At 46.4% G+C, this 115343-nt stretch carries 100 protein-coding genes, 10 tRNA genes and 1 pseudogene (2 of these 111 running past the window's edge); 37 read left to right on the top strand and 74 right to left on the bottom strand.

The features are described from left to right. Nucleotides 1-496 carry the final stretch of a YtjB family periplasmic protein gene (locus tag SO_RS05685; protein WP_011071450.1) on the top strand. Its footprint begins 728 nt before the window's first position, so only the last 496 of its 1224 coding nucleotides appear in the window; the start codon falls outside the window, past its left edge; it ends in the stop codon at nucleotides 494-496. Nucleotides 497-663: 167 nt separating this feature from the next. Here the strand turns inward: SO_RS05685 and deoD are convergent, their stop codons facing one another. From deoD to pnp, 10 genes are all read right to left on the bottom strand, one after another. Continuing rightward, entirely contained in the window at nucleotides 664-1374 is a 711-nt protein-coding gene (deoD, locus tag SO_RS05680; protein WP_011071449.1) for a purine-nucleoside phosphorylase, read from the bottom strand. A 91-nt stretch (nucleotides 1375-1465) separates the two neighbouring features. Beyond that, nucleotides 1466-2680, bottom strand: coding sequence for a phosphopentomutase (locus SO_RS05675; RefSeq protein ID WP_011071448.1), 1215 nt, complete (start codon nucleotides 2678-2680; stop codon nucleotides 1466-1468). Nucleotides 2681-2689: 9 nt separating this feature from the next. After that, nucleotides 2690-4021 (bottom strand): thymidine phosphorylase, encoded by a 1332-nt coding sequence (gene deoA / locus SO_RS05670; protein WP_011071447.1) that lies wholly within the window; start codon nucleotides 4019-4021, stop codon nucleotides 2690-2692. A gap of 184 nt (nucleotides 4022-4205) precedes the next feature. Further along, nucleotides 4206-4976: a deoxyribose-phosphate aldolase gene (deoC, locus tag SO_RS05665; protein WP_011071446.1), complete on the bottom strand. Its 771-nt coding sequence runs from the start codon at nucleotides 4974-4976 to the stop codon at nucleotides 4206-4208. A gap of 413 nt (nucleotides 4977-5389) precedes the next feature. Continuing rightward, complete coding sequence (locus SO_RS05660; protein ID WP_011071445.1) at nucleotides 5390-6241, bottom strand: nucleoside-specific channel-forming Tsx family protein; 852 nt, start codon at nucleotides 6239-6241, stop codon at nucleotides 5390-5392. A gap of 333 nt (nucleotides 6242-6574) precedes the next feature. Then, on the bottom strand, nucleotides 6575-7873 hold the full coding sequence (locus tag SO_RS05655) for a NupC/NupG family nucleoside CNT transporter (protein WP_011071444.1): 1299 nt from the start codon (nucleotides 7871-7873) through the stop codon (nucleotides 6575-6577). Nucleotides 7874-8049: 176 nt separating this feature from the next. Further along, nucleotides 8050-8814 carry a TatD family hydrolase gene (locus SO_RS05650; protein ID WP_164925838.1) on the bottom strand — a complete coding sequence of 255 codons (765 nt, stop codon included), beginning with the start codon at nucleotides 8812-8814 and terminating at the stop codon, nucleotides 8050-8052. Nucleotides 8815-9077: 263 nt separating this feature from the next. After that, nucleotides 9078-10658, bottom strand: coding sequence for a peptide chain release factor 3 (prfC, locus tag SO_RS05645; protein ID WP_011071441.1), 1581 nt, complete (start codon nucleotides 10656-10658; stop codon nucleotides 9078-9080). Between the two features lie 99 nt (nucleotides 10659-10757). Further along, the gene (gene nlpI, locus SO_RS05640) at nucleotides 10758-11660 is read right to left on the bottom strand and encodes a lipoprotein NlpI (protein WP_011071440.1); all 903 of its coding nucleotides are present in this window, start codon (nucleotides 11658-11660) and stop codon (nucleotides 10758-10760) included. 192 nt (nucleotides 11661-11852) lie between these two features. Beyond that, nucleotides 11853-13952, bottom strand: a complete 2100-nt coding sequence (pnp, locus tag SO_RS05635) for a polyribonucleotide nucleotidyltransferase (RefSeq protein ID WP_011071439.1) — start codon at nucleotides 13950-13952, stop codon at nucleotides 11853-11855. Nucleotides 13953-14146: 194 nt separating this feature from the next. On the opposite strand from pnp, the gene SO_RS05630 reads away from it, so the two are divergent. Next, nucleotides 14147-16201 carry a putative bifunctional diguanylate cyclase/phosphodiesterase gene (locus SO_RS05630; protein ID WP_011071438.1) on the top strand — a complete coding sequence of 685 codons (2055 nt, stop codon included), beginning with the start codon at nucleotides 14147-14149 and terminating at the stop codon, nucleotides 16199-16201. Nucleotides 16202-16292: 91 nt separating this feature from the next. Here SO_RS05630 and rpsO read toward each other — a convergent pair whose 3' ends face one another. The 14 genes from rpsO to rlmE form a co-directional block, all read right to left on the bottom strand. Beyond that, nucleotides 16293-16562, bottom strand: a complete 270-nt coding sequence (gene rpsO, locus SO_RS05625; protein WP_011071437.1) for a 30S ribosomal protein S15 — start codon at nucleotides 16560-16562, stop codon at nucleotides 16293-16295. A gap of 127 nt (nucleotides 16563-16689) precedes the next feature. Continuing rightward, nucleotides 16690-17643: a tRNA pseudouridine(55) synthase TruB gene (gene truB, locus SO_RS05620; protein WP_011071436.1), complete on the bottom strand. Its 954-nt coding sequence runs from the start codon at nucleotides 17641-17643 to the stop codon at nucleotides 16690-16692. Beyond that, nucleotides 17643-18086 carry a 30S ribosome-binding factor RbfA gene (gene rbfA, locus SO_RS05615; RefSeq protein WP_011071435.1) on the bottom strand — a complete coding sequence of 148 codons (444 nt, stop codon included), beginning with the start codon at nucleotides 18084-18086 and terminating at the stop codon, nucleotides 17643-17645. The genes truB and rbfA overlap by 1 nt, the downstream gene beginning before the upstream one ends. 63 nt (nucleotides 18087-18149) lie before the next feature. After that, the gene (gene infB / locus SO_RS05610; RefSeq protein WP_011071434.1) at nucleotides 18150-20807 is read right to left on the bottom strand and encodes a translation initiation factor IF-2; all 2658 of its coding nucleotides are present in this window, start codon (nucleotides 20805-20807) and stop codon (nucleotides 18150-18152) included. A 25-nt stretch (nucleotides 20808-20832) separates the two neighbouring features. After that, nucleotides 20833-22332: a transcription termination factor NusA gene (gene nusA / locus SO_RS05605; protein ID WP_011071433.1), complete on the bottom strand. Its 1500-nt coding sequence runs from the start codon at nucleotides 22330-22332 to the stop codon at nucleotides 20833-20835. Between the two features lie 29 nt (nucleotides 22333-22361). Next, a complete protein-coding gene (rimP, locus tag SO_RS05600) occupies nucleotides 22362-22817 on the bottom strand; it encodes a ribosome maturation factor RimP (protein ID WP_011071432.1) in 456 nt (151 codons plus the stop codon). Nucleotides 22818-22985: 168 nt separating this feature from the next. Beyond that, nucleotides 22986-23062, bottom strand: a tRNA-Met gene (locus tag SO_RS05595). 83 nt (nucleotides 23063-23145) lie between these two features. Continuing rightward, nucleotides 23146-23232: transfer RNA gene (locus tag SO_RS05590), tRNA-Leu, on the bottom strand. Between the two features lie 9 nt (nucleotides 23233-23241). Then, on the bottom strand, nucleotides 23242-23577 hold the full coding sequence (gene secG, locus SO_RS05585) for a preprotein translocase subunit SecG (protein ID WP_011071431.1): 336 nt from the start codon (nucleotides 23575-23577) through the stop codon (nucleotides 23242-23244). A gap of 1 nt (nucleotide 23578) precedes the next feature. Further along, a complete protein-coding gene (gene tpiA, locus SO_RS05580) occupies nucleotides 23579-24361 on the bottom strand; it encodes a triose-phosphate isomerase (RefSeq protein ID WP_011071430.1) in 783 nt (260 codons plus the stop codon). Nucleotides 24362-24554: 193 nt separating this feature from the next. Then, nucleotides 24555-25892 carry a phosphoglucosamine mutase gene (glmM, locus tag SO_RS05575; protein ID WP_011071429.1) on the bottom strand — a complete coding sequence of 446 codons (1338 nt, stop codon included), beginning with the start codon at nucleotides 25890-25892 and terminating at the stop codon, nucleotides 24555-24557. Between the two features lie 73 nt (nucleotides 25893-25965). Then, entirely contained in the window at nucleotides 25966-26799 is an 834-nt protein-coding gene (gene folP, locus SO_RS05570; RefSeq protein WP_011071428.1) for a dihydropteroate synthase, read from the bottom strand. A gap of 159 nt (nucleotides 26800-26958) precedes the next feature. After that, nucleotides 26959-28932: an ATP-dependent zinc metalloprotease FtsH gene (gene ftsH / locus SO_RS05565; protein WP_164925641.1), complete on the bottom strand. Its 1974-nt coding sequence runs from the start codon at nucleotides 28930-28932 to the stop codon at nucleotides 26959-26961. A 29-nt stretch (nucleotides 28933-28961) separates the two neighbouring features. After that, entirely contained in the window at nucleotides 28962-29591 is a 630-nt protein-coding gene (gene rlmE / locus SO_RS05560; protein ID WP_011071426.1) for a 23S rRNA (uridine(2552)-2'-O)-methyltransferase RlmE, read from the bottom strand. A gap of 90 nt (nucleotides 29592-29681) precedes the next feature. Here rlmE and yhbY point away from each other — a divergent pair, with 90 nt between their 5' ends. Next, nucleotides 29682-29981 (top strand): ribosome assembly RNA-binding protein YhbY, encoded by a 300-nt coding sequence (gene yhbY / locus SO_RS05555; RefSeq protein WP_011071425.1) that lies wholly within the window; start codon nucleotides 29682-29684, stop codon nucleotides 29979-29981. 56 nt (nucleotides 29982-30037) lie between these two features. On the opposite strand, the gene secF is transcribed toward yhbY, so the two are convergent. The 7 genes from secF to SO_RS05520 all read right to left on the bottom strand — a co-directional run bounded on the left by secF (nucleotide 30038) and on the right by SO_RS05520 (nucleotide 36596). Continuing rightward, on the bottom strand, nucleotides 30038-30922 hold the full coding sequence (secF, locus tag SO_RS05550; protein WP_011071424.1) for a protein translocase subunit SecF: 885 nt from the start codon (nucleotides 30920-30922) through the stop codon (nucleotides 30038-30040). A gap of 2 nt (nucleotides 30923-30924) precedes the next feature. Then, nucleotides 30925-32781: a protein translocase subunit SecD gene (secD, locus tag SO_RS05545; RefSeq protein WP_011071423.1), complete on the bottom strand. Its 1857-nt coding sequence runs from the start codon at nucleotides 32779-32781 to the stop codon at nucleotides 30925-30927. A gap of 295 nt (nucleotides 32782-33076) precedes the next feature. Then, the gene (locus tag SO_RS05540) at nucleotides 33077-33613 is read right to left on the bottom strand and encodes a hypothetical protein (RefSeq protein WP_238560551.1); all 537 of its coding nucleotides are present in this window, start codon (nucleotides 33611-33613) and stop codon (nucleotides 33077-33079) included. Between the two features lie 268 nt (nucleotides 33614-33881). Further along, complete coding sequence (greA, locus tag SO_RS05535; protein WP_011071421.1) at nucleotides 33882-34358, bottom strand: transcription elongation factor GreA; 477 nt, start codon at nucleotides 34356-34358, stop codon at nucleotides 33882-33884. A 264-nt stretch (nucleotides 34359-34622) separates the two neighbouring features. Beyond that, entirely contained in the window at nucleotides 34623-35441 is an 819-nt protein-coding gene (locus SO_RS05530; RefSeq protein WP_011071420.1) for a DUF4198 domain-containing protein, read from the bottom strand. A 29-nt stretch (nucleotides 35442-35470) separates the two neighbouring features. After that, a complete protein-coding gene (locus SO_RS05525; RefSeq protein WP_164925836.1) occupies nucleotides 35471-35983 on the bottom strand; it encodes a DUF2271 domain-containing protein in 513 nt (170 codons plus the stop codon). 16 nt (nucleotides 35984-35999) lie between these two features. Beyond that, complete coding sequence (locus tag SO_RS05520) at nucleotides 36000-36596, bottom strand: PepSY-associated TM helix domain-containing protein (RefSeq protein ID WP_011071418.1); 597 nt, start codon at nucleotides 36594-36596, stop codon at nucleotides 36000-36002. 410 nt (nucleotides 36597-37006) lie between these two features. Between SO_RS05520 and SO_RS05515 the strand changes: the two genes are divergently transcribed. Next, nucleotides 37007-37642: a hypothetical protein gene (locus tag SO_RS05515; protein WP_164925835.1), complete on the top strand. Its 636-nt coding sequence runs from the start codon at nucleotides 37007-37009 to the stop codon at nucleotides 37640-37642. An 803-nt stretch (nucleotides 37643-38445) separates the two neighbouring features. Here SO_RS05515 and SO_RS05510 read toward each other — a convergent pair. The 10 genes from SO_RS05510 to SO_RS05465 all read right to left on the bottom strand — a co-directional run bounded on the left by SO_RS05510 (nucleotide 38446) and on the right by SO_RS05465 (nucleotide 42669). Then, a tRNA-Gln gene (locus SO_RS05510) sits at nucleotides 38446-38520 on the bottom strand. 36 nt (nucleotides 38521-38556) lie between these two features. Then, nucleotides 38557-38641: transfer RNA gene (locus SO_RS05505), tRNA-Leu, on the bottom strand. Nucleotides 38642-38722: 81 nt separating this feature from the next. Next, a tRNA-Met gene (locus SO_RS05500) sits at nucleotides 38723-38799 on the bottom strand. A 1-nt stretch (nucleotide 38800) separates the two neighbouring features. Further along, nucleotides 38801-38875: transfer RNA gene (locus SO_RS05495), tRNA-Gln, on the bottom strand. 21 nt (nucleotides 38876-38896) lie between these two features. Continuing rightward, nucleotides 38897-38971, bottom strand: a tRNA-Gln gene (locus SO_RS05490). A gap of 46 nt (nucleotides 38972-39017) precedes the next feature. Next, a tRNA-Leu gene (locus SO_RS05485) sits at nucleotides 39018-39102 on the bottom strand. Nucleotides 39103-39156: 54 nt separating this feature from the next. Then, nucleotides 39157-39233 (bottom strand) — tRNA-Met (locus SO_RS05480). 207 nt (nucleotides 39234-39440) lie between these two features. Then, on the bottom strand, nucleotides 39441-40532 hold the full coding sequence (ychF, locus tag SO_RS05475) for a redox-regulated ATPase YchF (protein ID WP_011071416.1): 1092 nt from the start codon (nucleotides 40530-40532) through the stop codon (nucleotides 39441-39443). A gap of 154 nt (nucleotides 40533-40686) precedes the next feature. Then, the gene (gene pth, locus SO_RS05470) at nucleotides 40687-41274 is read right to left on the bottom strand and encodes an aminoacyl-tRNA hydrolase (RefSeq protein ID WP_011071415.1); all 588 of its coding nucleotides are present in this window, start codon (nucleotides 41272-41274) and stop codon (nucleotides 40687-40689) included. 168 nt (nucleotides 41275-41442) lie between these two features. Beyond that, nucleotides 41443-42669, bottom strand: coding sequence for an FAD-dependent monooxygenase (locus SO_RS05465; protein ID WP_172966548.1), 1227 nt, complete (start codon nucleotides 42667-42669; stop codon nucleotides 41443-41445). A 339-nt stretch (nucleotides 42670-43008) separates the two neighbouring features. Here SO_RS05465 and SO_RS05460 point away from each other — a divergent pair, with 339 nt between their 5' ends. From SO_RS05460 to SO_RS05430, 7 genes are all read left to right on the top strand, one after another. Continuing rightward, nucleotides 43009-43329 carry a hypothetical protein gene (locus SO_RS05460; protein WP_011071413.1) on the top strand — a complete coding sequence of 107 codons (321 nt, stop codon included), beginning with the start codon at nucleotides 43009-43011 and terminating at the stop codon, nucleotides 43327-43329. Between the two features lie 139 nt (nucleotides 43330-43468). Then, complete coding sequence (gene miaB / locus SO_RS05455) at nucleotides 43469-44893, top strand: tRNA (N6-isopentenyl adenosine(37)-C2)-methylthiotransferase MiaB (RefSeq protein ID WP_011071412.1); 1425 nt, start codon at nucleotides 43469-43471, stop codon at nucleotides 44891-44893. A 245-nt stretch (nucleotides 44894-45138) separates the two neighbouring features. Continuing rightward, nucleotides 45139-46227, top strand: a complete 1089-nt coding sequence (locus SO_RS05450; RefSeq protein WP_011071411.1) for a PhoH family protein — start codon at nucleotides 45139-45141, stop codon at nucleotides 46225-46227. Next, nucleotides 46217-46678 carry an rRNA maturation RNase YbeY gene (gene ybeY / locus SO_RS05445; RefSeq protein WP_011071410.1) on the top strand — a complete coding sequence of 154 codons (462 nt, stop codon included), beginning with the start codon at nucleotides 46217-46219 and terminating at the stop codon, nucleotides 46676-46678. Before SO_RS05450 ends, ybeY begins: the two co-directional genes overlap by 11 nt. A gap of 39 nt (nucleotides 46679-46717) precedes the next feature. Next, nucleotides 46718-47593 carry a CNNM family magnesium/cobalt transport protein CorC gene (gene corC, locus SO_RS05440; protein WP_011071409.1) on the top strand — a complete coding sequence of 292 codons (876 nt, stop codon included), beginning with the start codon at nucleotides 46718-46720 and terminating at the stop codon, nucleotides 47591-47593. A gap of 42 nt (nucleotides 47594-47635) precedes the next feature. Next, entirely contained in the window at nucleotides 47636-49192 is a 1557-nt protein-coding gene (gene lnt, locus SO_RS05435; RefSeq protein WP_011071408.1) for an apolipoprotein N-acyltransferase, read from the top strand. A gap of 11 nt (nucleotides 49193-49203) precedes the next feature. Then, nucleotides 49204-49695 carry a type II secretion system protein gene (locus SO_RS05430; RefSeq protein ID WP_011071407.1) on the top strand — a complete coding sequence of 164 codons (492 nt, stop codon included), beginning with the start codon at nucleotides 49204-49206 and terminating at the stop codon, nucleotides 49693-49695. Nucleotides 49696-49752: 57 nt separating this feature from the next. On the opposite strand, the gene SO_RS05425 is transcribed toward SO_RS05430, so the two are convergent. Continuing rightward, on the bottom strand, nucleotides 49753-50253 hold the full coding sequence (locus SO_RS05425; RefSeq protein WP_011071406.1) for a zinc ribbon-containing protein: 501 nt from the start codon (nucleotides 50251-50253) through the stop codon (nucleotides 49753-49755). A gap of 121 nt (nucleotides 50254-50374) precedes the next feature. Here SO_RS05425 and leuS point away from each other — a divergent pair, with 121 nt between their 5' ends. The 14 genes from leuS to lipA all read left to right on the top strand — a co-directional run bounded on the left by leuS (nucleotide 50375) and on the right by lipA (nucleotide 64499). Then, nucleotides 50375-52954 carry a leucine--tRNA ligase gene (leuS, locus tag SO_RS05420; RefSeq protein ID WP_011071405.1) on the top strand — a complete coding sequence of 860 codons (2580 nt, stop codon included), beginning with the start codon at nucleotides 50375-50377 and terminating at the stop codon, nucleotides 52952-52954. A gap of 59 nt (nucleotides 52955-53013) precedes the next feature. Next, the gene (locus SO_RS05415) at nucleotides 53014-53508 is read left to right on the top strand and encodes an LPS-assembly lipoprotein LptE (protein ID WP_011071404.1); all 495 of its coding nucleotides are present in this window, start codon (nucleotides 53014-53016) and stop codon (nucleotides 53506-53508) included. A gap of 52 nt (nucleotides 53509-53560) precedes the next feature. Beyond that, a complete protein-coding gene (gene holA / locus SO_RS05410) occupies nucleotides 53561-54592 on the top strand; it encodes a DNA polymerase III subunit delta (RefSeq protein WP_011071403.1) in 1032 nt (343 codons plus the stop codon). Nucleotides 54593-54604: 12 nt separating this feature from the next. Beyond that, on the top strand, nucleotides 54605-55243 hold the full coding sequence (nadD, locus tag SO_RS05405) for a nicotinate-nucleotide adenylyltransferase (RefSeq protein WP_011071402.1): 639 nt from the start codon (nucleotides 54605-54607) through the stop codon (nucleotides 55241-55243). 107 nt (nucleotides 55244-55350) lie between these two features. Then, complete coding sequence (rsfS, locus tag SO_RS05400) at nucleotides 55351-55680, top strand: ribosome silencing factor (protein ID WP_011071401.1); 330 nt, start codon at nucleotides 55351-55353, stop codon at nucleotides 55678-55680. Then, complete coding sequence (gene rlmH / locus SO_RS05395) at nucleotides 55680-56150, top strand: 23S rRNA (pseudouridine(1915)-N(3))-methyltransferase RlmH (RefSeq protein ID WP_011071400.1); 471 nt, start codon at nucleotides 55680-55682, stop codon at nucleotides 56148-56150. The genes rsfS and rlmH overlap by 1 nt, the downstream gene beginning before the upstream one ends. Nucleotides 56151-56213: 63 nt before the next feature. Further along, the gene (mrdA, locus tag SO_RS05390; protein WP_011071399.1) at nucleotides 56214-58070 is read left to right on the top strand and encodes a penicillin-binding protein 2; all 1857 of its coding nucleotides are present in this window, start codon (nucleotides 56214-56216) and stop codon (nucleotides 58068-58070) included. Then, complete coding sequence (gene rodA / locus SO_RS05385; RefSeq protein WP_011071398.1) at nucleotides 58067-59170, top strand: rod shape-determining protein RodA; 1104 nt, start codon at nucleotides 58067-58069, stop codon at nucleotides 59168-59170. The genes mrdA and rodA overlap by 4 nt, the downstream gene beginning before the upstream one ends. 16 nt (nucleotides 59171-59186) lie before the next feature. Further along, entirely contained in the window at nucleotides 59187-60251 is a 1065-nt protein-coding gene (gene mltB / locus SO_RS05380; protein WP_011071397.1) for a lytic murein transglycosylase B, read from the top strand. Further along, nucleotides 60235-61086 carry a septal ring lytic transglycosylase RlpA family protein gene (locus SO_RS05375; protein WP_011071396.1) on the top strand — a complete coding sequence of 284 codons (852 nt, stop codon included), beginning with the start codon at nucleotides 60235-60237 and terminating at the stop codon, nucleotides 61084-61086. The genes mltB and SO_RS05375 overlap by 17 nt, the downstream gene beginning before the upstream one ends. Nucleotides 61087-61227: 141 nt before the next feature. Further along, nucleotides 61228-62403: a serine hydrolase gene (locus tag SO_RS05370; protein WP_011071395.1), complete on the top strand. Its 1176-nt coding sequence runs from the start codon at nucleotides 61228-61230 to the stop codon at nucleotides 62401-62403. Between the two features lie 121 nt (nucleotides 62404-62524). Then, nucleotides 62525-62791, top strand: a complete 267-nt coding sequence (ybeD, locus tag SO_RS05365; RefSeq protein ID WP_011071394.1) for a DUF493 family protein YbeD — start codon at nucleotides 62525-62527, stop codon at nucleotides 62789-62791. A 92-nt stretch (nucleotides 62792-62883) separates the two neighbouring features. Beyond that, nucleotides 62884-63537: a lipoyl(octanoyl) transferase LipB gene (lipB, locus tag SO_RS05360; RefSeq protein WP_011071393.1), complete on the top strand. Its 654-nt coding sequence runs from the start codon at nucleotides 62884-62886 to the stop codon at nucleotides 63535-63537. Further along, nucleotides 63534-64499, top strand: a complete 966-nt coding sequence (gene lipA, locus SO_RS05355) for a lipoyl synthase (protein WP_011071392.1) — start codon at nucleotides 63534-63536, stop codon at nucleotides 64497-64499. The genes lipB and lipA overlap by 4 nt, the downstream gene beginning before the upstream one ends. A gap of 64 nt (nucleotides 64500-64563) precedes the next feature. Here lipA and rimI read toward each other — a convergent pair whose 3' ends face one another. Beyond that, nucleotides 64564-65052, bottom strand: coding sequence for a ribosomal protein S18-alanine N-acetyltransferase (gene rimI / locus SO_RS05350; RefSeq protein WP_011071391.1), 489 nt, complete (start codon nucleotides 65050-65052; stop codon nucleotides 64564-64566). A 64-nt stretch (nucleotides 65053-65116) separates the two neighbouring features. Then, nucleotides 65117-65467: a DNA polymerase III subunit psi gene (locus tag SO_RS05345; RefSeq protein ID WP_011071390.1), complete on the bottom strand. Its 351-nt coding sequence runs from the start codon at nucleotides 65465-65467 to the stop codon at nucleotides 65117-65119. Between the two features lie 218 nt (nucleotides 65468-65685). Here SO_RS05345 and dpsA point away from each other — a divergent pair, with 218 nt between their 5' ends. Continuing rightward, nucleotides 65686-66153, top strand: a complete 468-nt coding sequence (gene dpsA, locus SO_RS05340; protein WP_011071389.1) for a DNA starvation/stationary phase protection protein DpsA — start codon at nucleotides 65686-65688, stop codon at nucleotides 66151-66153. A 73-nt stretch (nucleotides 66154-66226) separates the two neighbouring features. Here dpsA and SO_RS05335 read toward each other — a convergent pair whose 3' ends face one another. The 7 genes from SO_RS05335 to SO_RS05305 all read right to left on the bottom strand — a co-directional run bounded on the left by SO_RS05335 (nucleotide 66227) and on the right by SO_RS05305 (nucleotide 73704). Continuing rightward, a complete protein-coding gene (locus SO_RS05335; RefSeq protein WP_164925640.1) occupies nucleotides 66227-67432 on the bottom strand; it encodes an acetyltransferase domain-containing protein in 1206 nt (401 codons plus the stop codon). Next, nucleotides 67422-69569 (bottom strand): TonB-dependent siderophore receptor, encoded by a 2148-nt coding sequence (locus SO_RS05330; protein ID WP_011071387.1) that lies wholly within the window; start codon nucleotides 69567-69569, stop codon nucleotides 67422-67424. Before SO_RS05330 ends, SO_RS05335 begins: the two co-directional genes overlap by 11 nt. Nucleotides 69570-69654: 85 nt before the next feature. Next, entirely contained in the window at nucleotides 69655-69945 is a 291-nt protein-coding gene (locus SO_RS05325; protein ID WP_011071386.1) for a DUF2946 domain-containing protein, read from the bottom strand. Nucleotides 69946-70107: 162 nt separating this feature from the next. Next, a tRNA-Trp gene (locus SO_RS05320) sits at nucleotides 70108-70184 on the bottom strand. Between the two features lie 577 nt (nucleotides 70185-70761). Continuing rightward, entirely contained in the window at nucleotides 70762-71754 is a 993-nt protein-coding gene (locus SO_RS05315) for a hypothetical protein (RefSeq protein WP_011071385.1), read from the bottom strand. 41 nt (nucleotides 71755-71795) lie between these two features. Then, nucleotides 71796-72671 carry a 3'-5' exonuclease gene (locus SO_RS05310; RefSeq protein WP_011071384.1) on the bottom strand — a complete coding sequence of 292 codons (876 nt, stop codon included), beginning with the start codon at nucleotides 72669-72671 and terminating at the stop codon, nucleotides 71796-71798. A gap of 106 nt (nucleotides 72672-72777) precedes the next feature. After that, on the bottom strand, nucleotides 72778-73704 hold the full coding sequence (locus tag SO_RS05305; RefSeq protein ID WP_011071383.1) for a DUF808 domain-containing protein: 927 nt from the start codon (nucleotides 73702-73704) through the stop codon (nucleotides 72778-72780). A gap of 266 nt (nucleotides 73705-73970) precedes the next feature. Here SO_RS05305 and rpiA point away from each other — a divergent pair, with 266 nt between their 5' ends. Then, nucleotides 73971-74630, top strand: coding sequence for a ribose-5-phosphate isomerase RpiA (gene rpiA, locus SO_RS05300; protein ID WP_011071382.1), 660 nt, complete (start codon nucleotides 73971-73973; stop codon nucleotides 74628-74630). An 87-nt stretch (nucleotides 74631-74717) separates the two neighbouring features. On the opposite strand, the gene SO_RS05295 is transcribed toward rpiA, so the two are convergent. After that, complete coding sequence (locus SO_RS05295; protein ID WP_011071381.1) at nucleotides 74718-75908, bottom strand: class I SAM-dependent rRNA methyltransferase; 1191 nt, start codon at nucleotides 75906-75908, stop codon at nucleotides 74718-74720. A 323-nt stretch (nucleotides 75909-76231) separates the two neighbouring features. Beyond that, entirely contained in the window at nucleotides 76232-77365 is a 1134-nt protein-coding gene (locus SO_RS05290; RefSeq protein WP_011071380.1) for an endonuclease/exonuclease/phosphatase family protein, read from the bottom strand. A gap of 615 nt (nucleotides 77366-77980) precedes the next feature. Between SO_RS05290 and SO_RS05285 the strand changes: the two genes are divergently transcribed. The 4 genes from SO_RS05285 (at nucleotide 77981) to SO_RS05270 (ending at nucleotide 82530) form a co-directional block, all read left to right on the top strand. After that, nucleotides 77981-78661, top strand: coding sequence for a hypothetical protein (locus SO_RS05285; protein ID WP_011071379.1), 681 nt, complete (start codon nucleotides 77981-77983; stop codon nucleotides 78659-78661). A gap of 22 nt (nucleotides 78662-78683) precedes the next feature. Further along, nucleotides 78684-80057 (top strand): magnesium transporter, encoded by a 1374-nt coding sequence (mgtE, locus tag SO_RS05280; protein ID WP_011071378.1) that lies wholly within the window; start codon nucleotides 78684-78686, stop codon nucleotides 80055-80057. A gap of 320 nt (nucleotides 80058-80377) precedes the next feature. Beyond that, entirely contained in the window at nucleotides 80378-81466 is a 1089-nt protein-coding gene (locus SO_RS05275) for a methyl-accepting chemotaxis protein (protein WP_011071377.1), read from the top strand. Between the two features lie 296 nt (nucleotides 81467-81762). After that, nucleotides 81763-82530 carry a substrate-binding periplasmic protein gene (locus SO_RS05270; RefSeq protein WP_011071376.1) on the top strand — a complete coding sequence of 256 codons (768 nt, stop codon included), beginning with the start codon at nucleotides 81763-81765 and terminating at the stop codon, nucleotides 82528-82530. Between the two features lie 72 nt (nucleotides 82531-82602). Here the strand turns inward: SO_RS05270 and carB are convergent, their stop codons facing one another. The 4 genes from carB to SO_RS05250 form a co-directional block, all read right to left on the bottom strand. Further along, nucleotides 82603-85827, bottom strand: a complete 3225-nt coding sequence (gene carB / locus SO_RS05265) for a carbamoyl-phosphate synthase large subunit (protein WP_011071375.1) — start codon at nucleotides 85825-85827, stop codon at nucleotides 82603-82605. A 27-nt stretch (nucleotides 85828-85854) separates the two neighbouring features. Then, nucleotides 85855-87015 carry a glutamine-hydrolyzing carbamoyl-phosphate synthase small subunit gene (gene carA / locus SO_RS05260; RefSeq protein WP_011071374.1) on the bottom strand — a complete coding sequence of 387 codons (1161 nt, stop codon included), beginning with the start codon at nucleotides 87013-87015 and terminating at the stop codon, nucleotides 85855-85857. Between the two features lie 167 nt (nucleotides 87016-87182). Next, entirely contained in the window at nucleotides 87183-87995 is an 813-nt protein-coding gene (gene dapB / locus SO_RS05255) for a 4-hydroxy-tetrahydrodipicolinate reductase (RefSeq protein WP_011071373.1), read from the bottom strand. 72 nt (nucleotides 87996-88067) lie between these two features. Beyond that, complete coding sequence (locus tag SO_RS05250; RefSeq protein ID WP_011071372.1) at nucleotides 88068-88685, bottom strand: BamJ family beta-barrel-assembly machinery protein; 618 nt, start codon at nucleotides 88683-88685, stop codon at nucleotides 88068-88070. A 234-nt stretch (nucleotides 88686-88919) separates the two neighbouring features. On the opposite strand from SO_RS05250, the gene SO_RS05245 reads away from it, so the two are divergent. Beyond that, nucleotides 88920-89066: a hypothetical protein gene (locus SO_RS05245; protein WP_164925638.1), complete on the top strand. Its 147-nt coding sequence runs from the start codon at nucleotides 88920-88922 to the stop codon at nucleotides 89064-89066. On the opposite strand, the gene SO_RS05240 is transcribed toward SO_RS05245, so the two are convergent. The 5 genes from SO_RS05240 to SO_RS05220 form a co-directional block, all read right to left on the bottom strand. Further along, entirely contained in the window at nucleotides 89059-89868 is an 810-nt protein-coding gene (locus tag SO_RS05240; RefSeq protein WP_011071371.1) for a M48 family metallopeptidase, read from the bottom strand. The two genes, SO_RS05245 and SO_RS05240, sit on opposite strands and share 8 nt — an antisense overlap. A gap of 213 nt (nucleotides 89869-90081) precedes the next feature. After that, the gene (locus tag SO_RS05235; protein ID WP_011071370.1) at nucleotides 90082-91425 is read right to left on the bottom strand and encodes a DEAD/DEAH box helicase; all 1344 of its coding nucleotides are present in this window, start codon (nucleotides 91423-91425) and stop codon (nucleotides 90082-90084) included. A gap of 608 nt (nucleotides 91426-92033) precedes the next feature. Then, the gene (locus SO_RS05230) at nucleotides 92034-92882 is read right to left on the bottom strand and encodes a DUF3037 domain-containing protein (protein ID WP_011071369.1); all 849 of its coding nucleotides are present in this window, start codon (nucleotides 92880-92882) and stop codon (nucleotides 92034-92036) included. A 57-nt stretch (nucleotides 92883-92939) separates the two neighbouring features. Further along, nucleotides 92940-94099 (bottom strand): IS3-like element ISSod1 family transposase gene (locus SO_RS05225; RefSeq protein WP_141135407.1). Its coding sequence is split into 2 segments (ribosomal slippage): nucleotides 92940-93850 and nucleotides 93850-94099, totalling 1161 coding nucleotides; the frame shifts between segments, so codons are not numbered across the junction. A gap of 14 nt (nucleotides 94100-94113) precedes the next feature. Continuing rightward, complete coding sequence (locus tag SO_RS05220) at nucleotides 94114-94698, bottom strand: HipA family kinase (protein ID WP_319626453.1); 585 nt, start codon at nucleotides 94696-94698, stop codon at nucleotides 94114-94116. A 67-nt stretch (nucleotides 94699-94765) separates the two neighbouring features. Here SO_RS05220 and SO_RS05215 point away from each other — a divergent pair. Continuing rightward, nucleotides 94766-95925 (top strand): IS3-like element ISSod1 family transposase gene (locus SO_RS05215; RefSeq protein WP_141135407.1). Its coding sequence is split into 2 segments (ribosomal slippage): nucleotides 94766-95015 and nucleotides 95015-95925, totalling 1161 coding nucleotides; the frame shifts between segments, so codons are not numbered across the junction. On the opposite strand, the gene SO_RS23490 is transcribed toward SO_RS05215, so the two are convergent. The 3 genes from SO_RS23490 to dnaK form a co-directional block, all read right to left on the bottom strand. Then, a complete protein-coding gene (locus SO_RS23490) occupies nucleotides 95898-96074 on the bottom strand; it encodes a HipA family kinase (protein ID WP_367303098.1) in 177 nt (58 codons plus the stop codon). The genes SO_RS05215 and SO_RS23490 overlap by 28 nt on opposite strands. Before the next feature lie 781 nt (nucleotides 96075-96855). After that, a complete protein-coding gene (gene dnaJ, locus SO_RS05210; protein ID WP_011071368.1) occupies nucleotides 96856-97992 on the bottom strand; it encodes a molecular chaperone DnaJ in 1137 nt (378 codons plus the stop codon). 110 nt (nucleotides 97993-98102) lie between these two features. Then, on the bottom strand, nucleotides 98103-100022 hold the full coding sequence (gene dnaK / locus SO_RS05205) for a molecular chaperone DnaK (RefSeq protein ID WP_011071367.1): 1920 nt from the start codon (nucleotides 100020-100022) through the stop codon (nucleotides 98103-98105). A 309-nt stretch (nucleotides 100023-100331) separates the two neighbouring features. Here dnaK and SO_RS05200 point away from each other — a divergent pair, with 309 nt between their 5' ends. The 3 genes from SO_RS05200 (at nucleotide 100332) to SO_RS05190 (ending at nucleotide 102284) form a co-directional block, all read left to right on the top strand. Continuing rightward, on the top strand, nucleotides 100332-101252 hold the full coding sequence (locus SO_RS05200; RefSeq protein ID WP_011071366.1) for a DMT family transporter: 921 nt from the start codon (nucleotides 100332-100334) through the stop codon (nucleotides 101250-101252). A 142-nt stretch (nucleotides 101253-101394) separates the two neighbouring features. Then, on the top strand, nucleotides 101395-101871 hold the full coding sequence (ybaK, locus tag SO_RS05195; protein WP_011071365.1) for a Cys-tRNA(Pro) deacylase: 477 nt from the start codon (nucleotides 101395-101397) through the stop codon (nucleotides 101869-101871). 110 nt (nucleotides 101872-101981) lie between these two features. After that, nucleotides 101982-102284 (top strand): hypothetical protein, encoded by a 303-nt coding sequence (locus SO_RS05190; protein WP_011071364.1) that lies wholly within the window; start codon nucleotides 101982-101984, stop codon nucleotides 102282-102284. Nucleotides 102285-102345: 61 nt separating this feature from the next. On the opposite strand, the gene SO_RS05185 is transcribed toward SO_RS05190, so the two are convergent. The 4 genes from SO_RS05185 to SO_RS05170 all read right to left on the bottom strand — a co-directional run bounded on the left by SO_RS05185 (nucleotide 102346) and on the right by SO_RS05170 (nucleotide 108767). Next, the gene (locus tag SO_RS05185; protein ID WP_011071363.1) at nucleotides 102346-103623 is read right to left on the bottom strand and encodes a glutamate-5-semialdehyde dehydrogenase; all 1278 of its coding nucleotides are present in this window, start codon (nucleotides 103621-103623) and stop codon (nucleotides 102346-102348) included. Between the two features lie 12 nt (nucleotides 103624-103635). Continuing rightward, nucleotides 103636-104754, bottom strand: a complete 1119-nt coding sequence (gene proB, locus SO_RS05180; RefSeq protein ID WP_011071362.1) for a glutamate 5-kinase — start codon at nucleotides 104752-104754, stop codon at nucleotides 103636-103638. Between the two features lie 176 nt (nucleotides 104755-104930). Then, a complete protein-coding gene (locus tag SO_RS05175) occupies nucleotides 104931-106220 on the bottom strand; it encodes an NCS2 family permease (protein ID WP_011071361.1) in 1290 nt (429 codons plus the stop codon). A 993-nt stretch (nucleotides 106221-107213) separates the two neighbouring features. Then, nucleotides 107214-108767 carry a M17 family metallopeptidase gene (locus tag SO_RS05170; protein WP_011071359.1) on the bottom strand — a complete coding sequence of 518 codons (1554 nt, stop codon included), beginning with the start codon at nucleotides 108765-108767 and terminating at the stop codon, nucleotides 107214-107216. Between the two features lie 218 nt (nucleotides 108768-108985). Here SO_RS05170 and SO_RS05165 point away from each other — a divergent pair, with 218 nt between their 5' ends. Then, nucleotides 108986-110446: an aminoacyl-histidine dipeptidase gene (locus tag SO_RS05165; RefSeq protein WP_011071358.1), complete on the top strand. Its 1461-nt coding sequence runs from the start codon at nucleotides 108986-108988 to the stop codon at nucleotides 110444-110446. Between the two features lie 95 nt (nucleotides 110447-110541). Here SO_RS05165 and dinB read toward each other — a convergent pair whose 3' ends face one another. From dinB to nqrM, 5 genes and pseudogenes are all read right to left on the bottom strand, one after another. After that, nucleotides 110542-111615 carry a DNA polymerase IV gene (gene dinB, locus SO_RS05160; RefSeq protein ID WP_011071357.1) on the bottom strand — a complete coding sequence of 358 codons (1074 nt, stop codon included), beginning with the start codon at nucleotides 111613-111615 and terminating at the stop codon, nucleotides 110542-110544. 175 nt (nucleotides 111616-111790) lie between these two features. Continuing rightward, nucleotides 111791-113794 (bottom strand): annotated as a pseudogene (locus tag SO_RS05155) (methyl-accepting chemotaxis protein). A 309-nt stretch (nucleotides 113795-114103) separates the two neighbouring features. Further along, a complete protein-coding gene (gene bfr / locus SO_RS05150) occupies nucleotides 114104-114571 on the bottom strand; it encodes a bacterioferritin (protein WP_011071356.1) in 468 nt (155 codons plus the stop codon). A 9-nt stretch (nucleotides 114572-114580) separates the two neighbouring features. After that, nucleotides 114581-115054, bottom strand: coding sequence for a bacterioferritin (gene bfr, locus SO_RS05145; RefSeq protein ID WP_011071355.1), 474 nt, complete (start codon nucleotides 115052-115054; stop codon nucleotides 114581-114583). Nucleotides 115055-115294: 240 nt separating this feature from the next. Then, a protein-coding gene (gene nqrM, locus SO_RS05140; protein ID WP_011071354.1) for a (Na+)-NQR maturation NqrM crosses the window boundary here: on the bottom strand, nucleotides 115295-115343 show its 3' end. 176 nt of this gene lie beyond the right edge of the window; the window shows 49 of its 225 coding nt (coding positions 177-225); the start codon falls outside the window, past its right edge — the gene reads right to left on this strand; its stop codon occupies nucleotides 115295-115297.

Raw genomic sequence — 115343 nt, 5'->3', positions numbered from 1 at the left:
GCCGACAGAAAACAAAGAGGCAGAACAAAATAAAGAAACCAAAGACAATCAGCCTTTGGAGAAAGCTACAGTCAGCAAGTCGCCGGATGAAGATAGCAATCAAGCCAGTATTCAACTTAAAGTGAAGAAAGCCAAAACAATAACAGAGACAAAAGATGCACCTGAGCTTGAGCAAGAATCAGAGCAAACGCCAGAGCAAGCGTCTGATTTTAAAACTTATTTTAAAGCTGATTTGAATACTGAGTTGAAAGCTGAGATAACACCAGAGATGAGTGCAAAGGATGAGTCATCATCTAACACAATACCTCAGTCTAAAACGCAGTCCAAAACACTGGCGGACCAAGCAGCTTCGGCGACCGAGCCGCAAACCTCAGTGCCAATGCCGAATAAACCTAAGGTAAAATCGGTACGCCGAGTAAAGACCAATACGGCGAAATCCACCACAGATAAAGCCCCTGTTCAACCGAGCGATTTAGACACTGACTCAACGGGTTAATTGAAGCGTCTCTGGTCAAACTGAAGCGTCTTTGGTTCAGCGCCGCATTACAGAATTGTCCATCGTACATTCAGCAGCACAGTTAAGTTGGCTCATCTAAAAGATAACAGAGCAATAAAAAAGGGTTCGCAATGCGAACCCTTTTTGATGAGTCTTGGAGTGGCTGATTACAGCGTAATCGCAGCGTCTAAAGTCATCACGATCATATCGTTGAACGTGGTTTGACGCTCTTCTGAAGTCGTCTTTTCGCCAGTACGGATATGGTCAGATACCGTTACCACACACAGTGCGCGAGCACCGAACTCATGGGCAACACCGTATAAACCAGCGGCTTCCATTTCTACCCCTAGCACACCCATTTTTTCCATTACGTCAAACATTTGTGGATCTGGCGTGTAGAACAGATCAGCAGAGAATACGTTACCCACACGGATCTTAGTGCCTTTGACTTTGGCAGATTCAATCACAGCATTCATCAGCTCATAGTTCGCGATAGCCGCGAAATCTTGGCCTTTAAAACGTAAACGGTTTACTTGCGAATCAGTACATGCCCCCATACCGATGATCACATCGCGCACTTTAACGTCTGTGCTTATTGCGCCACAAGTGCCAACACGGATCAGGTTTTTAACGCCATAATCTTTAATTAATTCAGTTGCATAGATTGAGCATGAAGGAATACCCATGCCAGAACCCATCACAGAAATACGTTTACCCTTGTAAGTACCGGTAAAACCTAGCATGTTGCGAACATCAGTCACTTGCTCAACATTTTCTAAGAATGTTTCAGCAATATATTTTGCACGTAATGGATCGCCAGGAAACAAAACTGTCTCAGCGAATGCGCCCTCTACAGCATTAATGTGTGGTGTTGCCATCGAAATAACCCCTGTTTATTTTATTAAGACTTAAGTCTTTGTTTACTGGCGGCCCAATGCTGGCCGCCAAATCAAGATCCTGCACGTTTATCTAGATAAACGACTCACCGTATTCCATCGGCTCAAGCTTGAAATAGCTCGCGATAGATTGGCCGATATCAGCAAAACTATTACGACGACCTAACGAACCTGCTTTTAATCCTGCGCCATACGCCAATACTGGCACATATTCACGGGTATGATCTGTACCTTGCCAAGTAGGATCACAGCCATGATCAGCGGTGAGAATTAACAAATCGTCTTCATCCAACAGTGCGAGCATTTCAGGTAAGCGAGCATCGAAATACTCTAATCCTTTCGCATAACCCGCCACATCACGGCGGTGGCCATAATGGGAGTCAAAATCCACAAAGTTCGTGAATACAATAGTATTTTCACCCGCAGATTTCACTTCGGCTAAAGTCGCATCAAATAACGCTTCTAAACCGTTTGCCTTCACCTTTTTGGTAATACCACAGTAAGCATAAATGTCGGCAATCTTGCCCACACTCACCACTTCGCCACCGGCGGCTTTTAACTTATCTAACACTGTCTTCGCTGGTGGCTCAAGCGAGTAATCCTTACGGTTACCAGTACGAGCAAAGTCGCTTGGGCCTGTGCCATCGAATGGACGCGCAATCACGCGGCCAATGTTATAAGGTTCTAACTCTTCACGGGCGATTTCGCAAAGACGATATAGGTTTTCTAACCCAAATGTGCCTTCATGGCAGGCAATCTGGAATACAGAATCTGCCGAGGTGTAAAAAATTGGCTTGCCAGAGCGCATGTGCTCTTCGCCTAATTCTTCCAGAATAGTAGTACCAGAAGCATGGCAGTTACCTAAAAAGCCATCGAGTCCTGCACGGGCTAAAATCTTATCGGTCAGTTCTTTAGGGAATGAGTTTTGGTGCTCGCTAAAATAGCCCCATTCGAATAATACGGGTACTCCCGCCATTTCCCAGTGACCGCTCGGGGTATCTTTACCCGAACTTAATTCCTGAGCATGGCCATAGGCACCAATCAAGTCAACATTGTCGGCAAAGCCTGGTGCAAACGCCCCAGTACTCTCCATCGCCGCATGGGCTAACCCTAAACGGGCCAAGTTTGGCAGAGCTAATGGGCCTTTACGACCAGTATCCGCTTTACCTTCAGCACACGCCTTTGCGATATGCCCAAAAGTATCAGAACCGACATCACCAAACTTGGCGGCATCGCCAGCAGCGCCCACGCCAAAGGAATCCAACATCATTATAACTGTACGTTTCATAATTCTTCCTTAAAGATCCGTTGCTCGAATATAAGCATAGATCTCAGGTGTTTTTTCTGGAGCGATTTCATCAATATGAATCGCTTTTTTCACCGCGTCTTCGGCCTGCGCAAAGGCTTCTTCGGATTGCGCGTGGATCACTGCAATCGGTGTAGAAGCATCAATCTTATCACCTAGGGCACACACTTGAGTCAGACCAACACTGTAGTCTAGCTCATCACCAGGTTTACGGCGGCCGCCACCTAAGGTCACCACGGCTAAACCAAGCTCACGGGTATCCATGCTGTGAGCATAACCTTGAGTATCGGCAAATACCGGACGAATAATTTGCGATTGCGGTAAGTACTTACTGTAATTTTCGACAAAATCAACGGGACCGCCGAGGCCAGAAACCATCTTGCCGAAGATCTCGGCAGCGCGGCCGTTATCTAATACGCGGTTTAACTTGGCACGGGCATCCGCTTCATCGGTAGCTAGGCCACCTAGGAGTAACATCTCGGCACAAAGCCCCATAGTCACAGCGTAAAGACGAGGATTACGGTAAGCGCCGGTTAAGAAGTCGATGGCTTCTTTTACTTCAAGTGCATTACCCGCACATGAAGCTAATACTTGGTTCATGTCGGTGAGTAAAGCTGTGGTTTTAGTGCCAGCGCCATTGGCTACCGCAGCGATGCTGCGAGCAAGCTCTTCAGAGGCTTCGTAAGTCGGCATAAATGCGCCACTACCGACTTTGACGTCCATCGCCAATGCATCGAGACTACAAGCTAATTTCTTAGAGAGAATAGAGGCGGTAATGAGGGAGATGGATTCGACGGTAGCAGTGTTGTCACGGATGGAGTAGAAACGTTTATCGGCGGGGACGAGATCACCAGTTTGCCCAATAATCGCCACACCGACATCTTTTACCACTTTGCGGAACAATTCACTCGAAGGTTCAGTTTGGTAACCGGGAATTGCATCAAACTTATCGAGCGTACCGCCAGTATGACCGAGGCCACGACCCGAAATCATCGGTACATAGCCACCACAAGCAGCCGCCATGGGGCCGAGCATAAGACTAATCACATCACCGACACCACCAGTGCTGTGTTTATCGATAACAGGGCCATTAAGATTGAGTGATTGCCAATTGAGTACAGTGCCAGAATCGCGCATTGCCGTGGTCAAAGCGATTCTTTCATCCATATTCATGTCATTAAAATACACTGCCATGCCTAATGCGGCGATCTGTCCTTCCGACACTGCATTGGTGGTTATGCCCTTAACGAAGAACTGTATCTCTTCGGCACTTAAGACTAACCCATTGCGTTTCTTACGTATAATTTCTTGAGCTAGAAACATGATACTGCCTCCAAGCTAAATACTAATACAACATATTTGTTATTTAGCTTTGCAATGAAACATCAAAACTGTAGCAATATTACAATTACATGCTATCGAAGTTTTGATGTTCCCAACTAGATTTAGGTCACACTTAATTAGTTTCGATATACGATTTTAGTATTAATCGTTGATCAACTCTCGATTAATAGCCTTGAGTCCGCTTAGGCGCATCGGCTAATTCTAGCGTGTGTAGCAAGCTGTTGAGCAAGCTTGAAGCACCAAATCTAAAGGTGCGTGGAGACACCCAATCAGCCCCCAGAATACGCTCAGCCACACCTAAAAACTCAGCCGCTTGAGCGGCATCACGTACACCACCGGCAGGCTTAAAGCCGACTTTGGTGTTCTTTTCACTGATCACTGTGAGCATGATTTCAGCCGCTTCCAAGGTCGCATTCACAGGCACTTTACCTGTTGAAGTCTTAATAAAGTCGGCACCTGCTTCGATAGAAAGCTCAGAGGCGCGGCGAATAAGCACTGGATCGGCTAATACGCCAGATTCGATGATCACTTTCAGTAATACTTCACCACAGGCTTCCTTACAGGCTTTGACTAACTCATATCCGACAGTTTCGTTGCCTTCCATCAGCGCGCGGTATGGGAATACCACGTCCACTTCATCGGCACCATAGGCAACGGCTGCACGGGTTTCTAATACGGCGATAGCAATATCATCATTACCGTGTGGGAAGTTAGTAACAGTGGCGATTTGAATATCTTCAGCACCCAGTTCATCAAGAGTTTTACGTGCGATAGGAATAAATCGAGGATAAATACAGATAGCAGCGGTGTTGCCTGCAGGCGTCACAGCTTTGTGACACAAATCGATCACTTTCTGATCGGTATCGTCATCATTTAGGGTAGTTAAATCCATAAGTTCGATGGCGCGTTGTGCTGCTTTTTTTAAATCAGTCATTATAGCTCTCCAAAATAAAAACAAATAAAAGAAATCAGTCGCTTATAAGCAACGCTTAGAGGTGGCTTTATTTTGATTATTTTTATATGGCCGGGCCTTCAGGCGATGCCGAGTAATTTGTGTAGGGCAAATTACATGATTATTAGGTATTCAATCTTGCCTATGCATAATACATACGCATCCTGACACTTAAATTAACTATAAGTGATCACGACTTGAATCCTTGAAGACCGGAAGAGGAGGAGACGAATAATATCTTGTTCCTACTTTTCCGCGAAAAATCCGTTTTAGCGCGAGAAAAACACAAACCTTTATATAAACGCACTGCTCAAAATAATAAATGGGTTTAGATAAAGATTCATGACACATAAAAAATGGAGCCACCATCGCGGCTCCATTAGTCTTACAAGAAATTAGAACTTGTAAGTTGCAGTGAAGTAGTGAGCGAAACCTTTAGTTTCTAAACCAAATGTTCCTTCATCCTTCAGCAAATAAACATCGTTATAGGCTTTCAGGCCATAACCAAGCGCATAGTTATCTGAATGCCAGTGCAGACCGAAGTATGCAGCACCACCATTAGAAGTAAATGTAGTGTTTACGTACTGACCATTGGCATCATAAGCATTAACTTCATCAGCACCGAACTGATAATCAACATAGCCTTGGAAAGCAATAAAACTGCCATTATCGAAGTTAACAACTGGTTTGAACCAGTTCATAGAAAATTGGTAGCCGTTCCAATCTTTACCGTTCAGATCATAGTAAGCGTATAAATTCATGCCAGTTTTGCCTAGCCATGGAACCATAACGTCAGCACCTAGACCCCAGAATGTAGAGTTTACACCCTCACCAATTCTGTCATCCCAGTTAAATAAAGTTGAAAAATAAACTTCTTGAATAGGACCAACAGAAAGATCCATGCCAGTGATAGCATCAAGTGAGAAACGTGGAGCAAATTTCATGAATAATTTGCTTTTACCACTACCAGCAGCTTTGTCACCGTAATCACGGTTAGTTACGTTGAACACATCAACATAACCGTATAGATCAACAACACCAGCACGTCCACCAAATTCCATCTCTAGGTAATCGTGACCGTTATCAGTAGAGCCATCACGAGGCAGTTCGTTTACTGCATACATAGCGTTGAACTGCATCCAGCTGTGATCGCCTGCACGTAGGTCAGAACGATCAGCAGCAAATGCGTTACCAGAGATTGCAGCTACAGCAGTAGCAGCTAAAGCTAAAGTTTTAACGTTTTTCATCATCAACCCCATTATTTTGGTTGCTACCGTCTTGGGTAGCGTTCTTTTTGTGGCGCTCGCATTCTACCTCGATTAAAAAAAATCTCAATAATCTAGCGTAAAATCACAAACACAAAATTCTTAATTGTGAACAAAGTCGCGACCTATTGTTTACGTCTAATTAACTTAGCCGTACATCACGACAATTTGCAGCATCACAGCTAAAGTTTAGCTGTCATCTGGAGAATACAATCGGGAAATATTCACTACTGGAAAATGGTTGAATTAACTTAGGTCCAGTCCTGCATGGCCAGGACCTAGTTATCGGGGAGGAGCTCCCCTACGTTTCTATGCTTAGATAGCTAAGAACAGACCCGCAATAGTTGCACTCATTAAGTTAGCAAGAGAGCCAGCGATAACCGCACGAATCCCCATCTTAGCTAAATCATGGCGACGGTTTGGTGCCATTGCACCTAAACCACCGAGCAGAATTGCGATAGAAGACAAGTTCGCGAATCCACACAGTGCAAACGAAACAATCGCTTGCGTTCTAGATGTCATCACAGCTTGAGTCTCAGCAACACATAACGGTAAGCTTCCTTTAACCACTTCAGCAGCAACTGATGTACAAGCGGTTGCAGCCTCAGAGATGTAAGGCGCGAAGTTTAAGTAGGCTACAAATTCGTTAACAATGATCTTTTGACCAATGAAAGAACCTGCGACTAACGCTTCGTTCCAAGGCACACCGATAAGGAATGCTAAAGGCATAAACACATAGCCAAGGATCAGTTCCAGTGTTAAACCTTCAACACCAAACCAACCACCTACACCACCGATGATACCGTTGATCATCGCGATCAAACCGACGAAGGCTAACAACATTGCACCCACGTTTAAGGCTAAGTGCATACCTGATGAAGCACCCGCAGCAGCAGCATCTAATACGTTAGCTGGTTTATCAGGATCTTCTGGTAACTCATCCATATCGTTTTTAGCAACTTCAGTTTCTGGGTGCATCAGCTTAGCCATTAATAGACCACCTGGTGCCGCCATGAACGATGCAGCAACTAAGAACTCAATAGGCACGCCCATTTGCGCGTAACCAGCAAGTACAGAACCTGCAATAGAAGCTAAACCACCGACCATGACCGCAAACAGTTCTGATTGAGTCATAGTAGGAATGAATGGCCGAACTACTAACGGCGCTTCAGTTTGACCAACGAAGATGTTAGCAGTCGCAGACATAGATTCAGTACGGCTTGTGCCTAATGCTTTTTGCAGACCACCACCGATGATACGGATGATCCACTGCATGACGCCTAAGTAGTACAGAACGGCGATCAGAGAAGAGAAGAACACGATAACTGGTAACACGTTTACAGCGAAGATAAAGCCAAGTTTGAAGTTAGCTAAATCACCAAACAGGAAGCCGATACCGTTTTGTGCAAAACCGATAACGCTAGAAACAGCGTCAGACATACCTTTCAGAATGTCTTTACCGACAGGAACGTACAGTACAAAACCACCGAAGGCAGCCTGGATGGCTAATGCTCCACCCACTGTACGTAAATTAATTGCTTTTTTGTTATTCGATAGGAGGAAACCTATCGCAAGTAGGACGACCACCCCTACTAAGCTCATCAATATATTCATTAACCATCACCCTATTGTTAACACTTTTTAATTATGTTGTTAATCAACCTATTTCCGAGTCAGATTATACCCGAGAGAAAGTCGAAAATCGTCGTTTTGATCAAAATTTTGGAGTTTAATTTCAATCGCTTAGAGCAAAATGCTATTGCGACATACACCTGTTTAACCAAAAACAACTAAAGGTCAAACAGTTGCATTGCATTCAACACCAAGTGTTCTGATATTAGAACACTAGATTTTTTTTGCAAAGTTGCAATTTTGTCCATAAAAAGTACAGCATTAGCGGGCTGGTTGCGTTTATCTGTAACATTGAGCGGAGTCATGGCAGGAGAATCAGTCTCAAGTAGGAAACTGTCTAAGGGCAACTCACTAACAGTTTTGAGCAGTTTTTTCGCATTGGGATTCATAATTAAACCACCAATCCCAAGCTTAAAACCAAGCTTAGTATATTCGAGAGCGATATCACTACTGCCAGAGAAGGCATGAATAACGCCACCTCGGGGCAGTTTATGGCGCTTTAAATAGGACAAAACTTCTTGATGCGCTTTTACAGCATGGATAATAATCGGCAGATTGACGTCATGGGCCAACGCCAGTTGCGCTTCAAAAAAAAGTAGCTGTAGATTCCAATTGTCAGGATAAAGTTTATCTAAACCGCATTCACCAATTGCAACAAAACGGGGACATTCTCGTAACTGAGAAACGAGCAATGTTAATGCAGAAATCGTTTCATCCACATTTTCTGGACAAAACCAAGGATGAATACCTAAGGCAAAATAACTTTGATACTGCTTGGCAATCGCCAACTGTTTAGGCCAATGTTCGGGTGAAACCCCGGGAATAATGAGATTATCAATGCCCACTTGCCGCATACGTTGCACTACGTCGTCGCGGTCAGCGTCAAATTCAGAAAAATCCAAATGCGCATGGGTATCTAGCATCATCAATCTGTCACTCCGTTTTTGTGCCTCCGTTTGATGATTGAGCCTGTGTTTGACAATCAGTTTTAGCGCGAATTAATGGTGGTTCTTCCAATTGTGGCATACAACAGCGGCGGTTTTCGGGCGTCAGTCCCATCTTGTCACACCAACGGATATAAGCCTGCCAAGCTCGTATTATCCAATTCATTAAAAATCGCCTCCACTAATTTGAGATACAAAAAAGGCGGTGAATCACCGCCTTTAAACTTAGTCACTTAACACTGTTAGTGTTCACGCGTCTTAGCGAACTCAATATCAGGGTATCTTTCCATCGAAAGATTTAAGTTAACCATAGTCGGCGCAATGTAAGTTAAGTTATCACCACCATCTAGCGCCAAGTTTTGGCTACACTTGCGGCGGAACTCTTCTAGCTTACGCTCATCTTTACAATAAACCCAGCGCGCAGTTGAAACGCTAATACCTTCGTAAATCGCCTCAACGTTGTACTCGCTCTTTAAGCGGCCGACTACGACTTCAAACTGCAGTACACCCACCGCACCCACGATCAAATCATTGGTGTCTAATGGGCGGAAAACCTGCACCGCACCTTCTTCAGATAGCTGAACTAAGCCCTTGAGCAATTGTTTTTGCTTGAGCGGATCACGCAAACGAATCCGACGGAACATTTCAGGAGCGAAGTTAGGTACACCAGTAAAGCGGAACTTTTCACCTTGAGTGAAAGTATCGCCAATACGGATAGTGCCGTGGTTATGTAAACCAATAATATCACCAGGATAAGCCACTTCAGCACGTTCACGATCGCCCGCCATAAAAGTTAAGGCATCGCTCACGTTGACATCTTTACCGATACGCACATGATGCATCTTCATGCCTTGCTCGTAACGGCCAGAGCACACACGCATAAAGGCAACACGGTCACGGTGTTTTGGATCCATATTGGCTTGAATTTTAAACACAAAACCAGTGAATTTTTCTTCATCTGGCATGATCATGCGTAGATCACTTTCACGGGGCAACGGTTTTGGAGCCCACTCCACGATACCATCTAGGATATGGTCAACACCGAAGTTACCTAATGCAGTACCGAAGAATACTGGGGTTAACTCCCCCTTTAAGAAGGCTTGGTGATCAAACTCGTTAGATGCACCGCGAACTAACTCCATTTCATCACGTAAATCAGCTGCATAACTACCAATCGCTTTATCCAGCTCAGGATTATCGATACCTTCAATCACGCGACGCTCTTGAATCGTGTGTCCCATACCGCTTTGGTATAGCACCACTTCATCGCGCAGAATATGGTAAACACCCTTAAATTCTTTACCGCTGCCAATAGGCCAAGTGATTGGCGCACAGGCGATATTAAGCACATTCTCAACTTCATCCATCAGTTCGATGGGATCGCGAATATCACGGTCGAGTTTGTTCATAAAAGTGACGATTGGCGTATCACGCAGACGCGTTACTTCCATCAATTTGATGGTTCGGTCTTCAACCCCTTTTGCCGAATCTATGACCATCAAGCAGGAGTCGACCGCCGTCAAGGTGCGGTAAGTATCTTCTGAGAAGTCTTCGTGGCCGGGAGTGTCGAGTAGGTTAACGAGCGCGCCACCATAGGGAAACTGCATCACAGACGTTGTAATTGAAATACCACGGTCTTTTTCCATTTCCATCCAGTCAGACTTAGCGTGCTGACCCGACTTTTTGCCCTTAACGGTACCCGCTTTCTGCAGCGCGTTTCCGAATAACAGCACTTTTTCGGTAATGGTGGTTTTACCCGCGTCGGGGTGCGATATAATCGCGAAGGTGCGACGTTTATCGACCTCTACTTTATTGTCTGACATTTAACCTATGCACTCGTATCGCTAAAAAAGGCGCAAATTATAGCGCCTCAGTGCGAACTTGGCTAGGTAAAGCCCAAGATGTACCTCGGGCGATAAGGCTTATTTTGTACCTTCGAGCAAACCTTTAACTTTTGCCAGTTCAATCCGAGCATATCTATGCTCAACAAAGTCATAAATATTGGTTGCAAGGGCAAGGCGGAAATAGTTTGCAGCTTCTTGATATTGCTTGTTAGCAATGGCCATTTTAGCGAGATAGAAATAGGCCTCACAGAGACGTTCGGCATATTCTTTAGGGTGGGTAAGGCCTAACTTGGCATCGGCAAACACTTGGTCGCGGCTCTTAACACCCAAATAATAATCAACAATCACAGTTGACCACGCATCCGCTTCAAGTCCCTTACGCTGCTCCTGTAGCTGACGTTTAGCCCCAGCAGCATCATCCTTTGATTGGATCAAGTATAACCACAAGGCGCGGTAGCCATCTTTATCATCGGCGGCGTAAAACGCTTGCATATCCTTCAATGCAAGATCGTTCCTATCACCGTAATAAAGCGCGATACCACGATTTAAGTAGGCATAATCGTAGTTTGGTGCTAGCTCTAACACGCCATCGAAGGCCTCATAAGCACTATCGTATTCACCTTCTTGGGTGTAATAAATACCAAGAAAATTATAGGCATCGGCTAAATCGGGTTGCAGTTTAAGTGCTTGCATAAAATCAATACGTGCCATCAAGCGTAAACCTACGCTATCGTAAATCACACCACGGTCATAATGAAAGCGCGCACGTTGTTCATTGGTTAACTCAACTGCTGATAAAATCTCGTTAAGTTTGGCAAGGGTTACCTCGACTTTATAATCGGTCATCACCGGGGCGATAACCAACTTACCTTCAACGTCATTTTGGTTGTCTAAGGGAGATTGAGTGGTCGCACATCCAGCCAACATCAAGCTGGCACCCGCCAGCACAGCAACAACAGCGGTTCTAATTTTAAGACTCATCCATTTCTACCTTTTTTGATTTCCAACTCACGCGGAAGAATGTTCATGATAGCAATCCAACTTCAGGACTGCTATTGAGGAATAGCATTAAACACAACTTAATTAAACCAAAACAAACAAAAAGGAGATCAATTGATCTCCTTTTAGTCACGTCATATCAAAACTGACGACGATAATGTCTGCTAAAGACAATTATTCAGCAGCAGGTTCTTTCGTCTGTGCTTCTTTAATTGACAGTCTTACACGACCTTGACGATCCACTTCCATTACTTTAACGGTGACTTCTTGGTTTAGTTCAAGGTGGTCAGATACGTTAGCCACACGCTCATCGCTGATTTGCGAAATGTGCACCAAACCATCTTTACCTGGCAGAATGTTAACAAAAGCACCGAAATCAACGATACGAATCACTTTACCATTGTAGATGCGACCTACTTCAACTTCTGAAGTGATTTCTTCAATACGACGAATCGCTTCTTTGGTTGCTTCACCATTTGAAGAAGCAATCTTCACAGTACCGTCATCTTCCAGTTCAATCGTAGTGCCGGTTTCTTCGGTCAGAGCACGGATCACTGCGCCGCCTTTACCGATAACATCACGGATTTTCTCTGGGTTAATCTTGATGGTGGTAATACGTGGAGCATGATCAGAGATATCAGCACGGTGTGAACCAATGGCTTGGTCCATCACGTTCAGGATATGCACACGTGCGCCATAGGCTTGTTGCAGTGCAATTTCCATGATTTCTTTGGTGATACCTTCGATTTTGATATCCATTTGCAGTGCAGTTACACCATCACGGGTACCCGCCACTTTAAAGTCCATATCACCTAAGTGATCTTCATCACCTAAGATGTCAGAAAGAACAACGAAGTCATCGCCTTCCTTCACTAGACCCATAGCGATACCCGCTACAGAAGTCTTGATAGGTACACCCGCATCCATCAGCGCTAACGAAGTACCACATACTGACGCCATAGAGCTTGAACCGTTTGATTCAGTAATCTCAGAAACCACACGAACACTGTATGGGAACTCTTCTGCAGATGGCATAACAGCATTGATACCACGCCATGCGAGCTTTCCATGGCCGATTTCACGGCGCTTAGGTGAACCGACCATCCCCGTTTCACCAACAGAGTAAGGAGGGAAGTTGTAGTGCAGCATAAAGCGGTTTGTGCGCTCGCCCATAATGCTATCAATCTTCTGAGCATCACGTTCAGTACCTAAAGTACAAGTCACTAACGCTTGTGTTTCGCCGCGCGTGAACAATGCACTACCATGGGTACGTGGCAATACGCCCGCTAACACGCTTAATGCACGAACCATATCAGGTTCACGACCATCGATACGTGGCATACCACGTAGGATGCGTCCACGCACAACTTTCTTCTCTAAGCTACCTAATAAGTTGTCTACTTCACGTAGATCAACATCAGGATTAGCGGCCAGTAATGCTTCTTTAGCAGCAGCTTTTACCACAGCCACTTGAGCGTAACGCTCTTGTTTCACTTGAATTTGGTATGCTTCAATAAAGCCTGCTTCAGCCAGCTCTTTAATTTGAGCGACTAACGCCTCATCTTCAACAGGCGCGGTCCAATCCCAAGTAGGTTTACCGGCTTCAGCTTTGAATTCAGCAATCGCTTTGATAACCACTTGTTGTTGGTCATGACCATAAACCACAGAGCCTAACATCACTTCTTCTGGCAAGGCTTGTGCTTCAGATTCAACCATTAATACTGCGCTTTCAGTACCCGCTACCACTAAGTTAAGTTGGCTAGCTCCGATTTGTTTCACAGTTGGGTTTAATACATATTCGCCATTAATGTAGCCCACACGAGCAGCGCCTAATGGGCCGTTGAATGGAATACCTGAAATCGCTAATGCAGCAGAAGTACCGATCATAGAGATGATATCCGGCTCGATTTCTGGATCGACAGATACTACAGTGATGATAACTTGAACTTCGTTTTTGAAACCATTAGGGAAAAGAGGGCGAATTGGACGGTCAATCAAACGAGCGATTAACGTTTCCTCTTCAGAAGGACGGCCTTCACGCTTAAAGAAACCGCCAGGGATCTTACCTGCTGCGTAAGTCTTTTCTTGATAATTAACAGTCAGAGGAAAGAAGTCACGGCCAGCTTCGGCTTCTTTTTTACCTACAACAGTGACTAACACTGTCGTGTCACCCATGCTGGCTAAAACGGCTGCATCTGCTTGACGTGCAATGACACCTGTTTCCAGGGTGACTGTATGTTGACCATACTCAAAACTCTTTACTATTGGATTCACGTGACCCATTCCTTAATTAATGACCTTGAATTACGCGCGTAAGTATACTGCAATTACGAACCATAGATAAAGAGCAGATAATGATGACAAAGCGCTATCTTTTCACTAAAGTGGTTAAATCAACAAAGAGTTATGCTCTATAGTGATATGGACAATACCCTCTGGTGAAAAACAACAATAAAAGGAAGAGCTGAATGACGGGTCGCTTTAAATCCCTAACTTGGAAACAGACTAACCTCGTCGTTTTTACTGCGTTATTTTTTGCCATCGCTATTTTTATTGTTGAAATTGCCCTTGTCGTTGTATCCACTAAACAGCAACTCACTACAACTCAACAGGAATTACTCGATTCTGTCGAACAACCCGCTGCAAATGCTGTTTGGGCATTGGATGATAATCTCGCCAGGCAAACCCTAGAAGGCGCCATAAAAGTTGAACATGTAGGCTCTGCGGTAATAGAGCTTGATGACGGGTCAATGTTCGTGTCAGTAAGTAATAATCGGGCAAACAACTCGCAAACCTTCATTAGTCTCAGCAATCAACTGTTTGATGATCTGAAAGAAATTTCTCGCCCTCTCTACCGGCCATTTTACTTTGAAGGTACGCAAAAACAGCAGCTTATCGGCACATTAACCATTTTTTACGACACTCAAGAACTGACCAACACACTCTTTAGTCAGCTCAGATTTAGCTTTTTTGCCACGTTAGCCCGCGCACTTTTGCTCACCTTAGTATTAACGGTTGTGTTTCACCGCTTTTTAACTCAGCCAATAGCGAGGATCAGTGAAGCGATAGATAAAATCGAGCCCGATTCGCCCGATGAAAATCTACTCCCCATGTCCAATGCCCATAAGGATGATGAATTGGGATTAGTGACGTCAAAATTTAATCAGATCTTAATTCAGTTCAGCCAGACGCAGTCCAAACTTCGTAAAATGGCAACCCGAGACCCACTCACAGGATTGCCTAATCGCACTTTACTGCTCGAAACGATTGCCGTGACTATCCAACGCTCGCGGGTTCACAAGCGTAGCTTTGCCTTGATGTTTATCGATTTAGATCGTTTTAAGAATATCAATGACTCCCTAGGACATGCACTAGGCGATCAATTTCTCGCACGTATTGCCCGCATTCTAGAGCGCGTCGTGGGCGACAAAGGCTCTGTTTCACGCTTAGGTGGTGATGAATTCGTTATTTTAGCAGACTCTGTACATTCCCCAGACCAAGCGGCGGACTTTGTCGATAAACTCTTAGTGCAACTCAATGTGCCCATCCAATTGAATGAACACGCGATTCACCCCGCTGCATCTATTGGGATTTCTATCTATCCAGAGGATGGAAGTAGCGCTGAAGATCTTATCCGCCATGCCGACATCGCGATGTACAGCGCAAAAGCGGCGGGCTCGAATCAATGGGCTTTCTTCAAACAGCAAATGACCGAACGGGCAGCAGTCAGGCTTCGTACTGAAGCATCACTGCATGATGCATTAAAAAATAACGAGTTCTTGCTGTATTTCCAGCCTAAATTAGACCTACAAACAGGCAAAATAACCGGTTGTGAAGCCTTAATTCGTTGGCAAAAAGACGGCCGATTGATTAGCCCCATGTCTTTTATTCCGGTGGCAGAAGAGACGGGGATTATCATTCCGATTGGTCGCTGGGTGATAGAGCAAAGTTGCCGAGTGCTGCGGGAATGGCAGAAAAAATATAACTATGCCATTCCTATCGCGATTAACGTCGCGTCACAACAGTTTGCCGATGCAAGCCTGGTATCAGATATCAAACAAATGGCGCTGCGTTATCAAATTCAACCAGAGTTATTAGAAATTGAGATTACTGAAACCTCGTTAATGAATGATATTGAACTTGCTATCAACAAATTAGAGCAACTCAAATCGGCAGGATTTGGTATTGCAGTCGATGATTTTGGTACAGGTTATTCTTCCCTTTCTTACCTTCGCCATCTGCCAATCACAACCATGAAAATCGATCGCTGCTTCGTTTCCGATCTTCCTGGAGACAGCGCAATCGCATCAACAATTTTGATGTTAGGTAAACAATTAAATCTGACTATCGTGGCAGAAGGAATTGAAAACGAGCTGCAACTGGATTGGCTTAAGAGTAATGAGTGCCAGATAGGACAAGGCTTTTATTTTAGCCAGCCTTTGCCACAAGCTGACTTTGAGGCGCTCTATATGGCCAGTCAAACAGCGACTATCAGCAATTTGGATGGGCTACGCGGGACTTAGTAGATGATAAGAACGAAGGGCTTAAATCCACCCCATTTGGGGCAATAAAAAAGGAGGCTAAGCCTCCTTTTTTACGTTAGCCGACGTGTGATTAACGACGTAAGCCTAACTTTTGGATCAGCTCATTGTAACGTACAGCTTCGGTACGCTTCAGGTAAGCTAATAACTTACGACGAGCGCTAACCATACGTAACAGACCACGGCGTGAGTGGTGATCGTGGATGTGCTCTTTGAAGTGATCTTGCAAATGGTTGATTTGAGCAGTTAACAGCGCAACTTGAACTTCAGTTGAACCAGTGTCATTTGCGCCACGGCCAAATTCAGCCAGGATTTTTGCTTTCGCTTCAGTACTTAGTGACATGTGTCTCTCCAAATATAAAATGATAATCTCCAGCCGATCACTAACTCAGCCAGAGGGCGCGCTATTCTACCGATAATCTCAGGCGCGCGCAATAAAAGCAGGTGGATTAATCAAGCATTAGCTTTAACTAAGGTGCTTTAGGCTCATCGTGGATCACGATAAGTCGCTTAGGTGCTAGCAAACCATCCTCATTCATCGAACCGATGCCAACAAAACGCTGCTCAGCACCTAATGTAATCCTTACAAGTTTGTCAGCCTCTAAGCCCGCTACTCGCACAGCCTGCCCTTGCATTAAATACGCAGCGCTGGCCTCTGGCACATTCACCTCTGGAAAGTCTGCAACCGCTGTATCCATTGGCAGCAGTAGAGCATCCAACAAACTACTTGGATCAAGCTGTTGTTCTTGCGCCTTTACAACTAAGGCTTCTAGCTGCTCAAGGGAGACCATTTTTTCGTAGGGATAATGCGCCACTTGAGTGCGACGCAGCATGATGACGTGAGCACCACAGCCGAGCATTTCACCTAAATCGTCAATGATAGTGCGAATATAAGTTCCCTTAGAGCAATGAATGTCTAAGGTCAGCTCATCACCTTCTAAACTGATAAAGTTCAGCTCAAATACGGTGATAGGGCGTGCCTCACGGGGCACTTCAATGCCTTCGCGGGCATACTTATACAAAGGCTGGCCTTGATATTTGAGCGCCGAATACATCGAAGGCACTTGCAAGGTATCACCACGAAAATGCGCTAGAGCCGACATCAGCTGGTCTTGAGTAAACTCAAGTGGGCGCGTCTGCACCACTTCGCCGTCAGAGTCGCTGGTATCGGTACGTTGTCCCAGTTTTGCCGTCACCAGATAACGTTTATCTGAATCCAGCAAATGCTGCGAAAACTTAGTCGCTTCGCCTAAACAGATTGGCAGCATGCCCGTCGCCAGAGGATCGAGCGCACCAGTATGGCCTGCTTTGTTTGCATTAAAAAAGCGCTTTACCCGCTGTAATGCAAAGTTGGAGCTCATGCCAGTGGCTTTGTCCAACAATACAATACCATCGATAAAGCGGCCCTTTGAACGTCTTGCCATTACACTTTACCTTCGGTGTCATCGCTCTCTTCGATGTCATTCTCAATAACATCATCGTCAACGCTACCAAACTGCTGTTGTTTCGCTTTATCGCTGTTGATGACTTGGCTGACGAGGTTAGACATACGCATACCTTCAACCAATGAACTGTCATAAACGAAGCGAATCTCTGGCATCACGCGCAGCTTCATACGGCCAGCCACTAAGGTGCGGATGTAAGGCGCCGCAGCAATCAGCGCGTTAAGCTTTTCTTGCACCACATCTTTGTCTTCTTCAAAGAAGGTGACAAAGACTTTGGCGTAACTTAAATCGCGAGAAACATCAACGTCATTGACGGTCACAAAACCAATACGGGGATCTTTCATGTCGCGCTGTAGGACAACAGCCAGCTCCTGCTGTAACTGTTGGCCTATACGACGTGTACGACTGAATTCTTTTGCCATAATAGAGTTACCATAGCTAATGTCATTAAATTGAAAGGGCGGCTAATGCCGCCCTCTTTATCGTTACAGTGTACGTGCCACTTCGACGGTTTCGAATACTTCGATTTGGTCACCCACGCGGACATCGTTGTAGTTCTTAACACCGATACCACATTCCATGCCATTGCGAACTTCGTTAACGTCATCTTTAAAGCGACGCAGCGATTCGAGCTCACCTTCGAAGATCACCACGTTATCACGCAGAACACGAATTGGTGCGCTACGCTTGATGGTGCCTTCAGTCACCATACAACCGGCGATAGCGCCCAGTTTTGGTGATTTGAAGACGTCACGAACTTCAGCCAGACCGATAATCTGTTGTTTGAATTCAGGTGACAGCATGCCTGTCATCGCCGCTTTCACTTCATCAATCAGATTATAGATAACGCTGTAGTAACGTAGGTCAACACTTTCGTTTTCGATAGTCTTACGCGCTTGTGCATCGGCACGCACGTTAAAGCCAACCATAATCGCATTAGATGCAGCCGCTAAAGTTGCGTCAGTTTCAGTGAGCGCACCCACGCCGCGGGCGATAATGTTCACTTTCACTTCGTCGGTAGACAGACCCATTAATGAGTCAGTAATCGCTTCGAGTGAACCTTGAACGTCAGCCTTCAGAACGATGTTCAGTTCCTTCACTTCGCCTTCGGTCATGTTCGCGAACATGTTTTCCAGCTTAGACTTCTGCTGACGCGCTAATTTCACGTCACGGAACTTACCTTGACGGTAAAGGGCTACTTCACGGGCTTTACGCTCGTCACGTACGACAGTGGCTTCATCACCTGCTGATGGCACACCTGACAGACCTAAGATCTCAACTGGGATCGATGGACCCGCTTCTGTGATTGAACGGCCGTTCTCGTCCTTCATTGCACGGATTTTACCGTACTCTAAACCACATAGAACGATGTCGCCTTGGCGCAGTGTACCCTCTTGAACCAGAATCGTTGCCACAGGGCCGCGACCTTTGTCCAGTTGTGATTCGATAACAACACCCGCTGCCATACCGTCACGAACTGCTTTAAGTTCAAGTACTTCAGCTTGCAGCAGAATGCCTTCGAGCAAATCGTCAACACCCGCACCAGTCTTAGCAGATACAAAGGCGAACATGTTGTCACCGCCCCAATCTTCAGACATCACGCCGTGCTGAGATAATTCACTCTTCACGCGGTCAATATCCGCTTCAGGCTTGTCCATCTTGTTCACTGCCACGATCAATGGCACGTTACCCGCTTTAGCGTGTTGAATCGCTTCGATGGTTTGCGGCATAACACCGTCATCGGCAGCCACAACCAGAACAACGATGTCCGTCGCCTTAGCGCCACGGGCACGCATTGCGGTAAACGCGGCGTGGCCAGGGGTGTCTAAGAAGGTGATCATGCCGTTTTCTGTCTCAACATGGTATGCACCGATATGCTGAGTAATACCACCGGCCTCACCCGCAGCCACTTTCGCGCGGCGGATATAGTCAAGAAGTGAGGTTTTACCGTGGTCAACGTGACCCATAATGGTCACAACAGGTGCACGAGGCTCAAGCTTCACGCCGCCTTCTTCATCACGCTCAGACAGAACTTGTTGCTCTAATTCGTTTTCACGGATCAGTACAACTTTATGACCCATTTCTTCAGCAACTAACTGGGCGGTTTCTTGATCTAACACTTGGTTGATCGTCACCATTGAGCCCATCTTCATCATTTGCTTGATGATTTCAGTCGCTTTAACCGCCATTAAGTGAGCCAGTTCTGCAACAGTAACGGTTTCACCGATACGCACATCACGGTTAACAGCAGCAACGGGCTTATTAAAGCCATGGGCCATTGATTCTGGCGCGGTGCTACGGTTACGCATGTGTTTTTCACGGCCGTCACGGGCATCTTTACCACCACGTTTGGTTTTGGCGGTGTTTTTGTTGCGCGCACGACGGCCACGTTTTTCTTCATCCATATCCGATGAATCTTCAGCAGCACGAGCCACTTTAGAGGTAGTGATATGGTGATCGCTATAGCGTTCAGCTTCTAAACGTTGACGCTCTTCCTCGGCCCAACGCTTAGAGTTTTCTTCTGCTAATAGACGCGCTTTTTCAGCCGCTTTCGCCGCTTCTTCAGCTTGCTTACGTTTAGTTGCTGCTTCTTGTGCCGCTTTTAAACGCTCAGCTTCTATACGTGCAGCTTCCGCTTCTGGCGACGTGTCTTTAGTCACTTTGACTTCAGCAGCTGCTTTCGCTTTTGCTTTCGCTTCTGCTTCTGCCTTAGCCTTCGCCTCTGCTTCGACTTTAGCCTTCGCCTCGGCTTCAGCCTTAGCTTTCGCTTCAGTTTCTGCTTTAGCCTTCGCTTCGGCTTCAGCCTTGGCTTTAGCTTCTTCTTCCGCTTTAAGCACCGCGTCGCTCACATCACGTTTAACAAAAGTACGCGTTTTACGCACTTCGACTTTAACGTCTTTAGATTGACCACCATTACCAGCCACACTCAGGGTCGATACGGTTTTACGTTGCAACGTCATTTTGGTCGGCGCATTATCGCCACCATGCTGTTTCTTCAGATAATCAAGTAACTGCTGCTTCTCAGCTTCAGATACATTATCAGCTTGGCCTTTCTTAATTCCGGCCTGAGAGAATTGCTCAATCAGACGTTCAACACTTTTACCCACTTCCGTGGCCAATTTCTCTACGGTAGTATCTGCCATCAGTTAAATCCCCCTGTTGATCGACTTATGCTTCTTCGCCAAACCAACAGATGTTGCGGGCGGCCATGATCAGCTCACCTGCTTTTTCTTCTGTCAATTCTTCAATTTCGATCAAATCATCAATGCCTTGTTCAGCCAAATCTTCTAGAGTTACGATACCTTTGCTTGCTAAAACATAGGCTAAGTGTCTTTCAACACCTTCAAGTGCTAATAACTCTTCACTTGGCTCCACACCATCTAGTGCTTCTTCAGATGCGAGCGCTCGAGTTGAGATCGCAGCCTTTGCACGTTCACGTAATGCTTCAACGAGATCCTCATCGAAACCATCAATTGCTAATAATTCAGACACAGGCACATAAGCCACTTCTTCGAGCGAAGTAAAACCTTCATCAGCCAGTACTTGTGCAAAATCTTCATCTACATCCAGAGATTTCATAAATAAGCTCTTCACCTTAGCGCTTTCGGCTTGGTGTTTCTTATTCATGTCTTCCACTGTCATCACGTTCAGTTCCCAGCCAGTCAGCTGAGTTGCTAAACGAACGTTTTGCCCATTGCGACCAATGGCCTGAGCCAAACTTTCTGCTTCAACGGCGATATCCATTGAGTGGTTGTCTTCATCTACGATGATAGAAGCCACATCAGCTGGCGCCATGGCGTTGATCACATATTGTGCTGGATTATCATCCCACAGCACGATATCAACACGCTCACCACCGAGTTCATTCGATACGGCTTGAACACGCGCACCACGCATACCAACGCAAGCACCGATGGGGTCGATACGACGGTCGTTTGATTTCACGGCGATCTTAGCTCGCGCACCAGGGTCGCGCGCTGCGCCCATCACTTCAATCAATTCATCGGCAATTTCCGGTACTTCAACGCGGAACAGCTCAATAAGCATGTCTGGCTTAGTGCGAGTTAAAAATAACTGCGCGCCACGCGCTTCAGGACGAACTGAGTAAAGCAGTGCACGAACACGGTCACCAGGACGGAAAGATTCGCGTGAAATCAAGTCTTCACGGAACAATACGCCGTCAGCGTTATTGCCTAAGTCGACAACGACACTTTCACGGGTTGCTTTCTTAACAACACCAGTGATCAGTTCGCCTTCTTTATCTTGGAACTGCTCAACCACTTGCGCCCGCTCAGCTTCACGCACCTTCTGCACGATGACTTGCTTGGCGGTTTGAGTGGTAATACGGTCAAAAGCCACTGATTCAATTTGGTCTTCAATGTATTCGCCAGGTTGGATCTCTGGTTCTTCGAAACGTGCCGCTTCCAGTGTGATCTCACGGTATGGGTTTTCTAACGCAACACCGTTGTCATCGATCACCATCCAACGGCGGAAAGTTTCATAAGCGCCAGTTTTACGGTCGATAGCAACACGAACGTCGATATCACCTTCGTATTTTTTCTTGGTAGCGGTAGCCAGCGCAGTCTCTAGCGCTTCAAAAATTTTCTCGCGTGGAACGGCCTTTTCATTTGAAACCGCTTCAGCGACTAGCAGAATCTCTTTATTCATTTTGTCTTGCCTCGTTCACCTTGAAACCATCAAAACTTTGCGATGATGTTGCCTTTACGGATATTATCCAAGGCGACAACCAGCTCTTTACCATTCACATTCACCGACAGCATTTGGCCGTCAACCTGAGTAATGGCGCCTTTTAAATTACGACTGCCCGCGACAGGCATAGTCAGTTGAAGTTTGACATCCTCGCCGACATAGGCCGCGTATTGTTCAGCAGTGAACAGCGGTCTATCTACACCAGGCGAAGAAACCTCTAAGGTATATTCAGTAGAAATAGGGTCTTCAACATCTAGCACAGCACTGACTTGGCGACTTACGTTGGCACAATCTTCGATATTGATGCCATTCTCACCATCAATGAACACGCGCAGTATGGAATGTTTACCGGCTTGTACATATTCAATACCCCAAAGTTGAAAGCCTAATGCTTCCACAGGCACTTTGAGCATGTCTGCCAGTCTGGATTCTAATGTTGCCAAAATTGACCCCCGAAAAAACAAAAAAGGGCTTAATAGCCCTAGTAAAACGTCGTATAGGATACGACAAATTTAAAAGTCCCAGACAACAAAAAACCCCGTAATGACGAGGTTATTAGCTTCAAGAACCTGTAAACCATAATGAATTAAACAACATTCATTACTAGGAGCTGGTTGCGGGGGCCGGATTTGAACCGACGACCTTCGGGTTATGAGCCCGACGAGCTACCAAGCTGCTCCACCCCGCGTCAACTGTGTGCAAGTATATTGACTAACGTCTTTGCTTGCAATAACTAAGTCTGTTCTTATCGATACTGACTTAGCTTAATTATGGTGCCGAGAGCGGGACTTGAACCCGCACGTCCGTTAGGACACAGCCACCTCAAGGCTGCGCGTCTACCAATTTCACCACCTCGGCGACACCTTTTTAGTCAGGAATTTTTGTTTCTGACTTTTCGGTTCCTTGCTCAACAGGTTGGGTAACCTGTTCAGTGTCTGAACCTAAATTTTTCCATGCATCTTCATTTTTTGCGTGGTTTGCACTTAAATTGCCAATTAGCAAACTTAAGGTAAAAAACGCAATGGCTAGGATTGCCGTTGTGCGTGTCAGGAAGTTACCTGAACCGCTTGAACCAAATAAGGTACCTGATGCACCGGCGCCAAATGAGGCCCCCATGTCAGCTCCTTTACCCTGCTGGATTAAGATCAGGCCAATTAAACCTAATGCAACCAACAAGTAAACAACCACTAAAACTTCATACATATTATGCGCTCATCGCTATGGTACACAGACTTAAAAACTCGGTAGAGTTTAAACTGGCACCGCCAATCAGTCCACCATCAACATCAGGTTGGGCAAATAAATCTGCCGCGTTACTCGGTGTCACACTTCCACCGTAGAGAATCCTGATATTTTCCCCAATAAATGGAGACACTTCAGAGAGACGTTTGCGAATAAACGCATGAACTTCTTGCGCCTGCTCTGGTGTAGCGCTCTTACCAGTTCCTACTGCCCATAATGGCTCGTAAGCGATAATGGCGTTATCAAAAGCCATAGTGCCATTTTTTTGGATCACTATGTCCAACTCTTCAGCAATCACCTCAAAAGTACGTCTTGCTTCTCGTGCTGGACCCGACTCTCCCACACATAAAATAGGGGTTAAGCCGTGCTTTTGTGCTGCAGCGAATTTCTCCGCTACAATATTACTCGTCTCTCCGTACATACGGCGACGTTCTGAATGCCCGATAATAACATATCGACATCCGCAATCTTTAAGCATCTGACCCGAAACTTCTCCGGTATAAGCGCCAAAGTCATGCTGACTTAAATTCTGTGCGCCCATCCTAACAAGTGAACCGTCTAACGCTTCCTTGTTTGCTTCTAGCAGTTGCCTGACGCTTTCTAGATAGATAGAAGGCGGGCATAAAACCACTTCAGCTGAATCATTTTGGAGCTTTGAGGCAAATTTCTTGAACAACTCTTGGGCTAATGCCGCACTGCCGTTCATCTTCCAATTGCCAGCTACCATAGGACGTCTGAGTGCCATCACTGTCTCCTCTGAAAGCGGCGTGAATAATAGCGAACCACTTATTAAGTTACAATAGCTAAATTCGAAATTTTTCAGATATTAGGTTGGAATGCTTACTTTTTACACGCCGAACTCAGTTATTGCTCATTTATGCAGCTAACACCTTCTTTTTTAATCGGTATCAGCTGCACTTGACTAAAGATTCACTTGATTAGCTCGCCGATTTTACCGCATCTGCGATCAGATTAGCGTGCGCTAACACCGTATTGTGATCATCGCCTTCAACCATAACGCGGATTAATGGTTCTGTTCCTGATTTACGTAGTAATACTCGGCCACGAACACCAAGCTCTGATTCAACTTGGGCTTGTGCTGCCTTGACTTTATCAGAACTTAAGGGATCATGTTCGCCTTCAAAACGCACATTCACTAACACTTGCGGCAACATTTCCATAGGCGCGGTTAATTGCTCTAACGTTGCGTTTTGACGACGCATGGCTGCCAGTACCAAAATCCCCGCCACAATACCATCGCCCGTCGTACCATGGTCAAGGTTAAGAATATGACCCGAATTTTCCCCCCCAATGCGCCAATCGAGTTCTTTCAGTAACTCCATCACATAACGGTCGCCCACTTTTGAACGGGCAAAGGGAATATCTAACGCTTGCAGGGCTAAATCAAGGCCCAGGTTAGACATAAGTGTCCCCACCACCCCACCGCGTAACACGCCACGGGCTTTAGCATCACAGGCAAGGATATAAAGAATTTGATCGCCGTCGATCACTTCACCTTTGCTGTTGACCATCATGATACGGTCACCATCGCCATCGAGCGCAATCCCTAAATCAGCAGTTTCAGCCAAAACAGTTTCGCAAATCTTCGCCATGGACGTTGCACCCACTTTGTCATTGATGTTGACTCCGTTTGGTTTATCACCAATGGCAATTACTTCAGCACCTAACTCTCTAAATACCGCTGGAGCAATGTGATAGGTTGCACCATGGGCACAGTCCACCACAATTTTTAGCCCCGTTAAGGTTTGATCTGCAGGAAAGTTACCTTTGCAGTATTCAATATAACGGCCACGGGCATCTTCGATACGTGACACTTTACCGAGGAGATGCGATTCAACACAAACCAATGGTTTTTCGAGTTCTGCTTCAATTTCTAGCTCTAGATTGTCGTCAAGTTTACTGCCATCGGTTGAGAAAAATTTAATGCCATTATCATAGTAAGGATTGTGGGATGCACTGATCACCACGCCCGCTTCGGCGCGGAAAGTGCGAGTGAGATAAGCCACCGCAGGCGTTGGCATTGGTCCCATTAACATCACATTAAGCCCTGCGGCAGAAAGACCCGCCTCTAACGCTGATTCAAACATATAACCTGAAATACGGGTATCTTTACCAATAATGACTTTTTTAGTGCCACTACGGGATAAGACCCTTCCAGCAGCCCAGCCCAATTTTAATGCCAGTTCAGGCGTCATCTGGCCAGAGCCCACTTTGCCACGAATGCCATCAGTTCCAAAAAATTTACGTTCGCTCATATCGCCCCACAAACTTCAATGTGTTCCTTCGTTCGGGATCATAATATTAATGAAATACTTAACAAAAATAGCGCTAGTAATATGCCTGTGTCGCTTGTAACACTTTGAGCATATCAACTGTTTCAGGGACATCATGGACACGAATGATATGTGCCCCTTTCTGGGCCGCTATCATAGCGCCAGCAAGGCTTCCCGCAAGGCGCTCGGAGGTCGGCCTAGCAAGAAGATTTCCTATCATGCTCTTACGGGATAAACCTATCAAGATTGGCAGTTCAAACTGAGTAAAAGTCTCTAACTTTGCTAGCAATTCATAGTTATGCGCTAAAGTTTTACCAAAGCCGAAGCCTGGGTCGATTAACAACCGCTCCCGCGGGATCCCTGCCTCGAGACAGGCTTGAATACGCTCGTTTAGGAATTCAGAGACATCAGCAACTAGGTCGTGATATTCGGGTGCCGCTTGCATAGTGCGTGGCGCTCCCTGCATGTGCATCAAACATATAGGTACATTCAGCTGCGCCGCAGTCTCTAATGCACCAGGCTCCAATAACGCGCGAACATCATTAATTAAATGGGCACCGGCATTCACCGCCTGTCGCATCACTTCGGGCTTACTGGTATCGACCGAAATCCACACATCATGGTGTTTGGCAACATACTCTACCAGCGGGATCACACGAGCGAGCTCATCCTCAACGCCGACATCAGCCGCCCCTGGTCTTGTTGACTCGCCGCCGATATCAATGATGAGCGCTCCTTGAGCGACCATCTCATCGGCATGCTGGCAAGCTAATTCAAAGGAAGAGAACTTTCCACCGTCGGAAAAAGAATCGGGAGTGACATTCAGAATGCCCATCACTACGGGCGAAGCTAAGGATAAGCGTTTGGTTCCAGAAATTAATTCAAACACGCATTGACTCCATTTGGGACTGCTTGCTAGCGCGTTTCATCCGTTTTCTGCGCATTTCGCTGGTTTGACTCATTAAAGAGCGAATGACAGCGCAGTCAATTTTCTAGCAAGATAAAACAAGAAAACCCCTTAACGGGGTTCTCTTTCAATTAACAACCATTACTTAACGGGTGACTCGTCGGCATCTTTAAGCTCAGCCTCTGCAGGAGCAGATTTGACGACTTCATCAACTTTAACAGCTGGCTCACCTTTACCATTGCCTTTATCATTTGAACCGTTTTCATCGGCTTGCCAATCGGCAGGCTGACGTACTTCACGGCGATTCATTAGATCGTCAATCTGCAGTGAGTCGATGGTTTCATACTTCATTAACGCGTCTTTCATCGAATGCAAAATATCGACGTTATCTTGAAGGATTTGCTTAGCACGACTGTAGTTTTTGTCGATAAACGCCTTCACTTCAGTATCGATAAGCGTAGCGGTTTCATCGGACATCGCCTTAGCTTTACCCATGCTACGACCTAAGAAGACTTCACCTTCTTCTTCAGCGTAAAGTAATGGGCCTAATTTGTCGGAGAAGCCCCATTGGGTCACCATATTACGCGCAATCGAAGTGGCATACTTGATGTCCTGCGAAGCACCAGTAGAGACTTTTTCAGTGCCGTAGATCAGCTCTTCGGCTAAACGACCACCGTAGGCAACTGAAATTTGGCTTTCTAACTTACGACGGCTTTGGCTGATCGCATCCGCCTCGGGCAAGAAGAAAGTCACACCTAAGGCACGACCACGTGGGATAATCGTTACCTTGTGAACAGGATCGTGCTCAGGCACTAAACAGCCCACAATCGCATGACCTGCTTCGTGGTATGCGGTCATCTCTTTTTCCGCTTCAGACATCACCATAGAACGGCGCTCAGCACCCATCATGATCTTGTCTTTTGCGCGCTCAAACTCTTCCATGCCAACAACACGACGGTTACCGCGCGCAGCAAACAAGGCCGCTTCATTAACTAAGTTGGCTAAATCTGCACCTGAGAAACCTGGTGTACCACGGGCAATCACGCTTGCTTTGACATCTTCAGAAAGCGGCACTTTACGCATATGCACTTTAAGGATTTGCTCGCGACCGCGAACGTCTGGCAGGCCAACAACCACTTGACGGTCAAAACGGCCTGGACGCAGCAGAGCAGAATCAAGTACGTCAGGACGGTTTGTCGCTGCAATAACGATGATACCTTCGTTACCTTCGAAGCCATCCATCTCAACCAGCATTTGGTTAAGGGTTTGCTCACGCTCGTCGTGACCACCACCTAAACCCGCACCACGTTGGCGACCCACAGCATCGATTTCGTCGATAAAGATGATACAAGGCGCAGATTTTTTCGCCTGTTCGAACATGTCACGCACGCGAGATGCGCCGACACCGACGAACATTTCCACGAAGTCAGAACCTGAAATCGTAAAGAAAGGCACTTTTGACTCACCCGCAATCGCTTTCGCCAGTAAGGTTTTACCTGTACCTGGAGGACCTACCATGAGCACGCCCGTTGGAATACGGCCACCCAACTTTTGGAATTTGGTTGGATCGCGCAGATAATCAACAAGTTCTTTCACTTCCTCTTTCGCTTCATCACAACCAGCAACGTCAGCAAAAGTGGTTTTGATTTGATCTTCGCTCATCAACTTGGCTTTGCTCTTGCCAAAGGACATTGCGCCTTTGCCACCGCCGCCTTGCATTTGGCGCATAAAGAAAATCCACACACCAATCAGCAGCAACATTGGGAACCAAGAGATGAAGATCTGGGTTAAGAACCCTGATTCTTCGGCCTCTTGGCCTTTCATGGTGATGCCTTTACGGTCAAGATCATTAATCAAATCTTGATCATACAGTGGCATGATGGTCGTGAATTTTTCGCCCGTACGCTTGGAACCTTCGATAGTACGTTGGTCACTTTTCACTTCAACGGTAGCGACTTGTCCATCACGAACATTGTCTAGGAAAGTAGAATAATCCATCTTCTGCGATGACGAAGAAGAGGGGGAGTAACCCTGAAACACTGACATCAGCACAACGGCGATGACAACCCAGAGTATTAAATTTTTTGCCATGTCACTCAAATTACTAGACCTCATAAAGTCTTGCGATGATTAACGCTAGGGTACTACAACTTGTACCCTGTCGCCACAAGATAGACCTCACGGGAGCGTGCCCGCGACGAGTCCGGTTTACGTGTTTTTACGACTTTGAATGCCTCTTTAACCGCCTTCATATATTCGTCAAACCCCTCCCCCTGAAAGACTTTGACCGCAAAACTGCCGTTAGGTGCCAATACTTGATGACACATATCTAACGCCAACTCGACTAAATACATGGCGCGCGGCTGATCGACACCGTCTGAACCACTCATGTTGGGCGCCATATCAGACAATACAACGTCAACCTTATCTGCACCGACGCGAGTTAGCAATGCTTCAAGCACTTTCTCTTCACGAAAGTCCCCTTGCAAGAAATCCACGCCGACGATGGGATCCATCGGTAAAATATCACAGGCGATGACTTTACCTTTGTCTCCGACTAGCTTAACGGCTACCTGAGACCACCCACCAGGAGCAGCCCCTAGGTCAACAACCGTCATACCTGGGCGGATCAACTGATCCTTTTGCTGTAGTTCTTCAAGCTTAAACGCAGCGCGAGAACGCAATCCCCGTTTCTGTGCTAGTTTGACATAATGATCATCAAAGTGTTCCAGCATCCAGCGATTGGAACTGGCCGTACGTTTTTTACCTGACATTTAAAATCCGCAACAATTGAGAGTTACACAAAGGCTATATAAGGGTAGAATAGCGGTTTTTCAACAGTAACTCAGCAAAAGTTGGTAGAAATGAACTTAACAACCAAACAAAAACAGCATTTAAAAGGTCTGGCGCACAATTTAAAGCCAGTGGTGCTGCTTGGTGCCAATGGATTGACTGAAGGTGTACTCGCTGAAATTGAAAGCGCACTCGCTTATCATGAATTGATAAAAGTGAAAGTAGCCTCTGCTGACAGAGAGCTTAAAAATGCCATCGTTGATGCCATAGTACGTGAAACTCAATCTGCAAAAGTGCAACTTATTGGTCATATTCTGGTGATTTATCGTCAATCACCTGAAATGAAAATTGCCTTGCCAAGAGCGAAGTAATTTTCCAGCCTTAAACAAAACGGCCACTCAAGCGAGTGGCCGTTTTGTTTTGCCGCCTAAGGAGTATCTGTAATAGCTTGTACTTGATAGTGCTCAGGGGCTAACCCTAAAAATTCCGGTAATGAGGTTCCGACTGATATCGAAGAGAAAGTGCCAGTTAAAATGCCGATAAACATGGCTATCGAGAACCCTTCTAACGGCCCTCCGCCCATTATCCATAGTGCACCAACGGTCATTAAGGTGGTTCCTGAAGTCACCATAGTTCGGGAAAATGTCGCCACAATGGCTTGGTTGTTAATCTCTTGAATCGCAAGTTTAGGTTTTGCAATCAATAGCTCACGAATACGATCGGCAATAATGATCGAGTCATTGAGCGAGTAACCTAAAATCGCCAACACAGCGGCCAGTACCGTTAAATTAAATTCCATCTGTGTCAGCGAGAAAAAGGCAAGCACAAACATCACGTCGTGTACCAGCGCAAATAATGCACCAGAAGCGAGACGCCATTCAAAACGGTAACTCAAATAACCTAAGATCGCTAACATAGCAACTAACAGTGCAAGACCGCCCTGCTCTGCCAGTTCTTTACCCACCTGCGGACCGACAACGCTGGTATTTAACACTTGTACTTCGCCAAGTGGCGCTAAGGTTTGCGCAATATCAACATGACTTTGGGCCGTATCTGCGTAACGCAATACCCATCGCCCCGGCTCACTAGCCGAAATCACGCTGACGTCTTGCTGATAGGCAGCATTCAATAATGGCTGCAATTCACTACTGGTGATTTTTCTATCAAGTTGTACTTCGGTAACCACCCCTCCCGTAAAATCTAAGCCCCAGTTAAAACCCTTCACGCAGACAATAGTTAACGATGCAAGCATTAAAAAGATCGAGATAGCGCTCGAAATATAGCGCCATTTAGTCAGATTAATATTCTTCATACTTATACCCTCACATGACGGCGCGCATCACGCCCGTAAACTAGGTTGATTAAGGCTCTTGAGGCAAAAATACCGGTAAACATACTGGTCAATAGACCTAAACCTAAGGTCAAAGCAAAACCTTGGATCGGACCATTACCAATGGAATAGAGCACAACCGCGGTAATCATCGTGGTGAAATTGGCGTCGAAAATAGTTGAAAACGCACTGTCAAAACCGGTGTCGATGGCAAGTGCAAAACTTCGGCCTTCCTTCAACTTGTCTTTTATCCGTTCGAAAATGAGTACGTTAGTATCAACCGCCATACCAACGGTTAACACCAGGCCAGCAATACCGGGTAAGGTCAGTACTGCACCAGGAATAAGTGCTAATAGGCCAAACAGGATCACCATGTTAGAAATCAGTGCAACGTTTGCCACCCAACCAAGACGGCGATACCACAGCGCCATAAACAGCAGTGTAATCCCCATACCTAAGCCGAGCGCTGCAAAGCCGTTTTCAATGTTTTCAGCACCAAGGGTTGGGCCAATAGTACGTTCTTCAACGATAGTTACAGGCGCCGTCATTGAACCTGCACGCAACAACAGCGCTAATTGCTGGGCTTCTTGATAGGTCCCAGCGCCAGTAATGCGGAAACGATCGCCAAGTTGGGATTGAATGGTCGCAACGCTAATGATCTCTTGGGTTTGCTTGGCTTTACCTTGCTCATCACGGCTATATTCGCTGTAGGATGTTGCCATAGGTTTACCGATATTGGCGCGGGAGAATTCCGACATTTTCTGCCCACCAATACGGTCAAGGTGAATGTTAACCTCGGCCATGCCCATTTCGCCAATATTGGCACGGGCATCTACAATATGGTCGCCGCCAAGCACTGGTGAACGAGCAACGTAAACGGGATTTCCTGACTTATCCTTCAGAACCTGCGCATTCACAGAACCTGACTCTTTAACTTCAAAAAAGGCCAAGCTTGCGGTCGCACCAATCACGTTTTTAGCGGCAGCGGGATCTTGAACTCCGGGTAACTCGATACGAATGCGGTGTTCACCCTGACGCTGAACCAAGGCTTCAGTAATCCCCAGCTCTTCAATACGACTCCGCATAATTTGCAGGTTTTGCTGCACCGTTAAATTACGGAGTTTGCTCTGCTCATCTTGGCTGAGTTTGATGACTAAGCCATTATCCGCATTAGTTAATTGCCAAGTCGGGTAGCTTTGCTGGATAAACTGACGTACGGCGGCGCGGGCGCTATTGTCTGCTTGCGCAGCATCAGACAATGCAATCGCGATTTGTAACGCCACATCATCACGAGTGTTATCGATACGTACGCTGGCACCACGAATTTGCTGTTCGCGCAAAAACTGTCTTAAGGATTCGACTAAGGCATCGGCTTGGGCTTGGTAGACGGGCTGCACATCCACATCGAGTAAAAATTGCACGCCACCACGTAAATCGAGCCCTAGCTTAATTGGCTCAAAACCGAGATTTTGTAGCCAACTCGGCGCCGCACTCACCAATGCCAGCGTGAGTTCCTTTGGCTCAATGACCATAGATGACACTAAGGTTTTTACTAAGGTTTGCTCACTGTCATCATTGAGGACGATCAGAGTTTGCCCTTTATCCTCACCATGTTGCTTAACCTCAATACGCTTAACCTCTATCCCTTGGGCTTTTAACTTATCCCGCAGTTCAATGGGCGTAAGATTAAGTCCAGCTTTGGCGCCAACTTGCACTGCGGCATTTTCGCCATACCAGGTGGGTAATGCGCTAAATAACATCACAATAATAGTGACGATTAGTACAATATATTTCCAAGCTGAATAATGATTTAGCAGCTTTTTACTCTGAATGTTATCCATAAAAATCACTCACATTCTATTGCCGAGCAAGGACCATGGCGCGACATAAATGCGCCCCAAAGTGGCCTGTCAAACTGGCAATAACAGTATTACGGTGAAACCAGTTCGTTAACCATATGGCTGATTAACTCGCGGTGGAATCATGGGTTATCTAAGCAAAATGCCTAGAGTTCCAACGAGCTAAATGCGCACCCAAACAGGTTTCGAGCGAAGTAAAATGCAGCATTAACAACATGAGACACTCCTATGTGGAATGCGTTGCTGTTGTTAACTTGCATTAACGGGTGAGAGTGGATTAAGCTGCTTGTTGACTAAACCGATATTGGAGGTTTGAAACTTTCCAGCCGGAGATCCGTGCTGGCGATGATTCAGCCAAAAGCGTCCAATCTGGACGAGCATCGAGGCGAAGATTTTCCCCAAGCGCTGGTTCGGATTCTGGTGTGAATTCAAAAGCTAAGAGGTAATTAGGTTTAACTTCACGCACATCATGCTGGACAAGATTGATAAATCGCTGGGAGTTTACAGGGGCAAAATTAAAATCATCGGAGTGACTGACTAATTCAGACTCAGAGCAATCAGCTGCAGTAGCCTTATCAAGGGTGTTACAGATGGACGTCTCATTGGCTTTAGGTTGTGAGTGAGACACCTTTGAAGAATTTGCAGAAAAAGAGTTGAGTGTTGCTGCATCTTGCGAAGCAAATTCCTGTGTATCCGCCGTAAGTGCACTTATTTGCGCACTCATCACAACCGTCGTAGATGACAAATACAGTTGATGTGATGTGATGTTGCGTGACACATAACCACCCGCATGGGCGATCAACATGATCGACATGCAAAGTAACATTAATGTGCGGCGCCACTGCTGAATCAAGCTCACATCCTACTTAGGTAATAACTCAAGATGAAATTACATGGAGAAATAAAATTTCGGCACGGTACATAAAATGCCAAGTGTGAAGCTTAGGTAACTCGCGCTTAAGAAACAAATTAAACTTTGTCCATCTTTAACATGTTTAGCGCTTATATTGCCCATTACCAGGCTTATTGAAGACATAAAAAAGCCGCTCAAGGCGGCTTTTTTAACGTATTAACGCTGGGACTTAAATATATTGTACCGAAATAATTTCGTAGTCAGTCAAACCACCAGGGGTCGTGATAGACACTTCATCCCCTTCGTTTTTACCCACTAAACCGCGGGCAATCGGAGAGTTGACTGAAATCAGGTTTTCTTTGATGTTGGCTTCATCGTCGCCCACGATACGGTAAGTGACTTCAGCATCAGTATCGAGATTTAAGATAGTGACAGTCGCGCCAAAAATAATCCGACCGTTGTTCACCATCTTAGTCACATCGATGATCTGCGCGTTAGAAAGTTTGCCTTCGATATCACGGATACGCGCTTCACAAATGCCTTGCTCTTCACGGGCAGCGTGATATTCAGCGTTTTCCTTTAGATCGCCTAATTCTCTCGCTGAGGCAATCGCTTCAGTGATTTTAGGGCGACGTTCAAACTTGAGCATATCTAACTCTTTACGCAGCTGTTCTGCACCGACAACTGTCATAGGAACCTTAGTCATAACTTCTTTCGTCTCCTTTAAAACAAAAGCAACCCGTGTCGACGCTAAGGTCAACACAGTAAAATCAGGGTGGAATTGCGCTATTCTAATCGTTATGCGCGTGGGATGCATCAAGAACTGTGCATCTTGCAGCTTACTGAAGCTAGCGCCCTGATGCTAGTAGTAAAGAATGATAGTGCGACCTTAATTACGACAAGAGCTAAAAACAAAAATGCCCACAAACTTGTTTGTGGGCATTAATCACTTTAGTAATAAATTCTTAGCTTATTCCAGCCCTGCCTCGAAGGTCAAAAAGATTTCGCTTACCGTCTTATCTGCAAGTGATTTATCTGGGCTTGGGCGCTCGATAGAGGCATGCAATAGATAACGACCAGCAGCTGGCAACGTCATGGCTACTTTACCTTCTTTATCAGAGGTTAAGCTGATTTCTTCTGGTTTGTTACGGTATAGGCTACCATCCTTCATGATGGCTACGCTTACGCCTTCAACGGGTTTTCCATCGTAGACAAATTGCAGCGTTGCAGGTTCATTCTCAACAATATCAGCAGGATGCGTGATAGGTACTAACTCTAAGTATTCACCTTTAGGTGCCAGTACCTTATCGGTTGGTTTATTACGGGTCACATAGGTTTCAACCCTAGCAACTGTCAATGAGCCTTTAAGGTCATAGGCATCCTTAGGCATCACAGCCGCGGTCGCTTTTTTATCAAGACGACTACGCACTACCTCTTCCTTTCCTTTGACTTTGTAAACCGAAAAATACCGAGGCGTAACTTCCTTCTCGAACTTATAGGTGCCGTCTTGTAATAGCTGCACATCGAAAACCGATTTACGGCCGCCAGTGTAGCTCGAGCTCGGTGAACTCGGCTTGCCATCGGGTAAATACACTTTCACATCACTAGCCGTTACAGGCTTATCAACCATAAACACTTGATTACTCGCTGAAACATCAGAGGTGATCCAAACGGCCTCATTACTTTCTGCCGACACATTGTAGTGGCTAGGTAAGATCCAGCGATCATGGCTGCTGGCAAATGGGCTGATGCACAGTGCGCTAACTAAGGCAACAAAACGTAATTTCATCTTCATATCCTTTTCGTTAAATACAGGGCTTAGCGAGTCATGCCGCTTAAGCGAATATCAATGACGCCAGTTTCAGTGGTGGCGGGTAATTGGGCGGTAAAATCCCCTGCCGCTAAATCAAAAGTTTGTCTCACTAAATCACGACCACCATGCTCACGTACCACTTCGATAAACACAGTGTAAGAGGCGGGGACTAAAGGTTTGCCAGCCTCATCTTTTAAGTCCCAATCAATTTTGTAGTGGCCCGCAGGACGTGTTGCCGAGGCGATACCATCGACAAAGCTCATATCTTCGCGTCCAGCTTTACGCCACCAACGACGAATATCCTTAAGCCATTTATGACCTTCATCCCATACCCACAGACTTAAGGTTTTAACCGTTTGTCCCTTGGCATCCTCAACCCATACAGCCACATAAGGTCGGTGATATTGCCCCTCGGTAATTTCAGGCAAGGTCAAATCAACCGTCATTCTAGGCGTGGCAAATACCACAGAACTCACAAATAACGCACCGATAGCGGTGGTGCGAATAAGATGACGCATCATCAATCGGCTCTCCCTATGGAACAAAATAAACATATACAAGTGCGCAGCCAGAGCTAACGAGCACCATATAAAACAACGATTTTTTAAGTCTTTTGGTTTGTGGTAACAGTAAATATGCGCCCGTGAGCGAGAACAAAATAATCAACAGCGCACAGAGATCGAGCACCCAAGCCCACACTATTCCAGTATTACGGCCCTTGTGCAGATCATTAAGCACTGCGACAACACCATAATCTAAGGTCTCGACATAGGCTTTGCCGTCGAGCAAATCTAAGGTGACGGTGCGATAGGTGCCAGGCCCCTTACTCACCAGACTGATTTCATCCTCATTAATATCGGCTGTGGCAATATCCATATCCCACTGACTTTTAAGCCAATGTCCTGCCGCCAAGCGCCACTCGGACTCCTGCGGCGCAGTCGGAATCAAATAGCTTGGAATATCAAACTGCTCACGCAGCGGCTCTTGATCCGCCGATGAAAACCAATTGGGATGATTTAAAGTGATCCCCGTAATCGCAAAAAATAGCATTAATAAAAGCAACGCCATTGAGACGTAGACATGGATAATGCGTGCATAGGAAAGGGATGATTTACTGACTTTTAATTTCAATGACTGACTCTCAAAAAAGGCATTTCAGGAATAGCTACCTAAAATCGCCAAAACTCAGCAGAACTTAGTGCCTGTATGAAATAAAACGAATGGCTGATAGTAAATGATATTTATTATCAAAAAGTATCATGTTTACAATCTTTACACATTCAATACGATAGCGCAGAAGAAAGGTCATAGCGGTTGGTTAACAAGGGTCGCATACCATGGGCAAATGACACATCGCAACAATTGAAAAATGTTCATTAATTCAAACAGATAAAAATCAACATCCCGACTAAAAATCACACCTAAAATTTACCTGTTTTTCCCTCTCGTTTACAGAATCGCAATCAGCTACAATCCGCCGCCGGCGACTTGCTGGTACTTCCAAAGGAAATATCATCTTGAGTACAACTTTGCTCAAAAAAATGCGTTGCCTGCATATTATCTGGCTCGCATTAATGCTAAATGCCTGTGTTGCTCCGCTACTGTTAATGTCACCCCAAGGTCAATTGATGTGGGCGTTGCTAAAACCTCTCGTTGGATTAAATCCCAATGATGTCGGGCTATTCGAACAGCCACTCATTAAAGATCGTATGAAGTCGCTACTCGGTGACAACTATGAGACCACCATGTCTCTGCTTAAAACTGCCGACAAAATTCAACAGGAAGGCCCCTTATTTTATATGGTGTCGACTTATACTCCCGTGCCTGAAATGGCAGAAAAAGCCGGATTTGTATGGAATTCGGAAACCAACCAAATGGCAGTGATGTTGTTAACGGGTGGCTCACCCAAAATTATCTCTGAGCAGTTTACGGATCAGGCCGAGAAACTCGTTCCAAGTTGGCCAAAAGAACTCGCCGACTATACCGATCCGCAAAAACTGCAGCAAAAAGCGATTGAAGCAGGGACAGAACAACTGCAAGAACAAATCCCAGCAGCTGCGCCCCTAAAAGCGGTTGCAACGGGTGATGTCAAAGCCACGCAGGAAGCTGTACTTGGAAAGGCAGCAAGCGAAATCACGGTTCCCACACCAGTCAAAGAAGTCAAACCCGCCCAATAATAACTAGGGCGTGTTGACGTTTCGAGATTAGATTTTGTTCGTTCTGGCAAGCACGTGCTCGCGAAACGAGGAATGATGTGTAGTTATTCTACTCAAATGACGAGTGACAAAGAGCAAGGGCTTGCCAGGCGAACCCTTCGGGCAGCATTTGGCTGGCTTTTCTGCCGCGTTATCGTCCGTTTATGTAGAATAACTACACTGCACGGACTTTGCCTTGCATAAAAGCCAGCCAAACTGCTGCAAAAATAACCCTGAAACGTCAACACGCCCTAACCTCCCGCTAGGGCGAACGTGTTTCTTATCCGTCACGGTAAAACGTACGACCAACTTAAGCCACTGTGTTGATAAAACACTGTGGCTTTTTTATTTTGCAGAAATACTCATCTAGCCTATGCGGCTGAAAGCTCTATCCCTTCTGTTGTTATACCAATCATATTAAATATCTGTTCATTCAGCTGGAATTCAACACGCTTTAGCGAAGGCTTGAAGGCATAGTGGTGCTCTGCCTAAGCCTTAAACGCAGTATAAAGCACGTTGCCATGCAGTGAATATCAGCGCCCTTCGAGAGCCTTACAGGCTTCCAACTCCCGTGTTACATTGACTTAAAAGGGAATAACCATTTCTGCGTCAATGCGCCTTGGATTGAGATACCTGTGAGGCTCTGAACTGATTAGATATTTAATGTGATAGGTATTAAAGGTACGTTGAACCTAAACAATGAAAGATACGTAAAGAGTAACGAACAAAATAAATAGCAGAAAATAGAAAGCAAAAAGCCCGTCATAAGACGGGCTTTTTAACTATGGCTGGGGTACTAGGATTCGAACCTAGGTATGCCGGGATCAAAACCCGGTGCCTTACCGCTTGGCGATACCCCAATTAACTTGTCTTCAACCTTTACGGTTGCATTTTGATGGTACGGGAAGAGAGACTTGAACTCTCACACCTCGCGGCACCAGAACCTAAATCTGGCGTGTCTACCAATTTCACCATTCCCGCATCAAAATGTACCAGATTTGCTCATACAAACATCTCTGGATTTTTACCAGATAAACCAATTGATTTACGTGGATTTAAATATGGTAGCAATGGCGGGACTTGAACCTGCGACCCCAGCATTATGAGTGCTGTGCTCTAACCAGCTGAGCTACATTGCCATGGCTGGGGTACTAGGATTCGAACCTAGGTATGCCGGGATCAAAACCCGGTGCCTTACCGCTTGGCGATACCCCAAAACTGAGAAACTAAAAATGATGGCTGGGGTACTAGGATTCGAACCTAGGTATGCCGGGATCAAAACCCGGTGCCTTACCGCTTGGCGATACCCCAACTAAAACTTGTTTCATCCACCCGCTAACGCAGATGTTTAAAATAATGGTACGGGAAGAGAGACTTGAACTCTCACACCTTGCGGCACCAGAACCTAAATCTGGCGTGTCTACCAATTTCACCATTCCCGCACAGCTTCAAGTTGACATCCTGAAGAGATGCTAGCAAATGCTAGTATAACGAAATGGTAGCAATGGCGGGACTTGAACCTGCGACCCCAGCATTATGAGTGCTGTGCTCTAACCAGCTGAGCTACATTGCCACTTCGTTATTGCGCGCCCCTCGTAGCGAGGAACGGGGCGTATTATGCTTATTCGAGGTATCGAGGTCAACAGCTTTTTTTCGCTATTTTCCTTGAGGCAAACCGTTCGGCTATTACTTCACCAAACTGAGCAACAGATGCACTAAATTAACTTCTGTTGCCCGTATTTTGCCTTACTTTCTAAAGCTTAGCCCAATATCAATTGGCTTATACGTTAAACAAGAAGTGCATGACATCGCCGTCTTGAACGATATAAGTCTTGCCTTCAACACGTAATTTACCCGCCTCTTTAGCGCCCGCTTCACCTTTGTAAGCAATAAAGTCGTCAAATGCCACCACTTGCGCACGAATAAAGCCACGTTCGAAGTCAGTATGGATAACGCCCGCCGCCTGTGGCGCTGTTGCACCGACAGAGACAGTCCAAGCACGCACTTCTTTTACACCCGCGGTGAAATAAGTTTGCAGGCTCAATAACTGATAACCCGCACGGATCACGCGATCTAAACCTGGCTCTTCTAACCCGAGGTCTGCCATAAACTCATCGCGTTCTTCAGCGTCCATTTCAGCCAATTCTGATTCAATCGCTGCGCACACTGAAACCACAATGGCATTTTCTTTTTCAGCAATTGCACGCACTGCATCTAAGTGTGGGTTATTGTCGAAACCATCTTCGGCCACGTTAGCAATATACATGGTTGGCTTTAAGGTTAAGAAGTTTAAGTAAGCAACGGCTTCTAATTCTTCCTTAGAAAGATCCATCGAGCGCAGCATTTTGGCTTCATCGAGCACTGGACGCATTTTCTCAAGGACTTCTACCTCAAACTTAGCGTCTTTATCGCCACCCTTAGCGCGTTTTTGCTGACGAATAACGGCGCGCTCTAAACTATCTAAGTCGGCGAGAGCCAGTTCGGTGTTGATCACTTCGATATCACGAGCAGGATCCACTTTGTTTGCAACGTGAACAATGTTGTCATCGTCAAAACAACGTACCACATGGCCAATCGCATCCGTCTCACGGATGTTAGCAAGGAACTTGTTACCTAAACCTTCACCTTTAGAAGCGCCAGCAACAAGGCCTGCGATATCCACGAACTCCATGGTAGTAGGCAATACACGCTGAGGATTAACAATCGCCGCCAGCGCGTCTAAGCGTGGATCCGGCACAGGTACAACGCCAGTGTTTGGCTCGATGGTACAAAACGGGAAGTTTGCCGCTTCGATGCCAGCCTTAGTTAACGCATTAAAAAGCGTTGATTTACCTACGTTAGGAAGACCAACAATGCCGCATTTAAAACCCATATTCTTACCTTTTTCTCGATGTTTGGCTGGCAAGTCGCACTCACCAGCAAGTTTTAGTCGCCCTGCCCTTAGGCAGTACATTGATAAATCATTTCGGTATTTGCATAGTGAACTTGGTAACGTCTAACAAGTTACAAGGTCGCTGACACAAACCTTACTCCGCTTTAAAGGAGTGTAATCGAGTCATGGCTTTCACCATGTCCTCTTTAAATAAAATTTCAGTTGAGCGCACGGCTTCGTCCACGGCGGCATTGATCAGCTCTTGCTCTTTCGCCGGGGCCTTACCCAGTACGTAACCACTGACTTTATTCTTATCGCCAGGATGACCAATCCCAATCCGTAAACGGTAAAAGTTTTTATCATTGGCTAATTTGGCAATAATGTCTTTTAAGCCATTATGACCACCATGGCCACCACCTAACTTAAATTTAGCCACGCCCGGCGGCATATCCAGTTCATCGTGGGCCACCAGAATTTCTTCGGGTGTAATACGAAAGAAATTAGCTAAAGCGCCTACGGCTTTACCGCTTAAGTTCATGTAGGTAGTTGGGATCAGCAAACGCACATCTTTACCGTGCAACACAGCTCTGGCTGTCAGGCCAAAATACTTGCTATCGGCGACTAAGCTCACACCACAGATACGGGCCAATTCTTCCACATACCAAGCGCCCGCATTATGGCGAGTCTGCACATATTCGGCGCCAGGGTTGGCAAGACCTACGATTAATTTAATTTCGCTCATGACACTCACTACTGGCACTCAAGACTGCGTTAATTGGTCGATAGCAACGAGCACACGGTCGACCATTTTGAGTTAACTATGCCGATTATACTCGTTAAAAACGCGGCATTTTAGCACTCAATGCGTAAGTCAACAAATGCCGAGTGAGCAAGTGCTCACCACGAGGGGCTAATTGAGCCCCATCGCATACTTAAGTACAGTTTGTTTGAGGGGAGAATTGATATTTGCGAGCTTTAATGCGCCGTTACGCAGCAATTTTAGCGGTAAGATATCGTTACTAAAGCCTGCGTAAAACACATCCATGGTGGTCATCATCAGCTGATTATCAAGGTAACGTTTTGCCTGATATTTCCCTAATACCTCGGTTGACCACCAAGGTTTATCCTCCGTTAATGCCGCCTTGATGACCGAAAGCAAGGCTTCAACATCTTTAAATCCAAGGTTAACCCCTTGGCCCGCAAGCGGATTAATAGTGTGCGCCGCATCCCCTAAAATCACCACATTTGGCTTAACATAAACCTGAGCATGCCGGCGGGTGAGCGCAAAACTGCCCTTGGCTTCAACTATAAAGTCACTATCTAACCGAGCAGGAAAATGCTGGCGAATTTGCTCGGCCAACTGCTTATTGTTCAGTTGCATTAACTGTTTGATGCGATTGGCATCATCATACCAAACTAACGAGGCATGATTGCCGGGTAACGGTAATAAGGAACGTGGGCCGCTAGGGGTAAATTGCTGCCAAGTCACATCTTGTTGACCTTGGGTGGTTTGGATATTAATCAGCATGGCCGATTGAGCATAGTCCCAACCCGAAATCCCAATGCCCGCCCATTGGCGCACATGTGAGTTCGCGCCATCGGCACCGACCAAAAGCTTTGCTTCAAGGAGGCAACCAGATTGTAAGTGCACGCTTACCGTATCAACCCCGCGAGCAAAGTGGGCAACGCGCTCAGGGCAAAAGAGCCGAATATTTTCCCATTGTTGCATTTGCTCCCAAAGGGCGAGCTGCACTAAACGGTTTTCAACGATATGGCCTAAATGGCTAGCACCGATTTGGGAGCTGTGGAATTGAGTAATGCAACCATCAAGCTCCCAAGTCTCTAAACCCAGATAAGGCACATTACGCATCTTAAGGAGGCTGTCTAACGCGCCTAACTGCTCAAGTAAATGCTCAGAGGCAACGCTTATCGCCGACACACGTACATCTAATGCCTGCTCGGGGGAATAAGCCTCGGGCGCAAAGGACTCAATCACAGCAATGTGAAGTCCTTGTTGTGCAAGACCAATCGCCGTTGCCGCGCCCACCATACCGCCGCCGACTAAAATCACATCAAAGGATTGAGTCTCTGATGTTATCGATGCGGATTGCTGCGTTTGGCTCATTGTTCGGCTCATCTTAGTTATCACTCTTTTTTGTTCTTTCGACGTTGTCTGAGGCACTTTACTCTTACCTAAAGCTCAAGCTTAAAGCGCATCACACCATCGCCGGATTGTAGCAAAAGCGTGTCAATTTCAGTTCAAAGGTGAGCAAATGTTGCTAGATGTCCATTTGCTCACACTTACTTACAAAGACACACTTTCCCTTTAGGCAATCCCACTACACTCAAGATAACACCGCACGAATTTGAGGCTGTCTGCGGTATCAAAAGCCCATTTGCTTCTCACTTAGCCAGCCCTCGCTGTACGTATGAGTGACCAGTGAATCCATCTTGAAATAGAGATAGTGAGGATGTCATGAAAACACTTATCCAATTACATATCGCCACTAGCCTACTGATTTGCAGTGTTATGCCAGTAAATGCCGCGCCAACGATGGAAACCATTACCGTCAGTTACCGCGATCCGCTCGATTATGCCTTATATCTCCACACCACGGAAATGTTGAGCGAATTTCGACTCCAAATCCGTGAAGACATTAGCATTCAAGCCCGTAATAGCTTGTTGGAAATGGCAAATGCCGCCCAATTTAACCGAGAGTTGCTCACGCAAAACCCAGCAATAGCGATAAACCTAGCTTCTTTGTGGGTATCACAATCTGATGGGATTAGCGAGTAAAAATGTGGACAAAGCTGGTCAGCAGCCATAACTGCGGGTAAAATGTCGCGCTATTTTGACTGGGCAGTCAGTTTGTCTTTTAACAGGGCAACGGCAGCTTGGGACTCTTTTTACAGGGCGGCTTAGGGCAACACAACTGATGAGCAAAAAACTCCATATTAAAACTTGGGGCTGTCAAATGAATGAGTACGACTCATCCAAGATGGCGGATCTGTTAGGCGAATACCAAGGTTACACCTTAACTGAAGAAGCAGAAGAAGCAGACATTTTGCTGCTAAACACTTGTTCTATCCGTGAAAAGGCACAGGAAAAAGTGTTCCATCAGTTAGGCCGCTGGAAGACACTCAAAGATAAAAATCCCGACCTGATTATTGGTGTGGGTGGTTGTGTTGCATCCCAAGAAGGCAAAGCGATTAAAGACCGAGCTCAATGTGTCGACATCATTTTTGGCCCACAGACACTTCACCGCCTGCCGGAGATGATCGAACAAGTGCGTCGTGGCGAAAAAGCCGTGATCGACGTGAGTTTCCCTGAGATCGAAAAATTTGACCGTCTTCCCGAACCGCGCGCCGAAGGCCCAACGGCGTTTGTGTCAATCATGGAAGGTTGTAGCAAATACTGTTCGTTCTGCGTAGTGCCTTACACCCGTGGCGAAGAAGTCAGCCGTCCATCGGATGACATCATCCTCGAAATTGCCCAACTGGCAGAACAAGGTGTGCGCGAAGTTAACCTGCTCGGTCAAAACGTTAATGCTTACCGTGGTGCAACCCACGATGGCGGTATCTGTACCTTCGCCGAGCTATTACGCTATGTTGCCGCTATTGATGGCATTGATCGCATTCGCTTCACCACCAGTCATCCAATTGAATTTACACAGGATATCATCGACGTTTACGAAGATACTCCTGAATTAGTGAGTTTCTTGCACTTACCTGTGCAGTCAGGTTCTGACCGAATTCTCACGGCGATGAAACGCGGCCATATGGCGATTGAATACAAATCTATCATCCGCCGTCTGCGTAAAGCTCGTCCAGATATCCAAATCAGCTCTGACTTTATCATTGGCTTCCCTGGTGAAACCCAAGAAGACTTCGCTGATACCATGAAGCTGATTGAAGATGTAGCATTCGACCACAGTTTCAGCTTCATCTATAGCGCACGCCCAGGCACACCTGCGGCAGACTTACCTGACGACGTTGATATGGAAGAGAAAAAACAACGTCTGGCGATTCTGCAAGACCGCATCACTCAGCAAGCCATGCGTTACAGCCGCCATATGATGGGCACAGTGCAACGCATTTTGGTTGAAGGCCCGTCGGTAAAAAACCCGATGGAACTGCGTGGTCGCACCGAAAACAACCGTGTGGTGAACTTTGAAGGCTTACCAAAGCACATTGGAACCTTTGTGGATGTTGAAATTGTCGACGTTTACACTAACTCACTACGCGGTAAATTTATCCGCGGTGAAGATGAAATGGATCTGCGCCGTAACCTGCGCCCATCGGATATTCTGGCGAAGCATAAGCAAGATGATGATCTTGGTGTAACTCAATTTAAACCTTAGGGGTTTAAATCTTGGGTGAATGTACCTATATAAAGAGGGCGACAGTGTCGCCCTCTTATTTTATGGCCATAACAACTGCCTGCAATTGGTGATTTTCCGTTAGCAATTATGATGGATGGCTCGTACACTGAGATTAACTTCTGATAAGAGGCTGCGATAGCAAACTGACATCGCACTTGGCTTTTCACTCAGCACTTTGCTTGGTATTTGACAATTTGCTTGTTATTTGACAATAGGAGTACTGTTTGTCCAGTAAATTAACCACTATGAATCTGTATCTCGAACCCGCAGAAACCCGCCGTTTGGCTTCACTGTGCGGTCCCTTCGATGACAATATCAAACAGATTGAGCGTCGCGTTGGCGTCGAGATTGTCCGTAAGAACAACCATTTTCAAATTACCGGACTACCACGTCACTGTTTAAGTGCTAATAACTTACTTAAGCAGCTGTATATTGAAACCCAAACGGTTAAAGGCAGTACGCCCGATCTTGACCCTGAACAAGTGCATTTGGCTATTCAAGAAGCCATCGCCCTAGAGCAAGACGACAGCGGTGATGATAAAGCCTTATTTATCAAAACCCGCCGTGGCGTCATTAAACCGCGTAACCCCAACCAAAGTACCTATGTGGCCAATATCACACGCCACGATATCACCTTTGGTATTGGTCCTGCGGGCACGGGTAAAACCTATTTGGCCGTTGCCGCAGCGGTCGATGCATTAGAGCGTCAAGAAGTGCGCCGTATTCTGCTCACCCGCCCCGCAGTTGAGGCCGGGGAAAAACTCGGCTTTTTACCGGGCGATTTAAGCCAGAAAGTCGATCCCTATCTGCGCCCGCTCTATGATGCGCTGTTTGAAATGCTCGGCTTTGAAAAGGTCGAACGCTTAATCGAGAAAAACGTTATCGAAGTAGCGCCCCTAGCTTACATGCGTGGTCGCACCTTAAACGATGCCTTTATTATTCTCGACGAGAGCCAAAACACCACGGTTGAACAGATGAAGATGTTCTTAACCCGTATTGGCTTTAACTCGCGCGCGGTCATCACTGGTGACATCACCCAGACCGACTTACCAAAGCATATAAAATCCGGTCTGCGCCACGCCATTGAAGTATTAAGCCAAGTAGAAGAAATCAGCTTTAACTTTTTTGTCTCGCAGGATGTGGTACGCCATCCCGTGGTCGCTCGCATCGTTGAAGCCTATGAAGCTTTTGATCGTAAAGAGCAAGCATTAAAGGCCGAAAAAGAGCGCCGCGACTATCAGCACAACGCGTCGCAACCATCATCACAGCTACAGCCCCAAATCCAGCAGGAAGTCTTAAAGCATGAGTCTTGATTTAGCCTTAGATGTGCAATACGCCACGACGAGTGACTATCTGCCCAGCGAAGAGCAGTTAGCTCTCTGGGTAAAAACCGCCATTGGCAACAGTATGAAGCAAGCGGAACTAACGATTCGTATCGTCGATGCGCGTGAAAGCCAAATGCTTAATGGCACCTACAGGGGCAAAGATAAACCCACCAATGTGTTGTCGTTTCCCTTTGAAGCGCCGCCAGAAATTGAACTTCCACTGCTCGGAGATCTTGTCATTTGTGCCTCAGTCGTTGAAAATGAAGCGCGTGAACAAGATAAAACCCTAGAAGCCCATTGGGCACACATGGTTGTACATGGTTGCTTGCATCTGCTAGGTTATGATCACATTGAAGACGAAGAAGCCGAAGAGATGGAGTCATTAGAGACTCAACTCATTGAAAGCTTAGGTTTTACTGACCCATATAAGGAACAATAATTAACTAAGATGCCATTCATCAAAGTTAATGAGAAAACTATGAGTGACGATATCCCCCCGAGTACGAACGCCCAAAAGAAAAGCTGGTTTGACAGAGTAAGTCAGTTGTTTCAGGGCGAACCTCAAAATCGCGAAGACCTAGTCGATGTGATTGATGGCGCAGAACAGCGCGAACTGATCTCAGAAGACACCCGCGAAATGATTAAAGGTGTATTGGAAGTTTCTGATATGCGTGTTCGGGACATTATGATCCCACGAGCCCAGATTGTCGCGATTCAAATCGACAATACTGTTGAAGAACTGCTGAGAACCGTTATCGGTTCAGGTCATTCTCGCTTCCCTGTTGTTAACGAAGACAAAGACCATATCGAAGGCATTTTACTGGCTAAAGATTTGATCCCTTATGGTTTCTCAAACAGTGAAGAACCTTTCTCCCTTGATCGCGTGATCCGCCCCGCCGTCGTTGTGCCAGAGAGCAAACGCGTCGATGTGTTACTCAAAGAATTCCGCTCCCAGCGTTACCACATGGCGATTGTCGTCGATGAATACGGTGGCGTATCCGGTCTGGTGACCATTGAAGATATTCTCGAAGAAATCGTCGGTGAAATTGAAGACGAATTCGATCACGATAGCCCTGAAGACACCGAAATCCGTAAAGTCGGTAATACCGTCTATATGGTGAAGGCGCTTACGCCTATTGAAGATTTTAACGAAGAATTCAATACCCACTTCAGCGATGAAGAGTTTGATACCGTTGGCGGCTTGGTGTCACATGCCTTTGGCCATTTGCCGGAGCGTAATGAGAGCATCATGATCGAAGGTATTGAATTTAAAGTTATCAACGCCGATACCAGACGCTTAATCCAACTTAGAGTTAAACTCCCCGATCACAATATCGGTGAAGACGTAGAATAACTTTCTGCGTAAGAATAACTCTCCGTGTAAGAAGAATTATCCGTGCTAACTAACATTCGGGCTTTTGCCCAACAAAAGTCCCGACTGAGTGCGTTACGCCTCGTACTGGCATTTATTTTAGGCGCCAGTACGGCGCTTTCCTTTGCGCCATATTCACTGTGGATTATCTATCCTATCGCCATGTCGTTAGCCCTTTGGCAGAGTGAATCCTTGAATCCTAAAGCCAGCTTCTTCCATTGGTTAAGCTTTGGTTTCGGCTGTTTTGCCGTTGGTATCAGTTGGGTGCATGTCAGTATGGATACCTTTGGCGGGCTACCACTACCCGCCTCTGTCGCGTTAATGGCGCTGCTGGCACTCTATTTAGCGCTTTATCCTGCGTTAACGGGTTTAGGCTTAGCATGGTTTACCCGCACGAATAGCCACTCGTTATGGCGTAATCTATTACTCTTCCCCGCACTTTGGACCTTAACCGAATGGGCCAGAGGCTGGGTGCTGACAGGTTTCCCTTGGATTTGGGCCGGCTATTCCCAAACCGAAGGCCCACTAAAAGCCCTCGCAAGCATCATTGGCGCGTTAGGATTAAGTTTCATCATCGCAATGATCGCTGGCGCATTAGCCTTGTGTTTTAGCAAACGCTACAAAAGTCTGTTGATTTTACTGCCTATTACCGCAGTTGCTGCTTGGGTTGCCCCAAAGTTGTCACAAATCCAGCCTACAGGTGAGTCGGTAAAAGTCGCGCTTGTGCAAGGCAATATTCCGCAAAGTATGAAATGGGAACCCGAGGCTCTCTGGCCAACCCTATTGAAATACATGGATTTATCCCGTGAACACTTTGATGCTGACATAATTGTCTGGCCGGAAGCGGCGATTCCTGCACCAGAATCCATGGTGCAAGACTTTTTGGATAATGCCAATAAAGTGGCCAACCTTAATCACACCTCCATCATTACCGGGATTATTAGCCGTCAGCAGGAGGACTTTTATAATTCACTGATTGTTCTAGGTAACCATAATCAGAAACAACAAGATAACCCAGATTATGAAAGCGATGGCAGCAACCAGTTTAAGAAACACCATCTGTTGCCGATTGGCGAATTTGTGCCCTTCCAAGCACTGCTGCGGCCGATTGCACCTTTCTTTAATCTGCCCATGTCCTCCTTTGCTAGAGGCGATTACCTGCAGCCCAACCTAAGTGCCCTTGGGCATAAAGTTGCACCTGCTATTTGCTATGAAATCGCCTTCCCTGAGCAGCTACGAGACAGCGTCAATCTCGGTACAGATTTACTGTTAACTGTCTCTAATGATGCTTGGTTTGGTACCTCAAATGGTCCCTTGCAACATATGGAAATCGCCCAAATGCGCGCCATTGAGTTAGGTCGCCCTCTGGTGCGCGCCACCAATAATGGCGTCACCGCCGTCGTCGATGAGAATGGCAATATCACAGCTGCACTGCCTCAATTTGAAACGGGCGTGCTGAGTGCCACTATTCCGTTGGTCACTGGCCAAACATGGTTTGCTAAAATAGGCCAAACTCCGCTGTTAATTCTATGCGGTGCTTTGCTGCTCGTCGGTTTTATCCGCCGCCAAAAACAGCAATAGAGTTTAAGTAAATGAATAACAAACAGACTCAAGGTTTTACCTTAATCGAACTCGTGGTAGTTATCATCGTGCTGGGAATTTTAGCCGTTATCGCGGCACCTAAATTTATCGGTATGAGTAAAGAGGCTCGGGAAAAAAGTCTGCAGCAACTCCAAGCCAGTGTAAAAACAGCCAATACCTTAGCCTATTCCAAAACCCAAATGCCCAGCTTACAGAGCCAAGCTGTCGCTGGGCGAGATGATATTATTGACGTCGACCTCGATGGTGATAATGTGGCCGAAACCCGCCTCAAATGGGGTTATTTAGATAATACCGATATCGAAAAATGGATCGCCAAAGACGATAAACTTAAGATCCAGTATCAAGGGATTGATATTACGTATATTGGCTACGATTTGAATGGCAATACCCTAGTCAACGATGACCAATGTTATTTTCGCTATACCCAAGCATCGGACGCGAATACACCACCACGTTACGATATCAATGCTCAAGGTTGTTGATATGCCGATAAAAAACGACGCTTAGCGTCGTTTTTTATCTCTGGCGCAAACCCAAAGTTAAGGCGTCAATGCCTCACGGGTAAATTCTTCATGGTCACATTCGGGGCAATCAGGGATGACACCGGGAAACTCAATGCTCATTTCATGGCCGCAGTTGGTGCACACCATAATCCCTTGGCTGACGATATCACCGCTCTGATAATAGCCATGGTGTTTAAAATCTTGCGTCAACTCGTGCCACTCCACTTGGCTACGGTCAGTGATTTCACTGAGCCAATGCCAGAGCGTATTCTCCAAGGTAATCAAGGTGGGGCTGTGGCTTAAGCTATCGGCATTTTGCTCTCGTAGAAAACTGACAATATCTCGCTTTAAAAATTGTTCCACTAACGCAAGCTCATCTTCTCCCGCTTGTTCTTTAAGGCGTAAAAACTCCTTACCTTGAGTGACAGACTTAAATAAATTCTTTGCAGTCAGCGAGTTATCTTCCGCAAATTGCGCTTTCACTTCGTTAATTAAGGCTTGATACAGTCCTAGTAGCGCACTACTTCTATCATTCATAACCAATACTCCTTCATAGAACCTTTTTAATGCATCGCTTCTAGTTTATTCTATGCAGATCTTATTCGCGTCGATATGGCGTTAGATCAAATAAATAGGCGGCACTGCCGGAAATAGCGTGATGCAAGAGCAATATAATCCCTCAGAAATTGAAGCCTTAGTGCAAAAGCACTGGCACGACACCAAAACCTTTGAAGTCACTGAAGATCAGAACAAAGAAAAGTTTTATTGCCTTTCGATGTTCCCGTATCCTTCAGGACGACTCCACATGGGACATGTTCGCAACTATACCATAGGTGATGTAGTTGCACGCTTCCAGCGTCTTCAAGGCAAAAACGTGCTACAGCCTATCGGTTGGGACTCTTTCGGTTTGCCTGCAGAAAACGCCGCGATTAACAATAAAACCGCTCCCGCGCCATGGACTTATCAAAATATTGAGTACATGAAAAACCAGCTAAAACTGTTGGGTTTTGGCTATGACTGGAGCCGTGAAATCGCGACTTGTACCCCAGAATACTATCGCTGGGAACAATGGTTCTTCACTAAACTTTACGAAAAAGGTTTAGTTTACAAGAAGACAGCTTCTGTAAACTGGTGTCCTAACGATGAAACTGTACTGGCTAACGAGCAGGTACAAGACGGTTGCTGCTGGCGTTGTGATACCCCTGTGGAACAAAAAGAAATCCCACAGTGGTTTATTAAAATCACCGCCTACGCCGAAGAACTGTTAAACGATATCGACACCTTAGACGGCTGGCCTGAGCAAGTTAAGACTATGCAGCGCAACTGGATTGGTCGCAGCGAAGGCGTCGAAATGACCTTCGGTGTTGCAGGTAGCGATAAGTCATTCGATATTTATACCACCCGTCCTGATACGTTAATGGGCGTAACCTATGTAGCGATTGCCGCAGGTCATCCATTAGCTGAAATCGCCGCGCAAACCAATCCAGAGCTTGCCGCCTTTATCGATGAGTGCAAAAACAGCACAACATCAGAAGCCGAACTCGCGACCATGGAAAAACGTGGCGTCGCAACAGGCCTTTACGCCATTCACCCTATCACAGGTAAACAAGTGCCAATTTGGGCGGCGAATTTTGTGCTGATGAACTATGGCACTGGCGCTGTGATGTCAGTACCAGGCCACGACCAGCGCGATTATGAATTTGCGAAAAAGTACCATCTGCCAATCGAAGCGGTGATTAAACCCGCGGAAGGTGACTTGGATATCAGCGAAGCGGCATACACCGAAAAAGGCATTCTGTTTAACTCTGGCGAGTTCGACGGTTTAGACTTTGACGGCGCCTTTAATGTCATCGCCAACAAACTGGTTGCTGAAGGTAAAGGCAAACGCCAAGTGAACTACCGTCTACGCGACTGGGGTGTATCACGTCAACGTTACTGGGGCGCGCCAATTCCTATGGTGACCTTAGCCGACGGTACTGTTATTCCAACACCAGAAGATCAACTGCCAGTCATTCTGCCAGAAGATGTAGTGATGGACGGGATCCAAAGCCCAATCAAGGCCGATAAAGAATGGGCGAAAACCCAAGTTAACGGTCAAGACGCGCTGCGCGAAACCGATACCTTCGATACCTTTATGGAGTCTTCTTGGTATTATGCTCGTTATTGCAGCCCGCAAGCAGAGCAAATGCTAGACCCAACCAAGGCTAACTACTGGTTACCAGTGGATCAGTACATTGGTGGTATCGAACATGCCTGTATGCACTTGCTTTACTTCCGCTTCTTCCACAAGTTGCTACGCGATGCAGGTCTAGTCAACACCAATGAGCCAGCCAAACAACTGCTGACTCAGGGTATGGTGTTGGCCGATGCCTTCTACTACACCAACGATAAAGGTGCCCGTGTGTGGGTGTCTCCGCTTGATGTAGCGACCACCGAAAAAGACGACAAGGGCCGTATTACTAAAGCTATCGACAAAGACGGTAACGAGCTGGTTTACACCGGCATGTGCAAAATGTCTAAGTCGAAAAACAACGGTATCGACCCACAAGTGATGGTTGAGAAATACGGTGCAGACACAGTTCGTTTGTTTATGATGTTCGCCTCACCACCAGAATTAACCCTAGAATGGCAAGAGTCTGGCGTTGAAGGTGCGCACCGTTTTATCAAACGTCTGTGGAAACTGGCCAGTGAATATGTGGCTCAAGACAACAGCGAAGCGTTAGACGTTAGCAAGTTAACAAGCGAGCAAAAAGCGCTTCGCCGTGAAGTTCACAAAACCATTGCTAAAGTGACCGATGATATCGGCCGTCGTCAGATGTTCAACACTGCGGTTGCCGCGGTGATGGAACTGATGAACCACCTGCAAAAAGCCCCGCAAACCACAGGTCAAGACCGAGCCATCATCGGCGAAGCCTTATCTGCGGTAGTGCGTTTGCTGTACCCCATCATTCCACACGTGAGCTTTACTCTGTGGAATGAGCTTGGCAATACCAACAGCATCGAAGATAGCCAATGGCCAGTTGTTGATGAATCAGCCTTGGTGGAAGACAGTAAACTGATCGTGGTGCAAGTGAACGGTAAAGTGCGCGCTAAGATCACAGTCGCTGCCGATGCAGACCAAGCATCAGTTGAAGCACTGGGCATGGCGGACGAGCAAGTCATCAAGTACTTAGATGGCGTGACTGTCCGTAAAGTTATCTATGTACCCGGTAAACTGCTCAGCATCGTAGCCAACTAACATCGTTGATCTGATAAACAGATGCTGTCCATACGACAAACAGGAAATCGCGAAAACTTATGCTAATTAAACGCTTAGCTTTCGCAATCATGACGCTGGTCATTATGACCAGCGCAGGTTGCGGTTTTAAGCTTCAACGTAGCTACCAAATCCCTGAACAGCTCAATCAACTCAGTTTGAGCAGTTCGGATGAATATAGCGAACTCACCCGTTTGGTGCGTGAGCGGTTACGTTTGAACAACGTCAAGATTGTCGATGCCGCCAATGATGTGCCAGTGTTAAGGCTTATCACCGACTCCTTAGAGCGCTCTACCCTGTCGCTTTACCCTACGGGCAATGTGGCCGAGTATGAGCTTATCTATTTCGTCGAGTTTGCTGTGGCTCTGCCGGGCAAAGAGGCGCAGCCTTTCAAGATTGAGATTCGCCGCGATTACTTAGACGATCCTCGCACCGCACTGGCGAAAAGCCGTGAGATGGAACTGTTAGTCAAAGAAATGCGTATTCAAGCGGCCGATAGGATTTTGCAATCCATGGCCAGCACAGAGGTTAATTAATGCAGGGCCCAAATTAATGTGGCACTGCTATAACATGTGGAGAGTTGCTTAAATGCGTGTTTATCCAGATCAACTCTCCCGCCACCTCAATCCGCTTCACGCTTGTTATCTAATTTTTGGTGATGATCCTTGGTTGCTCGAAACCTCCAAGGATCAGATCCGCCAAGCAGCAAAACGCCAAGGCTTTGAAGAGCGCGTCCAATTAATTCAAGAAACCGGTTTTAATTGGGGCGACTTAACTCAGGAATGGCAGGCCATGAGCCTGTTTTCCAGCCGGCGCATTATTGAGCTTACCTTGCCGAGCGCCAAGCCTGGAGCCGACGGCTCTGCGGCGCTGCAATCTTTGCTGCAAACCCCCAGTCCAGATGTACTGCTGATCCTCGAAGGCCCAAAACTGGCCAGCGAGCAAACCAACAGTAAATGGTTCAAAACGCTGGACAGCTTAGGAATTTATTTACCCTGCACTACGCCAGAAGGCGACCAATTCAGACGTTGGCTCGACTCTCGTATCGCGCATTTTAAGCTTAATTTACAGCCCGATGCGCGCGCCATGTTGTACTCCCTCTACGAAGGGAATTTACTCGCCGCCGATCAAGCCATGCAGTTGCTACAACTGTTAAGTCCAAGCAAGCCTATCGGTGCTGACGAGTTAAGCCACTACTTTGAAGATCAGTCCCGCTTTACCGTGTTTCAACTCACCGATGCACTGCTGAATAATCGTCAAGACAGTGCCCAACATATGCTTGCCCAGCTTAACGGTGAAGGCACGGCCATGCCGATTTTACTTTGGGCTTTATTTAAAGAGCTGCAATTACTACTCAGCCTAAAGAGTGAACAGGCGCAAGGTTCGCCGCTCAATAGCCTTTTTGGTAAGCATCGAATTTGGGATAAGCGCAAACCGCTGTACCAAACTGCCTTGCAGCGCTTAAGCCTTGCACAAATCGAACATATGCTCGCCTTTGCGTCCAAGCTAGAATTGAACTTAAAGCAATTAGGCCATGAAGATTGGACAGGGCTCAGTCATCTGTGCTTATTATTCGATCCTAAAGCCCACAGTCATCTAGCCCATATCAACTTAGATTAAGGCAGCGTGTTAATGCGTATCGGAATTTTAGGTGGCACCTTTGATCCCATACATTACGGCCATATTCGCCCCGCGATGGAAGTCAAAGCGAGTCTCAAGCTGGATAAAATCCTGCTAATGCCCAATCATATTCCGCCGCACAAAAACACCACCCACTCGACCACTGAGCAGCGGCTTGAAATGGTGGCGCAGGTATGTACAAGTTTACCCGGCTTTGAGCTCTGTGACATCGAAGCTAAACGCGACAGCCCATCCTATACCGTCGTCACCCTTAAACAGTTAAGTCGGCTTTATCCCGATGACGAACTGTTTTTTATCATGGGCATGGATTCCTTTATTCAGCTGCAAAGCTGGCATAAATGGCAACAACTGTTTGAATTTGCCAATCTTGTGGTTTGTCAGCGTCCAGGCTGGCATTTAGCTGCAGAGAGCCGTATGCAGCATGAACTGAGTGCTCGTCACGCTTCGATTGACGCCTTAAGCATCTCAAGCCACCCTCAACATGGGCACATCTTTACCGTCGACATCAGCCCGCAGAATATTTCTTCAACCCAAATCCGCTCACAATTGGCAATGGGGGAAATTCCACGGGACACCCTCCTACCGGTCACTTTAAATTACATTCAAAAACAACGGCTTTATTTTTCTTAGGCGATTTTTTGTGCCAGTTTTGGCAATCTCGGCCACTAAGCCAATGTATTCCACCGCTTAAGACTGATATACTAGCGCGCTATTTAAAATGAATGAGGTACATCAGCGTGCAGAGCGCCGAATTAAAGCAGTTTGTGGTCGATAAAATCGACGATTTAAAAGCCCGTGACGTCGTGGTAATCGATGTCAGCAACCAATCTAACATCACCGACTATATGGTGATTTGCTCTGGTACATCTAAAACCCATGTTAAAGCTATCGCCGAAAACCTCGTGATCGAAGCGAAAGCCGCAGGCATTCCGCCAATCGGTATCGAAGGCCGCGACAGCAGCGAATGGGTATTGGTGGATATGGGCAACGTGATCCTGCATGTTATGCAAGATCAAACCCGTGATTTCTACCAGCTTGAAAAGCTCTGGTCAGAAAAGCAAGCCTAATGAAGTTGCAACTTATCGCAGTGGGGACACGGATGCCCGATTGGGTCACCCGCGGCTTTGAAGAGTACCAACGCCGCTTTCCTCGGGATATGGCGCTGGAACTTATCGAAATCCCTGCAGGCAAACGCGGAAAAAATGCTGACATAGTGCGCATCCTACAAAAGGAAGGCGAGCAAATGTTAGCGGCGATCCCTAAGGGCAATCACATTGTCACCTTAGATCTTCCCGGCAAAAACTGGACAACCCCAGAACTCGCGAGCGCCATGAATAAGTGGCAACTCGATGGCCGCGATGTGAGCTTGCTGGTTGGCGGCCCCGAAGGTTTAGCCCCCGCTTGTAAAGAAGCCGCCCATCAGAGTTGGTGCCTCTCGGCATTGACCCTGCCCCATCCGCTCGTGCGGATTGTGGTCGCCGAAAGCTTATACCGCGCGTGGAGCGTGAACACCAATCACCCTTATCACAGAGAATAGCGGGATCTTGATGTTAACGAGTGTCATCAACCACCCGGATGGGATCAGCTGGAGATAGCCTAAGTGTCGCCAAAAAAGCGGATAACCATGCACGACCACGCCGCAGAGGCGTCACTATTTAAGCGCCGTGCGCTGTTCACTTTTTTTTGTGTTGTCGCCCTTCTTAGCATGTTGGTGACCAATCTTTATCATCTTCAGGTTGAATCCTATAAAGATTACGCAACACGATCGAATGACAACCGTATTCGGGTCGTCCCCATCGCCCCTAGTCGTGGCTTGATTTATGATAGAAACGGCGTGCTGCTCGCCGAGAACCAACCCTTTTATTCCCTCGATTTGGTGCCTGAGAAAATTGCCAATATGTCTGAAACCTTGGACGAATTGGGTAAGTTAATTGAGATCAGCCCCGACGAGCGTGAAAACTTTACCGAAGCATTAAAGTTTCACCGCCGCTTTAAGCCCTTAACCCTAAAAAATCAGCTGACCGAAGAACAGGTCGCTATTTTTAGCGTGAACCAACATCGTTTTCCAGGGATCACCGTCGAAGCGGGTTTAAAACGTAACTATCCCTATGTCAGTCAGCTCACCCATGTGTTGGGTTATGTGGGCAAAATCAACACCCGAGATCGCGCCCAATTAGAGCGCAACGATCAGTGGAAAAACTATGCCGCTACTAAAGATATTGGTAAGCAAGGCATTGAAAAATTTTATGAATCACTCTTGCACGGTACGCCTGGCCACCTAGAGGAAGAAGTGAACAACCGCGGCCGAACTATCCGCACCCTTAAAATTGTGCCACCAGAGCCGGGACAAGATATTTACCTCACCCTCGATTTGCAATTGCAGCAAAAAGCCGTGGAATTACTCCAAGGGCATAAAGGTTCTATTGTTGCTATCGATCCAAGGGATGGCGGGATTTTAGCCTTAGTATCCAGCCCTAGTTACGATCCCAATCAGTTTGTTCAAGGGATTAACCGCAAAGATTACAGTGATTTACTAAACGATAAATCGCGGCCGCTGATTAACCGTGCTACCCAAGGCCAATATGCGCCCGCATCAACGGTCAAACCCATTATTGCCCTACTGGGACTGGATGAAAAAGCCGTAACTGAACACACCCGCATTTGGGACCCTGGCTTTTGGCAAATTCCCGGCGTTGAGCGTAAATACCGCGACTGGAAACGTTGGGGCCATGGCTGGGTAAACGTCTACAGTGCTATCGTAGAATCCTGCGATACCTACTTCTATGAATTGGCTTACAAAATCGGTGTCGACCCTATCGCTCGTTTTATGGAGCAATTTGGCTTTGGCCAAAATACCGGTGTCGACATTTTCGAAGAGTCGACGGGCAACATGCCTTCAAAGGAATGGAAACGCTTAAAGTACAACCAAGCTTGGTATATTGGCGACACGATTTCAGTCGGTATTGGCCAAGGTTACTGGACAGCAACACCATTGCAACTTGCCAGTGCAACAGCCATTCTCGCCAATAATGGCCGTCGTTTTCCGCCGCATTTGTTAAAGTCAATCAAAGATAATACAGCGAAAATTGATTCGCCAATTAACGAGTTACCGCCAATTGAGCTTAAAAATCCGCGTAACTGGAAAATCATCAACGAAGCCATGCGCCAAACCGCCCATAAATCCCGCTTCACCGACGCAAGCTATACGGCGGCGATGAAAACCGGTACGGCGCAGGTAATTGGTGTCGCAGAAAACACCAAATACGATGCTAACAAAATTGCCGAGCATTTCCGCGATAACGCCCTCGTTGTCGCCTATGCGCCCTTTGAAAATCCAAAAATCGTGCTGGCTGTGGTAATGGAAAACGCCGGTTGGGGTGGGGCAAACGCAGGCCCTGTGGCCCGCGCCATGCTCGATGAATATATGCTCAGAGACACTTGGAAACCAACGCCATGAGTGCCCATCAACGTCAAAATATCTGGCAACGATTACATATCGACTTGCCCTTACTACTCGGCCTCCTTGCCGTCATGGGCTTTGGCCTCTTCGTCATCTATTCCGCCAGTGGTGAAGACCTTGGCATGATGGAAAGACAACTGTTTAGGATGTTTTTATCCATATGCGTCATGTTTACGATGGCACAAATCAATCCTGAAGCACTAAAACGTTGGGCACTGCCGATTTACCTTGCAGGGGTAGTCCTTCTGCTGGCGGTACACTTTTTTGGGGAAATCAATAAAGGTGCGCAGCGCTGGTTAAACTTAGGTTTTATGGAGTTTCAGCCATCAGAGCTAATTAAACTCGCCTTCCCCATCACTATGGCTTGGTATATCAGTAAGTTCCCTTTGCCCCCTAAAAAACGTTATTTGGCGGGCGCGGGCGTTATTCTGCTGATACCCACACTGTTAATTGCTAAACAACCCGATCTCGGCACCTCAATTTTGGTTGCGGCATCGGGTATTTTCGTGCTGTTTTTATCAGGGATGAGCTGGGCGATTGTCGGCGGCTTTATTGCCGCCGTATTGGCGTTTTTGCCCATTCTCTGGTACTTCTTGATGCACGATTACCAAAGGACTCGAGTGTTAACCCTGCTCGATCCAGAGCAAGATCCCCTCGGTGCGGGTTATCATATTATCCAGTCAAAAATCGCCATCGGCTCAGGCGGTCTTTGGGGTAAAGGATGGCTCGATGGCACCCAATCCCAGTTAGAATTTATCCCCGAGCGTCATACTGACTTTATCTTTGCGGTGATCGGCGAAGAGTTTGGCCTGATTGGCAGCATTATCCTGCTCCTAATGTATCTTTACATCATTGGACGTGGCTTAGTGATTGCCTCCAACGCCCAAACGAGCTTTGCACGATTACTTGCAGGCAGTATCACATTGACTTTCTTCGTTTATGTTTTTGTGAACATTGGCATGGTTTCAGGTATTCTGCCTGTGGTAGGCGTGCCTTTGCCCCTTGTCAGCTATGGCGGCACCTCAATGCTGACATTGATGACAGGATTTGGCATTCTGATGAGCATTCATACCCATAGACGTTTTGTAGATAGATAATTTTAGGGACTTTTTAATGCCTATTCTCCGAGCTTATTTAGCTCCATTGGCAGTGCTTTGCCTCAGTTCATACCTTATTGGCTGTTCAACGGCTAACGATCCCGTTAACACTACGCAGCCAATAAGTGTCGCCGTGACAACGCCAGCACCAACGCCCGTGTTACCCGAAGCCTTAAAGGCTGAGTTTATTAAAACGCAAATGGCACAAGGCTTTACGAAGGCAGAAGTCGAAACCTTTCTTGCCAAAGCCAAATACAATCAAGCGGTAATTGATGCGATTTCTCGCCCTTGGGAAGCCAAACCTTGGCATAAGTATTACCCGATTTTCTTAACCGAAAAACGTCTCGACGCGGGGCTGGCCTTCTGGAAAAAACACGAAAAAGCAATCGCTAAAGCCGCGTCAAATTACCAAGTTGAGCCGCAAATTATTGTCGCCATTATCGGTATTGAAACTTTTTATGGGCAATACACAGGTAATTACCCAGTTATTGATGCACTCTATACCTTAGGGTTTTATTACGAGCCGAGAGCCACCTTTTTCCGCAAGGAATTTGGCGAGTTAATGAAACTGGTTAAAGAGGAACATTTAGATATCGATAGCCTCAAAGGCTCCTACGCTGGCGCAATGGGTTTCGGGCAGTTTATTCCTTCAAGCTACCGCCACTATGCCGTAGATTTTGATGGCAGCGGTAATCGTGATTTACTCAAAAGCCCTGATGATGCCATTGGCAGTGTTGCCAATTACTTCCATGAACATGGTTGGCAATTGAATGCACCGGTAGCCTTACCTTTAGTCAATCGCAGTGCCAATGCACCTAAGGCTAAAGTGTGGGCAGGTGAAAAGTTGCATTACAAGGTCTCAGATATCCTCTCACCGACTTTATCACTGACCAATGCTAGAGATGTGGATGCCTCACAAAAAGCCATGCTTATCGAACTTGAACAAGTGGGTAGCAAAGATTACTGGCTAGGGTTAAATAACTTTTATGTGATCACCCGTTACAATCGTAGTCCTTTGTATTCAATGGCTGTATATCAATTTAGCCAACAACTGAAGCAACAACATGACGCTAAAAAATAATATTTTACCGCTCTTGATGCTCAGTTGCTGTTTTGTATTGGCGGCCTGTTCGAGTTCTAATTCTGCCTCTGCATCTGCCAGTAATAAGAATAAGAACATGGAACCTAACAAGGGGCGCTATTCACTTAAAAACGATAAGATGCCCCTTAATCCACCCAATGTGGATCATGTACCGAATGCGACACCCAAATATGAACCCTATAGCCGCCGCGGTAATAAGCCCTATACGGTTTATGGTGAGTCCTATACGGTATTAAATTCAGGTGAAGGATTTTCCGAAACAGGCCGAGCCTCATGGTACGGTGAAAAATTTCACGGCTATGAGACGTCCAATGGTGAGCCCTACGATATGTACGGCATGTCTGGAGCCCATAAAACCTTACCACTACCAAGCTATGCCAGAGTCACCAACTTAGATAACAATAAGCAAGTGATTATCCGCATTAACGATCGCGGCCCCTTCCATTCGGAGCGGATATTAGACTTGTCCTATGCTGCGGCTTATAAGCTCGGTATGTTAGGCACGGGCACGGCTCGGATTAAATTGGATGTCATCTATATAGGCAGTAAAGCCGCAACCCAGTCAGCCATTGCCAGTGTTCACTCCTCAGGAAACCACTACATCCAGTTAGTGGCCTCTAAGGATAAACAACGACTCCATAAAATGGCTAAGGATCTAGAAAAGAAATATCAGGTCAAGACCCGTGTACAACCGGCAAACAATATGTTTAGACTACAGCTCGGTCCAATCGGCCAAGCAGAGCTTGCCGACAGATTACTGATTAAAGTGAAGCAAGACGGTTACCCCGCAGGTTATATCGTTTCGGAGAAGTGACCGCTCACATTATGATGTCGATTTAGCTTAAAAATACCACAGATGAAGGAACCTTCACTGAAAACCTTTGTCGAAGAGTGATATACTCGCGAAACTATTTTGCCTTTTCTTTCAATACAACCAAAAAGACGTGCTAAGTTAATGATGAATTTTGTAAAAAGTCCCATTAAGACATTGCTGCTAATTTCGAGTGTTTCTCTTCCTGTTTATGCTGCGCAGCCGATTGTTACCCCTGATGCACCAACCGTTGCCGCCAAGGCTTACGTCTTGATGGATTATTATTCAGGCCAAATCATTGCCGAAGAAAATGCCTACGAAAGCTTAAACCCTGCCAGCTTAACCAAAATGATGACCAGTTATGTCATTGGTCAGGAAATTAAAGCAGGTAACGTTTCCCCCGATGATGATGTCACCATCAGTAAAAATGCTTGGTCAAAAAACTTCTCTGACTCATCAAAAATGTTCATCGAAGTGGGTAAAACCGTAAAAGTATCCGATTTAAACCGCGGGATCATCATCCAATCAGGTAACGATGCCTGTGTGGCGATGGCGGAACATATCGCAGGCACCGAAGGCGCTTTCGTCGACATGATGAACTCATGGTCAAAACAGCTAGGAATGCGTGATAGCTATTTTGAAAACTCCCACGGACTTGATTCAGAAAACCACAAAACGACCGCCTATGATATGGCGCTTTTAGGCGCGGCACTGATCCGCGACGTACCTGAAGAATATCGCATCTACAGCGAAAAATACTATACCTTCAATGGCATCAAGCAATATAACCGCAACGGCCTGTTGTGGGATAACAGCATGAATGTGGATGGTATCAAAACCGGTCACACCTCTGGCGCGGGTTATAACTTAGTCGCGTCAGCCACAAAAGACGGTATGCGTTTAATTTCGGTTGTTATGGGTACTCAAAGTGAAGCCGCCCGTAAAGCAGAAAGTAAAAAACTGCTCACCTATGGTTTCCGCTTCTTCGAAACTGTTACTCCATACAAGGCTGGTGACAGCTTCGTTACCCAACAAATTTGGTACGGCGATAAAAGCACTGTGGATTTAGGTGTCGCGACCGATACACCAATCACCGTCAGCCGTGGCCGCGCAAAAGACTTGAAAGCAAACTTCGAGCTGACTAAGCCACTCGATGCGCCACTGAAAAAAGGCGAAACCGTGGGCCGCTTATACTTCCAGTTAGATGGTAAAGATATTGCACAATTCCCACTGGTCACCTTACAAGAAGTCAACGAAGGCAGCTGGTTCAGTAAATTAGTCGATTACTTTAAGCAACTGTTTTCTGGTTGGTTTAGCTAATCCTGCTCACAAAAACTAAGCCACCTTCGGGTGGCTTAGTTGTTTTTGGGGGAGTATCGCCCTTGAATCGGGTATAATCGCCACCATATAGTTCCCATTAAAATGGTTATAGAGCACAACGATGTTAAACACGAAATTTGATGAACTGATGGAGTTCCCCTGCGCCTTTCCCTTCAAAGTGGTAGGGGATGCCCATGAAACCTTAACGGACAGAGTGGTTGCGGTAGTGCAAAAACACGCACCGGGCGACTATTCACCAACAGTTAAAGCCTCAAGCAAAGGTAGCTACTATTCAGTCACAATCCGCGTCACTGTGACCAGCAAAGATCATATCGAAACCCTGTACACAGAGCTCGCCAACATCGAAGGCGTGCGCCGCGTACTATAAATATTCCTCAAGGTCATAAAGTGTGATCTATCTTACATTTATGGCCAAGAGGCGTATAATAGCGCCACTCAATTCTAGGGGAGAGGTTGCCCTTGCAAAACACCACTTTGCATATTCGGCATCTGGGACAACAAGATTACGAGTCAGTGTGGCATGCGATGCAGCATTACACTGATACTCGTAACAACGATAGCCCAGACGAGCTGTGGATCGTTGAACATCCACCTGTGTTTACCCAAGGCCAAGCCGGTAAAAGCGAACATATTTTGAATCCGGGCGATATTCCCGTGATCCAAGTAGATCGTGGCGGCCAAGTCACTTACCACGGGCCGGGGCAATTGGTTGTCTACCCACTCCTCGATATTAAACGCAGCAAGATTGGTGTCCGCCAGCTCGTGACGTATATCGAGCAAAGCATCATAGATATGCTCGCCAAATACACTATCAATGCCTACGCCAAGGCCGATGCGCCAGGTGTGTATGTGGATGAGCGCAAAGTGGCTTCCTTAGGTCTTAGGATCCGTAAAGGCTGCTCATTCCATGGCCTAGCACTGAATGTCGATATGGATTTGGCGCCGTTTCGCCGTATTAACCCTTGTGGTTATGCAGGCCTTGAAATGGTGCAATGCAGGGAACTGGGCGGCCCACAAACTGTGATAGAAGCCGGCGACCAACTCATTATTACCCTTAGCCAACTATTGGGCTACCAACATCTCGTTCATCATCAAGGATTAGCAGCGTCATGAATAGGCCTGAACGTTTACAACCCGGAGTCAAATTAAGAGATGCCGAAAAGGTCTCACGTATTCCGGTTAAAATCGTGCCCTCTGAGCGCGAAACCATGTTACGCAAACCAGATTGGTTAAGGGTTAAACTGCCCGCATCTAACCAACGCATTCTCGACATTAAGCAAGCGTTACGCGCTAACGGCCTGCACTCGGTCTGTGAAGAGGCCTCCTGCCCGAACTTGGCAGAATGTTTTAACCACGGCACAGCAACCTTTATGATTTTGGGTGCAATTTGTACTCGCCGTTGCCCCTTCTGTGACGTGGCCCATGGTCGTCCTCTCAAGCCTGATGAGCAGGAACCCGTTAAGCTGGCACAAACCATCCGCGATATGAAGCTGAAATACGTGGTCATCACCTCGGTTGACCGCGACGACCTGCGTGATGGCGGAGCCCAGCACTTTGCCGACTGTATCCGCGAGATCCGCAAACTCAATCCAGAAATTAAGATTGAGATCTTAGTCCCCGATTTCCGTGGCCGTATCGACGCCGCCCTCGACATACTGTCGACCGAGCCGCCTGATGTGTTCAACCACAACCTCGAAACCGCACCTATGCACTATCGCAAGGCGCGTCCAGGGGCGAACTATCAATGGTCCCTCGACCTACTAAAACGCTTTAAAGAGCGTCACCCAAATGTACCGACTAAGTCGGGACTGATGATGGGTCTAGGCGAAACCAACGATGAAATCGCCCAAGTGCTACGCGACTTACGTGAGCACAAGGTCGAAATGCTGACCTTAGGCCAATACCTGCAACCATCTAAGTTCCATCTGCCGGTTGAGCGTTACGTATCACCCGCAGAGTTTGATGAGCTAAAAGCCCTTGCCGATGAGCTGGGTTTTACTCACGCAGCCTGTGGTCCATTAGTGCGTTCAAGCTACCATGCTGACTTACAAGCCCAAGGTAAAGAAGTGAAGTAACACTTTACTTTGATGAAAAAACAGCGCTGCGGCGCTGTTTTTTTATGGCTGAATGGCGATAGGGTTAGGCTGTTTCACTAAGCGCTAAATCCATCAAAATCGCATCTTCTTTGCCCTCAGCCAAAAGATAATAACCTTTGCGGCGCCCCGTTTCGACAAAGCCCCGATTTTGATAGAGGGCGCGCGCGGCAAGATTCGACTCCCGCACCTCTAGCATAACCACCACGGCACCAGCGTTTTTAGCATCCTCGATAATGGCATCTAGCAGTAAACGTCCAAAGCCTTGCCCTTGCTCCGCTGGCACTAAACAAATATCGAGCAAGGTTACCTCATCGACAATTTGCTGAATAATAGCAAAGCCGAATAGTTGGCCACTGGTGTGAGTTAACCCGAAGACGCGGTACAAATGTCCAAAACAATCAGCAAGATTATTCAGACTCATGGGATGGGAATGGGCACTCGCCTCAATCTGCGCCATCTGGTCCACATCACTGGGGTCAAGGAGCACAATTTGCAGCGATTCGTTAAGTTTTTTAATGATTTGATAACTCACGGAACAATCCAACTTTAAAGATAGCTAACGATAATGTATCCAAAACACGGCGCAATAAAACGGCTTAAGCCGTTAATTGCTGTTCGCGCCACTGGCAAATTTGCGCCCACAATGCGCGCTTAGCTTCGCTGCGGGTGAGTAAATCGGCTAAGGGATCAGAGACCAACCACGCGACTCTTGGCCTGACTCTTTGATTGCGCATATCCCACACAATCGGTTTTCCCTTATGTGGCTCAGTATTGAACTCACAGTCATCTTTACTGACGCCAATTAAGCCAAGGACCGTATCAATGAGTGACTCAGCGGCTGAAAGCATATCATCTGCATCCCAAACCACTTGATAAGGTCGCACTTTAGTATCTCGAAGCCGCCAAGAAGTGATACCCATCGCGGCTAAATAGGCTGATTTATTCATGGGTTAATAGGATTTTCACTGGTAACTGACATGGGCTAAAGGATACCAGCTCTAGGCTATTAATGTTATGGCCACCAAGATAATCCTTCGGAAAATCACTCTCAAAATTGAACTTTAAATCTAAATAACAGATTGATAAAATCTATTTTAACCGCTTTATATGTTTAGCGATTAAGGTAATCTATGATCATCGAGTAGGACAATAGGAGGAGAATTCCATGATTAACATCGGCATCAACCAAGCTCATAGAGAAGAAATCGCTGCAGGGTTAAATCAGTTATTGGCCGACAGCTATAGCCTTTACCTTAAAACCCACAGCTTCCACTGGAACGTCACTGGTCCTATGTTCACCAGCTTGCACTTATTGTTTGAACAACAATATACCGAACTGGCTTTAGCGGTCGATTTAATCGCCGAACGAGTACGAGCATTAGGCGCAAGGGCATTAGGCTCCTATTCAGCCTATGCCAAGCTGACCGAAATCCATGAAGATCAAGGTGTCACTAAAGCCGAAACCATGATCCGTGAACTGTTAAGTGATCAAGAAGTGGTGATTAGAAATGCCCGTGCCCTTTATCCCTTAGTCAGCCAAGCTAATGATGAGGCCACTGCAGATTTACTCACTCAGCGTATCCAAATCCATGAAAAAAATGCTTGGATGCTGCGCAGCTTATTAAGCGAATAATTTTCCTTTCATCATCCCTAAGCAAAATGGCCGAGCAACACATGCTCGGCCATTTTTATTCGCCATATTTTATTTACAGATACTTCAACCAAGCTTGCTGGCTTTGGCTTTTGTAGCGACTAAACCAGCTCACCGGATAATAGAGTAACGGGATCAAAACTAAGCTAATCAACCATACCCACCCCATATGCGCAACGCCAAATAGCTCACCATGGTTTGCACCAAATAATCCCTTCGCGACCAAGTACAGCAACAGCAGCACATACAAGTGCAGGATATAGAAAAACATCGGCACAGAACCAAACACGGCTAACTTCTGCCCAATCCAACTAAACAAGCTACCTGCAGCGAAATAACGCTCAAACAGCACAAGACCACAAAACATCCCCCCTAAGGTCACCAACAAAAAGCTTAGCGATGGCGGGTACTTAGTCAAATTAAACACTGACATTAAGGTTTGACCGATACTCTCTCCAACCTGCCAAGGGAGCGTCTCACCATAGAGATTAAAGCCACGCAGCAGACAAAAAAACGCAAAGCACCCCACTCCCAACAGCATTAATCTTTGCTGACGCTGCCAAGCCTCGAACTTTCGACTGAATAATGGCCCAGCAACATAACCAAGTAAAATCACACCTATCCAAGGCAGCAGCGGATAACTAACTTTCAGCTTAAGATCGCCCTCAGCAATTAAGTAACCTCTATCATGCAGAATCGTCCATAGACTATAACCCCAAGTATCGGGTTCAAAATGAATGGGCGACAACAGGTTATGTCCAAAGACGATCAGTAATCCCAATAGTGCCATCCACAACCTTGGCAACTTGATGAGAGCAGCTAAGGCCAACATGCTAAGCCCTATCACCCAAATCACCTGTAACCAGAGAGTGTGGTAATTTCCCATCCATGAAAAATTAATCACCAGCACTTCAAGGGCGATCAAAAATAATCCCCTTTTGAGTAAAAAAACACGTACTGAGCGAGGCTCGCCATGACCGCGATTTGCATAGAGCCACGCGGATACTCCGGTTAAAAAGACAAAAACAGGCGCACAAAAGTGCGCGGCAAAGCGACTGACAAAGAGATCCCAAGTTGTCGTGCTCAAATCCATAGGATCGCTCACCTGCATATGCAGGAAAAACTGCTCCCGCACATGGTCGAGCAACATGATAAGCATCACTAAGCCGCGCATCATATCGATACTGTTAATGCGACTTCGCCCATGGGATTGAGGCGCCACCAGCTCAATCCCACTTAATATCGGGGAATTAGAACTCATAACTCACACTCACTTTAACATTACGTGGCTCACCCGGTACGGGCCATAGCGCCGAATAACTACTGGCAATATAGTGCTCATCCAACAAGTTATCGACATTGAGTGCCAGACTTACGCTTTCGCCAAGTCGAGTAGCGAAAAACACACCAAGCAGCTGATAACTCGGTAATTGAAAACTCGGATCAGCAGAATCCCCTAAACGCGAATCCACATAGCGCCAAGTTACGCCCAAATGACCATCAATCGAAAAATCATTTAAGTCCTGCTTAAGCACTAAACTGCCTGTATGTTTAGGCACATTGACCAGCGGACTTCCGGCAGGAATAAGCACACCCCAGTCCAGATTGAGACTATCGTTTGCAGTACGGGTATTAAGGTAGGCATAGGATAACTTAGCCTCTAAGTTCTCGGTCAGCTCTGCCGCTAAATCCAACTCAAGACCGGTACTTTTGGCTTCGCCTAAGGTCGCCGAAAAGCCCACATTCACCGGATCTGAGGTCAAGATATTGCTCTTTTGCGCATCAAACCACGCCAGACTGCCATTGATTGGCAGCACCCCAAACCCAGTGCTATTGAATTTAATACCTAGCTCAACTGATTGACTTTCTTCGGGTTCGAAAGGGTTCCCTGCATAGTCTGTGCCTGAAAGCGGCAAAAAACCTTCCGAATAGGAGCCGTAAAAGCTTAACGCCTCAGACCATTGATAGACTAACCCTACCTTAGGGCTGACTCTTTGGTCGGTTTGATCCGACAAGCTGCTTTTTACCTGCTCAGCGATTTCCTGACGATAACGATCAAACCTTAAGCCAAGATGCAGTTTCCAGTGCCCGGTCAAATCCAACTGATCTTGTAAATAGGCACCCCAGGCATTTTGCGTCTCACGATTTTCGTACAGCAAACTGACATCAGGCTGAGCCGCGCCATACTGCGGCGCAAAAATATCGATAGCATAGGCTCCCTTTGGGCCTCGATAGCGGTAAAGCCCTGTTTTAAGCCGGTAATGATAGGCATCAGCCCCCAAAAGCAGATTGTGTCTAAGCCCGCCAGTATCGAACTGACCGCTTAATTCAGCGCGTACAGAATGATCCTCTGAGGCGTAATCCCGATAACGATGTTGTCTGGTTAACGTTCGCCCATCGTCATATAAGGATTGGCGTCCCTTGGCTAATTCCGCATCTGAAGAATAGCCATTTAAACTCGAATCGCGGTAGTTGTAGCCAGCGGTAAGCGACCAATCATCGCTCAACTCATACTCATAGGTTAACTGATGCCCTGTGGCATCAACCGTTGTCGCACCATCATTGGGTTCGCCCAAGTAACGCGAACGAGGCACTGTGTTAAAGTTGTTATTGAGGACCACAATACCGCGGTCAAATAGCTGTTCTTGTTTGAGATATTCAACCTCATATAAGAGTGAAGACTCATCCGACAATTGCCAGCGCAGCGATGGAGTGACGATTTTTTTATCGCTAAACACATAATCGCGAAAACTATCATGCTCCTGCCAAGCACCATTAATCCGAAAGGCCAAGGTGTCGGTAATCCCAGAAGTAACATCTCCTTCCAAGCGATATTGATCAAAACTTCCCTTTGATGCCTTTAAATAGCCACTGGTTTGATACTGGGGCTTCTTCGTCACAATATTTACTGTACCACCGGGCTCAGAGCGACCATAGAGGGCGGAACCCGGGCCTTTTAAAATTTCCACATAGGCGACATTCGATAAATCTCTGTGGCCACTAAAACCTCGGCCACCATTAAAGCCATTGATTAAATAGCCCGACGGCATATTTTCATTACCTGGAAACCCGCGCAGGGAAAAGCTATCCCACAAACCGCCGCCATTGTTTTGCCGCGCGACACTGGCGGAATAATCCAGCAAATCTTGGAAACGTGTCAGCCCAGAGTCTTTAATCAGTTGCTCATCCAGCACGCTAATGGCTTGGGGAAGCTCAGTTGCAGGCACATTGCCACGATAGGCCTGACGATAATGAATACTTAAACGCTCGATATCGCTATCCGGTATCGCCGTATTGTGAAGGGCATCCTCTACCGCTAACGCAGTTAGACTCGAATCAAACACAAATAACACCACGCCCAGCAGCGCTGCGCGATTGCTAATAAAATAAGCAGCCATGTTAACTCCAAAATATAAACAGCATTACGCGCCTTGGTTAAGCCAAGGCGCTCAAATTGATTTAAATAATTTTTGAAATAGTAAGTTAGGCTGTTACTGGAGGAGCACGACTATTGAAGTGTCGCCAAAATGGTGTCTTAAAGGAAACAACACGAAACTCAACCGAAATGTAGGTCTGTTGCGCGAGCAGAAAATCAAAGGATGAGTAAGAAATGGCATGCTGTAACGGGTGCTGATGCAGACACAGCACACAATCGGCCTTGGCATCATCACTGGCATGGGCAACGCTGTGGGCCGCAAGCGCAACAGACAACAGCACTAAGATGGCAGCAAGCCATAGTGCCAATGTGCGTCTTGGTCGCATCACAGAATTCAAGCCATACATCCTCAAACGATAAGGCTTGCGATTGTATGTTAGACACGACGAAAGTTGCAAACACCTTTAGTTAACAAATGTAAGCAAATGCACCAAGGAAAAATATAATTTACGGACAAAATAAAACGGCTCGCATATTTCTATGCAAGCCGTTGTTTTATTTGGCAGGGGTGGCAGGACTCGAACCCGCAACCATCGGTTTTGGAGACCGCTGTTCTACCAATTGGAACTACACCCCTGTTGACGTGGGGCATTATGCTAAAAGCACTCTCAAAGGTAAAGGACTTTTTATGACAAACTTAATTAACTGAGGTTTTTTCAAACAAGTTTAATGTCTACTGTTGATTTAATTGGCATAAAGCTGAAAAAGTCAGCATCTCATCCTGTCAATCACTATCATAAATTCCGGTTTTGAGCACTAAAGCGCATGAATAAATCCCCAAAGAAACCAAAAACGCCATGCTTGGCATGGCTTGCCCCCATGAAAGCGTTACATTACGACCTTACAATTTGGCATGATGGCTAGGGCGTGTTGACGTTTCGAGATTAAATTTTGTTCGTTCTGGCAAGTTCGTGCTCGCGAAACGAGGAATGATGTGTCGTTATTCACTCAAATGACGAGCTGCTCTTATGACAGAAAGTAAGAGCAAGGGCTTGCCAGACGACCCCTTCGGGCAGCATTTGGCTGGCTTTTCTGCCGCGTTATCGTCCGTTTATGTAGAATAACTACACTGCACGGACTTTGTCTTGCATAAAAGCCAGCCAAATTGCTGCAAAAATAACCCTGAAACGTCAACACGCCCTAAGGAGTTCACCTTAATCTTCAAGGGTTGAGATAAAAATCCGCCGTAAGTCATTGTCCCAAAGTTGAATAATTTTGCGCGTTTTATCCTTGTTCCAAAAACACTTACCAAACAAGATAATCCCCGCGCCTTCTAAGTCACGTTTATCCGTAATGTTAAACTGCTTAAACAATTTGGTTTTGACCACCTCAATCGGAATACCGATATCCTTGCTATCTGCAGGATTTAGCCAAGTCATCAAAGGATCGCAATGGGACAAGGTGCCCCAATATAGATGGGGTTTGTTATCGGTGGGATCGGCATCGGCGAAATTCACAAATAGATTTTTCGCCCGCCAGCGGTATTTACGCTCATCATCGGTGTAAACCCACAGATCAGATTTGGCGAGGTCGGAGCCGCGCAGCAGGCTATGGAGCAATTTCTCTAAGCCTTGGCTGGGAGTTCGCTTCCCTACTAAGGCAATTTCAGGCTTATCTTGCGTGGTTTGATAGTTAGCTTTGGGCTCCTGCACAGAGTCCACAAGCGCCGATACTACGCCAATATTGCTAGCGTTATCGCTGATCTTATTGGCTTGAATATCCGCTACTTTGAGGTCGGATTTAAGCTGGCGTTTTTTACTGGGCTCATGCTTAGTGGGCTTAAGCGAAAAATCAATAACTAAGGCATCAGCCTCAAGCAGTTGTTGCTGCACTTCAAGGGCATCTTGCTCTTCACGGGACTTTTGCGCAGACGGATTAAATTCAATGCAATCAAGTTGATGATAGCGGGAGCCAAAACAGGCGGCTTTTCCATCCTTAGAAGCCTTGCGAAAATAGGCTTTGCGATAACAGGCTGGACAATATAAATGCTGACGCAGACGCTCAATCTCTGCCTCGGGCAATTGCTGGAACTTAAATACGCTATAGGTTACGCCCGTGATTGCCAGAGGGGCTAGCGAATTTAGTGGCTGCGGATGTTCAACCACAGCTTCGCCCTCGGTAGTGAGCACACAAATCGCATCTAACATTTCTCCCCCTCATGCTTATTCTTGCCGCTTAACCCCAAGTCTTAACACGGATTAAAATAACTCGCTAATCTTGCGGCTAAATTTGTTGGCAGTAAGGATTTATTCTCCGCACTCGTCTTACCATAAAACCCTCGCAGCTTTTCAATTAACTGCCAAAAACAATGATTCGCTGCTAACGCATCGAGGGCGGCATACTGAATTTGCGCTGGAGATAAAGGCACTTGCTGCCAATTCGAAAGGGTGATTTTTTTAGGTTTGTCGATACGCTGGTGCAGCAATACCGCCACCAATTGCCGCGTACCCATTTCCTTCCCCGCACCAAGTTGCGCCATCGCCCAATTAAGATCGAGTCTGGGCGAGACGAGAATGTTCCAGTCTCGCTTAAGGGCTTGCCCATCGCCCCTCAGTCCAATTCCAACCTTTAAGATCTGCTCGTTTTCAAGTAGCGGTTTAAGCTGAGCGAATGCGTCCCCAAGCACCGCCTGCTGAAATAAATAGCAGGTATCTGCAGTCGCCAATTGCACTAAGCTCAAGGGATGTTGAACGCTCGGCTCAAAGCTTGCCCGCGTTTCGGTATCAAATCCTAATACAGATTCACGGCTAAGTTGCTGTAACGCGGTCGCCAAATACTCGGGCGTGACCAACTCAACATGCCTGCTCTCTAGCGATAAAACCGGTAACAGAGTAAGCTCTGCATCGGTTAAGCGCGTGGTTAAGGCAAGCTTTTGTTGAAACCATGCAAACTTGAGTTGCGATTCGGGCGATGATAAGTCTCCCGCTTGAGGCTCTAGCAAACTAGCCAGATATTGACTCCCCGCCGCATCCATAGCCGCGATCAGCCCCTCGGCATGTTCGCCTAATTCCTGACGCAGCCAAGCCAACTTATTGGGAGAAAGGCAATTACGCATTAATTGCATCGTATCGACCTTGAGTGCTGGAAATAATAGCGGCGAGCACCTTCGCGCTCGCACTACTCGGATTAGCCACCTCAACAATGGCTAGCAATAAAGGATAAAAAACCGATTAGCTACGCAGCTTTTGAATACCCGTCATCAACAATACCGCCACGGCGCCCGCTGCAATGCCAAAGAATGCATTGAGCACACTCGGCGTCAGTAAGCCAAGCACTGGGCCTACAACAGCAATAGCCGACACCCATTGCTCCGCATGGTGAATTTGCTCACTCACCCAATGCAGGCCATGGGTTAGAATCCCGCCGCCCACCATAAACATGGCTGCCGTACCGATAATGGTTAAGCTCTTCATCAATAGAGGCGCAGCGCTGAGTAAACCAAAGCCCACTTTACGATTAAAGCGTGTGAAACTTGATTCGCCCTGACGCTGGCTGAGGTACAACCCCGCATCATCCATTTTTACAATGGCCGCCACTAATCCATAAACGCCAACCGTCATTACAATACCGATAACGGCGAGGGTAAAAAACTGGGTCGAGAGTGACTTATCTGCGACTATGCCTAAGGTAATGGCGATAATCTCCGCCGAGAGAACAAAATCGGTACGAATCGCGCCCTGCACTTTTTCCTTTTCATAGGCAGCTAAATCGCTAATATCTGCCACATCAGGCTCAGCCTGCTCTGAATGTTTATCTTTTCGGTGGCTATAACTGTGATGTAATTTCTCAAAGCCTTCAAAACATAAAAATAAACCGCCAAACATCAATAATGGTGTCACGGCCCAGGGGATAAAGGCACTGATCAACATGGCCGCTGGCACTAAAATCAATTTATTGCGAAAAGAGCCTAACGCCACCGCCCAGACAACCGGTAATTCACGGTCGGCACTCACGCCTGTCACCTGCTGCGCATTCAAGGCTAAATCGTCGCCCAATACCCCTGCGGTTTTCTTGGCCGCAACCTTACTCATCAGTGCCACATCATCCAAAATGGATGCAATATCGTCGAGTAAGGTTAATAAACTCGCCCCTGCCATACATACTCCCTTAAACCAATGATTTTGTTTTTCCGATTCTGCTTTAGCAATAGTAACTTAGTTAGATTAAGCCCGTATAGATAATCGTCAATAGTGAAATGTATTTCACCTAAGGGCTGAACTTAGGTGCTCAAGCTGTACTTAGATGAAATAAGTGAGCGCTGCTAGCGGGATCACAGCCAGAGTGCAATTGCGCCACATTGTTTGGCGGAAAAGAGTATACTCACCTCAGAATTTTTATTCATTTGCCATAACAGGATGTCAACATGACTCAAGATGAAATGAAAAAAGCTGCGGGCTGGGCTGCACTCAAATACGTTGAGAAGGACAGCATTGTGGGTGTGGGCACAGGCTCAACCGTTAACCACTTTATCGATGCTTTGGCGACCATGAAGGCTGATATTGAAGGCGCAGTATCAAGCTCTGAAGCTTCAACGCAAAAAATGAAGGCCCTTGGCATCCCGGTTTATGACTTAAACAGCGTCGATAAATTATCTGTCTATGTCGATGGTGCCGATGAAATCAACGGCCACATGGACATGATCAAAGGTGGTGGCGCGGCATTAACCCGCGAAAAAATCGTTGCAGCTGTGGCTGAAAAGTTTGTCTGTATCGTGGATAACACTAAGCAAGTAGATATCTTGGGTGAATTTCCACTGCCCGTTGAAGTGATCCCGATGGCGCGCTCTTACGTGGCTCGCCAACTGGTAAAACTGGGTGGTGATCCTGTTTACCGCGAAGGCGTTATCACTGATAACGGTAATGTGATCCTCGATGTTTACAATCTTAAGATCCTCAATCCGAAAGAATTAGAAGATAAGATCAATGCCATTGTGGGTGTGGTCACTAATGGTCTGTTCGCAAAACGCGGCGCCGATGTGTTACTGGTTGGTACCCCTGAAGGCGTTAAAACCTTTACCGCTTGAGGTTACTCGCAAGACACCAGTGCAGGATACAAAAATGCCGGTTGCAACTGCACCGGCATTTTTTATGGTCGTAACACAATCGACCGATTACCAGACCCGCGCCACTAACCCTTTAAGATAAAACCCTTCGGGGAAAGCACTACCTATCGGATGATCGCTCGCTTGGCTTAAACGCTCGATAAATTGGATCTCACGTTTGGCATCTAATGCTGCATCTGCAACGATTTTTTGGAACAAATCCGCAGGCATTAATCCCGAACAAGAGAAGGTCAACAGCACGCCGCCAGGATTTAATAATTGCAGCGCAATCATATTGATATCTTTATAACCGCGGCAAGCACCGTTAAGCTGCGATTTGTTATCAGCAAACTTTGGTGGGTCGAGCACAATCACATCAAAGGTTTTACCTTCATCGCGGTACTGGCGTAGCAACTTAAACACATCGGCTTCGTTGTAATGCACATTGTCATCACTTAAGCCATTGACTCGCATATTCAAACGCGCGGTATCGAGGGCAAGTGATGATACATCGACGTTCTCAATGCTGGCCGCGCCCGCTTTAGCGGCATAGAGGCCAAAGGTGCCGGTATAGCAAAAGCAGTTCAGTACCGATTTGCCCTTCACAAAACGGGCAGCGATGGCACGGTTATCACGCTGGTCGAGGTAAAAGCCAGTTTTATGACCTTTAGTCACATCGACGGCAATCTTAATACCGTTTTCTTCGATAATCAGTGGCATCTCAGGTAACGTGCCGTGGAGCAACCCCATGGTCGAAGCTAAGCCTTCTTTCTTACGGGAATCAACATCTGAGCGCTCGTAAATCGCGCAATCTGGATAGAGTTCGGCAAGCACATCGACAATAGTATCACGCCAAACATCGGCGCCCATACTCAGTAATTGGCACACGAGTACATTGGCATATTTATCAATGGTGATACCGGGTAAGCCGTCGGACTCAGCGGCAATTAAACGGTAACCCGTTAAGCCTTGTTCACGGATCAAATCATCGCGTCCAGCTTGAGCACGCAGGATGCGACGCTTAAAAAACTCACGGTCAATTTCTTCTTCGCGATCGAATGTCCAAACTCGCACTTGGATTTGTGACTCGCCCGACCAAGCACCACGGCCCAACCAATGGCCATCATGGGCAACCACATCTACGGTCTGCCCCGGTTCAGGCTTACCTTTAACGTTATGGATCCCATTGGAAAATACCCAAGGATGACGACGCTCAAGGGACTTTTCGCGACCGGGTTTAAGTTTGATTCTGATAGCCATAGTACCGCCTTTGATAATTTTACCGCCTGTGTTTTGTATCGCCGTAATCAATAGTACCGCTCGAACACTAGGCGCCGCCCTCTAAAAATGGAAGCGGATAATATACCTAATATGGTTCAAGTGCGAGCCATCTACCCAAAACACCACATCCCCATACGCATGGTCTGCGATCATAGCCTAATTTCACAGGTAAAACCTTGCTAATAGGGCTGTAAACGTTCGAGATTAGAGTTTGTTCTGGCATACACATGCCCGACTTTATCGCAACTGAGGTTAAGCGATAAATAAACGCAATCAACACCATAGCCAACTGTTTTTAGCTGCTAACGCCGCAGTGCCAACTCTACCCATACGGGTGCATGGTCGGTACTGTAGGCATCGCGCTCATATTCGGGCCGCACGAGGTGCCTATCGCAGGTTTGATAATCCACCACCTGAGCCAAACTGCGGCTATCACTGGCATCAAACTCATTGGAGAGCAAAATATAATCGAGTACCGAACCTTTAGGGCCATAGTAATGGGTTGCTGCTCGGTGCTCCCGAGAATGGACTAGGTTATCGGGCATATTCGCCGCAACAAATAACTCATAGGCGTCTTGCAGTCGATATTGGGCAAACACTGCCAAACGGGCTGCATCGGACAAATGCCCCAGCCCCGCCGCCTTGATATCCTTGCTGTGAAGATGCTCGCCTTCGAGCGTTAATGCATCCAATGCCCCCATAGATAAACTATCGTTAAAATCCCCCATCAGGATCACGGGGTACCTTCTGCTTTGCCGCCGCGCGAGTATGGCATGGAACAACAATGCCGCCTCTGCGCCCCGCTGCATGGTCGATGCCCAGCGACCTAAGGCTTGTTCGGTTAATAACTTAGTCTCAGAGTGCAACGCAAGCGTGGGCGGCGCACTTAAGGTTAACCCTAATGGATGTGGCTCTAACGCAAGTCCTGGGCGCTTAGATTTAAAATGCACCACATAGCAATCACAGGCGCCAATTTGTGGTATATCCACCGTTGCCCGCAGCACTTTGCGACTAAAGCTAAATTGACTCGATAAGCCCATGGCTGCCACTAAATGTGCCTCGGGTTCAATCGCATGCACGTCAAGGATTGGAAAGCGCGACGCAAGCGCAACCACTGGACTTTGATAAATATAATCACTGACCAAAGTGGCGCTGTCGACTATGGCAAAATGTGTTAACCCTTGCTGTGCCGTGAGTTGCTTTAATGGCTCAGGGCTAAACACTTCCTGAAATCCGACAATATCCGGATGATATTGGTTTAAAAGCTCGCCAAACCACTGACATTTCTTTTGCCATTGGCCATGGCTATAGATATTTTCAAAATCGTAAAAGGCTAAAGGTGGTTCTATAAAATTAAATAGATTGATAGTCGCAATACGAATATTCGAGTGGTTGTTTTCAGCCGAAATAGACTGCTGTTGGGAAGCAAGCGTCACTAGGGGTATCCTCTTTAGCCAAACCGTCGCGCTAACTAAATGCGTCTTTTAACTGATTGCGATGAATAGATTTTATCATTAAATCCGTCCATTTGACGATGCTGCACAACACCGCTCGATAAACCTCAACATACATACAAATATCGTACGCTCACTCCAAGCCAACCTTTTAAAAACCAAAATGCAGCAAAATAAAAAACTAAAACAACAATCAACCCCAAAATAAAAACTAAATGCAACCATAAATATAGGCAATTGCCTATTGGGTTGACTTTCATCGTCAGCGGTTTAGAATCTAGCCGATTTTATCATTAGGAGACCCACTGTGGGCACACACATAAGCGACAGTAGATGCCCTGTCCAAAAGACAGGATTAAACGCCTAGCACTAGCCCGCAATATTTTGCTGCTACCTGCTAAGCAGGGTAGTAGCGTGACACTTCTCACCCACTCCCGTACATTCAATTTCAGACCTTAATATTAGCCAGTCATGCTAGCGCTCGCGCTCGCCTATTGGTTTTTTCCGGCATTGAGCCGGAGAATAAGTGCTGCCTATTGAATACATCTTCACGCCTATTTTGCCCCAGTTGGCTCCCCACACTCAGGGAGTTAAACCATGGCGTACACAAACAAGCCATTCACCTTTGCTTTTCAGTCTTGGGCATTTTTTGGGCTATGTATTAGCGTCGCAACAAATGCCTCTCAACTCGATGTGGATGATCCCAGCATCGCCGAACACTGCGAGTTACAGCTAGGTTGGCAACAGCCGAGATCCGATCACAGCGCAAAACAGATAAATGGCAGTGGCACCTGCAACCCAGGCCAGTGGGAATGGCACTTAGGCATTGAACAACAACGCGATAACGGCATCAATGAGCAACAAACCGAACTGGGATTCAAATTGCCATGGCATGCAGACGATACCCATTGGCAACGCGCACTGGCTGTCAATTTGCAAAAAAATCATCAAGGCGGCCATCCCCTAACAACGCAAATGGTGGGGATATTGGGATACGACTTGGCCGCTCAGGATTTACGCCTCTATGGCAATCTAGGTATCGATCAGTATGGCGCTCAATCGACCCAGCTTATTGCAGGCCTAGCCATCGCCTTCGAATACGACACTGAGCAGCAATGGATAGCCGAATTTTATCACCATGAGCCCCATGAAACGGCCTACAGGTTCGCCTACCAATATTTACTTAAAAAACAGCTTCAGCTTGAACTTAGCCTAGGCAATAGCCTAACAGGAAACACACAACAACTGGGCGCTGACTTTAGCTTTTTCTTTAATTAATAGATCGTTGAGAGAATGAACTATGAACATGAACAACAACCCAAAAAACACTAAGCAAATCGTCGTAGCTATCCAAAATATTTTAGAGCAGCGTAATACAGCAGGCATTACGGCCTTAGCAAAAGAGCGTCACCCCGCGGATATTGCCGCTGTGCTTGGTAGCTTTACTCAGCCACAACAATTACAGTTTTTACAGCTGGTTCCCGCAAAATTTGCAGCGGATTTATTTCGTTATTTAAGCGATGAATTACAGGCTGCATTGGTGCAACAGTTGGATAAAACCACGCTGTCGTCGCTGTTACTGACCATGGCAGCAGATGAGCGCGCAGATCTCTATAACCTGCTCGAACCAGAGCAACAAAAACTGCTATTACCTGTATTAGCGCAGGCAAAACGAGAGGATATGCGCACCTTGGCTGCCTACGACAAAACCAAAGTCGGCGCAGCGATGACATCAGATTATACCCTGCTCAATAGCCGCCATACTGCCGCACAAGCAATTGAAATGCTACGCACGGAAACCGCCGATAAAGAAACCATCTATCAAGCCTATGTGGTCGATATGTTAGGGCGTTTAATTGGGACAGTGTCGCTTCGGCAATTACTTTTGGCACTGCCAGAAGAGCGAGTGGTTGATTTTATGAAGCCTAACCCTATTGCCCTTGATGCCAACGCACTTTGCCAAGAAGCAGTGCAGATGATTGCCCACTACGATTTGCTGGCCCTGCCGATCATTAATGGTAAGGGGCAGTTAGTCGGCATAGTCACCTATGACGATGCGATGGACATTGCCAGTTCACAGGTTGATGTTGAATTTACTAAAAATGCGGCCATCGGCAATATTGAGCACAATTTAAAAACCGCCAGCATTGGCTTGCTTTACCGTAAACGGGTAACTTGGCTAGTTATTTTGGTATTTGGCAATATTTTTTCAGGGGCTGGCATCGCGTTCTTTGAGGATACTATTGCCAGTTATGTTTCTTTGGTGTTCTTTCTTCCTCTACTCATCGACAGTGGTGGTAATGCGGGTTCGCAATCTGCCACATTAATGGTGCGAGCCTTAGCCACGGGCGAAGTGATACTCAAGGATTGGGTCTCATTACTGGGGCGTGAATTAGGGGTTGCAGGATTACTCGGTGCGAGTATGGCATTGGCGGTATCGCTGCTTGGATTTTGGCGCGGTGGTCCAGAAATCGCCCTAGTGGTCGCATTAACCATGCAGATCGTGGTAATTATTGGCAGCCTTATCGGCATGTCACTGCCCTTTTTACTCAGCAAATTAAAAATGGATCCGGCATCGGCAAGTGCACCACTTATCACCTCAATAGCCGATATCATTGGTGTACTGGTTTACTTTAGTATTGCCACAATGATTTTAGATTTACCTGTTGTTTAGCATATTGATGGTTACTAGTGTCTTTGCTCATTCTGCTGCGTAAAAGGTACGAGCAAAGCGCCTGAAACCTCAACTAAGCTGACGATTAGTTTACGGGAATACAAGGCAAGATAAACATTATCAGCTTGTATTCCCTAATCATAATGGAAATATTTTGTTGCATAGGCTCATAAATCTACGGTTAATTAATAAAAAGATAAGATTAATAGGATACTATACCATTTAACTCTAGTATCCATTTTACCCAATGTTAACACTGACAAGGATTGCACCATAAACGTCAAAAAACAGCCATAACAACAAAAAGTTTAGAGGTTTATATGTGGTTTAATTCCAGACTCAAAGCAGAAAACGAAGCTCTGAAACAAAAGCTCCTTGAGCAACAACGCAGATACGAAGTTGAAATTGAAGAGCTAAAAAATATGGCCCGTGAAAACGAAGCCATGCAACAGCAGTCCCGTCAAAACACCGATCTTTATAGTGATGTGATAGCCTGCCAAAACCAAGGTGGCGAGATGTTAAATGCGGTGAGAGACGGCATCGCAAGCAGTGCTGAAATACTCACTGAAGAAAAGGAATCATTGTCTGAATTAGATAAGATTTTTGATCAAACGCGGGTAGCCATTGTTAATTTAGGCAATCGAGCGACCTATATTAATAAGCAAGCAACCAGTAGCATGCAAGCGGTGACTGAGCTCAATAGTACCACCTCATCTATTAATCAATTTGTTGCTGCCATTCAAGGGATCTCAGAGCAAACCAACCTACTGGCACTCAATGCTGCAATTGAAGCCGCTCGAGCGGGCGAAGCAGGTCGAGGTTTTGCTGTTGTCGCCGATGAAGTCAGACAATTAGCGAGCAAGGCCCACGAAGCCAGTAGCCAAATTGAAAAACTGGTAAAGCAAATTGTTACGCAAGCCTCTAATATCAAAGAAATTGTACATAACAACCAAAACAGTGCCCTCGATGTCGCTTCTTCTTCAACGCAAATCGGACAGGTGGTTGAAGATGTACTGCAACGTTCTAATAATATGCAGCAGGTGATTCACAACGCCGCGACAGCTTCTTTCTTAAATACCACTAAACTCGACCACGCTGTTTGGAAGAGTAATGTATACCAACTCATTGAAAAAAATCAGCACAGTCATGGCGTAAATTCCCATACTGAATGCCGTTTAGGTCAATGGTATTTCAAAGGATTTGGTGCTGAAAATTATCAGCATTTAAGTAATTTTAAGGCCTTAGATGCTCCCCATAAAGCGGTGCACGATGCAGGTAAAGCGGCGCTGGCGGCAAAGCAAAAAGGCAATTTACCTGAAATGGTTAAGCAACTACGTTTAATGGAAGACTCAAGTATGCGAGTCGTCAATTGCCTCGATAATCTACTTCGAGATGTTTATCGCCAGTAACGACAACATACATCAATGAATAGAGCGCCTTTTTGGGCGCTCTATTATCAGTAAAATACCCACAATATTACGACCTAACCTAGCTGAGATTACTCGGCGTGTTTTTTGCGGCAAAGTAAACATTTTTACCCTGTCTCAATTCATCAATATTGTTCAGCCATCATATTTTCATTCCCCAGCTCACAGATAACAAAATAACCTTAAAGTCGCTTGCGAGCTTAAGACTTGTCATCTTTAATTCATTATAAGCACGCTGTAAGACTGGCATATAACATTCTAATTTTTTAGGGTTATTAATGAAATTTTTTACCCACTTAGTAATAGTTGTTTTTCTCAGCAGTATCCCACTCACTGCACAGGCAACGCTCAATATTTATACCGAAGAATGGGCTCCTATTAGCTTTTCTGTTGATGGCAAACCCGACGGATTAGCTGTGCAAGTCGTACAAGAGATCCAAAAGCGTATCGATAACCAAGATCCCATCAAAGTCGTGCCTTGGGCCCGCGGCTGGAAAATTATCACCGAACAACCTAATACCGTGCTCTTTACCATGACACGCACCGCTGAGCGAGAGCGCATGTTTAGTTTGATTGGACCTGTGGCAGTTGGCACAACAAACTTTTATGCCCTAAAAAATAGCAATCTGAAGATCAACTCAATTGAAGATGCCAAGCAGGCTAAAGCCATCGGGGTTTATCGCTCCTCGGTTGAAGAGCAATTATTGATAGAACATCGTTTTTCCAATATCGCCCCCTCTTCAACACCGCTGCTGAGCGCCAAGCAATTGATCAAACAACGCATTGATCTCTGGTGCAACGCTAATCTTACTGCGCCAAGCATTCTGGCCGAAGCAGGCGCAAGCATGGATGACGTCAAATCCCTCTACACGATCAGCGCAAATCATCTCTATATTGCGTTTTCACAGGGGACACCAAGCGAGGAAGTCGATAAATGGAAACAAGCACTCATCAGCATCAAGGCAGATGGCACCTTTGCACAAATCTATCGACGCTGGCTACCCAATGATGAGCCGCCAATGGCAACCGAACGAATCGGCTTATAAACCTTTTACCCCTTAAAAAGAAAGGCCGGATAACTTAAGTTACCCGGCCTTTTTGCAACATAACGTGACGGCTTATTTAGCCAATATGCGCTTGTGCAACTCTTGTACTGAGGTCACATTGGTGCGGTCATCCGCTGCGTGAGCCATACAGGTTGCAAAGGCGGCGTTCATCGTCGTGGTGTAGTTCACCTTGTAACGCAGTGCACCGCGGCGTAATTGACGCGAGTCTTCAATCGCTTGACGGCCTTCAGTCGTGTTCACGATGTAAGTGTACTCACCGTTCTTGATGCGGTCAAGAATGTGTGGACGACCTTCGTGTACCTTGTTCACTAAGCGAGGGTTGATCCCCGCTTCACCTAGGATAACCGCTGTACCGTGGGTCGCATCGATTTGATAACCCAGCTCAATCAGCTTAGCGGCTAAGTCGGCAACGCGTTTCTTGTCGCTGTTACGCACAGATAGCAGCGCACGACCAGACTTAGGCACTTCAGAAGTCGCACCTAACTGCGCCTTAGCATAGGCTTCGGCGAAGGTATCGCCCACACCCATCACCTCACCCGTCGAGCGCATTTCTGGGCCTAACAGTGGGTCCACGCCAGGGAACTTGTTAAATGGCAGTACCACTTCTTTCACTGAATAGAAAGGTGGGATCACTTCCTGAGTAAAGTTTTGCGCCTTCAAACTTTGACCTGCCATCACACGGGCGGCAATCTTCGCTAAAGGTACACCAGTCGCTTTCGATACAAATGGCACAGTACGGGCGGCACGTGGATTAACTTCAATCATGTAGATTTCGTTATTCTTCACGGCAAACTGTACGTTCATTAGACCGACAACACCTAACTCCATCGCCAACTTGCCGACTTGCACACGCATGCGATCTTGGATTTCTTGGCTTAAGGTATAAGGTGGCAGAGAACAACCAGAGTCACCTGAGTGAACCCCAGCCTGCTCGATATGTTCCATGATGGCGCCGATAACTACGGTTTCGCCGTCACATACTGCGTCGATATCCACTTCGATAGCATCGTCTAGGAAGTGGTCTAACAGTACTGGTGAAGCGTTAGATACGCTGACGGCTTCGTTAAAGTAGCGCAGTAAATCCTGTTGGTCGTAAACGATTTCCATCGCGCGGCCGCCCAGTACGTAGGATGGACGCACCACTAGCGGATAACCGATACGTTCTGCGGCAATCACTGCACCTTCTACCGTGGTCACGGTATCGTTTTCAGGCTGTTTCATTTCCAGACGTTGAATCGCCTGTTGGAAACGCTCACGGTCTTCAGCGCGGTCAATTGCATCTGGGCTAGTACCAATAATGGGCACACCCGCAGCCTCAAGAGCGCGAGCCAGTTTTAGCGGAGTTTGACCACCGTACTGTACGATAACGCCTTTTGGCTTCTCGATACGGACGATTTCTAACACGTCTTCTAAAGTAACAGGCTCGAAATACAGACGGTCTGACGTGTCGTAGTCGGTTGAAACGGTTTCAGGGTTACAGTTCACCATGATGGTTTCATAACCGTCTTCACGCAGTGCTAATGCCGCGTGCACACAGCAGTAATCGAATTCGATACCTTGACCAATACGGTTTGGACCACCACCTAACACCATGATTTTGTCACGGTTAGATGGATTGGCTTCACACTCTTCCTCGTAGGTTGAGTACATGTAAGCGGTGTCAGTCGCAAACTCGGCCGCACAGGTATCTACGCGCTTGTAGACTGGGTGGATATCGAAACGGTCACGCAGTTTACGAACTTCGCTCTCGTTTACACCCAGTACGACGGCCAGACGCGCATCGGCAAAGCCTTTACGCTTGAGTTTGCGCAGCAGCTCTTCGTTTAAACCAGCCAGCCCCGCTTCAGCCACTTGACCTTCAAGCTTGATTAACTCTTCAATTTGTACCAAGAACCAAGGGTCGATATTGGTTAAACGGAAAATTTCATCGAGCGTCAATCCCGCGCGCATCGCATCAGCGATGTACCAAATGCGGTCACAACCAGGCTCTTTCAGCTCGAGGCGAATACGGGCCATTGCTTCTGGCTTAGACATGTCAGTAATAGGGTCTAAACCGTGACGATTCACTTCTAAACCACGTAATGCCTTTTGCAGTGACTCTTGGAAAGTACGGCCAATTGCCATCACTTCACCCACAGATTTCATCTGAGTGGTTAAGCGATCGTTGGAACCGGCGAACTTTTCAAAGTTAAAGCGAGGGACTTTAGTCACAACGTAATCGATTGCAGGTTCAAACGAGGCTGGTGTGCGACCACCAGTAATGTCGTTCATCAGCTCATCGAGGGTGAAACCCACCGCTAACTTGGCCGCGATTTTTGCAATCGGGAAGCCAGTTGCTTTTGATGCCAGAGCAGATGAACGCGATACCCGTGGGTTCATCTCGATGATCACCATACGGCCATCTTTCGGGTTGATACCAAACTGTACGTTAGAACCACCGGTTTCAACACCAATCTCACGCAGTACGGCCATAGAGGCATTACGCATGATTTGGTATTCTTTGTCAGTCAGCGTTTGCGCGGGTGCTACTGTGATAGAGTCGCCAGTATGCACACCCATTGGGTCGAAGTTTTCGATAGAACACACGATGATGCAGTTGTCGTTACGATCACGAACCACTTCCATCTCGTATTCTTTCCAACCAATTAAGCTCTCGTCGATGAGTAGCTCTTTGGTTGGCGATAAATCTAAGCCTTGAGAACAGATTTCTTCGAACTCTTCCTTGTTATAGGCGATACCACCACCTGAACCACCCATAGTGAACGATGGGCGGATAATACAAGGGAAACCCACTTGCTCAAGAACGCCATAGGCTTCTTCCATGCTGTGGGCGATGCCCGCGCGTGGACATTCTAAGCCAATGCTCTTCATGGCTTTGTCGAAACGGCTACGATCTTCTGCTTTATCAATCGCGTCGGCGGTCGCGCCGATCATTTCCACGTTAAATTCGGCCAGTACGCCTTTGGCTTCAAGCTCGAGTGCGCAGTTCAGTGCAGTTTGACCGCCCATGGTGGGCAGAATCGCGTCAGGGCGTTCTTTGGCGATAATGTTACGTACTACTTCCCATTGAATTGGCTCGATATAAGTGGCATCGGCCATTTCAGGGTCGGTCATAATGGTGGCAGGGTTAGAGTTCACCAGAATGACGCGGTAACCTTCTTCACGCAGGGCTTTACAGGCTTGAGCGCCTGAATAGTCAAATTCACATGCCTGACCAATGACAATCGGGCCTGCACCTAGGATAAGAATACTCTTTATATCTGTACGTTTTGGCATTGCTTCTCTCTTCTCCTAGCTTGCGTATTACTTAGCGTTCTGACGATAGTGTTCAATGAGCTCGATAAAGTGATCGAACAGTGGGGCCGCATCGTTCGGACCAGGGCTCGCTTCAGGGTGGCCTTGGAAGCTGAACGCAGGTTTGTCCGTCAGATGGATACCTTGCAATGAACCATCGAACAGTGACTTATGGGTCACTTTGATATTGGCGGGTAATGTGGCTTCATCAGCAGCAAAACCATGGTTTTGGCTGGTGATCATAACGTTACCTTTTTCGATATTGCTCACAGGGTGGTTTGCACCGTGGTGACCAAACTTCATCTTTAAGGTTTTCGCGCCTGATGCCAATGCCAGTAACTGGTGGCCTAAACAGATACCGAAAATCGGCGTATCGGTTTTCAGGATTTGTTGAATCGCTTCAATCGCGTAATCACAAGGCTCTGGGTCACCAGGGCCGTTAGAGAGAAACACCCCGTCTGGGTTCATCGCTAACACTTCCGACGCAGGTGTTTTAGCCGGAACGACAGTGACGTCGCAGCCACGGTCAACCAACATGCGTAGAATGTTTTGCTTCACACCGTAGTCGTAGGCAACCACTTTGTATTTAAGCGCTTCTGCTGGAGTATCGGCAGGCAAACCGCCCACTAAACGCCAGCTACCTTTACGCCATGGGTATGCTTTGTCGGTAGTAACCTCTTTCGCTAAATCCATACCTTTCAAACCGGGGAAGGCTTTAGCCGCTGCAAGGGCTTTAACTTCATCTAAGTCAGCACCCGCCATGATGCAACCCGCTTGGGCACCTTTTTCACGGAGGATTCGAGTTAATTTACGAGTATCGATATCTGCGATGCCAACAACGTTGTTTGCTTTGAGATAATCGCTGAGGTTTTGTTGATTACGGAAACTACTTGCTATGAGCGGAAGATCGCGAATGATTAAACCACAAGCATGAACCCCATTGGATTCGACGTCTTCATTATTGGTACCAGTATTACCAATGTGGGGGTAGGTTAAAGTTACTATTTGGCGTGAATAAGAGGGATCAGTTAAAATTTCTTGGTATCCCGTCATCGAAGTGTTAAAAACAACTTCACCAACTGAGAGACCATCGGCACCTATCGCTGTGCCAGTGAATACGGTTCCATCTTCGAGTACGAGTAAGGCAGACTTTGTCAACGCGACCTCCATAAAGAGCCAAGCCACTGAAATATAATGTTTTTATGTTATGTTAAGATACCAATTTCCGCTGATTTACGAAATTTTGACAAATTCCAGCGAGTTTACAGGATAAATTCAAACTCGTCTACGCATTGGCATCTAAGTGCAAAAAAAAACGCCAAATGGCGTTTTTTATCTTAATTCAAACCTAATACCTGCTGCATATCATACAGACCCGGCTTTTGCTCCACTAACCAATGGGCGGCACGCATAGCACCATTGGCGAAGGTCATACGACTCGAGGCTTTATGGGTGATCTCTAAACGCTCACCAATATCGGCAAACATAGCGGTATGCTCACCGACTAAGTCGCCAGCGCGCACTGTAGCAAAACCAATGGTTTCACGATCGCGCTCACCAGTGATCCCTTCTCGGCCATAGACAGCGCACTTTTCGAGATCGCGACCTAAGGTTTTAGCAATTACTTCACCCATTTTTAGCGCCGTGCCAGATGGTGCATCTTTTTTATATCGGTGGTGACCTTCGATAATTTCGATATCGGTGTAATCGCCCATGACCTCAGCGGCCAACTCGAGCAATTTCCACATCAGGTTCACACCAACTGACATATTCGGCGCCATCACTACCGGCGTTTGCTCGGCAAAGGCATTGATCTGCTCTTTTTGAGCATGATTGAAACCGGTTGTGCCGATCACCATGGCTTTCTTATGGCGCACACACCAGTCTAAATGGACAATACTGGCCTCAGGCGCAGTGAAATCAATCAACACATCAAAATCATCGGTCGCATAGTCGAGCGAGTCCATGATCATGATATTTAACTTACCCACGCCAGCAAGCTCGCCCGCATCCACGCCCACTAAGCTTGAACCCGGACGCTCAATAGCAGCGCCTAAGCGAATATGCTCTTGATGATAAGCCGATTCAATAAGAGTCCGTCCCATGCGTCCGCCCGCGCCGACAATGGCAACTCTCACTTGTCCACTCATTTCAATCTCCTCAATGTTGTTCAGCTCTTCCATACAAAAACGCCTAAGACTGGCTTAGGCGTTTCATTGACATTAGACGATGTCTAATAACTCGACTTCAAACACTAAGGTTGAATACGGAGGAATAGAAGCGCCCGCGCCACGCTCACCGTAAGCTAAGTGATGTGGCACATATAATTTTAACTTCGTACCTACTGGCATCAGTTGCAGTGCTTCAGTCCAGCCAGCGATAACGCCTGATACTGGGAACTCAGCAGGTTGACCACGAACAACAGAGCTGTCGAACACATCACCATTGATGAATGAACCATGGTAGTGAGTACGTACAGTGTCTTCGTAGGTTGGTTTAGCACCGTTACCTTGAACTAACACTTCGTATTGCAGACCTGACTCAGTCACAATTACGCCTTCACGATTAGCGTTTTCAACTAAAAACGCTTCGCCTTCAGCAGAAGCCTCAGCAGCAGCTTGTTCTTGAGCAGCTTGAATGCGACGGCTGATCTCAGTGAATGCCACTTGCAGTTCCTGCATAGACACAGCACTTTCAAGACCGGCAAATGCATCGGCTAAGCCAGCTTGAACGGCAGGGATATCGACGCCTTCAAAAGAATTTGCTGCCAGTTGCTCACCCATTTGACGGCCTACACCATAGCTTGCTTGCTGTTCAACAGTACTGAATTTATCAGACATAATTAATGACTCTCAATGTTCAATGGAATTTTGCGCACCAGTTTAACATAGTTCCACGCCCTATGCTGATATACTGGCTGCTTATTTAACGTTGCGGCGATTTTACGTAACCCATGCATATTTATCTAGGGCGTGTTGACGTTTCGAGATTTAATTTTGTTCGTTCTGGCAAGTTCGTGCTCGCGAAACGAGGAATGATGTGTAGTTATTCTACTCAAATGACGAGCTGCTCTTATGACAGAAAGTAAGAGCAAGGGCTTGCCAGACGAACCTTTCGGGCAGCATTTGGCTGCAAAAACAACCCTGAAACGTCAACACGCCCTAGTAATAGCGCCTAATAACAGCAAGATAAACGAAACCTTACCCTCAAAAGCTATTTAGGCGCGGCGCATTGGTTTTTTATATTCGCCTTTGCGCTCTGATACAAAGGCTGCATTTGCCCCTGTAATTGCTCAAGTTGGGCGATACGATTGTTGTTTGATGGGTGAGTCGATAACAGCTCTGGCCCTTTTCCACCGCCCGCTTTCGACATATTCTGCCAGAGCACTACACTCTGCGCCGGATCAAAGCCCGCCCGCGCCATCAACTCCAGCCCCATAATATCGGCCTCACTCTCTTGGGCTCGACCAAAAGGTAAAATCACCCCAACTTGTGCCCCAAGCCCCAGCGCCGACATATATAAGTCACGGTTAGAAACGCCCCCCGCCCCCAACGCCGCATCGGCAATTTGCATCCCCATGCCCGTCATCTGCGACCGCGACACTTGCTCATTGCCATGTTGCGCCAATACGTGGGCAACTTCATGCCCTAACACGGTCGCCAGTTGATCCGGCGTACTCGCTACTTTTAATAATCCGGTATATACCCCAATATGTCCGCCAGGCAACGCAAAGGCGTTGACTTGTTCAGAATCAAACAACACCACATCCCATTTCTGGGTTTGATCGGGCAACACGGCCGTCACACGATTGGCGACACAATTCACGTATTGTGTGAGTTTTTTATTGCCACTGATCTTCTGCTGCTTTTTCATCTCAGCAAAAGACGCATCGCCCATTTGCTGCATCTGCGAGGATGAATAGAGCAAGGTTTGGCTACGTCCAGTGGGCGACTGTGTCGTCGCGCAGGCGGTTAATCCGAGCGCAGCAGTCATCAACACTAAGCTTAATCGCTTTGATTTCATGTAGAACTCCCTTTTATCCTTTGATTGCTCTAAGAGAAAATGAGCATTTGAGGGCTTGGCTAATCACAGTATTTTACTTTACCCGAAGCCAATGTCGATTCAGAAAACTGTGCCCGCCCCCCTTCAAATATCACTCAAAGACTTGATTAAGTGGCGAGTGAGATTCGTCGTAACGGGTTTTATCTTAGGTAATACTGACGATAAGCTTCACACTCAACGCTTACCTTTAAACGCTTTGACGCTGTGCTTATTGATGCTGCGACGATTTGCCTGTTTATCCCGCGGTGGGCGCTTAGGGATAACCTTATTTTCAGCGCCATCAATGATTTTTTCACTTGGTTTATCGGTCACCGGAAAGTCCGCCAAAAATACCAGCGGTAACGCCCGCGCAGTCAAATTGCGGATCGCGGTTAAGTTTGGCATTTCACCATGGCACACTAAAGATATGGCTAGCCCTTTGGCGCCCGCCCTCGCGGTGCGACCAATGCGGTGCACATACACAGGCGCACTGGTGGGTAAATCTAAGTTGATCACCACAGGTAAGGCATCGACATGAATGCCGCGGGCCATCAAATCTGTCGCCACTAATACTTGAATGCGATCGGCTTTAAAGTCGGCCAAGGTTTGGCTACGCACGGTTTGATCTTTTTCGCCGTGCAGCGCAGCAGCGTTAATCCCCGCCTTCACTAGCCGTTTCGCAATCGCATCGGCATCATCGCGGGCGCTGATAAACACCAGCACCTGCGGCCATTGATATTGTTTGAGTAACGCAATCAATGCCTGCGCCTTACTACCCTTATTGACTAAATACAGTTGCTCTTCGATTTCACCAACCACAGCATTGCGCGTACTGGCCTCAACCTTTAACGGATCATTAGTCAGCAATTTACCCGCCAAGGAATCCAAAGCCTCAGGCAAGGTGGCTGAAAACAATAAGGTTTGCTTACGCTTTGGCATCATTGCCATCAGCTTTTGCATATCGGGCCAAAAACCCATCTCCAGCAAACGGTCAGCCTCATCCAGCACTAAATGTTTAATCGCATCAAGGCTGATATGGGATTGTGTACATAAGTCCAATAAGCGCCCAGGGGTTGCCACCACAAGCTGCGGTTTAGCGGAGAGGTCGGCTAATTGCTGCTCCAGCGCAACACCGCCACACAGGAGCTGAATGTTCAAAGGAGCCGATGTAGATAACTGACTCGCCAGCGCGTGCAGCGCCTCACTCACCTGCAGTGCTAACTCCCGCGTCGGCACCAACACTAATGCCAGTGGCTTAGCAGCTGGCACAGATTTAGCCGTCGTTTGCACAGCAATTTGTTGCCAGAGGATTTGCAGCAAGGGCAAACCAAAGGCAAAGGTTTTACCACTCCCTGTTTGCGACAGCGCCAGTAAATCCCGCCCAGCAAGAATCGCCGGAATCGCCAATTGCTGTACCCGTGTCGGATGTTTAAGCCTTGTAGGCAAGGCCTTACGTAATGCGGCATTTAACCCAAGCTCGGCAAAGGTTAACGACTCAGGGTAAGACTCTGGGGAAGGAGAAAGCTTAGGAATGGTCATCACAACACCGATAAAAACATGGGAGCGAAAGTTTACGCAGAGTTGGCAGTTAATACCAATGTTGTTTCGGCTTTGACTAAAGCCTTGGGGTAGTTTTTTACGTTATTTGCATTTGCGCAAAGGTTTACTCTCTGATAACTTAGAATAATTTAATGTCCAAAATTCGTTTGTATTTTCAAATCAAAATCAACGTCGTGGGGCTTCACCCCACACCCGACCAAAAGGGGAAAACGCCAGTTCCCCTTTTGGAAATCCCCCGGCGCCCCTAGCGAAGTTACATGCATTAATTAGTGGTCTCATACTCCAATAAAAATCGCCTAACGGCTCAGATGGCACATCCATGTGCCCCCGAGCCTGCGCCATCATCCATGATGTCGCCACGACATTTTTATCTCTGTATTTCGACAACTTCGCAGGGGAAGGTGAACTCCTGAATTTACAGTGTTAACCCTTAATCCCAAAGAGTTCAGCCAGTCCTTTCTTTTGCCCATTAGAAGTCCTAGGGATAAATAGTTACCGATTCCAAAAGTAACGTCTTACAGGTTCGGTGTATTTCCCAACAGAAAAGGTTGATTAACAAACTTCAATTAACTTAATGGTTTTCACTATTAAGTTAATTGAAATACCTTTTCTTTTTGAAGATGTTGTTTTCTTGCGAACTCGTAGATTGCTTGCTTCTCAGCAAACGGTAATACTTGTACTCCAAGATTTTCCATTTCTCGCTCAACCTCTAAGTACACAGCTTTAAGATCACTTCTATTTTTAGGTGGCTGCTCTACGGTAAAAAGCATGTTTTGTGGCTGAACAGTTTCATTATTGAGTAACCGCTTTACTCGTCCTATCCATTTCTCACCATGTTCCAATAGGCTAATAGGTTTAGTCTGGTCAAAAGCTAAAGGTTTAATAACTTTAAAATAGCCATCCACAGCAGCAACCAGCGGCATATTGATCGCTGTATTTAGATCTCCAGCCAATTGCTTTTGCACATAATGCATGCCAATAACATGTTTGCGTAGTCCACTACGTAGACTTTTTACCATGACTTGCTCGCGATACTCAGGAGTCACAAAGTTACGACCAACATAATAATCATATAAATCATCAAGCTGTTTCTTTGGATCGTCACAAAGAATGGCTGACATATTGCCAAATCGGAAAATACCTTCTCTCAGTCGAGTGACTTCTTGAAAAGTGGTAAGTAAGTTCTTACCTGTCAAATAACTGCATTCATGGGTAACTCGTTGAAGTTCAGCGTCAAAAATATGCAATCCCTTTTGATAGATTTTACCGTCAAGATCATCAAAAAAATCTGTGACTCGAGCAAATCGCTTAGGTGCCAAGCGAAATGCAGAATAACCAGTTTGTGGTGTAAACAGCAAAATACCCACATTCGCAAATTCTTCCGTCTCAAGGTACGGCATAAAGCGAATGATGGTGTAGTGGCATAGTACCTTCACTTTATCCCCTCCCAAAACTGAGTATTTTCATAAGACAGTAATCTTACCTTGTACTGGTCAACCCAAACTGGACACTTTTACTTGAGAATTCTCAAACTCTACAGGTGACAGATCGTTATTAGCAGAATGAAGTCGCTCCAAGTTGTAATATTTGATGTAAGCCGTCACATCTTGCTTCATAAACTCCCTTGTTGGTTGAGCAACTTTAAAAATCCAATCGTGTTTCAAGCTACCAAAGAATCGCTCAACAACGGCATTATCCCAACACGCACCCACATCACCCATGCTGGCTCGGATACCATAGCTCGATAGCAGCCTACCGAATTGTTTACTGGTATATTGCGAGCCTCGGTCACTGTGAAATACCAGCCCTCGCGCTGGTTGTCGCAGGTTGTAGGCTTTTATTAATGCCTTGGATATCAAATCTGTGGTCATGCGTTTGTCTATGCGCCATCCCACAATCCGGCGTGAATATAAATCCATCACCACAGCTAAGTACATCCAGCCTTCACCCGTCTTTAAATAGGTCACGTCACCCGCCCAGACCTGATTAGCCGATACTGGATTAAAGTTCATGTTTAACAGGTTATCAGCCACTGCATCTGAGTGTTTTCGCTGTGTCGTCACCTTGTAAGCACATCGCTGGGTTGCTTTGAGTCGAAGGCGGTGCATAATTTTACGAACGAGATAGCGACCAACCTGGTAGCCTTCCTTGCGCAATTTCTTCACCATTTCACGATTCCCTAAGCTGCCTCGACTTTGCTTAAATAGCTGTCGAACAAGGCGATAAAGCTTCAGTGTTTCAACGCTTATCACGTTTGCAGGGCGTTTATGCCAATCGTAATAGCCTGACTTACTGACACTCATTACTCGACATAACAGTGTTATGGGAAACAGGTGAGATTGCAGTTTGATGAAACGAAATCTTACTTCATTTCTCTCGCAAAGAAGGCGCTTGCCTTTTTTAGAATTTCTTTCTCCATGCGTAATTCTTTGTTTTCTCTACGCAATCGCTTCAACTCATCACGCTCAGACTCTTCTAAGGTGATGCCTTGTTGCAGGGCTTCGTGTTTTTCCTTCCAGTTGTAAAGCAGGCTCGTGCTAACTCCAAGAGACTTTGCCGCATCGGCAACGCTATAACCTTGCTCCAGCACCATCAAGACGGCTTCATCTTTAAATGCCTGCGGATAACTCTTATGTGATTTTTTCAGACTCATATAGACCTCTTAATTTATTGACCATACTGTCTCAAAATTAAGTGTCCGATGGGATTAGACCAGAACACCTTGATGTTCTCAATGAAGCTAGATTTTGAAGCTTCATCATCGAACCATTCCACTGGAACTTGATCCGTAATTTGCTGCCAGCGAGTCATTACTTCAGCGAATCTATCACCATAATACGACTGGTCATCGATTCTTTTTTGCTCACAATTCCAAATAGTGGATGCTAAATGGAGTTCTTTATGATTTGTTATTGAAAAGTCAGTATCAAACGCCAAATTATGATCAAATACCACAAGCGAAGATTGACTAACATCAAAAAAGGCATTGGGATTGCCCCCATACTTAGTGAGGCTTCGATCAGGGTTTGTTATCCAATAATCAAAAATATACAAATCGAGCATGGTTTTTTTATCAATGTTATCTACTTGACTAAAGACCAATTCTGTAAGGTTATCGACAAATTTTGAACCAAAGCACCATTCAATATCAAGCCCTGGATAAGCACCGCTATCAATTATTTCTTTGGGAACATTAACAGGTGCAAAATCAGGTATTGGTAAACCGAACTCTTTACATAAAAACGCACAAATTGTTCTGGTCTAATCCCATCGGACACTTAATTTTGAGACAGTATGGTCAATAAATTAAGAGGTCTATATGAGTCTGAAAAAATCACATAAGAGTTATCCGCAGGCATTTAAAGATGAAGCCGTCTTGATGGTGCTGGAGCAAGGTTATAGCGTTGCCGATGCGGCAAAGTCTCTTGGAGTTAGCACGAGCCTGCTTTACAACTGGAAGGAAAAACACGAAGCCCTGCAACAAGGCATCACCTTAGAAGAGTCTGAGCGTGATGAGTTGAAGCGATTGCGTAGAGAAAACAAAGAATTACGCATGGAGAAAGAAATTCTAAAAAAGGCAAGCGCCTTCTTTGCGAGAGAAATGAAGTAAGATTTCGTTTCATCAAACTGCAATCTCACCTGTTTCCCATAACACTGTTATGTCGAGTAATGAGTGTCAGTAAGTCAGGCTATTACGATTGGCATAAACGCCCTGCAAACGTGATAAGCGTTGAAACACTGAAGCTTTATCGCCTTGTTCGACAGCTATTTAAGCAAAGTCGAGGCAGCTTAGGGAATCGTGAAATGGTGAAGAAATTGCGCAAGGAAGGCTACCAGGTTGGTCGCTATCTCGTTCGTAAAATTATGCACCGCCTTCGACTCAAAGCAACCCAGCGATGTGCTTACAAGGTGACGACACAGCGAAAACACTCAGATGCAGTGGCTGATAACCTGTTAAACATGAACTTTAATCCAGTATCGGCTAATCAGGTCTGGGCGGGTGACGTGACCTATTTAAAGACGGGTGAAGGCTGGATGTACTTAGCTGTGGTGATGGATTTATATTCACGCCGGATTGTGGGATGGCGCATAGACAAACGCATGACCACAGATTTGATATCCAAGGCATTAATAAAAGCCTACAACCTGCGACAACCAGCGCGAGGGCTGGTATTTCACAGTGACCGAGGCTCGCAATATACCAGTAAACAATTCGGTAGGCTGCTATCGAGCTATGGTATCCGAGCCAGCATGGGTGATGTGGGTGCGTGTTGGGATAATGCCGTTGTTGAGCGATTCTTTGGTAGCTTGAAACACGATTGGATTTTTAAAGTTGCTCAACCAACAAGGGAGTTTATGAAGCAAGATGTGACGGCTTACATCAAATATTACAACTTGGAGCGACTTCATTCTGCTAATAACGATCTGTCACCTGTAGAGTTTGAGAATTCTCAAGTAAAAGTGTCCAGTTTGGGTTGACCAGTACAAATTAACTCGACGGCGAGCTGTTTTTTGGTGGTATTAGACCCCTTTACAACATACTTCCCACCGTCACTACATCCGCAAATATAGGGCTGTGTAAAACCTTGATCCATACGTCTAATAATCTGATTTATTTCAATTTTCATGGTTGCTCAATAATTATTAGTTTTAAAAGCTCATTCTCATAAATACTCTTTATATCAAAACCTATTCCGGATACTTACTCAAACAGCTTAAATACAGGTCATGGATAGATCGCCAGTAAGAACGGCTTCCGAGAAAGCTCATTGGAATATGATTCTAAATTTTGACCTTACAATATATAGAAGCGACAAAATAGCACCAGCTTATAAAACAATAACATACAACGATTACTGTGCGAATGAAAGGCCTGTCAGAAATAACATCTATGAGTTAAAAAGTTACTGATAGCACCTAGCCCAAGAAAGACCGAAAAGGCATAGCTTTTATGCCTTAAAAATTACCGATAAAACCAAATCCTAAGGAATACACCAGCCCCTCGGAGTTGCCGCAGGGCGAATAGACAAATTGCATGAGTCTCGCCATGGTCGTTCTCGTGCATCCATGCACTTCACGACATTCAGGCATCCTGCCTATCATCAGATGCCGAGATAGCGTCAGTCGAACATAAAAAAACAGGACTGGCATAACTTTAATCAGGTATACGCTGGACTTAAAAAGAATTAAGCACTGCCATGGAAGTGACCGTTGACGGCATGGATGCCGTCGTCGAGCCCTCAGGGATGAGTTCATGGCGAGTCACTGGAATGACAGTGCTTAATTTATTGCAGCGGACAGAGTTTGAAATTTGAGTATGCAATCAAGCATAAAAAAGCCCCGCAGTATTAAACACTGCGAGGCTTTATTTATCTAGTGCGCAGCTAACCGCTGCGCCACCAAACCTAATTAGCTATTTAGGTCTTGGAAGAACTTCTTCACGCCATCAAAAAAGCCTTCAGCCTTTGGGCTGTGCTTCTTTGATTCGCCGGTTAAGGTCGCCTCAAACTCACGCAGTAGTTCTTTCTGACGCTCGTTTAGGTTGACTGGCGTTTCCATCACGACTTTGCAGAGCAAGTCGCCAACGGCATGGCTGCGAACCGATTTAACCCCTTTACCACGCAGACGGAACATACGGCCCGTTTGAGTTTCGGCAGGGATCTTCAGGCTGACTTTGCCATCCAGTGTTGGGACTTCAATCTCGCCGCCGAGCGCCGCTTTACTGAATGAAATCGGCACTTCGCAGTAGAGGTTGTTGCCATCGCGAACAAAGATGGCATGTTCACGTACACTGACCTGAACATATAAATCGCCCGCTGGCGCGCCAAACTCGCCCGCTTCACCTTCACCTGCTAAACGGATACGGTCACCAGTGTCGACACCAGCTGGGATCTTAACTGACAGCGTCTTCGTCTTCTCGACACGACCATCACCATGGCACTTAGCGCAAGGATCTTTAATGATCTTGCCGCGACCATGACAGGTTGGACAAGGCTGTTGCACGGTAAAGAAACCTTGGCGCATTTGCACTTGGCCTTGACCATGACAGGTTGTACAGGTGGTCGCCGAGGTGCCTTTTTTCGCACCGCTGCCGTCACATACATCACAGCTGGCTAAGGTTGGGATACGCAGTTCTTTGGTGAGGCCTTTAACGGCTTCTTCCAGTGATAACTCTAGGTTGTAACGTAAATCTGAGCCGCGGGCCGCTTGGCGTTGACCGCCGCCACGGCGTCCACCGCCGAAAATATCGCCAAAGACATCACCGAAAATATCACCGAAATCTCCCGCGCCGCCATAGCCACCACCGCCGCCGCGATTGGGATCCACACCCGCATGACCAAACTGGTCATAGGCCGCTTTTTTGTTGGCATCGGTTAGGATTTCGTAGGCTTCTTTAACTTCTTTGAAGCTCGCTTCGGCAGCTTTATCACCAGGGTTGCGATCGGGGTGAAACTTCATCGCCAAACGCTTGTAGGCTTTTTTAATTTCACGCTCGCTGGCGTCACGGCCAACGCCTAATACTTCGTAATAATCTCGCTTTGACATAATCTCATGCTTCTCAGCTTAAGTTGAACGAACGGGCGTTAGGGTTTCCCCGTAACGCCCGCCTAGAAATTAACTATTTGAAATCAATTGATTTGATTGAAAACAAATGGTTATTTCTTGTCGTCTTTCACTTCTTCAAATTCAGCATCGACAACGTCATCGGCAGTCGCGTTAGACTGTTTAGCTGCACCTTCTTGTGCGCCGCCTTGAGTTTGAGCTTTAGCCTGAGCGATTTCCATCAGCTTTGCTGAGGCTTCGATAAGCGCTTGAGTCGCTTTTTCAATGGCTTCTTTGTCATTGCCTTTTACAGCAGTTTCAACCGCGCTCATTGCCGCTTCAATCTTCGCTTTGTCTTCGCTTGGCAGTGCATCGCCCGCCTCTTCAACTTGTTTCTTAGTTGCGTGAACTAAGCCGTCAGCTTGGTTGCGAGATTGCACTAGCTCTTCAAACTTTTTGTCTTCTTCAGCGTGGGCTTCAGCGTCACGTACCATTTGCGCCACTTCTTCTTCGCTTAAGCCAGAAGAAGCTTTGATGGTGATGTTTTGTTTCTTACCGGTTTTCTTATCGGTGGCAGAAACATGCAGAATACCGTCAGCGTCGATATCGAACATCACTTCAATTTGTGGCATGCCACGTGGTGCAGGCTCAATACCGTCTAAGTTAAATTGACCTAATGACTTGTTCGCGCTCGCTTGCTTACGCTCACCTTGCAGTACGTGAATAGTTACTGCACTTTGGTTGTCATCGGCTGTTGAGAACACTTGCTGTGCCTTAGTCGGAATAGTCGTGTTTTTCTCAATCAGCTTGGTCATTACGCTGCCCATGGTTTCGATACCCAGAGACAGTGGTGTTACGTCTAACAGCAGAACGTCTTTCACGTCGCCTGACAGTACGCCCGCTTGAATCGCAGCACCTACGGCTACCGCTTCGTCTGGGTTTACGTCTTTACGAGGTTCTTTACCGAAGAAGTTAGTCACTGCTTCTTGAACCTTAGGCATACGGGTTTGACCGCCCACTAAAATCACTTCGTTAATGTCTGATACTGATAGGTCAGCGTCAGCCAGTGCCACTTTTAATGGCTCTAAAGTACGAATGATTAAGTCTTCAACCAGTGACTCTAACTTAGCACGGGTGATTTTTACCACTAAGTGCTTAGGACCTGTTGCATCGGCAGTGATGTATGGCAGGTTCACTTCAGTTTGGTTGGTGCTTGAAAGCTCAATCTTCGCCTTTTCAGCCGCTTCTTTCAGACGTTGCATTGCTAATGGATCTTTACGCAGATCTAAGCCTTGCTCTTTCTTGAATTCGTCAGCTAAGTAGTTGATTAAACGGTTGTCAAAGTCTTCACCACCTAAGTGGGTGTCACCGTTTGTCGCTAATACTTCGAAGGTTTGGTCGCCGTCGTTGCTGTCGATTTCGATGATCGAGATATCGAACGTACCACCACCTAAGTCGTACACTGCAACGATATTGTCGCCTTGCTTCTTGTCGATACCGTAGGCCAGTGCTGCGGCCGTTGGTTCGTTGATAATACGCTTCACTTCAAGGCCCGCGATGCGACCCGCATCTTTAGTGGCTTGACGTTGTGAATCGTTAAAGTATGCAGGAACAGTAATAACCGCTTCTGTGACTTCTTCACCTAAAAAGTCTTCTGCCGTTTTCTTCATCTTTTTCAAGATTTCAGCAGAAACCTGTGGTGGAGCCATTTTGTTGCCACGTGACTCAACCCAAGCATCACCGTTGTCGGCTGCAATGATTTTGAATGGCATGATGTTCACGTCACGTTGAACTTCGTCATCTTTAAAGCGACGACCGATCAAACGCTTGATCGCGAAGAATGTGTTATTTGGGTTTGTTACAGCTTGGCGTTTTGCTGGTTGGCCCACAATGGTCTCATCATCTGTGTAAGCGATGATAGACGGGGTTGTGCGATCGCCTTCAGCATTTTCTAATACGCGTGCTTTGCCACCATCGAGGACAGCTACACAAGAGTTTGTTGTGCCTAAGTCGATACCAATAATTTTACCCATGAGGTCCTCCGAAAAATTTCTGTCAAACTAAATTAATAAGTTGGTTTAGATATGGGGCCGGACGCATTTTTTTTCAAGTCCACGGTGCCTATTAACTATCATCACCGCTGGCCACTTTCTTTGCCTTAACACCTATATTGGGACAGGGAATTTAATTACAAGGGCTATACAAAAAATTTTCTGATTTATCTTGCCGGCACATCCAAGTGTATAAAATATTCAAAATGACAAAATCCGCTTGCTTATCAACAATAGCTGTTATTCAATCTGCGCACATTAAGTGACTGTTTGAGCGGATAAGGTAAGAGTGTGAAAGCTTCTAATTTGGCGTATGTGTACGGTATGGCTGCAGTATTTCTCTGGTCGACGGTGGCAACCGCATTTAAGATTGCCCTTGGATTTTACAGTCCACTGCAACTGGTATTTGTAGCAGTACTCACCTCTATCGTCACCCTTGGCGCAATTCTCACTTGGCAAAAAAAACTTCCTCTACTTAAAGTACAACTGTTACGCCGTCCGACTTTTTATCTGGTCACAGGGCTGATTAATCCGTTTCTTTATTATGTCGTGCTCTTTAAAGCTTATTCACTCTTGCCCGCGCAGCAGGCACTCTCGCTTAATTACACCTGGGCGGTATTACTGCCACTGTTGGCGGCACCTTTGCTTAAACAGCATTTACGTAAGAGCGATATGATTGCGGCTCTTATCGCCTATTCAGGGGTATTTATTATCGCCACCGGCGGCGATGTCAGCGGTTTTCGCTTCGATAGTCCACTTGGTATTGGGCTGGCGCTGACTAGCACTTTGCTCTGGTGCCTATATTGGATTGTGAACACCAAAGATCAAGGCGATCCCGTCGTCAGCTTACTGTTGAGCTTTTTAATCGGTTTACCCTTTATTACCATCACGCTGTTACTTACCGATGCGCTCCCTAGCTTTAGTATTAAAGCCGTGATGGCAGGCATGTATGTCGGCTTATTTGAAATGGGAATTACCTTTGTTCTCTGGTTAATGGCGCTTAAAACCGCGACTCGCACCGCCAATATCAGTACCTTAGTATTTTTATCGCCGGTAATGTCGATTGGTTTTATCGCTTGGATTTTGCAAGAAACCATCGCTACAGCAACCTATATTGGCCTCGGCTTTATTTTGGCGGGGATGATGTTACAGCAATTATTTCCACGTTATTTAGAACGTAAAACCAAACTAAATACCAAACTTGCGGAGTGAGTCGCCGACATAAAGCATAAAAGCGAGCATCGATAATTTTAAGCGCAAGCTAACATTTTAGAACTGAGTAAAGAGCTATGATGGCGGACTTTTATTGCCCCTAGACTTTTATTGCACCTAATTGGGGCGCAAGGAGTAAAGCATGACACCTGCCGTACAAATGGCAAAGAAAGCCAAAATTCCCTTTGAAGTTTTAGAATACAGTCACGACCCACACTGCGCCGCTTACGGCGAAGAAGCCGCCAATGTGTTAGGGCTCGCCCCCGCGCAGGTATTTAAAACCTTACTGGTCGCGACCGATAAAGCCCATGCGCCCCTTGCGGTCGCGCTAGTCCCCGTTGATCATCAACTCAATTTAAAAGCCGTTGCCAAATGTTTAGGCCAGAAAAAACTGCAGATGGCCGATGCAGATTTAGCCCAAAAGTCTTCAGGCTATTTGGTTGGAGGTATCAGCCCATTAGCGCAAAAAAAGCTGCTGCCAACGATCATTGATGAAAGTGCTAAGCAATTTGACAAAATCTATGTCAGCGCAGGCCGCCGTGGGCTTGAGATATGTCTCACGGCAAATGACTTAGCAAAATTGTGCCGCGGCTCATTTGCGGATATTAAAACGCTATGACCTAAACTCGGCCTAAAAATTCTTTTACACGTTATCTACAAAAGCCATTGAAAAACATGCATTAACCGTCTATAAATTAAGCAATAAATTGAGTGACTAAGGACAGTCATATGCAAAAATCAACCCATTGGAATCAAGAAGATGGCATAAGCCCTATCAGCTGGGTTGCCATGCTAGTGTGTATCGCACTTTTTATCTACGAGCATTTTTGGGGTAATGGTTTTACCACCATGGTGGTGATGCTTTATTGCAGCTTCTTACTCCCCTCGGTATTGCTTACCCGCAGAGTGCAAGAGAAGTATTTTCTCTATACCTTGGAATATATCAGGCCCTTTCGCACATTCACCACAGTGATGTCAGTCGCTTTTGTATGTTTATGGTTGATTGCGACTTATACCCCACTTATCCATTAAGATAAAAAATTACCCATAAAAAAAGCCGCTATTTCAGCGGCTTTTTAGTACATCAATCACGCTATGCGCGACTCGTATAATCACCCCATGCTAGCCACTTGTAAGTGGTTAGTGCTTCAAGCCCCATTGGGCCACGGGCATGAAGTTTTTGAGTACTGACCGCCACCTCGGCACCAAGGCCAAATTGACCGCCATCGGTAAAACGAGTGCTGGCATTGACATACACTGCAGCCGAATTAACCTCATTCATAAAATGCGTTGCAGCGTGAATATCATCGGTCAAAATCGCCTCTGAATGCCCGCTAGAATGGCGGCGAATATGGGCAATCGCCGCATCGATATCGCTCACCACTTTAATGCCTAAGGTCAAAGATAACCATTCGGTCGCAAAGCTTTGCTCGGTTGCCAGCTCAATATCAAATCCCAACCCATCGAGTAGCGCATGGCTCTGTTCACAGACGGAAAAACGCACGCCTAAACAGTGTAAGTACTCGACAATTTGCGGCACAAAATTCGCGGCAATGGTTTTATCCACCAGCAAGGTATCCAGCGCATTACACACTGTGGGACGTTGCACTTTTGCGTTAGCAATTACCTCAAGAGCCCGCTCAAGATTAGCGGCTTTATCCACATATAAATGGCAAATACCAATACCACCTAAGATCACTGGAATAGTGGCTTGCTCGGCGCAAAGGCGCTGCAGGGCTTGACCGCCACGGGGGACGATCATATCAACATATTGATCGAGCTTGAGAAGTCCAGTCACTAGCGCCCTATCGGAAGAATCAATTAGCTGCACCGCATCAACAGGTAACCCTTGGCTCGCGATAGCGCCACGGATCACTTCGCTTATCAATTTGTTGGATTCGAGGGTTTCTTTACCACCACGTAAAATTACCGCGTTACCGGTTTTTAGCGCCAGCACGGCGATATCGACGGTCACATTCGGGCGCGCTTCGTAAATCACCCCGATCACCCCAAGCGGCACGCGGCGGCGAGTCAGCCTTAAGCCGTTGTCTAATACGCGGCTACCAAACTCTTCGCCAACGGGATCGGCAAGACGAACCACATCGCTGATGTCGCCGATAATTCCCGCCAGACGTGACTCGTTCAGCAACAGACGATCGATCATTGCGTCATTCAAGCCCTCGGCTTTAGCCGCCGCCACATCCTTGGCATTGGCCGCGAGGATTGCCAGGGTGTTTTCCGTCAGCGCATCGGCGATAGCGTCAAGCAAATCGGCCTTTTGGCTCGCTGTTAGGTTGGCCAAGGCATAACTCGCCTGTTTGGCATTATGACCAAGTTGCTGTAAATATTGCGCTTGATTAATTTGACTCAAAACAGACCTCGCTTATAAGACGACCATATCGTTACGGTGGACAATTGCGTCACCATAATCGTAACCGAGCACAGACTCGATTTCGTCGGAATGTTTACCCGCAATTAACCCTAACGCCTCACCACAGTAACGGGTTATGCCTCTGGCAATAATTTTGCCGTTTTGGTCAACTAATTGCAGAGTTGCACCCCGTTCAAATTCCCCTTTGACGCCAATAATGCCCTTCGATAACAGGCTGCGGCCTTTTTCAGTGACGGCTTTAACCGCTCCAGCATCGAGCACCAGTGAACCTTGGGCCGCGGGCCCCGCCAAAATCCACTGTTTGCGGCTTTCTAATGGGTTTTCGATGGCGCTAAAATGGGTGCCAATGGATTCTTTAGCAACGACTTTTTTAATCACATCGGGATGATGACCTGAGGCGATCACCACTTCAATCCCAGCGCGGCGGGCAATATCAGCGGCCTCTAGCTTAGTCGACATGCCGCCCGTGCCTAAACCAGAAACCGAGCCACCCGCTAACAGGCGCAGACTATCATCAATCTTCTCGACCTGAGAAATCAGTTTGGCATTGGGATTGGTACGCGGATCGGCGTCGAATAAGCCCTTTTGATCTGTCAGTAAGATCAGCAGGTCAGCATCACACAGCAACGCCGCTCGCGCTGACAAATTGTCGTTGTCGCCCACTTTGATTTCGTTAGTTGCAACCGCATCGTTTTCATTGATGATGGGGATAATATTGTTTGCCAGCAAAGCATTCAGAGTGTCGCGGGCATTCAAATACCGCTCTCTATCGTGTAAATCGGCGCGGGTCAGCAGCAATTGCCCCACATGCAAACCGTAGATACTAAAGAGTTGCGCCCAAGCGAGAATAAGCTGGCTTTGCCCGACAGCGGCTAATAATTGCTTATTGGCCATAGTGTCGGGCAGTGCCGGGTATTGGAGATGTTCGCGTCCTGCGGCAATTGCCCCAGAAGTACATAAAACGACTTCGACCCCTGATCTCATCAGTGCGGCCATTTGACGAGCAAGCTCAACCATATGGGCTTTATCTAGCTGTTTACTGCCAGAAGTCAGCACACTCGTCCCCAACTTCACTACCACGCGGCGATACGCTATCTCACTTAAATTCATTATTCATTTGTAGAAAATAACCGGACAATCCTTATACCTAATCCGCTAGGTAATTGGTAGTAAGTGGGCAGGATGTTGGTAGAAATTTTCAATTCTGCTTGGGATCGCGCATTAAAAAGGGCCATCGATTAGATGGCCCTCAACAAATGGTTTACCTGAGTGGTAACAACTGCATATCAAGCGTAAATAAATTTAGCAACAAACATTGCAGCTAACACCAACACGCCGATATTTAAATCACTAAAACGCCCCGTTAATAGCTTAATGGCAGCATAAGAAATAATCCCCAGCGCAATCCCCGTGGCGATCGAGAAAGTCAGCGGCATTAAAATACAAACGATAACGACTGGAGCAGCTTCAGTTAAGTCTTCCCATTCCACATGAACCAGTCCAGACATCATCAGAATGGCCACATAAAACAGCGTACCCGCCGTTGCGTAGGCAGGGATCATTCCTGCTAAAGGCGATACAAATAATGCCAAAATAAACAGCAAGCCAACCACTACAGCCGTTAAACCCGTACGGCCACCAGCGCTCACACCAGCCGTACTCTCGATATAACTTGTGGTCGTCGAGGTCCCCAAGGCAGCACCAGCAATCGTCGCTAAACTATCGGCAGTTAAGGCACGATTTAATCGAGGTAAACGGTTATTTTCATCAAGGAAGCCACCGCGCTGCGCCACCGCAACTAAGGTGCCAGAGGTATCAAATAGATCCACAAATAAGAAAGCAAATACCACTGAGAGCATAGTCACTTCAAAGACTTGGGATAAATCCATCTGCATAAAAGTGGGTGCTATCGAAGGTGGCATGGACACAATACCGTTGTAATGCACATCGCCAAACAGCAATCCAAGTCCAGTGATAATCAAGATGCTTAAAATCACCGCTGACTTCATGCCGCGTTGCACCATGGCTATGATTAAGAAGAAACCTAATACGGCCATCACAGCAGGGAAGGCGGTGATATCGCCCATAGTCACTAAAGTTGCAGGGCTTGCCACCACAATACCCGCACTTTTAAGGCCGATCAGCGCCAAGAACAGGCCAATACCCGCAGCGATACCAATACGCAGTGACATGGGAATACTGTTAACAATCCATTCTCGAATACGCACTAAGGATAAGATTAAAAAGCAAATTCCCGATAAGAAAACCGCACCCAGCGCAGTTTCCCAGCTATAGCCCATTTCACCAACAACTGTGTAGGTAAAAAAGGCATTCAGCCCCATACCAGGGGCAAGCGCGATAGGATAGTTCGCCATTAGGCCCATCACGATACAGCCCACGGCCGTCGCTAAACAGGTAGCCACAAACACGGCGCCGTGATCCATACCCGCATCGGCTAACATCATTGGATTAACAAAAATGATGTAGGCCATCGTCATAAATGTTGTCAAACCTGCCATTGCTTCCTGCTTGAGGCTCGTTTGATTTTGTTTCAGTTTGAACAGCTTCTCTAACATGGAACTGAGTTCCTTTTATTATAAGTAGGTAGGGTCTAACCATATAAACACTATGTAGCAGTGTGTTATTCGCAGGCGATTATAGGGAGTTTATGCTGGTCAGGCCAGAAGATTGATAACGACATTATTGATATAAATCGCTAAACAGAACAAAAAACCGCAAATAATTACCTTTCAAAACGGCTATAGAAAGGGTTAATAAGCGAATTAGCGGGACAGGAATGGTCAGCATCAGCCCCGAGTTAAAAGCATATTGTTTTTTAAGCGAAATAATCTAGATGAATAATGCAGTCACAAGACAACAATGTGATGGCTGAAATTGAAAAATTAAAAATAGCTAAAAAAAAGCCTGCTCAATGAGCAGGCAAGACATATTTCAAGCGTCCCTTTCGGGGAAGTACATTACCGCGCTAGCGGAAAAAACTGGCATACCCATGCAAAAACACCGATATGCTACTTGAGTCTAAACACGCCCTAAAAGGCGATACAAAGGTTGATGGATGATGGAAACTAGGTTTAAAGGGATAGTTAGCCCTTAAAGCTCATAGCGAATAAACCGCCACGCAAAACATCTGAATTTAACCAAGTATTTTGCCAAAAAAAATGGTTGTTGCCTGTATAAGACATAGTCAATTACTCCTAAGTAAAGTTGAGATTAAGTACTCTAGTAAAGCTTGGCTCGGTTCCTTGGAACTAGAGATTCTCAAATCCGTTGAGACGACTTGTCACTCGGGTCCTTGGAGAAGGGTATCCATCCTGGATAGACTAGAGGGGAAAGGCCTATTGCCCTGTCCACGAAAGCTATTATAGGTTTATGTAGTTTTATTACAAGCTTTATTTGTATTTTTTTTAATTAAGGCTTTTTAATGTAATTAAATTACAAAAATATACTAGCGTTAATGGCGATTTGTTTCACAGAAAAACAGAAATAATCCTGTAACCAACTAATAAGTAAGATATTACAGAATTATTTCTATTTATACCGCTAAGTTGTTAACGATTGATCAGATATTGATACAGACCAACTAATGGGCTTGCGGTCGGTTTCCCGTAGAGCGGATCGCCTTCAGTTGCGCTACCTGCAATATCTAAGTGTGTGTAAGCTAAAGGAATAGCGGCATTGACACCGTGTTCAAACAGGCCTGATGCCTTCAATAAAAACGCCGCAGGATATTGATGACCTCGGGCCGTCACGGAAGAAGGTGCATTATTAGAGGATAAAATATCCGCCGCCCCCGACACCTCGCGGATCTTGGCAAAATCCTCACGTCGCAGCGTTGATACTTCAAAGGGTTCACCCCATTGGCTTGCCTGTTGCTGCAATGTCAGTGCGCAATTTGTTGCATTGGCGACCACATTTTCAACCGCTGCGGGATAATTACCATAGCAACGCACCACGTGGCCTGTTAAGGTCGCCACAGAAAACAGCTCAGGCTTAACAGCCGTTACCGCTTTAATGCGCAGATGACTGAGTAAATCCGCCAGCACTAAACGACCTTCAGCATCCGTATTACCAATTCGAACCCTAGCGCCTGCATGGCTACTGATAATTTCATCGGTGACAAAGGCTTCGCTGCCAATGCTATTACGCACTAAGCCCAGTTCGGCAATTACGCGGATCCCCTTTGGCTTAAGCATGGATAAGGTTTTAAATAACCCTGCAACCGCAGAAGCACCGCCTTTATCACGGCTCATACCCGCCATTGCGCCGCCCACTTTCAAATCAGCGCCGCCCGTATCATAAACCACACCTTTACCCGCAAATAAAAAGGTTCGAGTGATTTCCCCTTCAGGCAGATACTCGAGTTTTACGACCCGTGGCTGATGACGGCCCACAGCAAAGGAGGAGCGCGCCACAGCACTCAGCAGTGGATAGTCACGCTCTAAAATATCTCTGTCTTCTACTACTGCGGTTTTTATCACGCTGCCTTTAAAGGATTGCAGGCAGTAATCTGCAAAGGCTTTGGCAGACATACGCTCAGGCTCTGTGCCACATAAATCCCGCGCCAATACCCGGCCTGCTTCTAATGCATTGAGTAAGTGACTCTTATCGGCTGATGAAGTGTCGGCCGATAAAGACAATAAACCTATCGCTTCAAAGGCCGGCGTTAAGCCTGTCGCCTCGCGTAACTCTAAGGTTTGCCATAATTCTTGGCCACAGGCTAGCGCCGCAACTTCGGTCGCAAAACCAAACTTAGGTGTTGCTGAAGGAACAACATAAAGCAGCGGACGCTTAGCACCCGCGTCTTTAGCGATAGCAATGGCGACTCTTGCCACATCGCCATACACGCGCACATCGGCATAATCATCCGCCACTTGAGTAACGGGCGCTATGATTAAACGGCCACCGGCTAAACCGGGGGCAAACAGTAACGTCGGGCTATTACCGACCCGCTTATCGACCTTAGCACCGTGCTCGGCCAACAAACTGATCTCATCAATCCCAATAGCACCAAGATCCGGTGTGACCACCACAACCGCATCCCAACCTTCGCCATCAAAAATGGCACTTTCTGCTTGTACATCAATAAAGTTAACTTGAAACATGACCCATCCTTTTTCATTATTGTGCCAGCATTATTCCCGCTAAAACGCTTAATTACCAATCAAAAAATCGCTTTGCCACTATCGAAAATACATCGAGTGGCAACTTTCTCTGCCACAAGCACTCAAGCCTGTATCGAGAAGATTAATCGCCTGAGCAGAATGTGTTAGGATTAGCCCAAATTTGCCCCATACCCACAAGACCTGATGAGGGACCTTCTGTGACAGCGTTAAGTCAGTTATACCCACAACCTTTATGGCAATGGTTCGAACAAATCTGTGCGATTCCCCACCCTTCCAAACATGAACAATCACTCAGCCAACACATCCAAGCTTGGGCTAAGCAGAAACAGCTCGATGTGGTTGAAGATGCTGTCGGTAATGTCATTATCCGCAAAGCTGCGACTCCAGGAATGGAAGATCGCAAAGTTGTGGTTATTCAAGCCCATATCGATATGGTGCCACAAAAAAATGCCGATAAAGTGCATGACTTTATTAAAGATCCCATCGAAGCCTATGTCGATGGCGACTGGGTTAAAGCTAAAGGCACCACCTTAGGCGCCGACAACGGCATTGGTATGGCCTCAGCCTTAGCGATTTTAGGCTCGGACGATATCAAGCATGGTCCACTCGAAGTACTGCTCACTATTGATGAAGAAGCCGGTATGACAGGCGCATTTGGCCTGCAGGCAGGTATGCTCAATGCCGAGATCCTGATCAACACCGACTCAGAGCAAGAAGGTGAAATCTATATGGGCTGCGCTGGCGGCGTCGATGCCCAAATCACCCTGCCTATGGTATGGCAAGCTTCAGAACAAAGTTACGCTTCATTTAGCCTGCATTTATCAGGCTTAAAAGGTGGCCACTCTGGGGTCAACATTCATTTAGGCCGTGGTAACGCCAACAAGATTTTGGCGCGCTTCCTGTTTGAAAATGCCGATGAGTTAGCGCTGGAATTAACTCAATTTACCGGTGGTTCACTGCGCAACGCCATCCCACGTGAAGCCAATATCAGCTTTATGTTACCCGCTGAAAATATCGATGCGCTCAAGGAAAAAGTGCATGCCTTTGAAGCGTTAATGCGTGCCGAACTCGCTATTGCCGACCCAGATTTACGTTTAGTGTTAAGCAACATTGCCACGCCCAAACGCGTGATGAGCGAAAACAGCCAAAACACGCTTATCGATTTACTGCATGTTTGCCCTAACGGCGTGATGCGCATGAGCGATGAAGTGACTGGCGTGACCGAAACCTCACTCAACGTTGGCGTGATCAGCACTAACGATGAAGAAGTTGGCATTCTGTGCTTGATTCGCTCATTGATCGATTCTGGCCGCAGCCAAGTTGAAGGTATGCTAAATGCGTTAACCAACTTAGCAGGTGCTGACGTTGAATTTAGCGGTGCTTACCCTGGTTGGAAGCCGGATAACACTTCGCCTGTAATGGCGATTGTGCGTGAAACCTACGAGTCTATCTACCATAAAGAGCCAGTGATCATGGTGATCCATGCAGGCCTTGAATGTGGACTGTTTAAAAAGCCTTATCCCGAAATGGATATGGTCTCCATCGGCCCAACCATCCGCTATCCACATGGTCCTGATGAAATGGTCAATATCACCACCGTTGGTCAGTATTGGGATCTACTCGTAGCCGTGCTAGAACGCATTCCCGTTAAAGCCTAACTCAGTGTAAACCTCAGCAAACCGCGCTTATTAGCGCGGTTTTTTATTACATTAGCCAAAGCAGATTAAGATTTAAGCGTTGTTTTAATAATGCGTTAAATAGATAACACCAGTTGGGTTTGCAATGGATCAACCTCGCTAATCAGTGATTTATCACTAAGCCCAACAGCTACGCCGAGTAGCCGGATTCCCCTCCCATCCTGCCTTGCAATTGCCTGCGCCAATAATTCATAAAACATCATCACAGACACATCATTACTGCGATGTTCAATGGTCGTTTGTTTAAAGTCACTGAATTTAAGCTTCACCACCTGCTTATGGATTTGTCGATCCTTGGCGCTACGGCTTAAACGGGTTGATAACTCTTGAATTAACCCCGGCATCACTTGCTGGCATTGCTCAAGGGTGTAAATATCCTGTGCTAGTGTGGTCTCAACGCCGACAGATTTACGTTCGCGACTTACAGACAAGCCTCGATCATCAATCCCCTGGGCCCTTTCAATTAATACAGCGCCAAATTTTCCAAAGCGAGTAATAAGCTCTTGTTTTGGATAAGTTTGTACATCACCACAGGTATTTAAACCTAAAGAGGACAGTTTTTCCGCAGTGACTTTCCCCACACCAGGGATCTGGCGTAGGGATAAGGTTCTAATAAACTCAGGAACCTTATCGGGCGGAATCACATACTGACCATTGGGCTTATTTAAGTCCGAGGCCACCTTAGCGAGGAATTTTACAGGCGCAACACCAGCCGATGCCGTAAGCCCAGTTTCGGCCAAAATATCGCGGCGAATGGCTTCGGCAATTAAAGTTGCAGAGCCTTTATGCAGCTTACAGTCGCTGACATCTAAATAGGCTTCGTCTAAAGACAGAGGCTCTATCAGTTCTGTATAGCGGGAAAAGATGGCACGAATTTGCGATGAAACGTCTTTGTAGACCTGCATTCGACCGGGAACAAGAATTAAATCAGGACACAACTTCTGCGCATAAGCTGTCGCCATAGCAGAGCGTACGCCAAATCGGCGCGCCTCATAATTACAGGTGCTGATAACACCTCTCCGCTCACGACTACCACCAACGGCCAGCGGTTTACCACGGTATTCGGGAAAATCCCGCATTTCAACCGCAGCAAAGTAGCAATCCATATCGACATGAATGATTTTCCGCACTTAAGGTACCTCCAACACTCAAAATACTGTATATAAAAACAGTTATCAAGTATCTGCGACATATTTACGCGGCCGCGGAGCTCACCTATCGGCCTACCCGTCCTTATCCAAGCATGAAATCCCCAAAAAAACCAAAGGAGTGCTAAGGCTCCTTTGGTTTTAAAAACAACAGAGTTTAAATTTTAAATTGCCCAATATTACGTGTCAGTTCTCGAGTTGCTTGCTCAAATCCTTGCAGACTTTGGGAGAGATCTTGGCTTGATAATAGCGATTGTTCGGATAAACCACGCACTCTCACCACGTTTTGCGCGACTTCATCGGCAACGACCGCCTGCTGACCAATCGCCACAGTAATTTCAACGGTTTGCTGCTGGATAGATGTAATAGCTATGGCGATATCGCTTAGAGCTTGCTCGACTTGAGTGGTCAAATCTTGCCCCACTCTCGCCTGCTCAACCCCTGATTCCATCACCTGCTCAGCCTGAAGCGCACTTTGTTGCAGTGTTTGGATAATGCGTTGAATATTGGCAGTTGAATCTTGGGTACGCGAAGCCAGCGTACGCACCTCATCAGCAACGACAGCAAAACCACGGCCTTGTTCGCCCGCACGGGCGGCTTCAATTGCCGCATTGAGCGCTAACAAATTGGTTTACTCTGCAATGTTACGGATAACACTTAATACCTCGCCAATTTGTTCTGAGCTGCTACGGAGATGCTTAATCACTTTAGCGGCTTCAATGACTTGCACTGACAAGGCCTTCATTCCTTCGGTCGCCCGAGAAACAATTTGCGTACCGCCGTAGGCTTGGGTTTGTGCTTTTTCAGCAAACTCATTCGCTCGCTGCGCACTTATCGCCATTTCTTGGCTGGTCAGTGCCATTTGCGTTGCTGCTGTGGCCACAGAATCAATTTGTTGTTTTTGCGATGACACAGAAGACACGGCTAAATCACACACTTGCCGAGCATCAAGCACCCCAGTTCCCACCTCTTGAGTCAAGCTGCGAGTATGCAATAACATTTGCTGAACCTTTTCAGCAAAGCGGTTAAATGCATCACCTAGTTTACCTAATTCATCTTCCCGCTCCATCAAAATACGTTGTGATAAATCGCTATCACCCTCGGCAATATCTTCCATGGCATCGAGTAATTTGCCTAGCTGGCGTCTAAAGGGTAATAACATCAGCCATACTGTGATGCCAACTAACAACATAATCCCTAAGGCTACAAAACAGGCATTCCAAAAGGCTTTGGTCACTGGCGCCTCAATCACCTCATGGGGCAACATAAATGCTAAATGCCACTTTTGTGTAGGATAATCCCCGCCTACGGTCACAAAGGTCACTCGCTGTGATACGCCATTAAAGGTGACTTCGGTAAAACCCTGAGGCTCGCGCTGCATTTGTTGCATTAATGCAGAAAAACCCGAAGTATCTTTAAATTGGCTATCAATTTGATTCGCAAGCGATCCAGGAGGAAATTTGTCTGAAAATCCAGGGAAATATACCAGTTTGCCTTCATCCGTCATCAAAAAGGCTTGGCCATAGTGGCGATATTTAATTGGTGCTAACAGGTTCTTTCCAATGGTATCGATCAAAATATCCATACCGCCAATGCCAATAAGTTCGCCATTGGCACCATAAACAGGGGTTTTAACCGTCGCCGAAATAGAGCCATCGTTGGCATCAACTGCCGGATCGCCGACAAACAGGCCACGCTGATCAATCGCCTCCTGCCACCAAGGACGCTTATTGGTGTAATAATTAGCATCGCCATCGAAGCGACCATTGAGATCAAAATATTCGAAGGTGTTTGCCGAACCAAAGAATACCGATTTAACATCGCTATCACGGTCAGAGAATGAACGAAAATAACGAATAATATCTTGATATTGCTGATCACCCGCAAGATTGCTGCCTCGGGCATGGTACTGACTAAACCAGTTAATAAGCCTAGGCTCGGCAAATACCGAGTGGATCACTTGTCCCTTGGCAATAAAATAGCCACTGATCTCATTGGCTTTTAAAGCAACAAGTGCCGAAATGTCTGCATCCACCTGCCTACGTGTGTTATTACTTTCTTTATTCACGAGCAAAGCGGCTACTAAAGTAAGAAGTACAGCTAAGGCACCGACGATAGTCACCACTAACTGCATACTTAGAGAACGTTTTATATACCTCATCATCTTCCCGTCTGGCTGACTAATAACTTAACAAAAATGCATGCAAAAACAGTTTTACACGGTAACAATTTTTACCAGTCAACAACAGATTAAAATACGAGAAAAAACGTAAACAAGTGTTTGTAAAGAATGAAGATTAACTTAATAACAGGAATAACTAAACTATAAGTAGCAATTAGAAGATCGCTTTGCTGGCGGGCAGTTTTACCGAGTGATAGACTAAATACTCAAAATCGATATCTTGTTTTAATACAAAGGCCAGTCATCGAAAATGGCTGGCCTTGGTAGTAAAAGAGATAACTGACTCAGTTACATCTTTGTTTGCAGATAATTCGCTAAACCAATGCGGTCGATTAAACCGAGCTGCTTCTCAAGCCAATACATATGGTCAGACTCAGTATCGTCGAGTAGGACTTCTAAGATCTCACGGGTTTGATAATCTTTTTTCTGCTCACAGAGGGCAATGACTTTACGTAAATCATCGGCAACTTTATATTCATAGGCGAGATCGTTACGCAGCATCTCTTCGACATTTGAACCGATGTTGAGTGCTTCCCTTGCCGCAACATTGGGCACACCTTCGAGGAATAAAATACGCTGCACCAGTTTTGCCGCATGGCCTTTCTCGTCATCTGACTCGTGGGCAATGCGTTCATAAAGTTCGTTAAGTCCCCAATCTTCGTACATATGGGCATGCACAAAATACTGATCCATAGCCGATAACTCCCCGGTTAGGAGTCGATTTAACGCATCGATGACGTCTTTATCACCTTTCATATTCCGCTCCTATGACTCACTAATTTGCGATTGTAGGTAGTTTTGAATGCCGGTTAAGCCAATCAGCTCCCGCTGTGACTCGAGCCAATCTAAATGCTCTTCTTCATCTTCAAGGATGTCTTCCAGCAGATCACGACTGACATAATCCTGCTCGGCTTCACATAGGGTAATAGCGTCCCGTAGCAGTGTGAGTTGCTCCTGTACCATAGCTAAATCACAATCGAGCATCTCTTGGGCATGTTCGCCGATGCGAAGCTTTTCAAGCTGTTGCAGATTGGGTAATCCCTCCAAAAACAACACTCGCTCGATAAGCTTATCGGCATGCTTCATATCTTCGATGGATTTTTTATATTCGACGTGATTAAGCTTTTCAAGACCCCAATGCTTAAACATTCTGGCGTGGAGAAAATATTGGTTAATGGCCGTTAACTCACAGGTAAGCACCCGATTGAGTTGTCCCACCACTTTTGGATGACCTTTCATAAGTTACGATCCTTGAAATGAGTGAAAGATTGATCTAAATCAAGCTTTCAGCCTAGTATAGTTTTCACTCAATTTCAAATTTTCTTTATTTTTCAAAATCTTAATAATTAAAAGCATTCTCATTATCGCTTAGATTAGCCTGCTATCCTCCTCATAAATCAAGGATTAATCTTAACAATGCTAAAATCGAGGCAAAAAATAGCCTCCAACGTTGGAGGCTATTTCTATTGAAGTGCTAAGTTAAATAATCCGGTCTTTGGTCAACTTTGCACGGCGAGCTTCTTCGGCC

This window comes from Shewanella oneidensis MR-1 (genome assembly GCF_000146165.2).
GTDB classification, from domain to species: Bacteria; Pseudomonadota; Gammaproteobacteria; order Enterobacterales; family Shewanellaceae; genus Shewanella; species Shewanella oneidensis.
This window is presented reverse-complemented; position numbering and strand designations above follow the sequence as displayed.

What these genes read in the sequence shown, in the direction of transcription:
- yhbY (WP_011071425.1), top strand. Translation starts at nt 29,682, where the DNA reads ATGAACTTAACAACCAAACAAAAACAGCATTTAAAAGGTCTGGCGCAC.
- SO_RS05630 (WP_011071438.1), top strand. Translation starts at nt 14,147, where the DNA reads ATGACGGGTCGCTTTAAATCCCTAACTTGGAAACAGACTAACCTCGTC.
- dapB (WP_011071373.1), bottom strand. Translation starts at nt 87,995, where the DNA reads ATGAGTGGACAAGTGAGAGTTGCCATTGTCGGCGCGGGCGGACGCATG.
- dnaK (WP_011071367.1), bottom strand. Translation starts at nt 100,022, where the DNA reads ATGGGTAAAATTATTGGTATCGACTTAGGCACAACAAACTCTTGTGTA.
- SO_RS05315 (WP_011071385.1), bottom strand. Translation starts at nt 71,754, where the DNA reads ATGTTAGATGCGATTTGTGTGCTCACTACCGAGGGCGAAGCTGTGGTT.
- infB (WP_011071434.1), bottom strand. Translation starts at nt 20,807, where the DNA reads ATGGCAGATACTACCGTAGAGAAATTGGCCACGGAAGTGGGTAAAAGT.
- SO_RS05250 (WP_011071372.1), bottom strand. Translation starts at nt 88,685, where the DNA reads ATGTCTGATAAATTCAGTACTGTTGAACAGCAAGCAAGCTATGGTGTA.
- SO_RS05650 (WP_164925838.1), bottom strand. Translation starts at nt 8,814, where the DNA reads ATGCTAGATACCCATGCGCATTTGGATTTTTCTGAATTTGACGCTGAC.
- SO_RS05375 (WP_011071396.1), top strand. Translation starts at nt 60,235, where the DNA reads ATGACGCTAAAAAATAATATTTTACCGCTCTTGATGCTCAGTTGCTGT.
- SO_RS05310 (WP_011071384.1), bottom strand. Translation starts at nt 72,671, where the DNA reads ATGCAATTAATGCGTAATTGCCTTTCTCCCAATAAGTTGGCTTGGCTG.
- SO_RS05235 (WP_011071370.1), bottom strand. Translation starts at nt 91,425, where the DNA reads ATGACCATTCCTAAGCTTTCTCCTTCCCCAGAGTCTTACCCTGAGTCG.
- SO_RS05675 (WP_011071448.1), bottom strand. Translation starts at nt 2,680, where the DNA reads ATGAAACGTACAGTTATAATGATGTTGGATTCCTTTGGCGTGGGCGCT.
- SO_RS05425 (WP_011071406.1), bottom strand. Translation starts at nt 50,253, where the DNA reads ATGAATGATAGAAGTAGTGCGCTACTAGGACTGTATCAAGCCTTAATT.
- SO_RS05530 (WP_011071420.1), bottom strand. Translation starts at nt 35,441, where the DNA reads ATGAAATTACGTTTTGTTGCCTTAGTTAGCGCACTGTGCATCAGCCCA.
- prfC (WP_011071441.1), bottom strand. Translation starts at nt 10,658, where the DNA reads ATGTCAGACAATAAAGTAGAGGTCGATAAACGTCGCACCTTCGCGATT.
- ychF (WP_011071416.1), bottom strand. Translation starts at nt 40,532, where the DNA reads ATGGGTTTTAAATGCGGCATTGTTGGTCTTCCTAACGTAGGTAAATCA.
- SO_RS05240 (WP_011071371.1), bottom strand. Translation starts at nt 89,868, where the DNA reads ATGAAATCAAAGCGATTAAGCTTAGTGTTGATGACTGCTGCGCTCGGA.
- ybeD (WP_011071394.1), top strand. Translation starts at nt 62,525, where the DNA reads ATGTTAAACACGAAATTTGATGAACTGATGGAGTTCCCCTGCGCCTTT.
- rodA (WP_011071398.1), top strand. Translation starts at nt 58,067, where the DNA reads ATGAGTGCCCATCAACGTCAAAATATCTGGCAACGATTACATATCGAC.
- secG (WP_011071431.1), bottom strand. Translation starts at nt 23,577, where the DNA reads ATGTATGAAGTTTTAGTGGTTGTTTACTTGTTGGTTGCATTAGGTTTA.
- nadD (WP_011071402.1), top strand. Translation starts at nt 54,605, where the DNA reads ATGCGTATCGGAATTTTAGGTGGCACCTTTGATCCCATACATTACGGC.
- SO_RS05655 (WP_011071444.1), bottom strand. Translation starts at nt 7,873, where the DNA reads ATGAATATATTGATGAGCTTAGTAGGGGTGGTCGTCCTACTTGCGATA.
- SO_RS23490 (WP_367303098.1), bottom strand. Translation starts at nt 96,074, where the DNA reads ATGAAAATTGAAATAAATCAGATTATTAGACGTATGGATCAAGGTTTT.
- ybeY (WP_011071410.1), top strand. Translation starts at nt 46,217, where the DNA reads ATGAGTCTTGATTTAGCCTTAGATGTGCAATACGCCACGACGAGTGAC.
- glmM (WP_011071429.1), bottom strand. Translation starts at nt 25,892, where the DNA reads ATGAGCGAACGTAAATTTTTTGGAACTGATGGCATTCGTGGCAAAGTG.
- rpiA (WP_011071382.1), top strand. Translation starts at nt 73,971, where the DNA reads ATGACTCAAGATGAAATGAAAAAAGCTGCGGGCTGGGCTGCACTCAAA.
- SO_RS05245 (WP_164925638.1), top strand. Translation starts at nt 88,920, where the DNA reads ATGACAGAAAGTAAGAGCAAGGGCTTGCCAGACGAACCTTTCGGGCAG.
- rbfA (WP_011071435.1), bottom strand. Translation starts at nt 18,086, where the DNA reads ATGGCAAAAGAATTCAGTCGTACACGTCGTATAGGCCAACAGTTACAG.
- lipA (WP_011071392.1), top strand. Translation starts at nt 63,534, where the DNA reads ATGAATAGGCCTGAACGTTTACAACCCGGAGTCAAATTAAGAGATGCC.
- nlpI (WP_011071440.1), bottom strand. Translation starts at nt 11,660, where the DNA reads ATGAGTCTTAAAATTAGAACCGCTGTTGTTGCTGTGCTGGCGGGTGCC.
- SO_RS05175 (WP_011071361.1), bottom strand. Translation starts at nt 106,220, where the DNA reads ATGTTAGAGAAGCTGTTCAAACTGAAACAAAATCAAACGAGCCTCAAG.
- SO_RS05370 (WP_011071395.1), top strand. Translation starts at nt 61,228, where the DNA reads ATGATGAATTTTGTAAAAAGTCCCATTAAGACATTGCTGCTAATTTCG.
- SO_RS05275 (WP_011071377.1), top strand. Translation starts at nt 80,378, where the DNA reads ATGTGGTTTAATTCCAGACTCAAAGCAGAAAACGAAGCTCTGAAACAA.
- leuS (WP_011071405.1), top strand. Translation starts at nt 50,375, where the DNA reads ATGCAAGAGCAATATAATCCCTCAGAAATTGAAGCCTTAGTGCAAAAG.
- rlmE (WP_011071426.1), bottom strand. Translation starts at nt 29,591, where the DNA reads ATGTCAGGTAAAAAACGTACGGCCAGTTCCAATCGCTGGATGCTGGAA.
- rpsO (WP_011071437.1), bottom strand. Translation starts at nt 16,562, where the DNA reads ATGTCACTAAGTACTGAAGCGAAAGCAAAAATCCTGGCTGAATTTGGC.
- dnaJ (WP_011071368.1), bottom strand. Translation starts at nt 97,992, where the DNA reads ATGTCAAAGCGAGATTATTACGAAGTATTAGGCGTTGGCCGTGACGCC.
- SO_RS05525 (WP_164925836.1), bottom strand. Translation starts at nt 35,983, where the DNA reads ATGCGTCATCTTATTCGCACCACCGCTATCGGTGCGTTATTTGTGAGT.
- SO_RS05270 (WP_011071376.1), top strand. Translation starts at nt 81,763, where the DNA reads ATGAAATTTTTTACCCACTTAGTAATAGTTGTTTTTCTCAGCAGTATC.
- SO_RS05335 (WP_164925640.1), bottom strand. Translation starts at nt 67,432, where the DNA reads ATGAGTTCTAATTCCCCGATATTAAGTGGGATTGAGCTGGTGGCGCCT.
- SO_RS05515 (WP_164925835.1), top strand. Translation starts at nt 37,007, where the DNA reads ATGCGTTGCCTGCATATTATCTGGCTCGCATTAATGCTAAATGCCTGT.
- SO_RS05170 (WP_011071359.1), bottom strand. Translation starts at nt 108,767, where the DNA reads ATGTTTCAAGTTAACTTTATTGATGTACAAGCAGAAAGTGCCATTTTT.
- tpiA (WP_011071430.1), bottom strand. Translation starts at nt 24,361, where the DNA reads ATGGCACTCAGACGTCCTATGGTAGCTGGCAATTGGAAGATGAACGGC.
- SO_RS05345 (WP_011071390.1), bottom strand. Translation starts at nt 65,467, where the DNA reads ATGAATAAATCAGCCTATTTAGCCGCGATGGGTATCACTTCTTGGCGG.
- SO_RS05465 (WP_172966548.1), bottom strand. Translation starts at nt 42,669, where the DNA reads ATGAGCCGAACAATGAGCCAAACGCAGCAATCCGCATCGATAACATCA.
- holA (WP_011071403.1), top strand. Translation starts at nt 53,561, where the DNA reads ATGCGTGTTTATCCAGATCAACTCTCCCGCCACCTCAATCCGCTTCAC.
- deoC (WP_011071446.1), bottom strand. Translation starts at nt 4,976, where the DNA reads ATGACTGATTTAAAAAAAGCAGCACAACGCGCCATCGAACTTATGGAT.
- mltB (WP_011071397.1), top strand. Translation starts at nt 59,187, where the DNA reads ATGCCTATTCTCCGAGCTTATTTAGCTCCATTGGCAGTGCTTTGCCTC.
- pth (WP_011071415.1), bottom strand. Translation starts at nt 41,274, where the DNA reads ATGAGCGAAATTAAATTAATCGTAGGTCTTGCCAACCCTGGCGCCGAA.
- deoD (WP_011071449.1), bottom strand. Translation starts at nt 1,374, where the DNA reads ATGGCAACACCACACATTAATGCTGTAGAGGGCGCATTCGCTGAGACA.
- greA (WP_011071421.1), bottom strand. Translation starts at nt 34,358, where the DNA reads ATGACTAAGGTTCCTATGACAGTTGTCGGTGCAGAACAGCTGCGTAAA.
- SO_RS05430 (WP_011071407.1), top strand. Translation starts at nt 49,204, where the DNA reads ATGAATAACAAACAGACTCAAGGTTTTACCTTAATCGAACTCGTGGTA.
- nusA (WP_011071433.1), bottom strand. Translation starts at nt 22,332, where the DNA reads ATGAATAAAGAGATTCTGCTAGTCGCTGAAGCGGTTTCAAATGAAAAG.
- proB (WP_011071362.1), bottom strand. Translation starts at nt 104,754, where the DNA reads ATGAATTTAAGTGAGATAGCGTATCGCCGCGTGGTAGTGAAGTTGGGG.
- secD (WP_011071423.1), bottom strand. Translation starts at nt 32,781, where the DNA reads ATGGATAACATTCAGAGTAAAAAGCTGCTAAATCATTATTCAGCTTGG.
- carB (WP_011071375.1), bottom strand. Translation starts at nt 85,827, where the DNA reads ATGCCAAAACGTACAGATATAAAGAGTATTCTTATCCTAGGTGCAGGC.
- SO_RS05295 (WP_011071381.1), bottom strand. Translation starts at nt 75,908, where the DNA reads ATGGCTATCAGAATCAAACTTAAACCCGGTCGCGAAAAGTCCCTTGAG.
- rlmH (WP_011071400.1), top strand. Translation starts at nt 55,680, where the DNA reads ATGAAGTTGCAACTTATCGCAGTGGGGACACGGATGCCCGATTGGGTC.
- bfr (WP_011071355.1), bottom strand. Translation starts at nt 115,054, where the DNA reads ATGAAAGGTCATCCAAAAGTGGTGGGACAACTCAATCGGGTGCTTACC.
- miaB (WP_011071412.1), top strand. Translation starts at nt 43,469, where the DNA reads ATGAGCAAAAAACTCCATATTAAAACTTGGGGCTGTCAAATGAATGAG.
- ftsH (WP_164925641.1), bottom strand. Translation starts at nt 28,932, where the DNA reads ATGAGGTCTAGTAATTTGAGTGACATGGCAAAAAATTTAATACTCTGG.
- SO_RS05460 (WP_011071413.1), top strand. Translation starts at nt 43,009, where the DNA reads ATGAAAACACTTATCCAATTACATATCGCCACTAGCCTACTGATTTGC.
- deoA (WP_011071447.1), bottom strand. Translation starts at nt 4,021, where the DNA reads ATGTTTCTAGCTCAAGAAATTATACGTAAGAAACGCAATGGGTTAGTC.
- corC (WP_011071409.1), top strand. Translation starts at nt 46,718, where the DNA reads ATGAGTGACGATATCCCCCCGAGTACGAACGCCCAAAAGAAAAGCTGG.
- SO_RS05330 (WP_011071387.1), bottom strand. Translation starts at nt 69,569, where the DNA reads ATGGCTGCTTATTTTATTAGCAATCGCGCAGCGCTGCTGGGCGTGGTG.
- SO_RS05540 (WP_238560551.1), bottom strand. Translation starts at nt 33,613, where the DNA reads ATGTCGATCATGTTGATCGCCCATGCGGGTGGTTATGTGTCACGCAAC.
- SO_RS05305 (WP_011071383.1), bottom strand. Translation starts at nt 73,704, where the DNA reads ATGGCAGGGGCGAGTTTATTAACCTTACTCGACGATATTGCATCCATT.
- SO_RS05660 (WP_011071445.1), bottom strand. Translation starts at nt 6,241, where the DNA reads ATGAAAAACGTTAAAACTTTAGCTTTAGCTGCTACTGCTGTAGCTGCA.
- SO_RS05190 (WP_011071364.1), top strand. Translation starts at nt 101,982, where the DNA reads ATGCAAAAATCAACCCATTGGAATCAAGAAGATGGCATAAGCCCTATC.
- SO_RS05285 (WP_011071379.1), top strand. Translation starts at nt 77,981, where the DNA reads ATGGCGTACACAAACAAGCCATTCACCTTTGCTTTTCAGTCTTGGGCA.
- secF (WP_011071424.1), bottom strand. Translation starts at nt 30,922, where the DNA reads ATGAAGAATATTAATCTGACTAAATGGCGCTATATTTCGAGCGCTATC.
- bfr (WP_011071356.1), bottom strand. Translation starts at nt 114,571, where the DNA reads ATGAAAGGTGATAAAGACGTCATCGATGCGTTAAATCGACTCCTAACC.
- carA (WP_011071374.1), bottom strand. Translation starts at nt 87,015, where the DNA reads ATGGAGGTCGCGTTGACAAAGTCTGCCTTACTCGTACTCGAAGATGGA.
- dpsA (WP_011071389.1), top strand. Translation starts at nt 65,686, where the DNA reads ATGATTAACATCGGCATCAACCAAGCTCATAGAGAAGAAATCGCTGCA.
- ybaK (WP_011071365.1), top strand. Translation starts at nt 101,395, where the DNA reads ATGACACCTGCCGTACAAATGGCAAAGAAAGCCAAAATTCCCTTTGAA.
- SO_RS05415 (WP_011071404.1), top strand. Translation starts at nt 53,014, where the DNA reads ATGCTAATTAAACGCTTAGCTTTCGCAATCATGACGCTGGTCATTATG.
- mgtE (WP_011071378.1), top strand. Translation starts at nt 78,684, where the DNA reads ATGAACATGAACAACAACCCAAAAAACACTAAGCAAATCGTCGTAGCT.
- truB (WP_011071436.1), bottom strand. Translation starts at nt 17,643, where the DNA reads ATGGCAAGACGTTCAAAGGGCCGCTTTATCGATGGTATTGTATTGTTG.